At 70.8% G+C, this 113,513-nt stretch carries 109 protein-coding genes (2 of these 109 cut by a window edge); 76 read left to right on the forward strand and 33 right to left on the reverse strand.

The genetic code is table 11. The annotated features are described in order from the left end of the window. Positions 1–73: the beginning of a phosphoribosylaminoimidazolesuccinocarboxamide synthase gene (locus tag L3Q67_RS27450; protein WP_499184329.1), read on the reverse strand. The gene continues 764 nt to the left of window position 1, outside the view; only the first 73 of its 837 coding nucleotides appear in the window; it begins with the start codon at positions 71–73; its stop codon lies beyond the left edge, outside the window. Positions 74–160: 87 nt separating this feature from the next. Between L3Q67_RS27450 and L3Q67_RS27455 the strand changes: the two genes are divergently transcribed. The 10 genes from L3Q67_RS27455 (at position 161) to L3Q67_RS27500 (ending at position 11,302) form a co-directional block, all read left to right on the forward strand. Continuing rightward, positions 161–1,024 carry a helix-turn-helix domain-containing protein gene (locus tag L3Q67_RS27455; protein WP_499184330.1) on the forward strand — a complete coding sequence of 288 codons (864 nt, stop codon included), beginning with the start codon at positions 161–163 and terminating at the stop codon, positions 1,022–1,024. A gap of 43 nt (positions 1,025–1,067) precedes the next feature. Continuing rightward, the gene (locus L3Q67_RS27460; protein ID WP_499184331.1) at positions 1,068–1,466 is read left to right on the forward strand and encodes a DUF948 domain-containing protein; all 399 of its coding nucleotides are present in this window, start codon (positions 1,068–1,070) and stop codon (positions 1,464–1,466) included. After that, entirely contained in the window at positions 1,463–1,750 is a 288-nt protein-coding gene (locus tag L3Q67_RS27465) for a hypothetical protein (protein WP_499184332.1), read from the forward strand. The genes L3Q67_RS27460 and L3Q67_RS27465 overlap by 4 nt, the downstream gene beginning before the upstream one ends. A 113-nt stretch (positions 1,751–1,863) precedes the next feature. Further along, positions 1,864–4,521, forward strand: coding sequence for an alanine--tRNA ligase (alaS, locus tag L3Q67_RS27470; protein WP_499184333.1), 2,658 nt, complete (start codon positions 1,864–1,866; stop codon positions 4,519–4,521). After that, complete coding sequence (gene ruvX, locus L3Q67_RS27475; protein ID WP_499184334.1) at positions 4,518–5,009, forward strand: RuvX/YqgF family protein; 492 nt, start codon at positions 4,518–4,520, stop codon at positions 5,007–5,009. Before alaS ends, ruvX begins: the two co-directional genes overlap by 4 nt. Positions 5,010–5,155: 146 nt before the next feature. Then, entirely contained in the window at positions 5,156–6,862 is a 1,707-nt protein-coding gene (gene mltG, locus L3Q67_RS27480; protein WP_499184335.1) for an endolytic transglycosylase MltG, read from the forward strand. A 19-nt stretch (positions 6,863–6,881) separates the two neighbouring features. Then, positions 6,882–7,712 (forward strand): shikimate dehydrogenase, encoded by an 831-nt coding sequence (locus L3Q67_RS27485; protein WP_499191655.1) that lies wholly within the window; start codon positions 6,882–6,884, stop codon positions 7,710–7,712. 41 nt (positions 7,713–7,753) lie between these two features. Beyond that, positions 7,754–9,055, forward strand: a complete 1,302-nt coding sequence (locus L3Q67_RS27490; protein WP_499184336.1) for a GrpB family protein — start codon at positions 7,754–7,756, stop codon at positions 9,053–9,055. 75 nt (positions 9,056–9,130) lie between these two features. Next, entirely contained in the window at positions 9,131–10,336 is a 1,206-nt protein-coding gene (locus tag L3Q67_RS27495) for an endonuclease/exonuclease/phosphatase family protein (protein WP_499184337.1), read from the forward strand. Positions 10,337–10,357: 21 nt separating this feature from the next. Next, a complete protein-coding gene (locus L3Q67_RS27500) occupies positions 10,358–11,302 on the forward strand; it encodes a D-2-hydroxyacid dehydrogenase family protein (RefSeq protein WP_499184338.1) in 945 nt (314 codons plus the stop codon). Here the strand turns inward: L3Q67_RS27500 and L3Q67_RS27505 are convergent. Continuing rightward, on the reverse strand, positions 11,299–12,117 hold the full coding sequence (locus tag L3Q67_RS27505) for a serine hydrolase domain-containing protein (RefSeq protein ID WP_499184339.1): 819 nt from the start codon (positions 12,115–12,117) through the stop codon (positions 11,299–11,301). The two genes, L3Q67_RS27500 and L3Q67_RS27505, sit on opposite strands and share 4 nt — an antisense overlap. Between L3Q67_RS27505 and L3Q67_RS27510 the strand changes: the two genes are divergently transcribed. After that, complete coding sequence (locus L3Q67_RS27510; protein ID WP_499184340.1) at positions 12,116–13,018, forward strand: class I SAM-dependent methyltransferase; 903 nt, start codon at positions 12,116–12,118, stop codon at positions 13,016–13,018. The genes L3Q67_RS27505 and L3Q67_RS27510 overlap by 2 nt on opposite strands. Before the next feature lies 1 nt (position 13,019). Here L3Q67_RS27510 and L3Q67_RS27515 read toward each other — a convergent pair whose 3' ends face one another. From L3Q67_RS27515 to L3Q67_RS27555, 9 genes are all read right to left on the reverse strand, one after another. Continuing rightward, on the reverse strand, positions 13,020–14,360 hold the full coding sequence (locus L3Q67_RS27515) for a cytochrome P450 family protein (protein ID WP_499184341.1): 1,341 nt from the start codon (positions 14,358–14,360) through the stop codon (positions 13,020–13,022). A gap of 13 nt (positions 14,361–14,373) precedes the next feature. Further along, positions 14,374–15,123, reverse strand: a complete 750-nt coding sequence (locus tag L3Q67_RS27520) for a thioesterase II family protein (RefSeq protein ID WP_499184342.1) — start codon at positions 15,121–15,123, stop codon at positions 14,374–14,376. Positions 15,124–15,158: 35 nt separating this feature from the next. Continuing rightward, positions 15,159–16,937 (reverse strand): non-ribosomal peptide synthetase, encoded by a 1,779-nt coding sequence (locus L3Q67_RS27525; protein WP_499184343.1) that lies wholly within the window; start codon positions 16,935–16,937, stop codon positions 15,159–15,161. Then, entirely contained in the window at positions 16,891–18,366 is a 1,476-nt protein-coding gene (locus L3Q67_RS27530) for an FAD/NAD(P)-binding protein (RefSeq protein ID WP_499184344.1), read from the reverse strand. Before L3Q67_RS27530 ends, L3Q67_RS27525 begins: the two co-directional genes overlap by 47 nt. A gap of 5 nt (positions 18,367–18,371) precedes the next feature. Then, the gene (locus tag L3Q67_RS27535) at positions 18,372–19,613 is read right to left on the reverse strand and encodes a cytochrome P450 (RefSeq protein WP_499184345.1); all 1,242 of its coding nucleotides are present in this window, start codon (positions 19,611–19,613) and stop codon (positions 18,372–18,374) included. Positions 19,614–20,452: 839 nt separating this feature from the next. Beyond that, positions 20,453–21,655 (reverse strand): DUF222 domain-containing protein, encoded by a 1,203-nt coding sequence (locus tag L3Q67_RS27540; protein WP_499184346.1) that lies wholly within the window; start codon positions 21,653–21,655, stop codon positions 20,453–20,455. 362 nt (positions 21,656–22,017) lie between these two features. Then, on the reverse strand, positions 22,018–22,284 hold the full coding sequence (locus L3Q67_RS27545; RefSeq protein ID WP_209668139.1) for an HPr family phosphocarrier protein: 267 nt from the start codon (positions 22,282–22,284) through the stop codon (positions 22,018–22,020). 42 nt (positions 22,285–22,326) lie between these two features. Next, positions 22,327–23,556 (reverse strand): PTS transporter subunit EIIC, encoded by a 1,230-nt coding sequence (locus L3Q67_RS27550; RefSeq protein ID WP_282773205.1) that lies wholly within the window; start codon positions 23,554–23,556, stop codon positions 22,327–22,329. Continuing rightward, positions 23,553–24,338, reverse strand: a complete 786-nt coding sequence (locus L3Q67_RS27555) for a GntR family transcriptional regulator (protein WP_209668137.1) — start codon at positions 24,336–24,338, stop codon at positions 23,553–23,555. The genes L3Q67_RS27550 and L3Q67_RS27555 overlap by 4 nt, the downstream gene beginning before the upstream one ends. A gap of 226 nt (positions 24,339–24,564) precedes the next feature. On the opposite strand from L3Q67_RS27555, the gene L3Q67_RS27560 reads away from it, so the two are divergent. Next, positions 24,565–24,801 (forward strand): PTS sugar transporter subunit IIB, encoded by a 237-nt coding sequence (locus tag L3Q67_RS27560; protein ID WP_209668136.1) that lies wholly within the window; start codon positions 24,565–24,567, stop codon positions 24,799–24,801. Continuing rightward, on the forward strand, positions 24,798–25,253 hold the full coding sequence (locus L3Q67_RS27565; RefSeq protein ID WP_499184347.1) for a PTS sugar transporter subunit IIA: 456 nt from the start codon (positions 24,798–24,800) through the stop codon (positions 25,251–25,253). The genes L3Q67_RS27560 and L3Q67_RS27565 overlap by 4 nt, the downstream gene beginning before the upstream one ends. 59 nt (positions 25,254–25,312) lie before the next feature. Here L3Q67_RS27565 and L3Q67_RS27570 read toward each other — a convergent pair whose 3' ends face one another. After that, a complete protein-coding gene (locus tag L3Q67_RS27570) occupies positions 25,313–25,729 on the reverse strand; it encodes a Rieske (2Fe-2S) protein (RefSeq protein WP_499184348.1) in 417 nt (138 codons plus the stop codon). A 119-nt stretch (positions 25,730–25,848) separates the two neighbouring features. Between L3Q67_RS27570 and L3Q67_RS27575 the strand changes: the two genes are divergently transcribed. The 10 genes from L3Q67_RS27575 to L3Q67_RS27620 all read left to right on the forward strand — a co-directional run bounded on the left by L3Q67_RS27575 (position 25,849) and on the right by L3Q67_RS27620 (position 33,979). Next, on the forward strand, positions 25,849–26,226 hold the full coding sequence (locus L3Q67_RS27575; RefSeq protein ID WP_499184349.1) for a hypothetical protein: 378 nt from the start codon (positions 25,849–25,851) through the stop codon (positions 26,224–26,226). A 23-nt stretch (positions 26,227–26,249) separates the two neighbouring features. Then, positions 26,250–26,735, forward strand: a complete 486-nt coding sequence (locus L3Q67_RS27580) for a sigma-70 family RNA polymerase sigma factor (protein WP_245369556.1) — start codon at positions 26,250–26,252, stop codon at positions 26,733–26,735. Next, positions 26,732–27,358, forward strand: coding sequence for an anti-sigma factor family protein (locus tag L3Q67_RS27585; RefSeq protein ID WP_499184350.1), 627 nt, complete (start codon positions 26,732–26,734; stop codon positions 27,356–27,358). Before L3Q67_RS27580 ends, L3Q67_RS27585 begins: the two co-directional genes overlap by 4 nt. Before the next feature lie 101 nt (positions 27,359–27,459). Then, positions 27,460–28,083, forward strand: coding sequence for an A24 family peptidase (locus L3Q67_RS27590; protein WP_499184351.1), 624 nt, complete (start codon positions 27,460–27,462; stop codon positions 28,081–28,083). 65 nt (positions 28,084–28,148) lie between these two features. Beyond that, the gene (gene aroC, locus L3Q67_RS27595) at positions 28,149–29,336 is read left to right on the forward strand and encodes a chorismate synthase (protein ID WP_499184352.1); all 1,188 of its coding nucleotides are present in this window, start codon (positions 28,149–28,151) and stop codon (positions 29,334–29,336) included. Then, complete coding sequence (locus L3Q67_RS27600; protein WP_499184353.1) at positions 29,333–29,878, forward strand: shikimate kinase; 546 nt, start codon at positions 29,333–29,335, stop codon at positions 29,876–29,878. Before aroC ends, L3Q67_RS27600 begins: the two co-directional genes overlap by 4 nt. Beyond that, entirely contained in the window at positions 29,878–30,984 is a 1,107-nt protein-coding gene (gene aroB / locus L3Q67_RS27605; protein WP_282773199.1) for a 3-dehydroquinate synthase, read from the forward strand. Before L3Q67_RS27600 ends, aroB begins: the two co-directional genes overlap by 1 nt. Then, positions 30,981–31,412: a type II 3-dehydroquinate dehydratase gene (gene aroQ, locus L3Q67_RS27610; protein WP_499184354.1), complete on the forward strand. Its 432-nt coding sequence runs from the start codon at positions 30,981–30,983 to the stop codon at positions 31,410–31,412. The genes aroB and aroQ overlap by 4 nt, the downstream gene beginning before the upstream one ends. A 29-nt stretch (positions 31,413–31,441) precedes the next feature. Further along, entirely contained in the window at positions 31,442–32,356 is a 915-nt protein-coding gene (locus tag L3Q67_RS27615) for a GNAT family N-acetyltransferase (RefSeq protein ID WP_499184355.1), read from the forward strand. Between the two features lie 111 nt (positions 32,357–32,467). Then, positions 32,468–33,979, forward strand: a complete 1,512-nt coding sequence (locus L3Q67_RS27620) for a glycoside hydrolase family protein (protein WP_499184356.1) — start codon at positions 32,468–32,470, stop codon at positions 33,977–33,979. Here the strand turns inward: L3Q67_RS27620 and L3Q67_RS27625 are convergent. Beyond that, positions 33,952–34,389, reverse strand: a complete 438-nt coding sequence (locus L3Q67_RS27625; protein ID WP_499184357.1) for a B-4DMT family transporter — start codon at positions 34,387–34,389, stop codon at positions 33,952–33,954. The genes L3Q67_RS27620 and L3Q67_RS27625 overlap by 28 nt on opposite strands. A gap of 27 nt (positions 34,390–34,416) precedes the next feature. On the opposite strand from L3Q67_RS27625, the gene L3Q67_RS27630 reads away from it, so the two are divergent. From L3Q67_RS27630 to nusB, 3 genes are read left to right on the forward strand one after another with little or no spacing between them, the layout of a single operon-like run. Then, entirely contained in the window at positions 34,417–35,514 is a 1,098-nt protein-coding gene (locus tag L3Q67_RS27630; protein WP_499184358.1) for a M24 family metallopeptidase, read from the forward strand. Between the two features lie 40 nt (positions 35,515–35,554). Further along, a complete protein-coding gene (gene efp / locus L3Q67_RS27635; RefSeq protein WP_499184359.1) occupies positions 35,555–36,118 on the forward strand; it encodes an elongation factor P in 564 nt (187 codons plus the stop codon). Beyond that, positions 36,115–36,567 carry a transcription antitermination protein NusB gene (nusB, locus tag L3Q67_RS27640; RefSeq protein ID WP_499184360.1) on the forward strand — a complete coding sequence of 151 codons (453 nt, stop codon included), beginning with the start codon at positions 36,115–36,117 and terminating at the stop codon, positions 36,565–36,567. Before efp ends, nusB begins: the two co-directional genes overlap by 4 nt. A 124-nt stretch (positions 36,568–36,691) precedes the next feature. Here nusB and bldD read toward each other — a convergent pair whose 3' ends face one another. Next, entirely contained in the window at positions 36,692–37,180 is a 489-nt protein-coding gene (gene bldD / locus L3Q67_RS27645; protein ID WP_003096372.1) for a transcriptional regulator BldD, read from the reverse strand. Between the two features lie 258 nt (positions 37,181–37,438). Here bldD and pyrR point away from each other — a divergent pair, with 258 nt between their 5' ends. The 13 genes from pyrR (at position 37,439) to L3Q67_RS27710 (ending at position 52,186) form a co-directional block, all read left to right on the forward strand. After that, positions 37,439–38,056, forward strand: coding sequence for a bifunctional pyr operon transcriptional regulator/uracil phosphoribosyltransferase PyrR (gene pyrR / locus L3Q67_RS27650; RefSeq protein WP_499184361.1), 618 nt, complete (start codon positions 37,439–37,441; stop codon positions 38,054–38,056). Continuing rightward, a complete protein-coding gene (locus L3Q67_RS27655) occupies positions 38,053–39,006 on the forward strand; it encodes an aspartate/ornithine carbamoyltransferase family protein (protein WP_499184362.1) in 954 nt (317 codons plus the stop codon). Before pyrR ends, L3Q67_RS27655 begins: the two co-directional genes overlap by 4 nt. Continuing rightward, complete coding sequence (locus tag L3Q67_RS27660; protein WP_499184363.1) at positions 39,003–40,307, forward strand: dihydroorotase; 1,305 nt, start codon at positions 39,003–39,005, stop codon at positions 40,305–40,307. Before L3Q67_RS27655 ends, L3Q67_RS27660 begins: the two co-directional genes overlap by 4 nt. After that, positions 40,307–40,819, forward strand: a complete 513-nt coding sequence (locus tag L3Q67_RS27665) for a PH-like domain-containing protein (RefSeq protein ID WP_499184364.1) — start codon at positions 40,307–40,309, stop codon at positions 40,817–40,819. Before L3Q67_RS27660 ends, L3Q67_RS27665 begins: the two co-directional genes overlap by 1 nt. Further along, complete coding sequence (carA, locus tag L3Q67_RS27670; protein ID WP_499184365.1) at positions 40,816–41,940, forward strand: carbamoyl-phosphate synthase small subunit; 1,125 nt, start codon at positions 40,816–40,818, stop codon at positions 41,938–41,940. The genes L3Q67_RS27665 and carA overlap by 4 nt, the downstream gene beginning before the upstream one ends. After that, on the forward strand, positions 41,940–45,254 hold the full coding sequence (gene carB / locus L3Q67_RS27675) for a carbamoyl phosphate synthase large subunit (RefSeq protein WP_499184366.1): 3,315 nt from the start codon (positions 41,940–41,942) through the stop codon (positions 45,252–45,254). The genes carA and carB overlap by 1 nt, the downstream gene beginning before the upstream one ends. Beyond that, entirely contained in the window at positions 45,251–46,078 is an 828-nt protein-coding gene (gene pyrF, locus L3Q67_RS27680; protein WP_499184367.1) for a beta/alpha barrel domain-containing protein, read from the forward strand. Before carB ends, pyrF begins: the two co-directional genes overlap by 4 nt. 181 nt (positions 46,079–46,259) lie before the next feature. After that, positions 46,260–46,577, forward strand: coding sequence for an integration host factor, actinobacterial type (gene mihF, locus L3Q67_RS27685; RefSeq protein ID WP_113691187.1), 318 nt, complete (start codon positions 46,260–46,262; stop codon positions 46,575–46,577). 41 nt (positions 46,578–46,618) lie between these two features. Further along, complete coding sequence (gene gmk, locus L3Q67_RS27690; protein ID WP_282771606.1) at positions 46,619–47,176, forward strand: guanylate kinase; 558 nt, start codon at positions 46,619–46,621, stop codon at positions 47,174–47,176. A gap of 27 nt (positions 47,177–47,203) precedes the next feature. Then, positions 47,204–47,482 carry a DNA-directed RNA polymerase subunit omega gene (rpoZ, locus tag L3Q67_RS27695; protein WP_499191656.1) on the forward strand — a complete coding sequence of 93 codons (279 nt, stop codon included), beginning with the start codon at positions 47,204–47,206 and terminating at the stop codon, positions 47,480–47,482. Then, the gene (coaBC, locus tag L3Q67_RS27700; protein ID WP_499184368.1) at positions 47,479–48,723 is read left to right on the forward strand and encodes a bifunctional phosphopantothenoylcysteine decarboxylase/phosphopantothenate synthase; all 1,245 of its coding nucleotides are present in this window, start codon (positions 47,479–47,481) and stop codon (positions 48,721–48,723) included. The genes rpoZ and coaBC overlap by 4 nt, the downstream gene beginning before the upstream one ends. 63 nt (positions 48,724–48,786) lie before the next feature. Then, complete coding sequence (gene metK, locus L3Q67_RS27705) at positions 48,787–49,989, forward strand: methionine adenosyltransferase (RefSeq protein ID WP_499191657.1); 1,203 nt, start codon at positions 48,787–48,789, stop codon at positions 49,987–49,989. 67 nt (positions 49,990–50,056) lie between these two features. After that, positions 50,057–52,186 (forward strand): primosomal protein N', encoded by a 2,130-nt coding sequence (locus L3Q67_RS27710; protein WP_499184369.1) that lies wholly within the window; start codon positions 50,057–50,059, stop codon positions 52,184–52,186. Positions 52,187–52,205: 19 nt separating this feature from the next. On the opposite strand, the gene L3Q67_RS27715 is transcribed toward L3Q67_RS27710, so the two are convergent. Beyond that, positions 52,206–52,868: a GntR family transcriptional regulator gene (locus L3Q67_RS27715; RefSeq protein WP_499184370.1), complete on the reverse strand. Its 663-nt coding sequence runs from the start codon at positions 52,866–52,868 to the stop codon at positions 52,206–52,208. Between the two features lie 24 nt (positions 52,869–52,892). Here L3Q67_RS27715 and L3Q67_RS27720 point away from each other — a divergent pair, with 24 nt between their 5' ends. The 11 genes from L3Q67_RS27720 (at position 52,893) to L3Q67_RS27770 (ending at position 63,515) form a co-directional block, all read left to right on the forward strand. After that, positions 52,893–53,813 (forward strand): threonine ammonia-lyase, encoded by a 921-nt coding sequence (locus tag L3Q67_RS27720; RefSeq protein WP_499184371.1) that lies wholly within the window; start codon positions 52,893–52,895, stop codon positions 53,811–53,813. A gap of 48 nt (positions 53,814–53,861) precedes the next feature. Further along, on the forward strand, positions 53,862–55,676 hold the full coding sequence (ggt, locus tag L3Q67_RS27725; protein ID WP_499184372.1) for a gamma-glutamyltransferase family protein: 1,815 nt from the start codon (positions 53,862–53,864) through the stop codon (positions 55,674–55,676). 102 nt (positions 55,677–55,778) lie between these two features. Then, on the forward strand, positions 55,779–56,711 hold the full coding sequence (gene fmt, locus L3Q67_RS27730; protein ID WP_499184373.1) for a methionyl-tRNA formyltransferase: 933 nt from the start codon (positions 55,779–55,781) through the stop codon (positions 56,709–56,711). Further along, the gene (locus L3Q67_RS27735) at positions 56,708–58,177 is read left to right on the forward strand and encodes an RsmB/NOP family class I SAM-dependent RNA methyltransferase (RefSeq protein ID WP_499184374.1); all 1,470 of its coding nucleotides are present in this window, start codon (positions 56,708–56,710) and stop codon (positions 58,175–58,177) included. Before fmt ends, L3Q67_RS27735 begins: the two co-directional genes overlap by 4 nt. Next, positions 58,177–58,683 (forward strand): HFCD family protein, encoded by a 507-nt coding sequence (locus tag L3Q67_RS27740; RefSeq protein ID WP_499184375.1) that lies wholly within the window; start codon positions 58,177–58,179, stop codon positions 58,681–58,683. Before L3Q67_RS27735 ends, L3Q67_RS27740 begins: the two co-directional genes overlap by 1 nt. A gap of 64 nt (positions 58,684–58,747) precedes the next feature. Continuing rightward, positions 58,748–59,752: a zinc-binding dehydrogenase gene (locus L3Q67_RS27745; RefSeq protein WP_499184376.1), complete on the forward strand. Its 1,005-nt coding sequence runs from the start codon at positions 58,748–58,750 to the stop codon at positions 59,750–59,752. A 73-nt stretch (positions 59,753–59,825) separates the two neighbouring features. Further along, positions 59,826–60,497, forward strand: a complete 672-nt coding sequence (rpe, locus tag L3Q67_RS27750; RefSeq protein WP_209671896.1) for a ribulose-phosphate 3-epimerase — start codon at positions 59,826–59,828, stop codon at positions 60,495–60,497. Positions 60,498–60,524: 27 nt separating this feature from the next. After that, complete coding sequence (locus L3Q67_RS27755; RefSeq protein ID WP_499184377.1) at positions 60,525–61,175, forward strand: riboflavin synthase; 651 nt, start codon at positions 60,525–60,527, stop codon at positions 61,173–61,175. Further along, positions 61,172–62,518, forward strand: a complete 1,347-nt coding sequence (locus L3Q67_RS27760; RefSeq protein ID WP_499184378.1) for a bifunctional 3,4-dihydroxy-2-butanone-4-phosphate synthase/GTP cyclohydrolase II — start codon at positions 61,172–61,174, stop codon at positions 62,516–62,518. The genes L3Q67_RS27755 and L3Q67_RS27760 overlap by 4 nt, the downstream gene beginning before the upstream one ends. Continuing rightward, positions 62,515–63,021, forward strand: a complete 507-nt coding sequence (gene ribH, locus L3Q67_RS27765; RefSeq protein ID WP_209668104.1) for a 6,7-dimethyl-8-ribityllumazine synthase — start codon at positions 62,515–62,517, stop codon at positions 63,019–63,021. The genes L3Q67_RS27760 and ribH overlap by 4 nt, the downstream gene beginning before the upstream one ends. A 26-nt stretch (positions 63,022–63,047) precedes the next feature. After that, on the forward strand, positions 63,048–63,515 hold the full coding sequence (locus tag L3Q67_RS27770; protein WP_499184379.1) for a PH domain-containing protein: 468 nt from the start codon (positions 63,048–63,050) through the stop codon (positions 63,513–63,515). Here L3Q67_RS27770 and L3Q67_RS27775 read toward each other — a convergent pair. Both L3Q67_RS27775 and L3Q67_RS27780 read right to left on the reverse strand, forming a co-directional pair. Further along, a complete protein-coding gene (locus L3Q67_RS27775; protein WP_499184380.1) occupies positions 63,512–64,291 on the reverse strand; it encodes an exodeoxyribonuclease III in 780 nt (259 codons plus the stop codon). The two genes, L3Q67_RS27770 and L3Q67_RS27775, sit on opposite strands and share 4 nt — an antisense overlap. 100 nt (positions 64,292–64,391) lie before the next feature. After that, positions 64,392–65,096, reverse strand: a complete 705-nt coding sequence (locus L3Q67_RS27780; protein ID WP_499184381.1) for a S1 family peptidase — start codon at positions 65,094–65,096, stop codon at positions 64,392–64,394. 248 nt (positions 65,097–65,344) lie between these two features. Between L3Q67_RS27780 and uvrC the strand changes: the two genes are divergently transcribed. Genes uvrC through whiA form a run of 4 tightly spaced genes read left to right on the forward strand, consistent with a single transcriptional unit; the run spans position 65,345 to position 70,190 of the window. Next, on the forward strand, positions 65,345–67,321 hold the full coding sequence (gene uvrC, locus L3Q67_RS27785) for an excinuclease ABC subunit UvrC (RefSeq protein WP_499184382.1): 1,977 nt from the start codon (positions 65,345–65,347) through the stop codon (positions 67,319–67,321). A gap of 35 nt (positions 67,322–67,356) precedes the next feature. After that, positions 67,357–68,214 carry a RapZ family nucleotide-binding protein gene (gene rapZ, locus L3Q67_RS27790; RefSeq protein WP_499191658.1) on the forward strand — a complete coding sequence of 286 codons (858 nt, stop codon included), beginning with the start codon at positions 67,357–67,359 and terminating at the stop codon, positions 68,212–68,214. 9 nt (positions 68,215–68,223) lie between these two features. Beyond that, positions 68,224–69,210 carry a gluconeogenesis factor YvcK family protein gene (locus L3Q67_RS27795; RefSeq protein WP_499184383.1) on the forward strand — a complete coding sequence of 329 codons (987 nt, stop codon included), beginning with the start codon at positions 68,224–68,226 and terminating at the stop codon, positions 69,208–69,210. Continuing rightward, a complete protein-coding gene (gene whiA, locus L3Q67_RS27800) occupies positions 69,201–70,190 on the forward strand; it encodes a DNA-binding protein WhiA (RefSeq protein WP_499184384.1) in 990 nt (329 codons plus the stop codon). The genes L3Q67_RS27795 and whiA overlap by 10 nt, the downstream gene beginning before the upstream one ends. A 128-nt stretch (positions 70,191–70,318) precedes the next feature. On the opposite strand, the gene L3Q67_RS27805 is transcribed toward whiA, so the two are convergent. Continuing rightward, on the reverse strand, positions 70,319–70,756 hold the full coding sequence (locus L3Q67_RS27805; RefSeq protein WP_499184385.1) for a PPOX class F420-dependent oxidoreductase: 438 nt from the start codon (positions 70,754–70,756) through the stop codon (positions 70,319–70,321). A gap of 62 nt (positions 70,757–70,818) precedes the next feature. Here L3Q67_RS27805 and L3Q67_RS27810 point away from each other — a divergent pair, with 62 nt between their 5' ends. From L3Q67_RS27810 to L3Q67_RS27835, 6 genes are all read left to right on the forward strand, one after another. Then, a complete protein-coding gene (locus tag L3Q67_RS27810; protein WP_499184386.1) occupies positions 70,819–72,309 on the forward strand; it encodes a hypothetical protein in 1,491 nt (496 codons plus the stop codon). A 50-nt stretch (positions 72,310–72,359) separates the two neighbouring features. Further along, entirely contained in the window at positions 72,360–73,103 is a 744-nt protein-coding gene (locus L3Q67_RS27815) for a hypothetical protein (RefSeq protein WP_499191659.1), read from the forward strand. Between the two features lie 15 nt (positions 73,104–73,118). Beyond that, the gene (locus L3Q67_RS27820) at positions 73,119–77,573 is read left to right on the forward strand and encodes a hypothetical protein (protein WP_499184387.1); all 4,455 of its coding nucleotides are present in this window, start codon (positions 73,119–73,121) and stop codon (positions 77,571–77,573) included. 272 nt (positions 77,574–77,845) lie between these two features. Further along, complete coding sequence (locus L3Q67_RS27825; RefSeq protein WP_499184388.1) at positions 77,846–78,475, forward strand: GOLPH3/VPS74 family protein; 630 nt, start codon at positions 77,846–77,848, stop codon at positions 78,473–78,475. 24 nt (positions 78,476–78,499) lie between these two features. Beyond that, complete coding sequence (locus tag L3Q67_RS27830; RefSeq protein WP_499184389.1) at positions 78,500–79,996, forward strand: APC family permease; 1,497 nt, start codon at positions 78,500–78,502, stop codon at positions 79,994–79,996. Further along, complete coding sequence (locus tag L3Q67_RS27835) at positions 79,993–80,586, forward strand: GNAT family N-acetyltransferase (protein ID WP_499184390.1); 594 nt, start codon at positions 79,993–79,995, stop codon at positions 80,584–80,586. The genes L3Q67_RS27830 and L3Q67_RS27835 overlap by 4 nt, the downstream gene beginning before the upstream one ends. Position 80,587: 1 nt before the next feature. Here the strand turns inward: L3Q67_RS27835 and L3Q67_RS27840 are convergent, their stop codons facing one another. Next, on the reverse strand, positions 80,588–81,232 hold the full coding sequence (locus L3Q67_RS27840; RefSeq protein ID WP_499184391.1) for a LysE family translocator: 645 nt from the start codon (positions 81,230–81,232) through the stop codon (positions 80,588–80,590). 69 nt (positions 81,233–81,301) lie between these two features. Here L3Q67_RS27840 and L3Q67_RS27845 point away from each other — a divergent pair, with 69 nt between their 5' ends. The 6 genes from L3Q67_RS27845 (at position 81,302) to L3Q67_RS27870 (ending at position 86,511) form a co-directional block, all read left to right on the forward strand. After that, positions 81,302–82,513 carry a winged helix DNA-binding domain-containing protein gene (locus tag L3Q67_RS27845; RefSeq protein WP_499184392.1) on the forward strand — a complete coding sequence of 404 codons (1,212 nt, stop codon included), beginning with the start codon at positions 81,302–81,304 and terminating at the stop codon, positions 82,511–82,513. A gap of 151 nt (positions 82,514–82,664) precedes the next feature. Continuing rightward, a complete protein-coding gene (gene gap, locus L3Q67_RS27850; RefSeq protein ID WP_499184393.1) occupies positions 82,665–83,669 on the forward strand; it encodes a type I glyceraldehyde-3-phosphate dehydrogenase in 1,005 nt (334 codons plus the stop codon). 3 nt (positions 83,670–83,672) lie between these two features. Further along, positions 83,673–84,914: a phosphoglycerate kinase gene (locus L3Q67_RS27855; RefSeq protein ID WP_499184394.1), complete on the forward strand. Its 1,242-nt coding sequence runs from the start codon at positions 83,673–83,675 to the stop codon at positions 84,912–84,914. Positions 84,915–84,920: 6 nt separating this feature from the next. Continuing rightward, positions 84,921–85,706 carry a triose-phosphate isomerase family protein gene (tpiA, locus tag L3Q67_RS27860; protein ID WP_499184395.1) on the forward strand — a complete coding sequence of 262 codons (786 nt, stop codon included), beginning with the start codon at positions 84,921–84,923 and terminating at the stop codon, positions 85,704–85,706. An 83-nt stretch (positions 85,707–85,789) separates the two neighbouring features. Continuing rightward, positions 85,790–86,020 carry a preprotein translocase subunit SecG gene (secG, locus tag L3Q67_RS27865; RefSeq protein ID WP_209668086.1) on the forward strand — a complete coding sequence of 77 codons (231 nt, stop codon included), beginning with the start codon at positions 85,790–85,792 and terminating at the stop codon, positions 86,018–86,020. Positions 86,021–86,166: 146 nt separating this feature from the next. Further along, a complete protein-coding gene (locus L3Q67_RS27870; RefSeq protein ID WP_113691219.1) occupies positions 86,167–86,511 on the forward strand; it encodes an RNA polymerase-binding protein RbpA in 345 nt (114 codons plus the stop codon). 68 nt (positions 86,512–86,579) lie between these two features. Here the strand turns inward: L3Q67_RS27870 and L3Q67_RS27875 are convergent, their stop codons facing one another. The 7 genes from L3Q67_RS27875 to tkt all read right to left on the reverse strand — a co-directional run bounded on the left by L3Q67_RS27875 (position 86,580) and on the right by tkt (position 96,472). Further along, positions 86,580–87,767: a sensor histidine kinase gene (locus L3Q67_RS27875; RefSeq protein ID WP_499184396.1), complete on the reverse strand. Its 1,188-nt coding sequence runs from the start codon at positions 87,765–87,767 to the stop codon at positions 86,580–86,582. Between the two features lie 218 nt (positions 87,768–87,985). Next, on the reverse strand, positions 87,986–88,765 hold the full coding sequence (gene pgl, locus L3Q67_RS27880) for a 6-phosphogluconolactonase (RefSeq protein WP_395898876.1): 780 nt from the start codon (positions 88,763–88,765) through the stop codon (positions 87,986–87,988). Continuing rightward, the gene (gene opcA / locus L3Q67_RS27885) at positions 88,762–90,003 is read right to left on the reverse strand and encodes a glucose-6-phosphate dehydrogenase assembly protein OpcA (protein WP_499184397.1); all 1,242 of its coding nucleotides are present in this window, start codon (positions 90,001–90,003) and stop codon (positions 88,762–88,764) included. Before opcA ends, pgl begins: the two co-directional genes overlap by 4 nt. A gap of 70 nt (positions 90,004–90,073) precedes the next feature. Then, positions 90,074–91,597 (reverse strand): glucose-6-phosphate dehydrogenase, encoded by a 1,524-nt coding sequence (zwf, locus tag L3Q67_RS27890; protein WP_499184398.1) that lies wholly within the window; start codon positions 91,595–91,597, stop codon positions 90,074–90,076. Beyond that, positions 91,594–93,219, reverse strand: coding sequence for a phosphoglucose isomerase-related protein (locus L3Q67_RS27895; RefSeq protein ID WP_499184399.1), 1,626 nt, complete (start codon positions 93,217–93,219; stop codon positions 91,594–91,596). Before L3Q67_RS27895 ends, zwf begins: the two co-directional genes overlap by 4 nt. A gap of 8 nt (positions 93,220–93,227) precedes the next feature. Beyond that, on the reverse strand, positions 93,228–94,343 hold the full coding sequence (gene tal / locus L3Q67_RS27900) for a transaldolase (RefSeq protein ID WP_499184400.1): 1,116 nt from the start codon (positions 94,341–94,343) through the stop codon (positions 93,228–93,230). A gap of 23 nt (positions 94,344–94,366) precedes the next feature. Next, entirely contained in the window at positions 94,367–96,472 is a 2,106-nt protein-coding gene (gene tkt / locus L3Q67_RS27905; RefSeq protein ID WP_499184401.1) for a transketolase family protein, read from the reverse strand. Positions 96,473–96,791: 319 nt separating this feature from the next. On the opposite strand from tkt, the gene L3Q67_RS27910 reads away from it, so the two are divergent. Further along, entirely contained in the window at positions 96,792–97,766 is a 975-nt protein-coding gene (locus tag L3Q67_RS27910) for a protoheme IX farnesyltransferase (RefSeq protein WP_499184402.1), read from the forward strand. A gap of 77 nt (positions 97,767–97,843) precedes the next feature. On the opposite strand, the gene L3Q67_RS27915 is transcribed toward L3Q67_RS27910, so the two are convergent. Next, positions 97,844–98,431, reverse strand: coding sequence for an NADPH-dependent F420 reductase (locus tag L3Q67_RS27915; RefSeq protein ID WP_499184403.1), 588 nt, complete (start codon positions 98,429–98,431; stop codon positions 97,844–97,846). A gap of 81 nt (positions 98,432–98,512) precedes the next feature. Between L3Q67_RS27915 and L3Q67_RS27920 the strand changes: the two genes are divergently transcribed. From L3Q67_RS27920 to L3Q67_RS27930, 3 genes are all read left to right on the forward strand, one after another. After that, positions 98,513–98,851: a winged helix-turn-helix transcriptional regulator gene (locus L3Q67_RS27920; RefSeq protein ID WP_499184404.1), complete on the forward strand. Its 339-nt coding sequence runs from the start codon at positions 98,513–98,515 to the stop codon at positions 98,849–98,851. 65 nt (positions 98,852–98,916) lie between these two features. Beyond that, positions 98,917–101,139, forward strand: a complete 2,223-nt coding sequence (locus L3Q67_RS27925; RefSeq protein ID WP_499184405.1) for a HelD family protein — start codon at positions 98,917–98,919, stop codon at positions 101,137–101,139. Positions 101,140–101,149: 10 nt separating this feature from the next. Then, positions 101,150–101,758: an FKBP-type peptidyl-prolyl cis-trans isomerase gene (locus L3Q67_RS27930; protein WP_499184406.1), complete on the forward strand. Its 609-nt coding sequence runs from the start codon at positions 101,150–101,152 to the stop codon at positions 101,756–101,758. A 68-nt stretch (positions 101,759–101,826) separates the two neighbouring features. On the opposite strand, the gene L3Q67_RS27935 is transcribed toward L3Q67_RS27930, so the two are convergent. Next, complete coding sequence (locus L3Q67_RS27935) at positions 101,827–102,801, reverse strand: quinone oxidoreductase family protein (RefSeq protein WP_499184407.1); 975 nt, start codon at positions 102,799–102,801, stop codon at positions 101,827–101,829. A 94-nt stretch (positions 102,802–102,895) separates the two neighbouring features. Here L3Q67_RS27935 and L3Q67_RS27940 point away from each other — a divergent pair, with 94 nt between their 5' ends. Further along, positions 102,896–103,207 carry a hypothetical protein gene (locus tag L3Q67_RS27940; protein ID WP_499184408.1) on the forward strand — a complete coding sequence of 104 codons (312 nt, stop codon included), beginning with the start codon at positions 102,896–102,898 and terminating at the stop codon, positions 103,205–103,207. Here L3Q67_RS27940 and L3Q67_RS27945 read toward each other — a convergent pair. The 5 genes from L3Q67_RS27945 to mptB form a co-directional block, all read right to left on the reverse strand. Next, positions 103,204–104,151, reverse strand: a complete 948-nt coding sequence (locus L3Q67_RS27945; RefSeq protein ID WP_499184409.1) for an acyl-CoA desaturase — start codon at positions 104,149–104,151, stop codon at positions 103,204–103,206. The two genes, L3Q67_RS27940 and L3Q67_RS27945, sit on opposite strands and share 4 nt — an antisense overlap. Before the next feature lie 63 nt (positions 104,152–104,214). Further along, positions 104,215–105,186, reverse strand: coding sequence for a COX15/CtaA family protein (locus L3Q67_RS27950; RefSeq protein WP_499184410.1), 972 nt, complete (start codon positions 105,184–105,186; stop codon positions 104,215–104,217). A gap of 197 nt (positions 105,187–105,383) precedes the next feature. Continuing rightward, the gene (locus L3Q67_RS27955; RefSeq protein WP_499184411.1) at positions 105,384–106,196 is read right to left on the reverse strand and encodes an ABC-2 transporter permease; all 813 of its coding nucleotides are present in this window, start codon (positions 106,194–106,196) and stop codon (positions 105,384–105,386) included. Further along, positions 106,193–107,128, reverse strand: a complete 936-nt coding sequence (locus L3Q67_RS27960) for an ABC transporter ATP-binding protein (RefSeq protein ID WP_499184412.1) — start codon at positions 107,126–107,128, stop codon at positions 106,193–106,195. The genes L3Q67_RS27955 and L3Q67_RS27960 overlap by 4 nt, the downstream gene beginning before the upstream one ends. A gap of 23 nt (positions 107,129–107,151) precedes the next feature. Beyond that, a complete protein-coding gene (gene mptB / locus L3Q67_RS27965) occupies positions 107,152–108,792 on the reverse strand; it encodes a putative hexosyltransferase (protein WP_499184413.1) in 1,641 nt (546 codons plus the stop codon). 95 nt (positions 108,793–108,887) lie between these two features. Here mptB and L3Q67_RS27970 point away from each other — a divergent pair, with 95 nt between their 5' ends. The 5 genes in view from L3Q67_RS27970 to L3Q67_RS27990 are tightly spaced (at most 46 nt apart) and all read left to right on the forward strand, a layout consistent with a single transcriptional unit that may run on beyond the window. Beyond that, entirely contained in the window at positions 108,888–109,646 is a 759-nt protein-coding gene (locus L3Q67_RS27970) for a helix-turn-helix transcriptional regulator (protein WP_499184414.1), read from the forward strand. Further along, on the forward strand, positions 109,643–111,091 hold the full coding sequence (gene sufB / locus L3Q67_RS27975; RefSeq protein WP_499184415.1) for a Fe-S cluster assembly protein SufB: 1,449 nt from the start codon (positions 109,643–109,645) through the stop codon (positions 111,089–111,091). The genes L3Q67_RS27970 and sufB overlap by 4 nt, the downstream gene beginning before the upstream one ends. Before the next feature lies 1 nt (position 111,092). Beyond that, complete coding sequence (gene sufD, locus L3Q67_RS27980) at positions 111,093–112,271, forward strand: SufD family Fe-S cluster assembly protein (RefSeq protein WP_499184416.1); 1,179 nt, start codon at positions 111,093–111,095, stop codon at positions 112,269–112,271. A gap of 44 nt (positions 112,272–112,315) precedes the next feature. Then, complete coding sequence (gene sufC, locus L3Q67_RS27985) at positions 112,316–113,095, forward strand: ABC transporter ATP-binding protein (RefSeq protein WP_499184417.1); 780 nt, start codon at positions 112,316–112,318, stop codon at positions 113,093–113,095. Between the two features lie 46 nt (positions 113,096–113,141). Beyond that, positions 113,142–113,513, forward strand: partial view of a cysteine desulfurase gene (locus tag L3Q67_RS27990; protein ID WP_499184418.1) — the start only. It continues 915 nt past the right edge of the window; only the first 372 of its 1,287 coding nucleotides appear in the window; its start codon is at positions 113,142–113,144; the stop codon falls past the right edge of the window.

Genomic DNA, 113,513 nt, shown 5'->3' on the forward strand with positions numbered 1-113,513 from the left:
CGGAGGCCACGAGCAGGATGTCACCGTCCGACTCGTACAGATCGCGGACCTTGCCTGCGTGCACGTGCTTCATGCGCCATCCCGTCAGTGCGGTTGTCTCGACCACCAGCGTTCTAGCACACGCGGTAGTGGCATAGGCCACTTGTGCTACCGTGACCCCGTGTCACAGCCCATCCCCACCGAACGTGTTCAGGTCGCGGCCGTGCTGCGCCGCTTGCGCGAACAGGCAGGCGTCACCCGTGGCGAAGCAGCCGAACTGCTCGGCTGCACCCCGTCCAAGATCGGCGACCTCGAACTCGGGCGGTCCGGCGCGAAACCGGCCGAACTGGAGAAGCTGCTCGTCCACTACGGCGCGGGCCCCGGCCAGCGGACGGAACTGATCCGGTTCGCCAGGGACGCGCACGGCCGCAAACCCCGCGGCACCTACGGCCCGGTGCCCGTTCCGGCCAACCTGCGGCGCGTGCTCGACCTCGAGGCGCAGGCGCGGGAGACCACCCACTACTCCGGCGAGCTGGTCCCGCCGCTGCTCCAGGTGCGGTCCTACGCCGAGGCGCTGCTCGTGGGGGAGCCGGTCAAACTGGTTGACCTCCGGCTCGCCCGCAGCGACTGCCTCGAGCGCACCGACCGGCCACGCCTGCGGCTGCGCTGCGTCCTCGCCGAGTCCGTGCTGCGCACCGGGATCGGCGGCAGGGCGGTGATGGCGGCGCAGCTCGCGCGGTTGTGCTGGTTGAACGAGGCCGTGCCGAACGTCGAAATCCAGGTGCTCCCCATGGGTACGGGGGCGCATCCTTTCCTCGGGCGGACGGTCACGCTGCATTCCTTCCCGCCGCCCGCGCCTGCGGTGCTGATCACCGACGGGCACGATCGGGACGTCTTCTGCGATCGCCCGGTCGTGGTCCGCCAGGCCGCCGAGCGGTTCATCGCACTGCGCGCGCGAGCGCTCGGCGTGCGGGAAAGCAGCGAGTTCCTGCGACGCCTGGGACAGCACTGGGCCAGTACGGTGGAGAACAGCCACGCACGGTAGCCTGACCGGCAATCAGGTGGCCACGAACTTCCGGGAGGATCCCGTGTCGGCAGGGCAGATCGCCGCGCTCATCGCCGCAGGCGCCTTCGTTGTGCTGGTGGTGCTGCTCGCGATCCCGTTGCTCAAGCTCGGCCGCACGCTGGACGAGGCGACCATCGCGCTGCGCAAGGCACACGAGAACACCGACCCGCTGCTCAACGGGGCCAACCAGACGATCACCCACGTCAACGCCCAGCTCGAGCGGGTGGACGGGATCACCGCGAACGCGCAGGCGGTCACGGGGAACGTCTCGGCGCTGTCCTCGGTGTTCACCGCGACGCTGGGCGGTCCGCTGGTCAAGACCGCGGCCCTGTCCTACGGCATCAGCAAGGCAGTCAAGGCGCGCCGCGCCAAGGCGAACGGGAAGCCGGTGCGCGGCCGGAAGAGGAGCAAGAAGGCATGAAGCGACTGTTCTGGCTCGGAGTCGGAGTGGTCGCCGGCATCGCCCTCTCGCGCAAGGCGACCGAGACCGCGCGGCAGGCGACCCCGGCGGGCATCGCGGCCAACCTGGGTGACGCCATGCGCGAACTCGCCGGCGCGGTGGGCTCCTTCGGCGCCGAAGTGCGCGCGGGGATGAGCGAGCGCGAGCAAGAGCTGAACGACTTCGTCGAGGACCGTGCCGGTCTTCCGTCGCGCCCGCAGGGCAGGCACGCCGCGGTCCGGCGAGCTCGCCGGGCGGAGGGCTGACCGGCCCGCGTCGCCGACGTCGCGCCGGACCCTCCGCCGCCGCAGCCTGCCCCTGTTTCCGGCTCGGCCGGTGACCGCTGTCCGCGGCCGAGCCCCAGCGCAAGGAAAGACCAGTGGAAACACACGAGATCAACAAGCGCTTCCTGGCCCACTTCGAAGGCCGCGAGCACACCAGGGTGCCCAGTGCGTCGCTGATCCTGGACGACCCGAACCTGCTGTTCGTCAACGCCGGCATGGTGCAGTTCAAGCCGTACTTCCTCGGTGAGGTGCCGCCGCCGTACCCGCGCGCGACCAGCATCCAGAAGTGCGTGCGCACCGGCGACATCGACGAGGTCGGCAAGACCACCCGGCACAACACGTTCTTCCAGATGGCCGGGAACTTCTCCTTCGGCGACTACTTCAAGGAAGGCGCGATCGCCAACGCCTGGGAGCTGATCACCAAGTCCCAGGACGACGGCGGTTTCGGCTTCGACCCGGAGCGCATCTGGGTGACCGTCTACGAGCACGACTCGGAGGCGGCCGGGCTCTGGCAGAAGGTCGCCGGCATCCCGTCCGAGCGCATCCAGGCGCGCGACGGCCGCGACAACTACTGGGACATGGGCGTGCCCGGTCCCGGCGGCCCGTGTTCGGAGATCTACTACGACCGCGGCGCGCAGTTCGGCCGCGAGGGTGGCCCGGTCGTCGACGAGGACCGCTACCTGGAGATCTGGAACCTCGTCTTCATGCAGGACGTGCGGGGTGAGCAGAGCCCGAAGTACGGCCACCCGCCGATCGGTGAACTGCCGAAGAAGAACATCGACACCGGCATGGGCGTCGAACGCGTCGCCTACCTGCTCCAGGGCGTGGAGAACGTCTACGAGACCGACCTGGTGCGCCCGGTCATCGCGCGCGCCGAGGAGTTCTCCGGCCGCCGCTACGGCGCCGACCACACCGACGACGTGCGCTTCCGCGTGATCGCCGACCACGCCCGCTCCGGCGTGATGCTGATCGGCGACGGGGTCACCCCCGGCAACGATGGGCGCGGCTACGTGCTGCGCCGGCTGCTGCGCCGCATCGTGCGCTCGATGCGCCTGCTCGGCGTGCACGAACCTGTGCTCCCGGAGTTCGCTTCGGTGGTCCGTGACGCGATGGGCCCGTCCTACCCTGAACTGGTCGCCGGTTTCGACCGTATCTCCGACGTGGTCAAAACCGAAGAAGAGGCATTCCTGTCGACGCTCACCTCGGGCTCGCGGATCTTCGATCTCGCCGCGGAGGAAACCAAGTCCGCCGGTGGGGGCATCCTTGCCGGGGACAAGGCGTTCCAGCTGCACGACACCTACGGCTTCCCGATCGACCTGACCCTCGAGATGGCCGCCGAGCAGGGCCTGACCGTGGACGAGGACGGCTTCCGCACGCTGATGGAGGAGCAGCGCCGGCGCGCGAAGGCCGACGCCGCGTCCCGCAAGAGCGGGCACGGCGACCTGTCGGTCTACCGCGAGGTGCTCGAACAGCACGGCGAAACCCTGTTCCTGGGCTACACCGACCTGCAGGCGAACGCCAGGGTGATCGGCCTGGTCGCCGACGGGGTGCCGGTGCGCAGCGTCGCGGCGGGCAAGAAGGCCGAGATCATGCTCGACCGCACCCCGTTCTACGCCGAGAGCGGTGGCCAGGTCGCCGACACCGGTGTGCTGGTCGGGAACGGCGTCGAGTTGAAGGTGTTCGACGTCCAGAAGATCGTGCAGGGCCTGTACGTGCACCGCGTCGAGGTCGTCGAAGGCGAGGTCGGGCTCGACACCGAGCTGACCGGTTCGGTCGACGCCGCGCGCCGGTCGATGATCGAGCGCTCGCACTCGGCCACGCACCTGGTGCACGCCGCGGTCCGCGGGGCCTACGGCAAGCGCGCGGCGCAGGCCGGTTCGCTCAACTCGCCCGGCCGCATGCGGTTCGACTTCACCACCGCCGGCCCGGTGTCGTCGGACGTGCTGACCGAGGTCGAGGAGGAGGTCAACGACTACCTCCAGACCGACGTCGAGGTGCAGAGCTACGTCACCACCAAGGACAAGGCCCTCGAGCTGGGCGCGGTCGCGCTGTTCGGCGAGAAGTACGGCAACGACGTCCGCGTGGTCGACATGGGGGACTACTCGCGCGAACTGTGCGGTGGCACCCACGTCGACCGGATCGGACAGCTGGGCCTGGTCAAACTGGTGTCCGACGCGTCGATCGGCTCGGGTGTGCACCGCGTCGAGGCGCTGGTCGGCACGGACGCGCTGCGGTACGTCCGCAAGGAGCAGTTGCTGGTCTCGCAGCTCGCCGGTTCGCTGAAAGTGCCGACCGAGCAGTTGCCCTCGCGCATCGAGGACCTGCTGTCGCGGCTGCGGTCCGCGGAGAAGGAGATCGAGCAGCTCAAGACTCGCCAGGTGCTGGGGTCCGCCGGTGAGCTGGCGGACAAGGCCGCCGACCTCGGCGGGGTCAGCCTGGTGGCCGAGCAGCTCGACGGCGTCGACGGCAACGGCCTGCGCGCGCTGGCCACCGAGATCCGCAACCGCCTCGGCAACCGGCCGGGTGTGGTGGCGCTGTTCTCGCCGGCGGGGGAGAAGGTCAGTTTCGTCGTCGCGACCAACGCGGGCGCACGGGACAAGGGCTTCGCCGCGGGCAAGCTCGTGCCCCGGTTCGCCGAGGCCATCGGCGGCCGTGGCGGTGGCAAGCCGGACATGGCGCAGGGCGGCGGTTCCCACCCGGCAGGCGTGCCGCAGGCGATCGAGGCGCTGCGTGCCGCGGTAGCCGGCGGGTGACCCAGCGGAAGGTGGACCGGCCCGGGGAGCAGGATCCCGGGGCCGGCCGCCGGCTTGCGGTGGATGTCGGCTCGGTCCGGGTCGGCATCGCACTCAGTGATCCGGCGCCCCTTCTTGCCTCGCCACTCGTTACCCTAAAGCGTGATGCGGCAGACAATGGTGACGTTGAGCAGTTGGCGGGCCTGGTCGTCGAGCACGAGGTGGTCGAGGTGATCGTGGGATTGCCGAGGACGCTCGCGGACCGGCACGGTCCCGCCGCCGTCATCGCGGTCGAATACGGTGAACTGCTCGCGGAGCGGATCGCGCCGGTGCCGGTGCGGTTCGCCGACGAGCGGCTCACCACGGTGACCGCTTCGCGCATGCTTTCCCAGCGCGGGGTCAAGGGCCGCAAGCAACGCGCGGTGGTCGATCAGGCGGCCGCCGTGGAGATCCTTCAAGGCTGGCTGGACGGGCGTGCGGCGTTCCGCGCGCGGAAGGGTGAGTCGTGAGGAGCGAGTCTCCCGGGGTACCCGAAGGCGGCGGCAGACGACGGCGACGGGAACCCGAAACGCCGCCCGAAGCGGTCCCTCCGGCTGTCGGCCGGCGGCGGTTGCGCGAACCGGACGAACTGGTCCGCCGCGAAGGTGAAGTCCGCATGCCCCCGCCCCGAGAGGGCAGTGGCGGCCGTCGGCGCCTGCGCGATGAGGAGCCGCCCTCACGGCCCGATCCCGCGCCGCCGCGCCGCCGGCACCGCTACGTCGAGTCCGAGGAAGACTCGCTGGCCACCCCGCAGATGGGCGTGCCATCACCACCTGAGCCGCCGCGCCGTCCCACCGCGCGACCGCCGGTTCAACCAATTCGACGCGCCCGTGCCGAGGCCCCCGCGCCGCCGCCGCGCCGTCGTCCCACCCCGCCGCCGGCGCCCCCGCAGCCGCCGCCGGACGATCGCCCGACCGAGGTGATCGACGCCGGTCAGGTGGCGCGATACGGCTACGAACCGGACCCTGAACCGGTGCCCGAGTTCGACGACTGTGCCCCCCGAGACCCCCATGACCCTCGTGCCTCCCACGACCCGCGCGATCCCCGTGACCGCGAAGACGAGATCGAGGGCTTCGCTGACGACGAGTTCTACGACGACGAGTACTACGAGGAAGACGAGTACGGCGGCTACGACGACGAGCACCGCGCCGAGCCGGAGCGCATCGGCGAGGAGCCGCCGGACGAGCCGCGCCCGCGCCGCAAGCGCGGCAAGCGCGCGTTCGGCTGGATCGCCGCCATCCTGGTGATCGTCGTGGTCGGTGGCGCGGCCTGGTTCGGCGCGCAGGAACTGCTCGGGTTCGGCTACGACGACTTCGAGGGCACCGGCGAGTCCGACGTGCTGGTCGAGGTCGTCGAAGGCGACTCGACCAACGCGATCGCCACGAAACTGACCCAGGCCGGCGTGGTCGCCAGCCAGAAGGCGTTCGTCGAGGCCGCCGAGGACGAGGCCAAGGTCCGCAGCGTCCAGCCGGGCTACTACCAGATGAAGACGAAGATGTCGGGTACCAGCGCGGTCGGCAAACTGGTCGACCCGACGGCCCGCAAGGGCGTGCTGCAGATCCGCGGCGGTACCCAGCTCGACGACATCGTCCAGCCCGACGGCAAGACCACCGACGGCGTGTTCGCGCTGCTGTCGAAGGCGTCCTGCGCGACGGTCAACGGCGCGAGCACCTGCGTCCCGGTCGAGGAGCTGCGCAAGGTCTCCGAGACCGCCGACCTGGCCGCGCTCGGAGTGCCCGAGTGGGCGCTCGAGGGCGCGGGCAAGGTCGAACCGAAACGACGGATCGAAGGGCTGATCCTGCCCGGGGTCTACGACGTGAAGCCCGGCTGGGACGCCACCCAGCTGCTCACCGAGGTGATGAAGGTGTCGGCCACCCGCCTGCAGGCGGCGGGCTTGCCGAAGGCGGCCGACGGCACCGGCAAGACACCGTACGAGCTGCTGGTGACCGCGTCGATCGTGGAGCGCGAAGGCGTGCAGCAGGACTTCACCAAGATCGCGCGGGTGATCTACAACCGGCTCGACGACGACATGCGCCTGGAGATGGACTCCACCATCAACTACGTGCTCGACCGGCCGATCGTGACGACCACCCCGGAGGACCGGGCGAAGGCTGGCGCGTACAACACCTACCAGATCAAGGGCCTGACGCCGGGGCCGATCTCGTCGCCCAGCATCGACGCCATCGAGGCGGCGGCGAAACCGGCCGAGGGCGCGATCCTGTTCTTCGTCAAGTGCGAGAAGAACGGGCTTTCCTGCTTCGCCGAGAACTACGACGACCACAAGGTGAACATCAACCTCGCCAAGGAACGCGGTGCCTACTGAGTCGCCGTACCGGTCCGGGATCCTCGGCAAGCCCGTCGCGCATTCGCTGTCCCCGGTGCTGCACGGCGCCGGTTACGCGGCGCTCGGCATGGACGGCTGGCGCTACGACCGCATCGAAATGGACGGCGAGGGGCTGCCCGCGTTTATACGGGGCCTCGGTCCGGAGTGGGCCGGCTTCTCGGTGACCATGCCCGGCAAGCGCGCGGCGATCGCGCTGGCCGACGAGGTGACCGAACGCGGGCGCGCGGTCGGCGCGATCAACACGCTCGTCCGCCGGGACGGCCGCTGGTTCGCCGACTGCACCGACGTCGACGGTGTGACCGGCGCACTGACCGCCGCCGGCGGTTACGAGCCCGCGAGCGGGGACACCGGCGTCGTGCTCGGCGCGGGCGGGACCGCGGCGGCGACCGTGGTCGCACTGGCCGAACTCGGCGTGCGGTCGGTGCGCCTGGTCGTCCGCGACTCGGCCAGGGCGGGGGAGACGGTCGCCGCGGCCGAACGGGCCGGCGTGGCCGTGGACGTGTCGAACTGGTCGGACACCGACTTCGGCGACGCCGTCGCCAAGGCCGCCGTGCTGGTCAACACCGTGCCCCCGGCGGCGATCGAACCGCACCTGGCGGAGCTGGCGACCGCGTCGTGCCTGCTGGACGTCATCTACCACCCGTGGCCCACCCCGCTGGCCGACGCGGTGGCCGCGCACGGTGGTCGCCTGGCCACCGGGCTGGACATGTTGCTGCACCAGGCGTTCCGGCAGTTCGAGCACATCACCGGCCGGACCGCGCCCCGCGAAGCGATGCGGGACGCCCTGCGCGAGGCCACCGGAAAGATCTTGCCGCTGCCTTTGGGCTGAGTTACGTTGGCGGACTGCCTTGAGGAAGGAACAAGCCAGTCATGCCGAAACCGGATCGCGAGAAGTATTCCGATTCCGACGTGGAAACCGCCTGGGTCGGCAAGCCGCCCGTGCTCAACTCGACGGTGACGCTCGCCGACTACGACCCCGGATGGCCCGCCCTGCACGAACGCGAGGCCGCCCGCATCAGACAGGTCCTGGGGGACACCGTCGTGCTGATGGAGCACGTGGGCTCGACCTCGGTGCCCGGGCTCTGCGCCAAGCCGATCATCGACATCCTGCTCGTGGTGCCCGACTCCGACGACGAGGACGCGTACGTGCCGCGTCTGGAAGCCGCCGGTTACGTGCTGACCATCCGTGAACCGGACTGGGAGAAGCACCGCGCGTTCAAAGGGCCGGACACGAACATCAACCTGCACGTCTATTCACCCGACACCAAGGAGATCGAGCGGTACCGGGTCTTCCGCGACCGCCTGCGGTCCAACCAGGAAGACCGCGACCTCTACGCGGCGACCAAACGGAACCTCGCCGCCCGGAAGTGGAAGTACATCCAAAACTACGCCGACGCCAAGAACGACGTGGTCGACGAGATCATGAGCCGCGCCCTCGGGCAACCGGTGTCACGCCGCGACCCGGCGCCGCCCATGGAGCCCGACCAGTACGACGGCTTCGCCGCGGACTACGCCGAGCACGCCCGGCACAACCCGTACCAGGAGCTGTACGACCGTCCCGCGATCCTGGCGCTGTCCGGCGAACTGGACGGACGCAAGGTGCTCGACATCGGCTGCGCGGCCGGGCACCTGACCGCCGCACTCGCCGATCGCGGCGCCGACGTGGTCGGCCTGGACGGCAGTCCGGCGCTGGTCGACGTGGCGAAACGCGAGTTCGGCGACCGCGCCCGGTTCCAGCAGGGCGATCTGACCGCACCGCTGGACTTCGCCGACGGCACCTTCGACCTGGTCACCGCCTCGCTGGTGCTGCACTACCTCGAGGATTGGGGACCGGTGCTCGCCGAACTCCGCCGCGTGCTGCGACCGGGCGGGGCGCTGGTGCTGTCCGTGCACCACCCCGAGGACTGGCACTGGTTCGACCGGCCGGACTACTTCCGGCGGGAGCAGGTGACCGACCAGTTCGCGCTCGGCGGCCGGGAGGTCGACGTGCGGTTCTACCGCCGCCCGCTCAGCCAGACCTTCGGCGCGCTCCGCGAAGCCGGGTTCACCGTGGACGTCATCGACGAGCCGATGCCGCTGCCGGAGTGCCGGGAGATTTCGCCGCGTGCCTACGCCTCGCTGACCACGACACCGCGGTTCCTCTACTTTCGCGCGCTCGCACCGCACGCGTAGTCACTGTTCACCTCCCGGGAACTGTTTCACCCGTTCGGGATCGCCTAGGGTGACGCCGACCCGGGAGGTGGACCAATGCAGCGATCCAGGTGGTTCCTGACGTCCGTGGTGGCGGTGACCGCGCTGGTCGCCGCCACCACACCGGCAGTCGCGACGCCGGCGGCCCCGAGCGTCCGGTTCGCCACGTTCAACGCCTCGCTCAACCGCGCACAGGCCGGGCAACTGGTCGCCGACCTGTCCACCCCGGACAACGCGCAGGCCCGCGAGGCCGCCGAGGTCATCCAGCGCAACCGCCCGGACGTGCTGCTGGTCAACGAGTTCGACTACGTGCCGGGCAACGCCGCGGCGAACCTGTTCCGGCAGAACTACCTCGGCGTAGGCCAGAACGGCGCCGCGCCGATCGACTACCCCCACGCGTTCACCGCGCCGGTCAACACCGGCGTGTCCACCGGGTTCGACCTGGACCGAGACGGCCAGGTCGGAGGCGGGAACGACGCGCACGGCTTCGGCGTGTTCGAAGGCCAGTACGGCATGCTCGTGCTGTCCAAGTACCCGATCGACACCGCCGCCGTCCGGACGTTCCAGCACTTCCGCTGGGCCGACATGCCGGGCGCGTTGCTCCCGGACGACCCGGCGACACCGGCTGAGGCGGACTGGTACTCCCCGGAGATCCTCGACGTGCTGCGCCTGTCCTCGAAGTCCCACTGGGACCTGCCGATCCAGGTCGGCGGCTCGGACGTGCACTTCCTGGTCTCCCACCCGACGCCACCGGTGTTCGACGGGCCGGAAGACCGCAACGGCACGAAGAACCACGACGAGGTCCGCTTCTGGGCGGACTACCTCACGCCCGGCAAGAGCGAGTACATCTACGACGACCGTGGTGGTCGCGGCGGGCTCAGCGCGCGCGACCGGTTCGTCGTCGCCGGGGACAACAACGCCGACCAGTACGACGGCGACGGCATCGACGGCGGAATCGAGCGACTGCTGCGGGCGCCGCGCGTGATCGACCCGCACCCGGGCAGCCTCGGCGGAGTGACAGCCTCCCGTGAGCAAGGCGGCGCGAACACCACGCACCGAGGTCCTGCCTTCTTCGACACCGGTGACTTCGCGGACAACACGCCCGGCAATCTCCGCGTCGACTACGTGCTGCCGTCGCACGGGCTGGTCCCGTGGCGCGCGGAGGTGTTCTGGCCCTTGCCCGGGTCGCCGCTCGCCAGGCTCAACGACGTCTCGGACCACCACCTGGTGCGGGTCGACGTGCTGGTGCCCCGGTGGCTCTGAGCGGGGGTTAGCCTGACCGGCATGAAGATCGCCATCCTGGACGACTACCAGAACGTCGCCCTGAGCTTCGCCGACTGGGACTCGCTCGGGGCGGAGATCGAGGTGTTCACCGAGTACATCGGCGACCACGAGGAACTGGTCCGGCGGCTGGCCGGCTTCGAGGTGGTGGTGGCGATGCGCGAGCGCACCCGCTTCGACGAGGCGCTGCTGTCCAGGCTGCCCGACCTGAAGCTCCTGGTGAGCACCGGCCACCGGAACGCGGCGATCGACGTGGCCGCGGCGAATCGGCTCGGCGTAGTGGTCTCGTCCACCGGGTACATCGCGTACCCGACGGCCGAGCACACCTGGGCCCTGATCCTCGCCGCCACGCGGAACCTGCCGACCGAGTTCCAGTCGATGCGTGACGGCGGCTGGCAGCGGACCGTGGGCACCGGGTTGCACGGCAAGACACTCGGTCTGCTCGGCCTGGGCAGGCTCGGCGCGCGGGTGGCGCGGATCGGCCAGGCGTTCGGAATGGAGACCATCGCCTGGAGCCAGAACCTGACCCGGGAGCGGGCCGCCGAGCACGGGGTCACCGCGGTGACCAAGGCGGAACTGTTCAACCAGTCGGACGTGCTGTCGGTGCACCTGGTGCTCAGCGACCGCTCACGCGGCCTGGTCAGCGCGGACGAGTTCGCCCTGATGAAGCCGTCCGCGCTGCTGGTGAACACCTCGCGCGGCCCGATCGTCGACCAGGACGCCCTGCTCGACGCACTCCGCCGTAAGACGGTCCGGGCCGCCGCGATCGACGTCTACGACGAGGAACCCCTGGCTGCCGACCACCCGATCCGCGAACTCGACAACGCGGTGCTCACCCCGCACATCGGCTACGTGACGCGCGAGGTCTACCAGGTCTTCTACGGCGACGCGGTCGAGGACATCGCCGCCTACCAGGCCGGCAGCCCGATCCGCGTGATGGAGCCCTAGCCCTCGCGCAGTTCCGCGAGCACGGCGTCGGTGAACGGCGGCCACGCTTCGGCCGCCCACGGCCCGAAGGCGCGGTCAGCCAGTGCGACACACGCGGCTTGGGCGTCCGGGTCGACCCAGAGGAACGTGCCGGACTGGCCGAAGTGGCCGAAGGTCCGGGGCGAGCTGGTCGAACCCGTCCAGTGCGGGCTCTTGTGGTCGCGGATCTCGAAGCCGAGTCCCCAGTCGTTGGGCTTCTGGTGTCCGAAGCCGGGCAGCACCCCGGTCAACCCGGGGAAGACCACGGACGTCGCCTCCGCGACGGTCGAGGGGTCGAGCAGCTTCGGCTGCTGGAGCTCCGCGGCGAACCGGACCAGGTCGTCCACGGTCGACACCGCGCCCGCGGCCGGCGAGCCCTCGAGCCGCGTGCCCGCCATCTCCAGCGGCTCCAGCAAAGCCTGGGACAGGTAGGTCGCGAACGCGATGCCCGAATGCTCGGTCAGTGCGTCGGTGAGCTGCTCGAATCCGGCGTTCGAATAGAGTCGGCGGTTGCCCGGCTCGGCCATCGGCTTGTGCGCGTCGAAGGCCAGACCGGAGGTGTGCGCGAGCAGGTGCCGGACGGTCGAACCAGGTGGACCGGCAGGCGTGTCCAGCTCGACGACGCCCTCCTCGATCGCGATCAGCGCCGCGTAGGCGGTGAGCGGTTTGGTGACCGAGGCCAGGGCGAACTCCCGGCTGGGGTCGCCGTGCCGGCCGGCCACGGTGCCGTCGGCGCGCACCACCGCCGCGGCCGCGTTGTCCACCGGCCACTGGTCGATCAACCGCAAGCTCTCCATGAGCCCACCCTACAATCAGCCGCCGAATGGCCTATTGAGTGCCCTCCGCGTCATCCTAGAATTCCTGCGGCCGACTGGTGAAAGGGTGCGGCGAATGGTGGATTCCGTCGATTGGGCGTCAGCCGGTGTCGATGTCGGCAAACCCGCTCTGGCCCGGGTGTATGACTACATGCTCGGCGGCGAACTGAACTTCCCGGCGGATCGCGCGGTGGCCGAGCGCCTCGCCGAGGTGGGCCCATTCCGCGAGATGGCCCGGCTCAACCGCCATTTCCTGCGCCGGGCCGTCCGGTTCTGCGTGCAAGCCGGCGTGCGGCAGTTCCTCGACCTCGGTTCCGGCATCCCGTCCTCGGGCAACGTGCACGAAATCGCGCAGGAGCTAGACCCGGTCTGCCGGGTGGTCTACGTCGACCAGGACCCCATCGCCGTGGCACACAGCGAGATCCTGCTGGCGGGCAATCCGAACGCGACCATCCTGCGCACCGACCTCCGCGACACCGCGGCGGTCATCACGCAGGCCGAAACCCGTTCGTTGCTCGATTTCAACCGACCGGTCGCGCTCTTCCTGCTCGGCGTGGTCCAGTACATTCCCGATTCCGGGAATCCCGCCGGATTGATCTCACGTTATATGAGCGCTCTCGCTCCCGGAAGTCTTCTCGCGATGACACACTTCACTGCGCAGAACATGGAAGTCGAAATGGCGGCAGCGGTGCGGTATTTCGCCGAAACCGCGGCGCCGATCACCCTGCGCTCCGCCGAACAAGTCACCGCTCTTCTGGGTGACCTCGAACCAGTCGAACCGGGAGTGGTGCTCACCGCGAAGTGGCACCCCGAACTGGGTGGTCCACCAGCGGCCGACCCCGAGCGGTCCGGTCACTACGCCGTCGTCGCGCGCAGGCGCTGACTCAGCGCCGCCGGGCCACCACCGGCAGTCGATCAGGGTGCAACGTGGTCGACGCGACCGGCCGCACCCGCGCCCCCGCCTGCAGCGGCAGCCGCCACCGCCGCAGAATCACGGCCAGCACGATCAGCATTTCCGCCGCCGCGAACGACCCGCCCATGCACACCCGGACGCCCTCCCCATACGGGATGAACGCCCCCCGTGGCACCTGGCCGGCGCGCTCGGGCAGCCACCGGTCGGGGTCGAACCGCTCGGGTTCCGGGAACAGCCGGGGGTCCCGGTGCAGCACGTACGGGCTGTAGAACACGTTCGCCCCGGCCGGGATCGTATAGCCGCCCACCTCGATGTCCACCGTCGGAATGCGCGGGAACAGCCAGCCCGGCGGGTACAGCCGCAGCGTTTCGTGCACAACCCGTGCGACGTACTGGAGCTTCGGCAGGTCGTCGAACTCGACCGGCCGATCGCCGAGCACATCGTCGATCTCGCCGCACACGCGATCCGCGATCTCGGGGTGCCGGTCCAACTGGAAGAACAGCCAGCCGAGCGCCGCCGACGAGACTTCCGTGCCGACGAAGAACATGGTCATGACCTCGTCGTGGACCTGCTGGACGGTGAGCACCTCGCCGGTCTCCGGGTCGCGGGCCCGGAGCAGTGCCGACAGCATGTCGCGCCCCGCCGTGCCCTCCGCTCGGTAGACCGCGATGACCTCGTCGATCAGCGCGTGCACCCGCTTGCCCGCCTCCGTGTACAACCGGTTGGACCGGGTCGGAAGCGCGTACAGCAGGCCGGTCGGCGCGTAGGCGCGCTTGCCCACGCCACGGAACACGATCGGCAACCAGCGGGCTGCCTCGCGCGCCGCCTCGCTGCCGGCGTCCGAGGCGAACATGCACCGGACGAGGATCGCCGCGGCGATTTCGTTCAGCTCGCGGCCCAGCTCGAGCGGTGCGCCGTCCACCCAGTTCGACGTCTGTTCCTCGGCCGCCGCCCGCATCGTGCCGGCATACCCGGTGACGCGCTCGTGGGTGAACAGCGGCGCGATCATGCGCCGCCGCTGCCGGTGCGGTTCGCCCCACGAACTGCCGATCCCGTCGCCGCCGAGCACCTTGAGCTTCTCGAAGAGCACGCCGTTCTTGGTCACCTGGTTGTGCTCGACGAGCAGCTCGCGCACCGTGGCAGGACTGTTCACCAGAAACGCCGGCTCCCGCCCGAGGCGAAACGACACCACCTCGCCACAGGCTCGCTGCTGGTCGACGAACTCGAGAGGTCGGCGGAACAGCCGCAGCGCGTGCCCGACCACTGGACGACGACCCGGCGCCATCGGCGGTCGTGCGCCTTCTCGCGTCATGAACCGTTCCCTTTCAGATGCTGCTGGACCGTGCGGAACGCCACCGTGTGAGCCGATCGGCGATCAGCTCGAGGATCGCCTGCTGATGACTTCGCAGGAAGAAGTGCCCATGCCCGACCGTGACCCGCTCGAAGTCGGCGTTCGTGCAATACCGCCACTGCTCGAGGTCGTCCTCGGTCACCTCCGGGTCCCCGGCACCCGCCGCGACCAGCACCGGGCAATCCAGCGGAACCGGCCGGTCCACCTGGTACGACCGGCGGCATGCCAGCGTCGCTCGCAGATCACCGGCCAGCCACCGGGCGAACCGCGGGTCATCAAGCAGCACCTCGTCCACGCCGCCGGATGCGCGTACCCAATCGAGCAGCTCGGCATCGCCATCGGACGCCACCGGCAGTCGATCCGCCTGCCGGTGAGGTGGCGGCATCGAGCACGCGATCAGCCCATCCACCTGGGCATCCGCTGCGTCGAGCAGTTTCCGCGCCACTTCGAAGCCGACCAGCGCGCCGAAGCTGTGCCCGAAGAACGCCCAGCGCGGTTCACCTGGTTCAGCCCGCCTGACCAGTTCCGCGGTCAGCTCGTCCGCGATCCGGTCGATTCGGCGCAGGGGTTCCTCGCGAATCCGACGTTCGCGCCCGGGCAACAACGCCGGCCAGACCTCGATCGACTCGGGCAACGCCGCCGACCACGAGGCGAACTGCGAGGCGCCCGTGCCGGCCGCGCCGATGCAGACCAGCCGCACCCGGGGCCGCGCCCGCCGGTTCATCTGAGGGAACCACGGTCCCTCTTGGCCAGGAGACATCAACTGTCCCCGTTGCCGTCGACCACACCGGCGAGCTCGGCGACAGTCGGAGACTGGAACACGTCGACCGGGCTCAACTCGGCACCAAGGTCGACGGCCACCCGCCGGACGAACCGCGTGATCAGCGAGGACGTCATGCCGAGCAGGAACAGGTCCGCCTCCAGGTCCGCCGAATCGAACCGCTCCAAACCGAGCAGATCGGCGGCGATCTCGCCCAGAGCTGCCTGCGTTCCGCTGAGACTGCCGCCGTCGCCGTTCCGCGCGCCGAACCTGTCCGGAATGCGCAGAGCCGCATAGTCGACCTTGCCCCAGGAGGTCAACGGCAGTTCGTCAACCGGGATGAACATGGTCGGCACCATGTATGAGGGCAGGCGCTCGGCCAACCACTCGCGTAAAACCGACGCATCGATTCCGCTTGGGCCGTCCGCCACTACAAATGCCGCCAGTCGCCCAGCGTCCTCCCGCACTGCGCAGTCGCGCACCGCGGCGTGTCCCCGCAGGACCGAGCGCACCTCGCCGAGTTCGACGCGGAAGCCGCCGATCTGCACCTGGTCGTCGGTGCGGCCGAGGAAGTAGAACAGCCCGTCGGACTCGCGCACCCCACGATCGCCGGTCCGGTACATGCGCTGGCCGTCGACCTCCACGAACCGCTCCGCGGTCAACTCCGGTCGACCCAAGTAGCCCAAAGTGACCCCGGAACCGCCGATGAACAGCTCGCCAGGTGTGCCATCGGGTACTGGGCGCAACGCCTCGTCGAGCACGGCGATCTCGGTACCGTCGCACGGCCGCCCGATCGACACTCGCTGCGTGGCGTCCGAGTCGATCTCGATGTAGGTGCTCGCGATCGTCGCCTCCGACACGCCGTAGCTGTTCACGAGGAGGCGCCCACGCGCCCAATTCCGTGCGACGTCCGGCGGCAGTTCCTCGCCGCCGCAAACGATTGCCCTAAGAGCGGGGAAGTGGTCCGGGTCCATCTGCTGCAACCGCGAGGGAGTTGCGACCAGCGCGCTCACCTGCTGCTCACGGAGGAATCGATCGAAGTCCGGCCCGGGCAGACGCTGGCGCTCGGTGGGGATACACAGCTGCGCGCCGAGCCCGAGCGCCGCGACCACCTCGAAGATCGCCGCTTCGACGTGTTGCGGCGCGAGCATGGCAACCCGATCGTCCGCCTGCCAGCCGAAGTGCCGCTTCGCCGTTCGGACTATGGGCAACAGTGACGAATGGCGGCCGAGGATCCCTTTCGGTTTCCCCGTCGACCCAGACGTGTAGACGACGTACGCCAGCTCCACCGGATCAACTTCCGGCGGACAATGCCACTCACCTTCCTCGACGATCTGGACGCCTGTGGTGAACGTGCCGGCTTCCGAGCTGCCGGCAGCGGAGATGACGAGCCGTACTCTCGCGTCCAGTTTCAACTCGGCCCGCCGAAGCTCGGGTAACGTCGGTTCGACCAGCAGCAACGCGCCCCCAGCCCGCCACACGGCGAACGTGGCCGCGAGGCTCAAAGCCGACCGCGGTATCTCGACCGCGACCAGCTCCCCCTGAACCACATTCCGCCCGGCGAGCTGGGTGACGATCTCATCGACAGCGGCGTCGAACTGCGCGTAGTTCAACTCACCGTCCACGGCGGACACGCAAGGCCGCTCGCCTTGCGCGCGGATCCGCTGTTCGATCAGTTCGCCTACCGTCCGGCCGGCTACGCCGACGCACGATTTCATGATCGCTCCTGTCTCAAGGCCGGTCGCGGTCGAGGAGGTGCCGGACCGCTTGCTGCGCACGCCGGGTGATGGCGCCGAGAATGGTTGTTTCCACGTAACGTTCGCCGACCGTCAGCTCGCCGAGTGCGTAGAGGCCGGGAACAGTCGAACCGGCAGCACCACGCACGAGCCCGGAGTTCATGTCGATGCGAATGCCGCCGAATGGATGAGGCGTGGCCAGTCCGTTCTGGACCATCGAATCGATCAGCTGCTCGGCGCCGCGTGGGAGAACGGGCACCCGGGGGCGTACCGAGTTGACGACATGGTCCGCGAAGTACTGCTGCGACCCCGCCTGGACCAGAAACCCGTCCTCATCGGCGACCACGTTCTCGATGCCGCCGACTAGGCGAAGTTGCCCAGCGTGCAGGAGAGCGGCCAGTTCCTCAGCGGATCGCTGGGGCATCGGGGCGCACAGCCTCCCGCAGATGCCATGCCATTCGCGGAGGAAAGCGACCCTGGTGTCTTCGTCGAAGAGTGGCCACACCTTGTCGACAAGGTGACGGGCCACCGCGACGAGCAGCATGTGCCATCGCGGGTTGTCCTGGGCTTCGTCAACGTGACGTAGAAACCGCTTCTCCGGCGCCTCGCCGCCGCTGATCTCCCGCCACAAGTCCGATATGGGCACCTGGTGGGCGCGGAACTCCGCTCGCAGTAGGCGAAAAATGTCCAGCGAGGATAGGTATCCGCGTGTCCTGGCGAGGTCGATGACCGTGTCTTCATTGGTCGTGACCAGCGCCGGGCCAGCCCCCGGGTACCGCACGCCCGGCAGATAGCCACTTCGCGAGACGGCCAGTATTCGCCCTCGGTGCCCCGAAGCGGCCAACTCCAGGACGACATCGATCGCGGTGAGCCCAGTGCCCAGGACGGCTACTGTTTGGTCGGGTCCGATCCGTGACACCGTTTTGTCGAGTGGATACGGCTCCGAGACAAAGCCCGGCCGGTCAGTCAGTCCGTAGATGTCCATCGGCCCTGCCGTTCCGGGACACAGCAACACGGCGTCGAACAGGTACTCATCCGCAGCGGACGTGTGCAAACTGAACACATCGGACTCTCGAGCGAGAGAAACGACCCGATCGCCGACCAGTGTGGTCCGAACGTCGCGTAGTCGACCGGTCGTCACCGCGGACGTGACCACGTCTTCGAGATAGCGTGCGTAGTCGCTACGCGGCAGGAACTCCTCGCCCGCCGTGGAGTCGTGACCCTGTTTTCCCAGCCAGTCCACAAAGTGCTCGGGTTCGTCCGGCCGTACCGACATCATCCGGGCCGGCAGGTTGAGCAGGGCCTTCTCGCTCCCTGGGTGGTAGGCGCGTCCAGGCCCGAATCGCATGCTCGGATCGAAAACCGTGACTTCGTGACCGTTCGCCCCGGCTGTGGGCTTGTCAAGGCCTCGTACGACCATGTCCAGCACGCTGGCCCCGGCGGCGCCGGCGCCGACTATCCCGATACGCACAACGCTCACCTTCCGGATGGCGACGAGTTCGCCTTGGCCGGTGCGTCGAGCCTGAGTGGGAGTTTCGTCAGCGAAGGGAGGTTCGCGTCCCCATTCCATTCGGGATCCTCGCCGGTCAGGTGGATGCCCGCCCGCATCGCCTCGGCCATCCGCTCGAACATCACTTCGCCTTCGAGTTCCGCCATCGCGGCGCCCGCACACCGGTGGCGTCCGTGCCCGAAGGCCAGATGGCGGCGCATCCCCTTTCCGGATGGCGGCAGTTGCCAATTGGCTGCGGCGAGCAGCACGAGGACCTTGTCGCCGGCCCGGATGCGACACCCGCCGACCTCGGCGTCTTCGGTGGCGACCCGGCCGACGAAGCGAGAGGGCGTGATCTTGGCAAGCGCGGCGTTCATCTCGAAGGCCGCAGGGGTATCGGCTCTCAGCGCGTCATGCAGTGAGATGGACAGGAACCCCGGCATGGTCTGGTGTCCGGACGCGATGAGCATGACGAGATTGGCTGCGGTTTCCTCGTCCTCGAGCCCTTCCTGGTCGGCTGCGCGCACAAGCGCACTGGCGCCGTCGTCACCAGGCACTTCCCGTCGTTCACGCACCAGCCGCAGCGCGTACTCGTAGAGTGTTCGAGCGCGACGATGCACGTCGGGGTCGACCGTGTGATCCAGTCCGCTGACTATGGCGGTGATCGCATCGGACCCGGCGAGGACCATGTCCAAGTCGGACTCCGCGATGCCGAGCAACCTGCCCAGCACGTGCAAGGGGAACGCCTTGGCCACCTGCAGGAAGTCGAAATCCCGGGGTTGGTCCAACGGAAGCAATTCGGCGGCGAGTTCGCGCATCCACGGCTCGAGGGCTCGAATCCGCTGTGGAGCGAGTACCGCCCGTGCGACCTTCTTCAGGCGCAGGTGCTCGTGCCCGTCCTTCAGCAGCATCATGCGTACGACGACGGCATCCATTGTGGATCCGCTGGTGTCCTGGAGGCCGAGTTCGTGGTTGGTGTTGAGCCGTTTCGAGGAAAATCGCTCGTCCGCCAGGACCAGTGGTACTTCGTCCACTCCGCACACCAGCCACGCGGACACGTATGGATCCCAGTGCACCGGTCCACGAGCTGCCAGCGCGGTCAGGAGTTCCCGCGCCTCGCCGGGACGGAGCATGAGGTTGTAGACACTGAGATCCTTCGGACAAGTTGCCTGCGTCTTGTCGTGGGCTGGAGTCGACGGATGGCCGCCGACCACGTTGCACGAGGACAACGAACGCTCCTTCCGCGGGGAGGACGTCAATCGTGGGCATAACAGCCCTGGGTCACGTCGAAAATCCCCGAAAGCACCCGGGTGGCCGCGAAGAATGAATTGTCGTACGGCGCTGAGGTGGCGGTCGAACAAGGCATTGATCCGCCGACGGTGCTTGATTGTAGTGCGTTACTTGCCTCATGCCAACAGTGTTACCTGCGCTTGCTCGAAGTTGCACGAGCGAATGTGTGAGCGGAGCTTCGATGAATTATCGGTGAAGGGAGTGCCGCCTTTGCCTGCTTGCCTTGTTCTGCTTGCGACCGTTCGCTTGTTCGTGCTGGAAATTCAGCAAGAGACCGGCGGTGGCGTCGGTCGCCGGGTCGGTGCAGGGGAGTGAGGCTTGCTGTGGGCGGTCTCCTTCCGTGTCCGGTGCTGGGCGTCGTGGGTGGGGACTCATGCGACAGGCAGGACGACATCGCCCTTGACTGTTCTCAGTGTCCGCCCGTCTCCAGGTTCGGCGCATCCACCGAATGAACGCAGGTCGTTCGGCGATCGGACGCGGTTGATGCGGTCGGCCGCGCGTTATGCCGCCATTCGTCACAAAGGAGGGCGTCGAATCGGGTGTGCGGTGAGGTCAGAATCGTTCCCTGTGTCCGTCGGGCGTTCGTTGTGTTGTCGAGTCACTGGGCGGCCGTTTGCCCCTTGATGGCGAATGAAGGTGCGTTCATCGAGATGCGGCGGAAACTTGTGCATCTGGCGCACACTTTTGTCTCGTCTGGTTCGCCATTGTTCGAACCGTGGATCGAAGCCCGCTGAAGTGGTCGCCCTGGCAGTGTGCTGTGACTTCGACCGGTCATACGTCACGCGCAGCGGCAGTGAGGTGGCCTTCCACTTCCGGTGGGGGAAGCGCCATCTGTGGTGCGGGGCTCGTGCAGTGGCTCTGGCGTGCTCGTGTGAGTCTTGCCGGCGGGCGTGGTGACGGTGAACGTGCCGTCGGCGGCAAGGCCGTGGTGCCACCCGGGGACCGCCTGAAGGTGGTGGTCGGCCAAGCACAGTCCGACTTGTCCGCTGCTGGGCTTGCCGTCGTGGTGGTCGCAGAGTTCGACCTCGGTCGGGCTGGCGGGCCTGGTGCACCCGGGACGTCGGCATTCGCGGTCGCGCACCTGGACCAGTTCAGCGACCTTGTCTGTGGCGCTGTAACCAGCCTCGCTCACCTCGGCCAGCTGCCCGGTCCGGGGCTCGGTGATGATCCGCTGGAACACGGTCTTCCGCCCGCTGCAGAGCTCTCGCGCGAGCCAAGCGGGGATGACGCCGTGCCCGGCCAGTTCCGCGGGCTTGTCGTTGAGTCCGGCGTAGGTCATCGCATCCAGATAGAGATAGCAATGGGCATGGAGTTCGCTACCGAGTTGCTTGCCCATCAGCAGATCGAGCGTCGTGTCCGCGCGGAGCTGGTCCAAAGTGCGGGCTTCGCCGGCAGTCTTCAGCTGGCGAGCCAGTCGGTCGATGTTGGCGAAGGCGGCGACGGTGTGCTCGACCGGCGCGGAATTGACGGCCAGTGATGCCGTCCCGGCGTTGCCGTGCCGAAGGCGCACCCGGCGACCTCCGCGGTTGCCCCTGGCGCGATCGGCGTGCCCCTCCAGGTCGACCTTGGCGACCACCCGGTTCGCGACGCGCCTGGCTTGTGTCGGGTTCCGGCCCTCGAGAGTGTGTTCCAGCAAGTTGTCGACCTCGGGCAACTTGCTTTCAGGAAGCCAAGAGGCGGCGTCCCGGACGCGTTCGGCGACGGTCAGCGGAATGCTGCCCTTTTCCAGCAGTGTGAAGGTCTTGGGCAGGTGCCCGGTCAGTGTCTCGGCTGTGGCGATGGTGGCCGCGGCCCGGTGCTTGGTCATCGACAGGGCCATGGCGAGCTGTTCGGGGAGGCCACGCCGGACCTCGGATCTTCGGCAGAACTCGGCTACCAGCTTCATTCTGCGTGCGTGCAGGCGGGAGATCTCCTTTTCGTTGTGTTGGAGTTCGGTGATGACCTGGTGAAGCTCGGAAGGCTTCGTGGGTGTGGTTTCCATGGCTTGACGCTAACCGGCTGGACCGCCGTTTCGAAGCACACGATCGTGGCGGCCGACCGATGCACTGGGACTGTCGTGGGTGGCGGTTACGGTGGGACGGCCGGAGGCTCTGTCGCCGCGGGGGAGCGTGAGAACTCACCAGGTCAGGCGCTCGTGATGAGACGAGGGGCGACGCGAGGGGGCCGGAAGAAGGTGATCGAGACGACCGTTCGCGTAAGTCCGGATAGTGCCGGAAGACGGGACCGCTGCCCGGTGTTGCTGACTGTGATGGAGGGCGGGATGAATGCCGCCCGATGAGCGATGGACGCACGAAAAAGCCGCCCCTGGGACATGCCCCCGGGGCGGCTTTTTCGGCTCTGCCGCTACGCGTCGAGGTCGCTCTCGATCAGTTCGGCCACTGCGTCGATCGCGGCTTCCGCGCCTTCGCCCTCCGCGGTGATCACCACTTCGTCACCGTGGGCGGCACCCAGCGTCATGAGGCTGAGCACACTTCCCGCCGGGACGGGCGTGCCGCCGTCCTTGGCGATGCTGACCGCTACCGGCTGGGCCGCCGCGGCCTTGGCGACCAGCGCGGCCGGTCGGGCGTGCAGGCCCACCTTGCTCGCCACCTTGACACGTCGCTCCGGCATTGAGCCGTCCTTTCCTTGTGGTGCTGGGTTTTCGGGTTGTGCTTACTTCGCGGCCGTGGCGTCGAGATCGGCCTCGATCGAGTCGTCTTCCTCGCGGCCCGGCGTCCGCAGGTTCCACTTCACGATGACGAAACGGAACAGGAAGTAGTAGATCACGGCGTAGACCAGGCCGATCGGGATGAGCAGCCAGACGTTCGAACTCGCCGCGGGGTGTGTCGAGTTCAGTGCGAAGTCGATGGCACCCGCGGAGAACGAGAACCCGAGGTGGATGTCCAGTGCGTTGACCAGCGCCAGCGAGATACCGGTCAGGACCGCGTGAATGAGGTACAGCGGCCAGGCCACGAACATGAACGCGAACTCGATCGGCTCGGTCACGCCGGTGAGGAAGGAGGTGAACGCGGCGGCCACCATCACACCGCCGACGACCTTCTTCTGCGACGGCTTCGCGGTCTGCCAGATTGCCAGCGCGGCGGCGGGCAGCGCGAACATGAAGATCGGGAAGAACCCGGTCATGAACGCACCCGCGGTCGGGTCACCGTCGAGGAACTTGGTCAGGTCACCGCCGTCGAAGATGAACCACACCGGCACGTTGATCAGCTGGTGCAGGCCGATCGGGATGAGCAGGCGGTTGAGCAGGCCGTAGATGCCGCCACCGACCACGTCGCTGCTGGTGACCGCTTCGCCGAGGTTCTGCATGCCGGCGTCGATCACCGGGAAGATCAGGCCGAAGACCACGCCGAGCAGCAGCAGGACCAGCGAGTTGATGATCGGCACGAACCGGCGGCCGCCGAAGAAGGCCAGGTAGGTGGGCAGCTTGATGCGGTGGAACCGCTGCCACAGCACCGCGGTGACCAGACCGACGATCACACCGGAAAGGACCGAGTACGGCCACTTGACCGGGGCGAGGAACCAGCCCTCCTTGAAGCCCTCCATCTCGTTGATCGGTGCGAACACCTGGACGACCTTGTTGAACACGACGAAGCCGACGACGGCGGCGACGCCGGTGGAGCCGTCACCCTTGCGGGCGAAGCCCACCGCGATGCCCACGGCGAACAGCAACGGCAGCCAGTCGAGCAGGCCACCGCCGGCGGCGCTGAGCACGGCGGCGACCTTGTTCCAGCCAAGACCGTCCTTGCCGAGCAGGTCGTCCTGACCCAGCCGGAGCAACAGGCCGGCGGCCGGCAGGGTCGCGATCGGGAGCATCAGGCTGCGGCCGAACCGCTGCAGACCGGCCAGCCCCCTACCCTTCGCCCCCGTTGTGGTGGCGCTCATCGGGTACCTCCATGTTTGGCGGGGTTACCGGAATCCGGGGAACTCCGGTCCAACTGCATAGTCACCTGGTAGTGATCTCCCCGGTACCAGGAAGTCATGTCCTCCACCGGTGCTCCGGCCATGCTGGAGACGCGGCGGAAGACGAGCAGCGGACTGCCGGTACGGATACCGAGCAGCCGTGCGGTTTCCTTGTCCGCCGACTCGGCCCAGACGGTTTGCCAGGCGTGGTCGAGGCGGATGTCTTGCTCGGCCAGCTGCGCATACAGCGACCGGGTGAGGTCCAAGTCGAACAACCCCGCCACCTTGACGGGGTGGTACCAGCCGCGTTCCACGGCCAGCGGTATCCCGTCGGCGCGGCGCAGCCGCTTGAGCCGCAGCGCCGTGGCGCCCTCGGCGAGGCCGAGCGCGTTCGCGGTCGCCGCGGGCGGGACCTCGGTGGTGGTGCCGAGGACCTCGGTGGTCGGTTCGAGGCCACGGCGGCGCATGTCGTCGGTGAACGACATGAGGTAGAGCTGCAGTTCCATGCGGCGGCTGGCGGTGAACGTGCCCTTGCCGCGCACCCTGGACAGCAGCCCTTCCTCGACCAGCTTGCCGATCGCCGACCGGACCGTGAGCCGCGAAACCTGGTAGCGCTCCGCCAGCTCGCGTTCGGACGGGATGGGGGAGCCGGGTGGCAGCTCCCGCTCGACCGCGTGCCGCAGGATCTCCCGCAGCTGCGCGTGTTTCGGTGTCGGACCGTCCACCACGCGGTCGGGCCGGGAGGGGAACGCGGCAGCGCTCATGTCCTCCACCTCCTTCCGCCGACTTCGGGGCCCTGGTGCTCGCACCAGACCCCGAAGATTGGTACGTTCCGGTCTAGACCATTCATTGATGGGGCAGAATGCTCCGCTGACTGATCGGGTGTCAACCGCCGTTACGAGTTCGTGCTCGTGATCGGCGCCGGTACCGGCGATCGGCGTAGTTGTGCCTGGCGCGAATGCGCCAGGCCCGGATTTCAGGAGGTCACCGGTGGCGGACGACAGGCCGGAAAAGATCCTCGCGGCGCTCGGCGGCGCGGACAACGTGATCGAGATCGAAGGCTGCATCACCCGTCTTCGCTGCGAGCTGGAAGACGGCTCGGTCATCGACGAGCCCGCGCTGAAGAAGGCAGGCGCGATGGGCGTGGTGAAGATGGGCTCGGTGGTCCAGGTCATCGTGGGCCCGGAAGCGGACACGATCGCCAGCGACATCCAGGACCTGATGTGAGCCTGGAGATCCTGAGCCCGGTGGCCGGGCGCACGGTGCCGATGAGCGAGGTGCCCGACCAGGTCTTCGCGCAGGCGATGGTGGGCCCGGGCATCGCGGTGCAGCCGTCCGGCGGTCGTGCCGACGCGGTCTCCCCGGTCGACGGCACGGTGGTCACGCTGCATCCGCACGCGTTCGTGGTCTCCACCGCGGACGGCCGCGGTGTGCTGGTCCACCTGGGCATCGACACGGTGCAGCAGAAGGGCGAGGGCTTCACCCTGCACGTGGTCAAGGGCGAGTCCGTGCGTGCGGGCCAGCCGCTGATCAGCTGGGACCCCGATGCGGTCACGGCCGCCGGCTACTCCGCCGTGGTCCCGGTGGTCGCACTGGACGCACAGGCGGAGGCGCTCGCGTCGCTGTCCACCGGTGCCGAGGTCACCGAGGGCGACGCACTGTTCACCTGGAACGACTGAACCGAGAACGGCGGACGGCCCCGGGAGCCGGGCTCAGGACTCCCGGGGCCGCGCCCGGTTCAGGCGCTGAGGACCTGGCCGTTCTCCACCTTCACCGCGACCGGGGGCAGCGGGGTGTCCGCGGGGCCTTGGCGGACCGCTCCGGTGAGGGCGTCGAACACCGAGCCGTGGCACGGGCAGGTGAGGTCCTTGCCCTCGGCCTTGACCGCGCAGCCCTGGTGCGTGCACACCGCGCTGAACGCGACCGCGGTCGCGTCGGTCGGCCGGGCGACGATGATCTCCTGATCACCTGATTTGACGGCTTTCGCCTCGCCGACCGGGATGTCGGCCAGCGCGACGAGCGCCCCGCCACCGGCGGCGGAGGATGGGGGATCGTCCGTTCCGCAGGCCGTGAGCGCGACTGTGCCGGCGGCCGCGCCGGCGACGGCGGCTCCGGTGACCAGGACGGTGCGGCGGGTGTGTTGTTCGGCAGTCATGCCAGTGACACGACGTAAGTACCGATTCGGTTCAAAATCGGTCCGCCGACTGAACCAACGGGGTGTCGCGCCCGTGTGGTGGAAGTAGTGTCCTTCCACACGCGCGCAGGGAGTCGGCCATGGTCACATGGGCGTTACGGTTGCTGGTCGTCGCGGGGTTGCTGGGCTCCGCGTGGATCCACTTCGACCTCTGGCAGCTGGGGTACCGCGATATCGACATGATCGGCCCGCTGTTCATGGCCAACGTGGTGGCCGGCGGCGTGCTCGCGCTCGCCGTGCTGTTCTGGCACCACTGGCTGCCACTGCTGGCGGCCGCCGGGTACGGGGCGTTGACCCTCGGCGCCTTCTTCCTCTCGACGACCGTCGGGCTGTTCGGCATGAAGAACGAGCTGTTCTGGGGCTCGTCCCAGGTGTGGGCCGCCGTCGCCGAGGGCGCCTGCGTGGTGTTCGGCCTCGCGGCGCTCGCGATGCGCGACCGGGATGGCGCCCGAGTGTGAAGGACGCGCCTGAAGACGAGTTGATGCGTGCGCTGCACTCCGATCACGCGGCCGCGCTCTGGTCATACGCATTGAGCCTCACCGGCGGCAACACCGCCCGCGCCGAGGACGTCGTGCAGGAAACGCTGTTACGGGCTTGGAAACACCCTCGTGTGCTCGACCAGTCGCAGGGCTCGGCGCGCGCCTGGCTGTTCACCGTGGCGCGCCGGATCGCCATCGACGACTGGCGCTCGGCGGCTTCCCGATCCGAAGTCACCACCGACGCACCCCCGGAACAGCCCGTACCCGACGACACCGAACGCGCGTTGCAGGGGTGGCTGGTCGCGGAGGCGCTCGGGCAGTTGTCCGACCGGCATCGCGAAGTGCTCGTGCTCTGCTTCTTTCAGGGATTCTCGGTAGCCGACGCGGCGAGGCGATTGGGGGTCGCCGAAGGCACGGTCAAGTCGAGGACGCATTATGCGCTCAGGGCGTTGAAGATGGCACTGGAGGAGAAGGGGGTCGTGCGATGACCGATGACCCCTTCGCGTCTTACGACGCGGCCTACGTGCTCGGCGCGCTCACCCCGGAGGACCGCTACGCGTTCGAAGCGCACCTGGAGGTGTGCCGGGACTGCGCTCGCGCGGTCCGGGAGCTGGCGGGGTTGCCAGGACTGCTGTCCCAGGTGCCGGCCGACGCGTTGAACCCGGTGGCGCACGAGCCGCGCGGATTGCGGCCGTCGTTGATGCGGCGGGTGCGCCGGGTCCGGCTGCGTCGACGGTGGACGACCGCCGGGGCGCTCGTGGCGGCCGCGGCGCTGGTCGTGGCGGTGGCGTTCCCGCTGACCGCGCAGGAGGAACCGGGCAGCGCGATGGTCGCGCTCGGCGAATTCCCGGTCGAAGCGGTCGCACAGGTCAAGGAAGTGCCCGGCGGCTCCCGGGTCGACATGAAGTGCAGCTACGACGGCGGCAAGGTGGGGGACTACCTGCTGGTCGCGGTCAACCGTGAAGGCCAGGTCGACGAACTCGCGAGCTGGCGGGCCATCCCCGACGACACCGCGCAGATCTCCGTCGCCACCACTTGGCACCGCACCGAGATCGCCGCGCTGGAAATCCGCACGACGGCGGGCAAGCCGCTGCTGCGCTGGGAGCCCTGAACCACGCCGACGGCCCGTTCGCGTCGGTTTGCCCGAGGCGCTGTTCCGTAGGCACCCCTCCTCATTTGCCAGGCCCACGAAGCTCATCCGAAGCTGTCGACGTGCCTTGGTTCTTCTTCCCCTGTTCCGTTCTCACCGGCTGGTTCGCTGGGCTCGCCGGTCGTTGGGCGCTGCGCCGCACCATGCCGCCGGTACGGCTGCCCGGCTGGCGCACCGTCGCCGTCCTCGCCCTGTTGTGGCCAGTGGTCGGCTGGCTCAGCGCGCCGTCGTGGTGGCTGCCCGTGCCGTTGGCGGTGGTCACGGTCGCGGTTCCGCTGTCCGTGGTCGACCTGAGTGAACGACGATTGCCGGACGCGCTGACGTTGCCCGCTTACCCGCTCTTCGGGGCCGCGCTCTTGTGGGCGTCGATCGAGGGCGGGCCGGAACTGCTGTGGCGAGCGCTCCTGGGTGCGCTGGTGTTCGGCGGGTTGCACGTGGCGATCCATCGGGTGATTCCGCACGCACTCGGCGCCGGCGACGTCAAGCTGACCGGCTCGCTCGGACTGGTTCTGGGCGCGGTCGGCTGGATGGCGATGTTGCTGGCGGCCACCGTGGCGGCGCTGGTGACCGCGACGCTGGGGCTGCTCGCGCGCATCCGCGGCTCGCCGACCTGGGACGACGGCATTCCCCACGGGCCGGGGCTGCTGGCCGCGACCTCGTTGGTGGCGGTGTTTCCCGGTCTGTGAGACCACGCCCGGTGCGCGTGGAGGGTGTGCGCCGGGGCAGGTCACGGGCGTGACAGGATCGTGGCGTGTTGCGCTGGATGACCGCAGGTGAATCGCACGGGCCCGCCTTGGCCGCCGTGCTCGAGGGCATGGTGGCCGGAGTCGAGGTCACCACCGCCGACGTGACCGAACAGCTGGCTCGCCGGCGACTCGGGTTCGGCCGGAGCCCCAGGATGGGTTTCGAGAAGGACCGCATCGAGTTCCTGGGCGGAGTCCGGCACGGACTCACCCAGGGTGGCCCGGTCGCCGTGCAGATCGAGAACGCCGAATGGCCCAAGTGGGAGAAGGTGATGTCGGCCGATCCGGTCGACCCGGCTGAACTCGAGGGCCTCGCCCGCAACGAGCCGCTGACCCGCCCGCGGCCCGGCCACGCGGACCTGCCTGGCATGCAGAAGTACGGCTTCCCCGAGGCGCGTCCCGTGCTGGAGCGGGCGAGCGCACGGGAGACCGCTTCGCGCACCGCGCTCGGCACGGTCGCGCGGGCGTACCTGCGGCAGTTGCTCGGCGTCGAAATCATCAGCCACGTGGTGTCGATCGGTGGTGCCGAGGCGCCGGACGGGCCGCTGCCCGGACCCGGGGATCTGGCCGCGATCGACGAAAGCCCGGTGCGGGCGTTCAGCGCGGAGGGCACCGAGGCGATGGTCGCCGAGGTGGAGGCCGTGCGGAAGGCCGGTGACACGGTCGGCGGCGTGATCGAGGTGATCGCCTACGGGCTGCCGCCGGGCCTGGGTTCCCACGTGCACTGGGATCGACGGCTGGACGCGCGGCTCGCCGGTGCGCTGATGGGCGTGCAGGCGATGAAAGGCGTGGAGGTCGGCGACGGCTTCACGACCGCCAAGCGGTGGGGGAGTCAGGCGCACGACGAGATCGATCGCGGCACCGGTCCAGTCGGTGTGACCCGGCGGTCGAACCGGGCGGGCGGGCTCGAGGGTGGCATCACCAACGGCGAGCCGCTGCGGGTGCGCGTCGCGATGAAGCCGATCTCCACCGTGCCCAAGGCTTTGTCCACTGTGGACGTCACGACCGGTGAACCGGCTGTCGCCATCCACCAGCGCTCGGACGTGTGTGCGGTGCCGCGGGCGGGTGTGGTGCTCGAATCCGTTGTGGCTTTGGTGCTCGCCGACGCGGCGCTGGAGAAGTTCGGCGGCGACTCGCTGATCGAGAGCAAGCGCAACGCCGATGGTTACCTGCGGGCGCTCGAGGAGCGCTGGTGAGTCCGCGCGCGATCGTCGTGGGTCCGCCGGGGTCGGGCAAGAGCACCGTCGGGCGCCTGTTGGCGACGCGGCTCGGGGTCGCGTTCAGGGACACCGACGACGACATCGTCGACCGCGCCGGCAAGTCCATTTCCGATATCTTCACCGACGACGGCGAGCCCGCTTTCCGTGCGCTGGAAGAGGAAATGGTGGCGGTCGCACTGGTTGAACACGCCGGGGTGCTGGCCGTCGGCGGGGGAGCCGTGCTGTCGGAGGTGACCCGTGGCCGGCTGGCGGGGCATACCGTGGTCTTCCTGAACGTCGGCATGGCCGAGGGTGTGCGCCGCACCGGGGTGTCGTCCGCGCGACCGTTGCTCGCCGGGGTGAACCCGCGCGCGACCTACAAGGCGCTACTCGACGCGCGACTGCCGCTCTACCGCGAGGTCGCCACCCTCGAGATCGGCACCGATGAACTGCTCCCCGCCGACGTGGTCACCGCGATCGAGGCACGGCTGGGGGAAACCGGCGGGGTCGAAGCCGCACAGCACAACCGAGGAGCATGATGTCCGAACCGGTCCGTATCCAGGTCAAGGCCGGTACACCCTACGACGTGGTGGTCGGCCGCGGCCTGCTCGGCGAGCTCACCGACACCGTCCGCGACGCGTCGAAGATCGCGCTGATCCACCCGCCGACACTCACCACCACGGCGGAGGCCATCCGCGAGGAACTGAACGAGGCCGGTCTCGACGCGCACCGCGTGGAAATCCCGGACGCCGAGGACGGCAAGGCGCTCTCGGTGGCCGGGTTCTGCTGGGAGGTCCTCGGCCGGATCGGGCTGGACCGGCGTGGCGTGGTGGTCGGCCTCGGTGGTGGCGCGGTGACCGACCTGGCGGGGTTCGTCGCGGCGACCTGGATGCGCGGTGTCCGGCTGGTCAACGTGCCGACCACGCTGCTCGGCATGGTGGACGCGGCGGTCGGTGGGAAGACCGGTATCAATACCGACGCGGGCAAGAATCTCGTCGGCGTGTTTCACGAGCCGTCCTCGGTGCTGGTCGACCTGGCGACGCTGGAGACCCTGCCGCCCAACGAGCTGGTCGCCGGGATGGCCGAGGTGGTCAAGGCCGGCTTCATCGCCGACCCGCGGATCCTCGAGCTGATCGAGCAGAGCCCGGCGGACGCCCTGGACACCCAAGGCGAGGTGCTCGCCGAGCTGGTGCGGCGCGCGATCCAGGTGAAGGCCGACGTCGTCTCGGCTGACCTGCGGGAATCGGATCTGCGGGAGATCCTCAACTACGGGCACACGCTCGGCCACGCGATCGAACGACGCGAGCGGTATCGCTGGCGGCACGGTGCGGCGGTGAGCGTCGGGCTGGTGTTCGCGGCTGAACTGGCTCGACTCGCCGGACGGCTGGACGACGAGACCGCGGATCGGCACGCCGCTGTGCTGCGACTGCTCGGTCTGCCGACGACGTACGACGCGGATGCCCTGCCCCAGCTGCTCGAAGGCATGCGCACGGACAAGAAGACGCGCTCCGGCGTACTGCGGTTCGTCGTCCTGGATGGACTGGCGAAGCCCGGCCGGCTGGAGGGGCCTGACCCGGCGCTGCTCGCGGCGGCGTACTCGGCGGTCGCCGCGGACAAGACCGGTGGCGGGAGCGTGCTGCTGTGAAGGTCTTCGTGTTCAACGGGCCGAACCTCGGGCGGCTCGGCAAGCGCGAACCCGGGGTTTACGGGGCGTCCACCCATGACGACCTGGTCCAGCTCTGCGAGAAGACCGGGAGTTCGCTGGGCGTGGAGGTCGAGGTCCGGCAGACCGACCACGAAGGCGAGATGGTCACCTGGCTGCACGAGGCGGCGGACGCCGGGGCGGCCGTCGTGCTCAACGCGGGGGCCTGGACCCACTACTCGATCGCGGTCCGCGACGCCGCCGCGCAGCTGACGGCGCCGTTGATCGAGCTGCACATCTCGAACGTGCACCGCCGCGAGGAGTTCCGGCACCACAGCGTCCTCTCCGACATCGCCACCGGGGTCATGGCCGGGTTCGGCGTGCCCGGTTACGCCCTCGCCATACGATGGCTGGTGGAGCAGGCGGACTGACGCCACTCGAACGACATCTGGGGGGATGTGTGGTTCCGGTACTGACCAGCGAACGGCTCACGCTGCGCGGGCTGACCCGCGAGGACACCGGCGCCGTGCTGCGTGTCTTCGCGGATCCGGAGATGAGCCGGTTCTTCCAGGCGGACTTCTCCGATCCGGCGCGGTGCCGCGAGATGATCGACCGCAGGCTGTCCTACGACGGCCCGCCGGAACTCGGGCACTGGGTGCTGGAGCAGGACGGCGAGGTCATCGGCCTCGCGCACCTGCGGCCGTCCTGGGAACTGCCGGGGAATGTGACCGAACTCGGCTACTTCATCGAGCCGCGGCACGGCGGTAAGGGCCTGGCGACGGAGGCCGCGGCGCGCCTGCTGGACTACGGGCTGGTCGAACTGGGTGTACCGGCGGTGTGGGCGCTCATCCGCGACGCCAACGTGTCCAGCGTGAAGCTGGCGCAACGGCTGGGCTTCCTGGACGTCGGCAGCGAAGTCCACTACGGCGCCGAGCACCGGGTCCACGTGAAGCTGCCGGACACGCACGGCAAGGTGCACCACATCGAACTCTGGGTGCCCGACCTCGCCGAAGCGGAGGCCGGTTTCGGCTGGCTGCTCGGCGAGCTGGGCTGGCGGGAGTTCCAGCGGTGGCCGGCGGGCGTGAGCTGGAAGCGCGGTTCGACCTACCTCGTGGTGGAGCAGTCGCCGGCGATGACCGCGCGGGAGCACCAACGATGCCACCCCGGGTTGAACCACTTGGCCCTGCACGTCGCCACACCCGGGCAGGTCGACCGGTTGGCGGAAGAATCAGGGGCGCACGGCTGGAAGCCGCTGTTCGCGGACCGGTACCCGCATGCGGGCGGGGGCCAGCACTACGCCGCGTACCTGGAAAACACTCACGGGTTCGAAGTCGAACTCGTCGCCACGCCACCAGGTCCACACTCGAACGGGTGAACCTCTCCGTACACTGGTGCGTAGTTGGTTCCAGTGTCCCGTGCCCCGCCCGGCGACACCTCCGTGTCCACCGGCTCGGGAGCACGATTGACGTTCCGCAGGTCCCCGCGCGTGCGTGTCACGCTCTCCTGGCTGCTGGGCGCCGTCCTGGTCGCCGGTTGCACGCCCAGTCGCGCGCAGCCGCAGGCCGAAGGCGCCGGGCCGGGTGCGGTGGTCGGCGGGGAAGCGCCGCCTCCCGGCACACCGGTGCCGCCGCCGGTCATCCCGCCCGGGGCGTCGCCCTCGGTGGACGAGGCGCGGCAGTCGCCCGGGGTGGTCGCGGCGGGTGGGATCGGGGCGCCCTACAACTACGGCCCCGCGGTGATGCAGGACGGCGACCGCACGCGGATCTGGTGGTGCAGCCAGTACCCCGCGGCGCGACCGCCGGGTGACGACATCCTGCACGCGGAGGCGGCCGGCATCGGCGGTCCGTTCGCCGGGCCGGGCGGTGGGCCCGCGCAGTCGGTGCTCTCCGGCAACCCGGGTGCGTTCGACGGGGTGCACACGTGCGACCCGTCGGTGCTCAAGGTCGACGGGGTCTACTACCTCTACTACACCGGCGCGGCGGGCGACCACGCGCTCGGCAACTCCATCGGCATGGCGACCAGCCCCGACGGGATCAACTGGACCAGGGCCAACGGCGGCAACCCCATCCTCAACCCGGCGCGCGACACCCCGCGCGACAACACCTACGGCGCCGGCCAGCCCGCGGTGGTCTTCCTCGACGGCTGGTTCTACCTGATGTTCACCGACACCACCGGCCGCGCGGCGGGCTGGAACGGCGCCGGCCAGTTCATCGTGCGCTCCAAGGACCCGGCCTTCGTCCTCGGTGTGGAGGCCCTCGGCGAGCGCGGGTTCGAGCCGGTGGCGAGCACGCAGGTACCTCGCACGCGTTCGCTGGTGGACGCGTTCAGCGCGGACCTCATGTGGATCGAGGCGCTCGAATCCTTCGCCGTCGCGCACGAGACGCAGGACGGCACCACGGTCACCTTCCTCGACCGCAACTTCAGCCTGCGTCCCTACCCGCCGGTGCTCGTGCCCGGACCGTGGAAGGAGGGCCCTGGCCTGTTGCGCCAGCCGGACGGGCACGCGCCGATCTCGGTGACCGATCCCTGCGGCCGGGTGCCGCTGGACGTGGTGCGCGCGACGATGACCGGCGAGTCGGGGGCGCCTACGCACCTCAAGCACTTCGGCATCGACCTGCACGGCATCGACGCGTGCAGTGACGTGAACCGGATGCTCACCGTGCTCGACGGCTTCGCCATGCCCTCACCGGTGCGCACGATGGACCTCGTCGCGGGCGGCAGTGTGATCCGGGTGGACCGGCGCACGGTCGCCGACCTGCTCGCCGTCCGGCTGCTCGATCGGCGCGTCCCCGGCCTCGACCGGGTGCCGGTGGCCGCGAACCTGGCCACCGGGGTGCCCGCGGTGCAGGCGCCGACCGGCGGCACCGGGCTCCTGCTGGGCGACGGCAAGCTGTGGGCGGTGCGACCGCCCGGGGTGGCGCCGTTGAACGCGTCGGCCATCACGCCGGTCACCGACGAGCAGTGGAACAGCTATCCGGCGGGCTTGGCCCTGGGCTGATCCGGGAGGTCGGCCTCCGGGCGGCGGGCGATCCGGTCACCGGCGAACAGGCCGAGCCAGGCCGGGATCAGGATGAGCAACGCGGTGAACGCGGCTCCGCCGGTGAGCGCGTCCGGGAGTGCCTCGAGTCCGGTGCGGTCGACGAACAGCGCGCGGCCCGTCACGTCGAGCACGCCCGACACCGGGCCGGCCACCAGCGCCGCGATGAACCAGGTGCGCCCGCGATCGACCGCGCCGCGCCACGCGTCCAGCGCGGCCCACAGCGCCGCCGCACCGACCAGCAGCGCGACGATCCCGATGGTGAGTGCGTCCAGATCGGCCGGCCGGAAAACCGCGGCCTTCGCCCGCAGCACCGACGCGATCGCGTGCAGCAGCGCGAGGACCAGCGCACGCGTTACCCAGCCTGCCATTCGCACACTGTGTCATAAACTGGCCCGGTGCCTGAAACCCATGCCGCTCGCCGCTCCGCGCTCCGCTCCCTGATCCGGGACACCGGCCTCGACGCGCTCCTGGTCACCGACCTGCTCAACATCCGCTACCTGACCGGGTTCACCGGGTCGAACGCGGCGCTGCTCGTGCACGCCGAGGCTGAGGCCCGCACGCTGTTCTGCACCGACGGCCGGTACACCACCCAGTCCGAGGTCCAGGTGCCCGACCTCGAGCGCGTGCTCGACCGCGCCAGCGCCGCCGCGCTCGCCCGGCACGCCGCGGCGAACCGGAGCGACTACGGCCGGACCGGGTTCGAGAGCCAGCACGTCAGCGTGGAGCAGTTCGAGTCGCTCAAGGCGGTCGCCGAGGGCGTGGAGCTGCGGCGGTCGCCGAACCAGGTCGAACGGCTTCGACTGATCAAGGACCAGGCCGAGGTCGAAGCGCTGCGCATGGCCTGCGCCGCCGCCGACCGCGCGCTGACCGACCTCATCGAGCACGGCGAACTGCGCCCCGGCCGCACCGAGCGCGAGGTCGCCCGCGCGCTGGAGAACCGCATGCTCGACCACGGGTCGGCGGGCGCCTCCTTCGAGTCGATCGTCGCCGCCGGCGCGAACTCGGCCATCCCGCACCACCGGCCCACCGACGCCCCGCTGGCCGAGGGCGACTTCGTCAAGCTGGACTTCGGCGCGATCATCGACGGCTACCACTCCGACATGACCCGCACGGTCGTACTGGGTGAACCGGCCGGCTGGCAGCGCGAGCTGTACGAGCTGGTGCACCGCTCGCAGGCCGCCGGCCTGGCCGCGGTGCTGCCCGGCGCCGAGGTCGCCGCGGTGGACAAGGCCGCCCGCGAGGTGATCGAACAGGCGGGCCACGGCGAACGGTTCTCGCACGGTCTCGGGCACGGCGTCGGCCTCGAGGTGCACGAGGCACCCAGCCTGGCGGCCACGGGTGTCGGTACACTGTCCGCCGGTATGGCGGTCACCGTCGAGCCAGGCGTGTACCTCGCCGGCCGCGGTGGCGTGCGCATCGAGGACACGCTGATCGTCCGTGACGGCACGGGGGAGGTCCTCACCCTGAGCACCAAGGAACTCGTGGTCGTCTAAACGCGGCCCGCTTCGAGCAGACACAGGAGATCCCAGACCCGTGGCCACCACCAACGACCTGAAGAACGGCTTGGTCCTCAACCTCGACGGACAGCTGTGGTCGGTCGTGAACTTCCAGCACGTCAAGCCGGGCAAAGGGGGCGCCTTCGTGCGCACCACGCTCAAGCACGTCCTGAGCGGCAAGGTCGTGGACAAGACGTTCAACGCCGGCACCAAGGTCGAGACCGCGACGGTGGACCGCCGCACGATGACCTACCTGTACAACGACGGCAGCGACTTCGTCTTCATGGACGGCGACACCTACGACCAGATCAACGTCACCCGCGAGGTCGTCGGCGACGGCGCGAACTACCTGCTGGAGAACACCGAGGTCCAGGTCGCGATCCACGAGAGCACCCCGCTCTACGTCGAGCTGCCCACCTCGGTCGAACTGGTCGTCCAGCACACCGACCCCGGCCTGCAGGGCGACCGGTCCACCGGAGGCACCAAGCCGGCCACGCTGGAGACCGGCGCCGAGATCCAGGTGCCGCTGTTCCTGACCACGGGTGAGAAGGTCAAGGTCGACACCCGTGACGGTCGCTACCTCGGCCGGGTTTCGAATTGAGTTCGACCGGTTCACCCAAGCGCGGCGGCCCGATCGGCCGCCGGGCGGCTCGCAAACGCGCCGTTGAAATGCTGTACGAGGCCGCGCAGCGGGGTTCCGACGCGGTGACCCTGCTGGCCGGTCGTGTGGGTTCGACCGACGTGGACCCGATCGGCGACTACACCGTCTCCCTGGTCGAGGGGGTCACCGCGCGGCGCGAGCAGATCGACGAGCTGCTCGCCGAGCACGCGCAGGGCTGGTCGCTGGACCGCATGCCGCCGGTCGACCTGGCGGTGCTGCGGGTCGGGGTCTACGAGCTGCTGTGGGCCACCGACGTGCCGGACCCGGTGGCCATCGACGAGGCCGTCGGCATCGCCAAGGAGCTGTCGACGGACGACTCGCCGCGCTTCGTCAACGGCGTGCTCGGCCGGATCGGCACCATCGCCGACCGCCTGCGCGCGGTGCTGTAGCGCCGGACAGCCGGACCACCACCCGACAGGACACACCGCGAAGGGGCCTTCCCGGGGGAACCGCTGGTTCGCCAGGAAGGCCCCTTCGGCCTGTTCTCGGTGCGGCCGTGCCGGCCGGCACGGCTCAGTCCTCTTTGGACGGCCGAGCTTCCGGGGGCAGCACTCCCCAGTCGATCAACTGCTCCGTCAGCTCCCCGGGCGTCATGTCGTAGATGATCGCGAGCGAGCGGAGGTCCTCGGTGCGGATCGAGAGCACCTTGCCGTTGTAGTCCCCGCGCTGGCTCTGGATGGTGGCGGCGTACCGCGCCAGCGGCCCGACCTTCTCCGCGGGCAGCTGCTGGAGCCGCTCCAGGTTGATCACGATCTTCGTGGCCGGCTCCGCCCCAGACGGAACGCGGCCCTCGGGCAGCAGCTCGACCACCGGCACCCCGTAGAAGTCCGCCAGCTCGGCGAGCTTCTGCACGGTCACGGCCCGGTCGCCGCGCTCGTAGGAACCCACGACGACCGCCTTCCAGCGTCCGCCGGACTTCTGCTCGACCCCGTGCAAGGACAGGCCCTGCTGCTGGCGGATCCCGCGGAGCTTGGCCCCGAGCGCCTTGGCGTAATCGCCCATCTGGTGGTTCTCCGTTTCGTCGTCCCCGCCCGGCCGAGTGGCCGGAGGGGCACTTCTTGAGTCGAATACTCAGAGTAATGGTTACGCGTTGTCGTCACCAGGTCAAGCAGATCATTGCGCGAGGGTGGTGCGAACGGGGGACACCACCCGGAAGGCTGAGCGGCCGATCCTGTTACCCTGTGCACGATTTCCTGCATCGACCTGGGAAATCGACGTCCTTTAACGACCCGTCCAGTGAGGCGGGGAAGGAGGTCCACCGTGACATCGCGTCCGCGCGGTGTGACGGATCCGGCCGGTGAGCATGAGCTCCTGTCGGCCGGAGACGTCGCACGCACCATCGCTCGAATGGCCCATCAGGTCATCGAGAAGACCGCACTCGGTGCGGGCCACTCGGCCCCGCCCGTGTTGCTGGGCATACCCACCCGTGGCACCCCGCTCGCCGCCCGGCTCGCCGAGCGCGTGACCGAGTTCTCCGGGGTCGACGTGCCGATCGGCGCGCTCGACGTCACCCTCTACCGCGACGACCTCCGCCGCCGCCCGACCCGCCCGCTGGAGCAGACGCAGCTGCCCGGCACCGGGATCGACGACCGCGTGGTGGTGCTCGTCGACGACGTGCTGTTCTCCGGCCGCACCATCCGGGCCGCCCTCGACGCCCTGCGTGACCACGGCCGCCCGCGCGCGGTCCAACTGGCCGTACTGGTCGACCGCGGTCACCGCGAGCTGCCGATCCGCGCCGACTACGTGGGCAAGAACGTGCCGACTTCGCGCGCCGAGGACGTCGCCGTGCTGCTGTCCGAAATAGACGGCCGCGACGCGGTGCTGCTGCGCGGCGGGCCGGTCGAACCGGGTGCACCGGCTCAGGAAGGGAAACCGTGAAGCATCTGCTCGCCACCGACGGGCTGGATCCGGAGCTGGCGACGTCCATCCTGGACACCGCCGACGAGCTCAAGCGCACCCTGCTCGGCCGCGAGGTCCGCAAGCTGCCCACGCTGCGCGGCCGCACCGTGATCACCCTGTTCTACGAGAACTCCACCCGCACCAGGGTCTCCTTCGAGATCGCGGGCAAGTGGATGAGCGCCGACGTGGTGAACGTCTCGGCCGGGGGCTCCTCGGTGGGCAAGGGGGAGTCGCTGCGGGACACCGCGCTGACCCTGTCCGCGGCGGGCGCCGACTGCGTGATCATCCGCCACCCCGCCTCCGGCGCCGCCCACCGGCTGGCCGGCTGGCTGGGCGAGACCGGCACGAAGGTGGTCAACGCGGGCGACGGCACGCACGAGCACCCGACGCAGGCGCTGCTCGACGCGGCGACCCTGCGCGACCGGCTCGGCTCGCTCGACGGCCGCCGCGTCGCGATCGTCGGTGACGTCGTGCACAGCCGGGTCGCCCGGTCCAACGTGCACCTGCTCGCCGCGCTCGGGGCGGAGGTGGTGCTCGTCGCACCACCCACCCTGCTGCCCGTCGGCGTGGGATCCTGGCCGGTGACGGTGTCGCACCAGTTGGACGCGGAGCTGCCCGCGGCGGACGCGGTGATGATGCTGCGCGTCCAGGCCGAACGGATGACCGGCGGTGGCCCGGGGCAGAGCTTCTTCCCGTCCGCCCGGGAGTACTCGATCGCCTACGGGTTGAACGAGAAGCGCCTCGCGCTGCTCGCCGACCACGCGGTCGTCCTGCACCCGGGGCCGATGCTGCGCGGCATGGAGATCGCCTCGGCGGTCGCCGACTCGCCCGCGTCGGCGATCACCGAGCAGGTGCGCAACGGGGTGCACGTCCGCATGGCTGTGCTGTACCACCTGCTCGCGGGTGAGGAAGAAGGAGTCGTCGCATGACCACCGAGATCCTGCTCAAGGGCGTCCGGCTCTACGGCGAAGGCGATCCGGTGGACGTGCTGATCGCCGACGGCGAGATCGCCGAGATCGGTTCACCTGGTTCGACCGCCGGCGCCAAGGACGCCGAAAACATCCTCGAAGCCGCTGGTCAGGTGCTGCTCCCCGGGTTCGTCGACCTGCACACGCACCTGCGCGAACCCGGCCGCGAGGACACCGAGACCATCGCCAGCGGTTCGGCCGCGGCCGCGCTCGGCGGGTACACCGCGGTCTTCGCCATGGCCAACACCGACCCGGTCGCCGACAACGCGGTCGTGGTCGAGCACGTGTGGCGCCTCGGCAAGGCCGCCGGCCTGGTCGACGTGCACCCGGTCGGCGCGGTCACCGTCGGGCTCGGCGGCGAGAAGCTCGCCGAACTGGGCACCATGGCCGCCTCCGCCGCCGGGGTGCGGGTCTTCTCCGACGACGGCAAGTGCGTGCACGATCCGCTGCTGATGCGCCGCGCGCTGGAGTACTCCACCGCACTCGATGTGGTGATCGCGCAGCACGCCGAGGAACCGCGACTCACAGTCGGCGCGCAGGCCCACGAAGGTGAGCAGGCCGCTCGTCTCGGTTACGCGGGCTGGCCCGCGGCCGCCGAGGAGTCGATCGTGGCCAGGGACTGCCTGCTCGCCCTGCACGCCGGGGCCCGGCTGCACGTCTGCCACGTCTCCACCGCGGGCACCGCCGACGTGCTGACCTGGGCGAAGGAGCGCGGCACCCGGGTCAGCGCCGAGGTCACCCCGCACCACCTGCTGCTGACCGACGAGCGGCTCGCCGGGTACGACCCGGTCAACAAGGTGAACCCGCCGCTGCGCACCGGCGCCGACACCGAGCGGCTGCGCCGCGCGCTGGCCGACGGGGTCATCGACTGCGTCGCGACCGACCACGCGCCCCACGCCGTCCAGGACAAGGACTGCGAATGGGCCGCCGCCAAGCCCGGCATGCTCGGGCTGCAGACCGCGCTGTCCATCGTGACCGAGACGATGGTCCGGTCCGGCCTGCTTGACTGGCGCGGTGTGGCCAGGGTGATGAGCGAACGGCCCGCCGAGATCGCCGGGCTGCCCGACCAGGGCCGCCCGCTGGCGGTCGGCGAGCCGGCGAACCTGACCCTGGTCGACCCGGAAGCCGAGTGGACCGTGCGCGGCGCCGAACTGGCGAGCATCGCGGCGAACACCCCGTATGAGGGGATGCGGCTGCCGGGTGCGGTCACCGCGACCCTGCTGCGCGGGCGGTTCACCGTGCGAGAAGGGAAACTGGCCTGATGGAGCGTCTACTGCTGACCTTGCTGGTCGCGGCATTCTTCGCGCTGTGCGTCTACGGCATGTGGCTGGGCTGGCGCCGCAAGGCCCGCTCCCAGAGCGCGCGGATCGCGCCGTTCCCGGAACCGCCGGTCGAACCAGGTGAACCGCTGCTGACCGCCGACGGGCTGTACGTCAGCACCACGATCGCCGGTCGCTGGCAGGAACGCATCGTCACCCGCGGCGCCGGGATGCGCGGTTACGCGACCCTGCGCCTCTACGAAGACGGCGTCGAGATCGACCGCGGGCGCGCCCCCGCCATCTGGATCCCGAAGGCGTCGATCACCGGGGTCCGCACGGACAAGGGCATGGCCGGGAAGGTGATGGGCACCGACAGCCTGCTGGTGCTCACCTGGCGCCTCGGCGGTGAAGAACTCGACACCGGGTTCCGCGGGGACGACCTCGACGCCTATCCCCGCTGGCTCGACGAGCTCGGCAAGAACGGTACGGAGATCAAGGGAAGTGCCCCATCATGACGAATAGCCGGACGCCTGCCGCACTGGTACTGGAGGACGGCCGGGTCTTCCGCGGCACCGCCTACGGAGCCGAGGGGCGCACCCTCGGCGAGGCCGTGTTCTGCACCGGGATGACCGGCTACCAGGAAACGCTGACCGACCCCTCCTACCACCGCCAGATCGTGGTGCAGACCGCGCCGCAGATCGGCAACACCGGGTGGAACGACGAGGACGACGAGTCCGCCCGCATCTGGGTCTCGGGATACGTGGTCCGCGACCCCGCCCGCACCCCGTCCAACTGGCGCTCCACCCGCTCGCTCGACGACGCGCTCACCGAGCAGGGCGTGGTCGGCATCGCCGGGGTCGACACCCGCACGCTCACCCGCCACCTGCGCGAACAGGGCGCGATGCGCTCCGGGGTGTTCTCCGGTGACGCGCTGGGTTCCGACGACGAGATGATCGGCGAGGTGCTGGCCAGCCCGCCGATGAAGGGCGCCGACCTGGCGGGAGAGGTCACCACGGCCGAGGCGTACGTGGTCCCCGCGATCGGCGAGCGCCGGTTCCGGGTCGCCGCGCTGGACCTCGGCATCAAGTCGAACACGCCGCGCCAGATGGCCGCGCGCGGCATCGAGGTGCACGTCCTGCCCTCGTCCAGCTCGCTCGACCAGCTGCTGGAGATCGAGCCCGACGGGGTGTTCCTGTCCAACGGGCCGGGCGACCCGGCGACCACCGAGCACGCCACCGCGCTGACCCGGTCGGTGCTCGAGCGGCGCGTCCCGCTGTTCGGCATCTGCTTCGGCAACCAGATCCTCGGCCGCGCGCTGGGGCTGGGCACCTACAAGATGCGCTACGGGCACCGCGGCATCAACATCCCGGTGATCGACGTGGCCACCGGCCGGGTGGCGATCACCGCGCAGAACCACGGCTTCGCCCTCGAGGGCGAGCCCGGCCAGCGGTTCGACTCGCCCTTCGGCGCCGCGACGATCAGCCACTACTGCCCGAACGACGACACGGTCGAGGGCGTGCACGCCGAGGACGTCCCCGCGTTCTCCGTGCAGTACCACCCCGAAGCCGCCGCCGGCCCGCACGACGCGGCCCCCCTCTTCGACGAGTTCGTCACCCTGATGGAGACAGCCAAGTAATGCCGAAACGCACAGACATCGAGCACGTGCTCGTCATCGGTTCCGGCCCGATCGTGATCGGGCAGGCCGCCGAATTCGACTACTCCGGCACCCAGGCCTGCCGCGTGCTGCGTGAAGAGGGCCTGCGGGTCAGCCTGGTGAACTCCAACCCGGCGACGATCATGACCGACCCGGAGTTCGCCGACGCGACCTACATCGAACCGGTCACCCCGGACTTCGTCGAGAAGGTCATCGCAGTCGAACGTCCCCAGGCGCTGCTCGCCACGCTCGGCGGGCAGACCGCGCTGAACTGCGCGGTCGCCCTGCACGAACGCGGCGTCCTCGAGAAGTACGGCGTCGAACTGATCGGCGCCGACATCGACGCCATCCAGCGCGGCGAGGACCGGCAGAAGTTCAAGGACATCGTCCGGCAGGTCGGCGCCGAGGTGCCGCGCAGCGCGGTGTGCCACTCGATGGACGAGGTCCGCGAGACGGTCGAGGACCTCGGCCTGCCGGTGGTCATCCGCCCGTCGTTCACCATGGGCGGGCTCGGCTCGGGCATGGCGCACACCCCGGAGGACCTGGAGCGGCTGGCCTCGACCGGGCTCGAGGAAAGCCCGGTCACCGAGGTGCTCATCGAGGAGAGCGTGCTCGGGTGGAAGGAGTACGAGCTCGAGCTGATGCGCGACCGCAGCGACAACGTGGTGGTCATCTGCTCGATCGAGAACATCGACGCGATGGGCGTGCACACCGGTGACTCGGTCACCGTGGCGCCCGCCATGACCCTGACCGACCGCGAGTACCAGCACATGCGCGACGTCGGCATCGACGTGCTGCGCGCGGTCGGGGTGGACACCGGCGGCTGCAACATCCAGTTCGCGATCAACCCGCGCGACGGCCGCATGGTGGTCATCGAGATGAACCCGCGGGTGTCGCGGTCGAGCGCGCTGGCCTCGAAGGCGACCGGCTTCCCGATCGCCAAGATCGCCGCCAAGCTGGCCATCGGCTACACCCTCGACGAGATCCGCAACGACATCACCGGCGAGACCCCGGCCTCGTTCGAGCCGACGCTGGACTACGTCGTGGTGAAGGTGCCGCGGTTCGCCTTCGAGAAGTTCCCCGGCGCGGATCCGACGCTGACCACCACCATGAAGAGCGTCGGCGAGGCCATGTCCATGGGCCGCAGCTTCCCGGAGGCGCTCGGCAAGGCGCTGCGCTCGATCGACACCAAGGCGGCGGGCTTCTGGACCACGCCCGACCCGGAGGGCGCCACCCTCGAGTCCACCCTGGAGGCCCTGCGCACCCCGCACGACGGCCGCCTGTACGCGGTGGAGCGGGCCCTGCGGCTGGGTGCCACGGTCCAGCAGGTGCACGAGGCCAGCTGGATCGACCCGTGGTTCATCGACCAGATCGCGCTGATCGGCGAGGTGGGCCAGGAGATCTCCACCGCGCCGGTGCTCGACGGCGACCTGCTGCGCCGCGGCAAGCGGACCGGCCTGTCCGACCGCCAGATCGCCGCGCTGCGTCCCGAACTGGCCGGCGAGGACGGCGTGCGGGCGCTGCGGCACCGCCTCGGCGTGCGCCCGGTGTTCAAGACGGTGGACACGTGCGCGGCCGAGTTCGCCGCGAAGACCCCGTACCACTACTCGGCCTACGAGACCGATCCCGCCGCGGAATCGGAGGTGGCGCCGCAGCCGGACAAGCCGAAGGTGCTCATCCTCGGCTCCGGCCCGAACCGGATCGGGCAGGGCATCGAGTTCGACTACTCCTGCGTGCACGCCGCGCTCGCCCTGCGCGAGGCCGGGTTCGAAGCGGTGATGGTCAACTGCAACCCCGAGACCGTGTCCACCGACTACGACACCTCCGACCGGCTCTACTTCGAGCCGCTGTCCTTCGAGGACGTGCTCGAGGTGGTGCACGCCGAGCGTCAGTCGGGCACGGTCGCCGGCGTCATCGTCCAACTGGGTGGACAGACCCCGCTCGCGCTCGCGCGCCGCCTCGCCGCGGCCGGGGTGCCGGTGGTCGGCACCTCACCCGAGGCGATCCACCTGGCCGAGGACCGCGGTGCCTTCGGCGAGGTGCTGCGGGCGGCGGGGCTGCCCGCCCCGCGCTACGGCACGGCGACCTCCTTCGAAGGCGCCAAGCGGATCGCCGACGAGATCGGCTACCCGGTGCTGGTGCGCCCGTCGTACGTGCTCGGCGGCCGCGGCATGGAGATCGTCTACGACGAGCAGACCCTGGCCGGCTACATCCAGCGCGCCACCGAGGTCACCCCGGAACACCCGGTGCTGGTCGACCGCTTCCTCGACGACTCCATCGAGATCGACGTGGACGCCCTGTTCGACGGCGAGGAGCTGTACCTGGGCGGCGTGATGGAGCACATCGAGGAGGCCGGCATCCACTCCGGCGACTCCTCGTGCGCGCTGCCGCCGATCACCCTGGGCCGGACCGATCTGGACACCGTCCGCCGGTCCACCGAGGCGATCGCGCGCGGCGTCGGCGTGCGCGGCCTGTTGAACGTGCAGTACGCGCTCAAGGACGACGTGCTCTACGTGCTCGAAGCGAACCCGCGTGCCTCGCGCACGGTGCCGTTCGTGTCCAAGGCGACCGCCGTGCCGCTGGCGAAGGCGGCTTCGCTGATCATGACCGGCTCCACGATCAAGGAGCTGCGGGCCTCCGGCGTGCTCCCGGCCGAGGGCGACGGCGGCGACCTGCCCGCCGACTCGCCGGTGTCGGTCAAGGAAGCCGTGCTGCCCTTCCACCGGTTCCGCACCCCGGAGGGCCACGGTGTGGATTCCTTGCTGGGCCCGGAAATGAAGTCCACCGGTGAGGTCATGGGCGTGGACGTCTCGTTCGGCAAGGCGTTCGCCAAGTCGCAGAGCGCCGCCTACGGCTCACTGCCCACCTCCGGGCGGGTCTTCGTCTCGGTGGCCAACCGCGACAAGCGCTCGCTGGTCTTCCCGGTCAAGCGCCTCGCCGACCTCGGCTTCGAAATCCTGGCCACTTCCGGCACCGCGGAAGTGCTGCGCCGCAACGGGATCCAGTGCTCGGTGCTGCGCAAGCACTTCGAGGGCAGCACCGAGGGCGAGCCCAATGTGGTCGAGGTGATCCTCAGCGGCGGCGTGGACATGGTGATCAACACCCCGTACGGCAACAGCGGCCCGCGGGTGGACGGTTACGAGATCCGCACGGCCGCCGTTTCCCGCGACATCCCTTGCATCACCACGATCCAGGGCGCTGCCGCGGCCGTACACGGCATCGAGGCGCTCATCCGGGGTGACATCGGGGTGCGCTCCCTCCAGGAGCTCCAGGCGGCTCTCCGGGCCTCGAAATGATCATGGAACGGTTCGGGGCCCGCCTGACCGAGGCGATCGCGGCCCGCGGCTCGCTGTGCGCCGGGGTGGACCCCCACCCCGGCCTGCTGCGGGCGTGGGGCCTGCCGGAGGACGCGAGCGGGCTGGAGCGGTTCGCGCTGACCGCCACCGAGGCGATCGCCGAGCACGTGGCGATCATCAAGCCGCAGTCGGCGTTCTTCGAGACTCACGGTTCGACGGGCATCGCCGTGCTCGAGCGCGTGGTCGAGCTGGCCCGCGCGGCGGGCGCGCTGGTCCTGCTCGACGTCAAACGCGGTGACATCGGCTCCACCATGGCCGCCTACACCGCGGCCTACCTGACCGACGGGGCCCCGCTGGCCGCCGACGCCATCACCGTCTCGCCCTACCTCGGGTTCGGCTCGCTGGACGCGGCGCTGACGGCCGCCGAGACCAGCGGGCGCGGGGTCTTCGTGCTCGCGCGCACGTCGAACCCGGAAAGCGCCGGGCTCCAGGGCACGGTGGCCGCGTCCGGCCGCACGGTGGCGCAGGAAATCGTCGACGCGGTCGCCGAGCGCAACGCGGGAACCGCGCCGCTCGGCGACATCGGCGTGGTCGCCGGCGCGACAATCGGTCGCGGGGAGCTGGATCTGAATAGGCTGAACGGCCCAATCCTGGCGCCCGGTTTCGGCGCCCAAGGCGCCACCGCGGCCGATTTACGTGCTCTTTTCGGGGCGGGTTCATCGGCGGTGCTGGCGGCTTCCTCACGCGACATCCTGCGCCACGGACCGGCTCCCCAGGCCCTGCGGGAGGCGGTGTTCTGGGTCCGGGATTCGTTGCGGGACTGAACTTTCCGTGCCTGGCGCACGTTGTTCACCGAGTACGCGCAAGTGGTCCGAACAGGCGTGCGGCACGCCGATACCACCACCCGCATCCCCAGGTGGAGGCCCACCCCCGCATTGTGGCAGGTATGGCAGGTGGGTACCGTCCCGAGGACGGCCGAATTATTGAGTAATACCGGAGGAAATCGTGGCACTTCCCCAGCTGACCGAGGAACAGCGTGCTGAGGCGCTGAAGAAGGCCGCTGCTGCCCGTCGCGCCCGCGCCGAGCTCAAGGAGCGGCTGAAGCGGGGTGGCACCACGCTGGTCGACGTGCTCAAGCAGGCGGACGAGGACGAGGTTCTCGGCAAGATGAAGGTTTCCGCTCTGCTGGAAGCCCTGCCCGGCGTCGGCAAGGTCCGCGCGCAGCAGACGATGGAGCGGCTCGAAATCGCTCCGAGCCGTCGCCTGCGTGGACTCGGTGACCGGCAGCGCAAGGCGCTGCTCGCCGAGTTCAGCGGCGAGTGAGCAGCAAGGAACACGGCGGCACCACAGCTGAGGGTGGGCCGGTGGCGGGGAACCGGCACCGGCTCACCGTCGTATCCGGGCCGTCCGGGGTCGGCAAGTCCAGTGTCGTCACCGAGCTGCGCAAGCTGGACCCCGGGATCTTCTTCAGCGTCTCGGTGACCACCCGCCGCCCCCGTCCCGGCGAGGTGGACGGCGAGCACTACCACTTCATCGACCGGCCCGCCTTCGACGCGATGGTGGCCAAGGGGGAACTGCTCGAGCACGCCGAATTCACCGGCAACTGCTACGGCACCCCGCGCGCCCCGGTGGAGAAGGCGCTGGCCGAGGGCAAGCAGGCGATCCTCGAGATCGAACTGCAGGGCGCGCGCCAGGTCCGCACCGCGATGCCGCAGGCCAGGCTGGTGATGCTGGTCCCGCCGTCGTGGGGGGTGCTGGTGGGCAGGCTGACCGGCCGCGGCACCGAAGCCGACGAGGCGGTCCGGGCCCGGCTGGCCGAAGCGGAGCGTGAACTGGCCGCGTCCGGCGAGTTCGACGCGACCGTGGTCAACGCCGACGTGAAGACCGCCGCGGCGGAGTTGTTAAGCTTGATGACGAGCTAGCTTGATTTCCACAACCGTTCAGGAGTACTGCGCGTGACCATCACCCTGGGTGCACAGCACGAGGAACTCGAAGGCATCACCAACCCGCCGATCGACGACCTGCTCGAGAAGGTCAGTTCGAAGTACGCGCTGGCGATCTACTCGGCCAAGCGCGCCCGCCAGATCAACGACTACTACGCGCAGCTCGGTGAGGGCCTGCTGGAGTACGTCGGCCCGCTCGTCGAGCCGGGTCCCCGTGAGAAGCCGCTGTCGATCGCGCTGCGCGAGATCCACGCCGGCCTGCTCGAGCACACCGAAGGCGAATGAGCCAGGCCCTGGGGCGCAAGCCCAGGGTCGTACTCGGCGTGGGTGGCGGCATCGCCGCCTACAAGGCCTGCGAAGTGCTGCGCGGGCTGACCGAGTCCGGGCACGACGTGCGCGTGGTGCCCACCGAAGCCGCGCTGAACTTCGTCGGCGCGGCCACGTTCGAGGCGCTGTCCGGGCACCCCGTGCACACCGGGGTGTTCACCGACGTGCCCAGCGTGCAGCACGTCCGCATCGGCCACGAGGCGGACCTGGTGCTGGTGGTGCCCGCCACCGCGGACCTGCTGGCCAGGGCCGCCCACGGGCTCGCCGACGACCTGCTGACCGGCACGCTGCTGGTGGCCAGGTGCCCGGTGGCGTTCTTCCCGGCCATGCACACCGAGATGTGGCAGCACCCGGCCACCCGGGACAACGTCGCGCTGCTGCGCTCGCGCGGGCTCGTGGTCACCGAGCCGGACGCGGGCCGGTTGACCGGCGCCGACACCGGCAAGGGCAGGCTGGCCGACCCCCGCGAGATCGTCGACCTGGCGCGACTGCTGCTCGCCGCCCCGGGCGCGCTGCCGCGCGACCTGGAAGGCCTGCGCGTGGTGATTTCGGCCGGTGGCACGCGCGAGCCGCTCGACCCGGTCCGCTACCTCGGCAACCGCTCTTCCGGCAAGCAGGGTTACGCGCTCGCGCGCGTGGCCGCGCAGCGCGGCGCCGAGGTCACCCTGATCGCCGCCCACACCGTCGATCTGCCCGATCCCGCGGGCGCGACGGTCGTGCACGTGTCGACCGCCGAACAGCTTTCCGAAGTGGTTCGCGCCGAATCCGCAACCGCCGATGTGGTGGTGATGGCGGCCGCGGTGGCCGATTTCCGGCCCGCTTCCCGTGCCGAGCACAAAATCAAGAAAAGCGATGACGGCGGGGCGCCGACCGTCGAATTGGTGCGTAATCCGGACATTCTGGCCGGCTTGGTCCAAGCCCGTCCGCCGGGTCAGGTGGTGGTCGGATTCGCCGCCGAAACCGGCGACGCCGGTGGCGACGTACTCCACCACGCTCGGGCCAAACTCAAGCGCAAGGGTGCTGACCTGCTGGTGGTCAACGCGGTCGGCGAAGGCAAGGCGTTCGAGGTGGAGTACAACTCCGGCTGGCTGCTCGGCGCGGACGGCACCGAGGTGCCTATCCCGCTCGGCGCGAAGGCGCAACTGGCGGCCGCGGTCTGGGACGCGGTTGTGGGCTTGCGCAAAACACAAGGTGTTTGAGGCTCGCGGGCCAGTACTCTGACGGGTGACCAGGGGACCCAAGAAAGGGAAGTGACGAGAATCGTGAGTGCGTCGAACCGCAGGTTGTTCACTTCCGAGTCGGTGACCGAAGGACATCCGGACAAGATCTGCGATGCGATCAGCGACTCGATCCTTGATGCCCTGCTGAGCAAGGACCCGCGCAGCCGGGTCGCCGTGGAAACCCTGATCACCACCGGCCAGGTGCACGTCGCCGGCGAGGTGACCACCGAGGCCTACGCCGACATCCCGACCATCGTGCGGGACGTGATCCTGCGCATCGGCTACGACTCGTCCGCCAAGGGGTTCGACGGCAACTCGTGCGGGGTCAACGTGGCGATCGGCGCGCAGTCGCCGGACATCGCGCAGGGCGTCGACACCGCCTACGAGTCGCGGCTGGAAAACGCGTCCGACGACATCGACCGCCAGGGCGCGGGCGACCAGGGCCTGATGTTCGGCTACGCCTGCTCGGACACGCCCGAGCTGATGCCGCTGCCGATCGCGCTGGCGCACCGGCTCTCGCAGCGCCTGACCGGCGTGCGCAACAACGGCGTGCTGCCGTACCTGCGCCCGGACGGCAAGACCCAGGTGACCATCGAGTACGCCGGTGACCAGCCGGTGCGCCTGGACACCGTGGTCGTGTCGACCCAGCACGCCGACGGCATCGACCTGGAGAAGATGCTCGGCGTCGACGTCAAGGAGCACGTGGTCGCGCCGGAGCTGGCCGAGCTGGAGCTGGACACCACCGACGTGCGGCTGCTGGTCAACCCGACCGGCCGTTTCGTCATCGGCGGGCCGATGGGTGACGCCGGGCTGACCGGCCGCAAGATCATCGTCGACACCTACGGCGGCATGGCCCGTCACGGTGGTGGCGCGTTCTCCGGGAAGGACCCGTCGAAGGTGGACCGGTCCGCGGCGTACGCGATGCGCTGGGTGGCCAAGAACGTGGTGGCCGCCGGGCTGGCTTCGCGGGTCGAGGTGCAGGTCGCCTACGCGATCGGCAAGGCGTCCCCGGTAGGCCTGTTCGTGGAGACCTTCGGGACCGAGACGGTGGACCCGTCGAAGATCCAGGCCGCCATCCGCGAGGTGTTCGACCTGCGCCCGGCCGCGATCATCCGCGACCTGGACCTGCTGCGCCCGATCTACGCGCCGACCGCGGCGTACGGGCACTTCGGCCGCCCGGAGCTCGGGCTGCCGTGGGAGAGCACGCAGCGTGCGGCCGACCTGCGGTCGATCGCCGGCGCCTGAGGACTCGTTCCGCTGAAGCCCTCGGCCCCGATCGGGGCCGAGGGCTTCTTCTGGTAGAGATCACCACGTGAACGGCGCGACCCCGCTGTGGGACCTCCCCGAGCCGCCGCCCGCCCCGCGCAAGACGGGGACCGGCGCGGCCGCTGCGGTCAACCGCGCCGCACCGAAGTCGAAGGCGGCCGCCGCGAAAGCCGCCGCCGCCGAACGCCGGGGCGCGCAGAAACCGGCGCCGAGCGAGCCGGTCGCCAGGGTGGTCGTGGACGTGCCGCTCGCGCACCTGGACCGCACGTTCGACTACCAGGTGCCGGAGAAGTTCCACCAGACCGCGGTGCCGGGCTGCCGGGTCCGGGTGCGGTTCGCCGGCCAGCTGGTCGACGGCTTCCTGCTGGAACGCGCGGACACCACCGACCACCAGGGCAAGCTGACCTTCCTGGACAGGGTCACCTCCAGTGAACCGGTGCTCGGGCCGGAGCTGGCCGCGCTGGGGCGGGCGGTGGCGCAGCGGTACGGCGGCACGCTGATCGACGTGCTGCGCCTGGCCATCCCGCCGCGGCACGCCAAGGCCGAAGGCGAACCGCCGCGTGAGCCGGCGCCGGTGCCGGAGGCACCCGGTCAAACTGGTTGGACGCGCTATCCCGCCGGCGGCTCGTTCATCGAAGCGATCGGCTCGGGGCGCCGGGCGCACGCGGTGTGGCAGGCGTTGCCGGGGGAGGACTGGCCGCGCCGGCTCGCCGAGGCAGCGGCCACCGTCGCCGCCGCCGGGCGGGGCGCGGTCCTGGTCGTGCCGGATCAACGCGATCTGAAGCGGGTGCATCAGGCCTGCGTCGAGTTGGTCGGCGACGAGGCGGTCGTCGCGCTGACCGCGGAGAGCGGGCCCGCCGAGCGCTACCGCCGCTGGCTCGCCGTGTCGCGCGGGGCGGTCAAGGTGGCCGTCGGCACCCGGGCCACCATGTTCGCCCCCGTGGACAACCCCGGCCTGTTCGTGGTCTGGGACGACGGGGACGACCTGCACGCCGACCCGCACATGCCGTACCCGCAGGTGCGCGACGTGCTCATGGTCCGGGCGCACGCCAGCAACGCCTCGCTCCTGGTCGCCGGGTTCAACCGGACGGCCGAGGCGCAGCTGCTCGTCGACACCGGCTGGGCGCACCCGATCGTGGCGAGCCGGGAGGACCTGCGCGCGCGGTCACCCCGGATCACGCCGGTGGGGGAGGACTTCGACGTCGCCAGGGACGAAGCCGCGAAGGCAGCGCGCCTGCCGTCGGTCGCCTTCGAAGCGGCACGCCAAGGGCTGGCGGCCGGTGCGCCGGTGCTGGTCCAAGTGCCTCGACGCGGCTATGTCCCGGCGCTCGCCTGCGGCCAGTGCCGGGCACCGGCGCGGTGTCGCCGCTGCGCGGGGCCGTTGGTCCTGCCAGGTGGACGCGACCAGGATGGCCCGCGGGCACCGCACTGCCGGTGGTGCGGCGTTCCCGAGGCCGGGTTCCGCTGCCCGGCCTGCGGCTCGGCGCGCCTGCGGGCGGTGGTGATCGGCGCGAAACGGACCGCCGAGGAGATGGGCCGCGCGTTCCCCGGGATCGTCGTGCGTACTTCCGGTGCGACCGAGGTGCTGGCGGAGGTGCCCGCGCGCCCGGCGCTGGTGGTCGCGACGCCGGGCGCGGAACCGGTCGCCGAAGGCGGTTACGGCGCCGCGCTCCTGCTCGACGGCTGGGCGCTGCTCGGCAGGCAGGACCTGCGCGCGGCCGAGGAGACGCTGCGCCGGTGGATGGCCGCGGCGGCGTTGGTGCGGCCGGGGCCGGAGGGCGGCCGGGTGATCGTCGGGGCGGAGGCCGGGTTGAAGCCGGTGCAGGCGCTGATGCGCTGGGATCCCGCCTGGCACGCGAGTGTCGAACTGGGTGAACGCCGCGAGCTGGGCTTCCCGCCGGCGGTGCGGATGGCCAGCGTGGAGGGCACTCCGGAGACCGTCGCGTCCTACCTCGACGAGACCCGACTGCCGGACACGGCCGAACTGCTGGGCCCGGTGCCGCTCGGCGAGATCGACGACGAGGGCCGGTCGGAACGGGAGCGCATGCTGATCCGCGTCCCGCGCGAAGACGGCCGCGCGCTGGCGGCGGCGCTGGCGAGTGGGCAGGCCGTGCGCAGCGCGCGGAAGGAAGCCGAGGCGCTGCGAGTGCAGCTGGATCCGCTGGAGCTGATCTAAGACCGATCAGGTCGCGGGCCTACGGGTGGTCGACTGGCGGGTTCAACCAGTTGAGCACGGCACGCATCCCCGCTTCCCAGTGGGCGGTGAGCAGGTCCGCGGCGCGATCGGTGTCGCCGGAGGCGAACTCGACGAGGATCTCGAGGTGCTGGCGGTCCGGTTCAGTGCGGTCGACCGTCTCGCGCATGTAGGTCAGCTCGTAGCGCGACAGGTTGGTGCGCACCCGGCTGACCATTTCCTGGAGCTGGCGGTTGCCCGCGGCGGCGACCAAGCCCGCGTGCCAGTCCGAGTCCAGGCGCCAGCGCCGGATCGGGTCGGTGCAGTCTTCGAGCTCGGCGAGGGTGTGTTCGAGTGCGCGCACGACCGAGGGCGGGGGAGTGCCCGCGGTTCGCACGGCGAGGCTTTCCAGCGTGCCCAGGATCGGATACAGCTCGGCGGCCTCGCGAGCGTCGAGGGGACGCACGGTGAAGCCCTTCGCCAGGGCTGAACGCAGCACCCCCTCGGCTTCGAGGCGGAGGAGTGCTTCGCGGACCGGCGTGCGGGAGACGTCCAACTGGCGTGACAGGGCGGCCTCGGTGACCGCGGTGCCCGGTGGATAGGCACCCGACCAGAACAGCTCGACGATCCGGGCGTACACGGCGTCGCGCAAGGGCTCGGCTCGAGTGATGGGCGTCGCGGACACCTGTTCATCGTATACGATACGCACATGGTGGCGCTCTCTGCGGCGAACATCGCCGAAGCTGGTCAACTGGTTGAACCGCTCTTCCGCAACACCCCGCAGTTCCACGATCCGGTGCTGGACCAGCGGCTGGGCCGTGAACTGGTGCTCAAGGTCGAGACGCTGAACCCGCTGGGCTCGTTCAAGGGACGCGGGGCGAGCTACTTCGTCCGCGGACTCGAACCGGGGCGGGAGGTCGTCTGCGCTTCCGCGGGCAACTTCGGGCAGGGGATCGCCTACGCCGCCGCCGCGCGCGGCATTCCGGTCACCGTGTTCACCGCGGAGAACGCGAACGCGGGCAAGGTCGCGCGCATGCGGTCCTTCGGCGCGGACGTGAAGCAGTACGGAGCCGACTTCGACGTCGCGAAGGATGCCGCGCGTGAGTACGCCGCGGCCGACGGGCGGTTGTTCGTGGAGGACGGCGAGGCGCCGGCCATCGCGGAGGGCGCGGGAACGATCGGCGTCGAACTCGCGCCCCTCGACCTCGACACGCTGCTGGTGCCGGTCGGCAACGGCGCGCTGATCGCGGGCATCGGCTGCTACCTCAAAGCGCGTGGCGCCCGGACCAGGATCATCGGTGTCTGCGCGGCCGGCGCGCCCGCGATGCTGCGCAGCTGGCACGACCGCGCCCCCGTCACCACCGAGAGCGTGGACACCATGGCCGACGGGATCGCGGTCCGCGTGCCGGTGCCCGCCGCGGTCGGCTGGATGCTCGAGTACGTCGACGACATGCTGGCCGTCGACGAGGCGACCATCGGACGGGCGATGCGGCTGCTCCGCGAGACCACGGGTCAACTGGTCGAACCGTCCGCCGCGGCCGGGATCGCCGCGCTGCTCGAGCACGACATCCCCGGCGAACGCACCGGCACGATCATCACCGGCCGCAATTACCCCGGCGATACCGGCTGACGCCACAGACTGGTGATTTTCGCGGTGCGCTGGGGCAGGATGTCGCGCATGCCTGTTCAGCGCAGAACCCGACTCCTCCGCAGCGTTCTCGCCGTGTCGTGCGCGACGGCACTGCTCACCGCCGGTGCCCCCGCGTCGGCGGCACCCGGCGCGCCGCCGGGCAAGGTCCCCGAGCAGGCCGGCTACCTCGGCGCGGTGTCCAGCATCGACGCCGACGCCAGCCAGATCGGCATCGACGTGCTCCGCCGGGGCGGCAACGCGGTGGACGCGGCGGTGGCCACGGCCGCGGCGCTCGGGGTCACCGACCCGTTCTCCGCGGGCATCGGCGGTGGCGGGTTCTTCGTCTTCTACGAGGCACGCACCGGCGAGGTGCACACCATCGACGGCCGCGAGACCGCGCCCGGCACCGCCGACGAGAACCTGTTCGTCGAGAACGGCAAGGCGATCCCGTTCGCCGAGGCGGTGACCAGCGGGCTGTCCGTCGGCACGCCCGGCACCCCGGCCACCTGGCTCGACGCGCTGCGCAAGTGGGGCACGCTGCCGCTGGCCAAGGCGATGAAGCCGGCCGAGGACCTGGCCAGGCACGGGTTCACCGTGGACAAGACCTTCCACGACCAGATCGCGAACAACGCCGCCCGCTTCAGCGCGTTCCCGGCCACGCGCGAGCTCTACCTGCCCGGCGGCGCGCCGCCCGTGGTGGGCAGCCGGTTCGCCAACCCGGACCTCGCCAAGACCTACCGCGAGCTGGCGCGCACCGGCAACGCGGCGCTCTACCGCGGCCGCATCGGCGAGGACGTGGTGCGCACGGTCCAGCAGCCCCCGGTCGACCCGGCCGCCGGGCTCAACGTCCGCCCCGGCAAGTTGACCGGGGAGGACCTGGCGAAGTACCGCACGGTCGACCGCGAACCGACCCACACCGAGTACCGCGGGCTCGACGTCTACGGGATGCCCGCGCCCTCGTCCGGTGGGCTGACCGTCGGCGAGGCGTTGAACATCCTCGAGGGCACCGACCTGTCGCAGCTGGACAAGACGCAGTACCTGCACCGGTTCCTCGAGTCCACCCGGCTGTCCTTCGCCGACCGCAACCGCTGGATCGGCGACCCGGCCTTCGTGGACGTGCCGTCCGAAGAACTGCTGAGCCAGGAGTTCGCCGACAGCCGCGCGTGCCTGATCGACCCGGCCCAGGCGCTGGTCAGCCCGGTCGCACCGGGTGACCCGCGCAATCCCCGGCCGTGCGCGGCGGGCGACACCCCGGCGCCCACGCCGTACGAGGGCGAGAACACCACGCACCTCACCGCCGCGGACAGGTGGGGCAACGTGGTCGCCTACACGCTGACCATCGAGGCGGAGGGTGGCAGCGGCATGGTCGTGCCCGGCCGCGGCTTCCTGCTGAACAACGAGCTGACCGACTTCTCCATGGTGCCGGTGACGCCGGGCGTGCCCGACCCGAACCTGCCCGCCGCGGGCAAGCGGCCGCGGTCCTCGATGGCGCCGACGATCGTGCTCAAGGACGGCAAGCCGTTCCTCGCCGCCGGATCACCGGGTGGCGCGTCGATCATCACCACCGTGCTGCAGGTGCTGACCGGCCGGCTCGACCGCGACCTGTCGCTGGTCGAGGCCATCGCCGAACCACGCGCGTCCCAGCGGAACTCGGACAACGCCCAGGTGGAGCAGGCGTTCCTGAACCAGCCGGAGACCGCGCAACTGCGCGCGCTCGGGCAGGAGTTCGCGTCGGCGCCGGGGGAGATCGGCGCGTCGACGGCGGTGGAACTGCTGCCGGACGGCCGCTGGCTCGCCGCCGCGGAACCGGTGCGGCGCGGCGGTGGCTCCGCCCGGGTGGTGCTGCCGGTTCCGCACCCCTGACCGGCGAGGTCGGGGCGAACATCACCGGCGGATAGACTCGCCGGTGATGTTCGCTCCCCTTGACTCCTTCCCGCCACCCGCCGGTACCCGCGAGGGGGTCCGATGAGGCTGGTCTTCGCCGGTACCCCGGAACCGGCCGTGCCCGCGCTGCGCGCCCTGCTCGACTCCGGCCGCCACGAGGTCGTCGCCGTGGTGACCCGGCCCGACGCCCAGGCCGGCCGTGGCCGCAAGGTGCTGCGCTCACCCGTCGGCGCGCTCGCCGACGAGCACGGCATCGAGGTGCTCACCCCGGCGCGCGCGGGTGACCCGGATTTCCTGGCCCGGCTGACCGAACTGGCGCCGGACGCCTGTCCCGTGGTCGCCTACGGCGCGCTGCTGCCGCAGGCCGCGCTCGACATCCCGGCGCACGGCTGGGTGAACCTGCACTTCTCGCTGCTGCCTGCGTGGCGCGGCGCGGCGCCGGTGCAGGCGGCGGTACGGGCGGGCGACGAGATCACCGGCGCCTCCACCTTCCGGATCGTCAAGGAACTCGACGCCGGACCGGTTTTCGGCGTGGTGACCGAGAAGATCGCCGCCACCGACACCGCCGGGGAACTGCTCGGCAGGCTCGCCGAGTCCGGTGCCCGGCTGCTGCTGTCCACAATGGATGGCATCGAGGACGGCAAGCTGACCGCGGTCCCGCAGACCTCGGAGGGCCTCAGCTACGCGCCGAAGATCTCCGTGGAAGACGCGCGGGTCTCGTTCGAGGACCCGGCCATCGCGGTGGACCGGCTGGTCCGCGCGGTCACCCCGGAACCCGGTGCCTGGGCGGAGTTCCGCGGGGAGCGGGTCAAACTGGGGCCGGTGTCGGTCGCGGAAGACCCGGACGAGCCGCTCGCACCGGGTGCGCTGCGGGTGGAGAAGAAGCGGGTGCTCGCCGGGACCGCCACCAGACCGGTGGTGCTCGGCCAGGTGCAGGCGCAGGGCAAAAAACGAATGGCTGCCACCGATTGGGCGCGCGGCACGAGGATCGAGCAGGGAGAGCGCCTGACATGAACAGCCAACCCCACCGCGGTGAGCGCGGTGACCGTGGTGATCGCGGGGAGCGGCGCCCGTCGAGGCCGCAACACGGCCGTCCGGCGCCGCGCAAGGACGGACCGCGCCGCCCGCCGCCCGAGGACCCCGCCCGCCGGGCCGCGCTGGACGTGCTCCGCGCCGTCCGTGAACGCGACGCCTACGCGAACCTGGTCCTCCCGGATCTGCTGCGCGAACGCCGGATCAAGGGGCGCGACGCCGCGCTCGCGACCGAGCTGACCTACGGCGCGTCCCGGGCCCAGGGCCTGCTCGACGCGGTGATCGCCGCCTGCCTCGACCGGCCGCTGTCCAGGGTGGACGGTGTGGTGCTGGACGGCCTGCGGCTGGGTGCCTACCAGTTGCTGCGCACGCGGATCCCCGAGCACGCCGCCGTGACGTCCACTGTGGACCTCGTGCGCACGGACGCCGGTTCGCACACCGCCGGTTTCGTCAACGCGGTGCTGCGCGCGGTCTCGGCGAAGGACGAGGCCGCCTGGCTCGACGAGCTCGCGCCGTCGCCCGACGAGGACCCCATCGGCAACTTCGCGCTGCGCACCGCGCACCCGCGCTGGGTCGCCCGCTCCTTCGCCGAAGCGCTGGGGGACAAGGGACCCGAGCTGGAGGCGGCGCTCGCCGCCGACGACGCGCGGCCCGAGGTGCACCTGGTCGCCCGGCCGGGTGAAATCTCCGCCGACGAACTGGCCGCGATCACCGGTGGTGACCCGGCGCCCTACTCGCCCTACGGCGTGCGGCTGCCCGCCGGTTCCGGTGATCCCGCCGACGCCGAGCCGGTGCGGGAAAAACTGGCCGCCGTGCAGGACGAAGGCAGCCAGCTGTGCGCGGTCGCGGTGACCAGGGTTCCGGTCGACGGCCGTGACGAGCGCTGGCTCGACCTGTGCGCGGGCCCGGGTGGCAAGGCGCTCATGCTCGGGGCGCTCGCCGCGCTGTCCGGGGCCACCGTGGACGCGGTGGAGAAGGCGCCGCACCGGGCGAACCTGGTCCGGAAGTCGACCCAGGGCCTGCCGGTGACCGTGCACGTCGCCGACGGCCGCGAGCCCGAACTGGAAGAGGGCTACGACCGCGTCCTGGTCGACGCGCCGTGCAGCGGCCTCGGCTCGCTGCGCCGCCGCCCCGAGTCGCGCTGGCGGCGCCAGCCGTCGGACGTGGCGGACCTGACCAAGCTGCAGGCGGAACTGCTCACCTCCGCGCTGAAGCTGGTGCGGCCCGGCGGCATCGTCACCTACGTGGTCTGCTCGCCGCACCTCGCCGAGACCGAGGGCGTGGTCGGGGAGATCGCCCGCCGCGCCAAGGCCGAGACGCTCGACGCGCGCGAGTTCTTCCCCGGCGTGCCGCAGCTCGGTGACGGCCCGTACGTGCAACTGTGGCCGCACCGGCACGGCACCGACGCGATGTTCTGCGCGGTCCTGCGTCGCCCGGAGACCGCCTGATGGATCGAGTGCTCGGGCTCGTCGGCAGTTCCTGCGGCGGCCTCGACACCCGCTTCCGCACCGAACTCGCCGAACCGGCGGCGGCCCGTGGCTGGCGGCTGGCCATCACGCTCACGCCGACCGCGTCGCGCTGGTTGGACTCGGCGGGCGAACTGGAGCGACTGCGGGAACTGACGGACCTGCCCGTGCGGTCGGTCTCACGGCTGCCCGGTGAACCACGGCCGCACCCCGATCCGGCGCATTTCCTGTTCGCGCCGGCGTCGGCCAACTCGGTGGCCAAGCTGGCGCTGGGCCTGGCCGACAACCAGGCGCTGACCGTGCTCGGCGACGCGCTCGGTGAACCCGGCGTGACCATCGCGGTCGGCTACCAGGTGCGGGACGCGCGGTTCGCGCACCCGGCGTGGGAGGGGCACCTGGCCGCGCTCGGCGGTGCGGGCGTGCGGTTGAACCGGTTGGACCACGGCAGCCCGTCGTGGACCGGTGTACTGGACGAACTGGACGCTTGACCTCAAGTTAACTGGAACTCCTACGGTCGTGCCGAGACAACTCGAGACGATCTTGGAGCCAGTCATGCACGCGATCCGCCAGCACGAGTTCGGCCCGGCCGAGAACCTCCGGTACGAGGAAGCGGAGGACCCGAAGCCGGGGCACGGGCAGGTGCGGATCAGCGTCCGCGCGGCCGGGGTCCACCTGCTCGACACCGCGCTCCGCAGAGGCATCGGCGGCGGGCCGATGCCGCTGCCCGAACTGCCGATGACCCCGGGCCGCGAGGTGGCGGGCGTGGTGGACGAACTCGGCGAGGACGCCGGCCCTGGCTGGCTGGGCAAGCGGGTGGTGGCCCACCTGGGCGCGGCCAGCGGCGGATACGCCGAACTCGCCGTCGCGCCGGTCACCTCGCTGCAGGAGATCCCCGACGGCGTCACCGACGAGGGCGCGGTCGCCACCATCGGCACCGGCCGGACCGCGATGGCCGTGCTGAACGACGCCAGGATCACCGCCGCCGACGTCGTGCTCGTCACCGCGGCGGCCGGCGGCATCGGCAGCTTCGCGGTGCAGTCCGCGCACAACGCCGGCGCCTACGTCATCGGCCTCGCCCGCGGCGAGGAGAAGCTGGCGATCGTCCGCGAACTCGGCGCCGACCTGGTCTTCGACTACAGCGAGGACGGCTGGGCGGCGCAAGTTCGGGAAGCGCTCGGCAACCGCGAAGTGACCGTGGCGCTGGACGGCGTCGGGGGCAGCCAGGGGCGTGAGGCGCTGGGACTGCTCGGCGTCGGCGGCAGGCTGGTCATGTTCGGCTGGTCGGCAGGCGAGCCGCTGGAGTTGTCCGCAATGGACTTCTACGGCCGCGGGCTCACCGTCTCGGTGCCGATCGGCCAGCGGATCATGCGCACGCCCGGCGCGATGCGGGCACTGGAGGACCAGGCGCTCGCCGAGGTCGCGGCGGGCCGGATCGTGCCACTGGTGAACGAGCCGATCCCGCTGGCCGAAGCCGCGCGGGCGCACACGGAATTGGAGAGCCGCCGGACCGTCGGCAAGGTAGTCCTCCGGCCCCGACCGGGCGTGTCCCACCCGTGACGTGAGCATCGCAGCATGCGAGACGGACGCCCGGGCACGACCTCCTAGACTGCGGGTCGTGGCACATCGACCCTTGATCGCACCCAGCATCCTCTCCGCCGACTTCGCCCGGCTCGGCGCGGAGATCGAAGCCGTGGCCGGGCACGGCGAGACCCGGGCCGACTGGGTGCACGTCGACGTGATGGACGCGCACTTCGTCCCGAACCTGACCCTGGGCCTGCCCGTGGTGCAGTCGCTGCTCAAGCACACCGACCTGCCGCTGGACTGCCACCTGATGATCGAGGACCCCGACCGCTGGGCGATCGGGTACGCCGAGGCGGGCGCGCACAACGTGACCGTGCACGCCGAGGCCGCTGGCGACCCGGTGAAGCTGGCCAAGGACCTGCGGGCGGCCGGGGCGAAGGCGGGCCTGTCGATCAAGCCCGGCACACCGCTGGAGGACCACCTCGACACGCTCAAGCACTACGACACGCTGCTGGTCATGTCGGTTGAACCGGGCTTCGGCGGGCAATCCTTCATCGCCGACGTGCTGGAGAAGGTGCGCACCGCGCGCCGCCTGGTCGACACCGGGCACCTCAAGCTGCTCGTGGAGATCGACGGCGGGATCAACGCCGACACCATCGAACAGGCCGCGGAGGCGGGGGTCGACTGCTTCGTCGCGGGCTCCGCGGTCTACGGCGCCGGGGACCCCGGCAAGGCCGTGGCCGCACTGCGCGAGCAGGCCGCCCGGGCCGCCGGGCGCTGAGGCGAGAAAACACAGGAGGCCGTTCAAGTGTTCACCGGAATCGTCGAAGAACTCGGCGAGATCACCGCGGTTGAGCAGCTCATCCACGCCGCCCGGCTGGCCGTGCGTGGCCCGGTGGTCACCTCGGACGCCAAGCACGGCGACTCCATCGCGGTCAACGGCGTGTGCCTGACCGTGGTCGAGGTGAGCGGGGACACGTTCACCGTGGATGTGGTGCACGAGACACTGCAACGCTCCAGCCTGGCCAAGGTCGCCTCGGGTGATCGGGTCAACCTCGAGCGCGCGACCGCGCTCGGCGACCGGCTCGGCGGGCACATCATGCAGGGCCATGTGGACGGCACCGGGGTGTTCCTGTCCAGGGACCCGGACGGGCTGACCCACTTCGCGCTGCCACCCGGCCTGGCCAGGTACGTGGTGGAGAAGGGGTCGATCGCGGTGGACGGGGTGTCGCTGACCGTGGCCGCGATCGGCGCCGAGGAGTTCTCCATCGCGCTCATCCCGACCACGCTCGAGCTGACCACCCTCGGCAGGCGGGAACCGGGCGAATCGGTCAACCTCGAGGTCGACGTGCTGGCGAAGTACGTGGAGAAGCTGGCTGCGCCACATCTGCCGACGGCCGGGACGCACACGGTGGACAATGGCGGTACTGACGGCGGCACCAAGGAGCAGCGCGGATGAGTGAGATCGACGAGTGGGCGCCGGCGAGCGGGGACACCCCGGCCGGACCCGGTGCGGGCGGGCACGCCGCCGCGATCGACCGGGCGATCGCCGACATCCGGGCGGGCAAGCCGGTGATCGTGGTCGACGACGAGGACCGCGAGAACGAGGGTGACCTCATCTTCGCCGCGGAGAAGGCCACGCCGGAGCTGCTCGCGTTCATGGTGCGCTACACCTCGGGCTACGTCTGCGTCGCGCTGACCGAACAGGACTGCGAGCGCCTCGACCTGCCGCCGATGTACCACACGAACCAGGACCAGCGCGGCACCGCGTACACGGTCACGGTGGACGCCGCCGCGGGCATCAGCACCGGTATTTCGGCCGCCGACCGGTGCCACACGATCCGGTTGCTGGCCGATCCGAAGTCCGATTCCACCGACTTCCGCCGCCCCGGCCACGTGGTGCCGCTGCGCGCGAAGGAGGGCGGCGTGCTGCGCCGGCCCGGGCACACCGAGGCGTCGGTCGACCTGGCTCGACTCGCCGGGCTGTCACCCGCCGGGGTGCTCTGCGAGATCGTCTCGCAGAAGGACGAGGGCGACATGGCCCGCCGCGACGAGCTCGAGGTGTTCGCCGGCGACCACGACCTCCAGCTGATCACCATCGCCGACCTGATCGCCTACCGGCGGCGGACCGAGAGCCAGGTCGAGCGGGTGGCCGAGGCACGCATCCCGCTGGCCCACGGCACCTTCCGCGCGGTCGGCTACGACAGCCTGCTCGACGGCATCGAGCACGTCGCGTTCGTCTACGGCGACATCGCCGACGGCGAGGACATCCTGGTCCGCGTGCACTCCGAATGCCTCACCGGCGACGTGTTCGGCTCGCTGCGCTGCGACTGCGGCCCGCAGCTCGACGCCGCGCTCGCCGCCGTGGCGCAGGAAGGCCGCGGGGTCGTGCTCTACGTGCGCGGGCACGAGGGCCGGGGGATCGGCCTGCTGCACAAGCTGCAGGCCTACCAGCTGCAGGACGCCGGGGCCGACACGGTGGACGCGAACCTGGCGCTCGGCGTGCCCGCCGACGCCCGCGACTACGGCACCGGCGCGCAGATCCTGTGCGACCTCGGCGTGAAGTCGATGCGGCTGCTGACGAACAACCCGGCCAAGCGCGTCGGCCTGGAGGGCTACGGCCTGCGCGTCACCGGCCGCATGCCGCTGCCGATCTCGCCCAACCCGGAGAACCTGCGCTACCTCAAGACCAAGCGCGACCGGATGGGGCACGACCTGTCGCAGCTGGAGCACTTCGACGACGTGGGCGCCGTCGGCGCCGTGGGGGGCGACGACGTGGTGAACGGGGGTGGCGGCCGGTGAGCGGGGAAGGACGGCCGTCCAACGGGTTCGACCTGAGCGAGTGCGCGAACCTGCGGCTGGCGATCGTGGCCACCAAGTGGCACGAGGAGATCACCGGCAGCCTGCTCGAGCGCGCGCTGGCCACCGCCCGCGAGGCGAAGCTGGAGGAGGAGCCCACCGTGGTCCGGGTTTCCGGCGCGGTGGAGCTGCCGGTGGTCGCGCAGGCGCTGGCGCGCACGCACGACGCGGTGGTCGCGCTCGGCGTGGTGATCCGCGGCGGGACGCCGCACTTCGAGTACGTGTGCGACGCGGTGACCGCGGGGCTGACCAGGGTGGCGCTCGACGAGAGCACGCCGGTCGGCAACGGGGTGCTCACCTGCGACACCGAACAGCAGGCACGGGACCGGGCCGGGTTGCCCGGCTCGGCCGAGGACAAGGGCGCCGAGGCGACCGTGGCGGCGCTGGACACCGCGCATGTGCTGCGTGGCCTGCGGCAGCCGTGGACCGAACGAGGATTCGTGTGACCGGGACGAGCATGACTGGAACGACCATGACCACCGAGCCGGCCACCGTGACCGTCCGCCCGCGCCGGGCGGTGTGGATGTGCGGCGCGCTGGCGCTGCTGCTGATCGGCGTGTTCACCACGGTGGCCCTGCTGCTGCGCAACTCCGACACCGGGGTGATCTTCCAGACCGCCGACCAGGTGGCGATGATCGGCATCGGCGTGCTGCTGGCCGGGCTGACCATGCTCTTCGCGATGCCGAGGGCGACCGCCGACGCCGAGGGCGTCAGCGTGCGCAACGTGCTGGGCACGAAGCGGTTCTCCTGGTCGGACGTACTGTCGGTGAGCTTCCCCGACGGCGCGTCCTTCGCGCGGCTCGAACTGCCCGAGGACGAGTACTACTCGGTGCTCGCCGTGCAGGCGGTCGACCGGGAGCGGGCGGTGGCGGCGGTGCGCGCGCTGCGCAAGCTGCACCGCCGGTTCCACGCCGAGGACGAGACCGGCTCAGAGGGCTAGAGTTCGAGGTCGACGACCACCGGTGCGTGGTCCGAGCCGCCCTTGCCCTTGCGTTCCTCGCGGTCGACGTAGGAGTCGGTGATCGCGCCGGCGAACCGCGGGTCGGCGAGCACCAGGTCGATGCGCATGCCGCGGTTCTTCGGGAAGGCCAGCTGGCGGTAGTCCCAGTAGGTGAACGGCTGGTCGTACTTCAGCGGCCGCGGCAGCACGTCGGTCAGCCCGGCTTCGAGCACCCGGCCGAGCGCCTCGCGCTCCGGCGCGGTCACGTGGGTGGAGTCGGCGTAGGCGGCGATGTCCCAGACATCGGTGTCGGCGGGCGCGATGTTGAAGTCGCCGAGCACCGCGAACGGCAGGTCCAGCTTCTTCTCCGCCTCGACGGTTTCGCGCAGCGCGTTCAACCAGCGCAACTTGTAGTCGTAGTGGGTGTGCCCCGGCACACGCCCGTTCGGCACGTACACCGACCACACCCGCACCCCGCCGCAGGTCGCGCCGATGGCGCGCGGTTCGACCGCGTCCTCGTAGCTCGGCTGGTCGACCAGCCCGCGCTGGACGTCGGCGAGGCCGACGCGGGAGAGGACCGCGACGCCGTTCCACCGGCCGACGCCGTAGGCCGCTGTCTCGTAGCCGAGCGCCCGCACCTCTTCGTGCGGGAAGGCATCGCTGTCGCACTTGAGTTCCTGGAGGCACAGCACGTCGGGCTGGTTCGACTCGAGCCAGTTCTGCAGCCGCGGCAGCCGGGCGCCGACGGAGTTCACGTTCCAGGTGGCGATGCGCATGCGCCCATTGTCCAGACCGGCCCCTGGCATGGGAACGGCCGCCCCCGCCGGGTCGGTGCCCGGCGGAAGCGGCCGCGGATCAGGGGCGGGCGCGCGGAACTCAGACGCCCGCGGTCTGGCTGATCCAGGAGCGGCTGCTGGCCACGCTCGCGTAGTTGTTGGTGCCGGTGGTGTTGCCGCCGTCCTGGTTCTGCACGGTGGACGCGACACCGACCTGCTTGCCGCCGGCGATCTGCGGGCCGCCCGAGTCGCCCTTCCACGCCGAGCCGTTGACGCCCTCGCTCTGGATGGCCGGGCCGCCGTAGGCGTCGGTGGACTGACCGGTCACGGTCACCTTGGCGGTCTTGAGCACCGGCGAGGCCGGGCCGGTCGGGGTGGTGCGGCCCCAGCCGTAGATGTCGTTCGCCGAGCCGACGGCCGGGTCGGCGTCGCCCAGGGTGATGAAGGCGGCCTCGATCGGCGTGCTCAGGTGCAGCAGCGCGATGTCGCCGGCGGGGGAGACCTCCTGCTGGTCGACCGTCGCCTCGGTGCCGGAGCCGAGGTCGTTGCTGCCGACCTTGACGCTCATCGAGTCACCCAGGCAGTGCTCCGCGGTGAGCACCCACTCGGCGGCGATGATGCTGCCGGAGCAGTTGAAGTTGCCGCCCACGTAGATCTGCGCGCCCCACGGCACGGCGGGGGCGGTCTCGCCGCCGACGATGAACGGCTGCACCCCGTCGGCACCGGCGGCACCGCCGGCGAACAGGGTCATGGCGAGCGTGGCGGACGCCGCGCAGGCGGCGCCAAGGGTACGGACTCGGCTCACGGGCGAGGTCCTTTCGAAAAACCGGCTTCCGGGACCACCGAGGATTCGGCGTTGCGGCGGAACGTAATCGCCCGCGTCACACCACAGATACCGACGATCGTCGGATGGTGGCGACTTACCTACCGAAGGAGGTAATTTTCCTACCACGCGTCATAGCGCCACCCGATCCGGTGGAAACGAAGATCATCCCGGCGGGGGAGGGCCGGGGGTGCGTCAGAGTGTCGGGGTGGCGCCATAGGCTGGTGGTCGTGGCTGACCCGTCGACCTACCGCCCTTCGCCGGGGAGCATTCCCGACGCTCCCGGCGTGTACAAGTTCCGCGATTCCACCCAGCGGGTCGTCTACGTCGGCAAGGCCAAGAGCCTGCGCAGCCGGCTGAACTCCTACTTCGCCGACCTGTCCGGGCTGCACCCGCGCACCCGCCAGATGGTGACCACCGCGGCGAGCGTCGAGTGGACCGTGGTCGGCACCGAGGTCGAGGCGCTCCAGCTGGAGTACAACTGGATCAAGGAGTTCGACCCGCGGTTCAACGTCCGCTACCGGGACGACAAGAGCTACCCCGTGCTCGCGGTGACCCTGCACGAGGAGTTCCCGCGGCTGCACGTCTACCGCGGCTCGCGCAAGCGCGGGGTGCGGTACTTCGGCCCGTACGCGCACGCGTGGGCCATCCGCGAGACGCTCGACCTGCTGCTGCGCGTGTTCCCGGCCCGCACCTGCTCGGCCGGGGTGTTCCGGCGGCACACCCAGATCGGCAGGCCGTGCCTGCTCGGCTACATCGGCAAGTGCTCGGCGCCGTGCGTCGGGCGCGTCTCCGCCGATGAGCACCGCGGCATCGTCGAGGACTTCTGCGACTTCCTGGCCGGGCGCACCGACTTGATGATGCGCCGCCTGGAGCGCGAGATGACGCAGGCGTCCGAAGAGCTGGAGTTCGAGCGGGCCGCCCGGCTGCGCGACGACCTCGGCGCGCTGCGCCGCGCGATGGAGAAGCAGGCGGTGGTGCTCGGCGACGGCACCGACGCCGACGTGGTCGCCTTCGCGCACGACGAACTGGAGGCCGCGGTCCAGGTCTTCCACGTGCGCGGCGGCCGGGTGCGCGGGCAGCGCGGCTGGGTGGTCGACAAGGCCGAGGAGATGGACGTCCCGGCGCTGGTCGAGCAGTTCATCGCGCAGTTCTACGGCGAGCAGGCCGAACTCGAACCCGGCGAGGACGGCACGGGCACGCCGGTGCCGCGCGAGCTGCTGGTGCCCGAACTGCCCGCCGAACCCGAGGCGGTGGAGGAGTGGCTGACCGGCCTGCGCGGCGCCAAGGTACGCGTCCGGGTCCCCCAGCGGGGTGACAAACGCGCCCTCGCCGAAACCGTGAACCGCAACGCCCAGGAGGCGTTCACCCAGCACAAGCTGCGCCGCGCCGGTGATCTCACCGCCCGCTCGGCCGCCCTCGCCGAGCTGCAGGAACACCTGGCGCTGGACTCCGCGCCGCTGCGCATCGAGTGCGTGGACATCAGCCACATCGCCGGGACCGACGTGGTCGCCTCGCTGGTGGTCTTCGAAGACGGCGTGCCGCGCAAGTCCGAGTACCGCCGGTTCGCCCTGCGCGAGGCCGCTGACGAGGGCGATGTCGCCTCGATCGCCGAGGTGGTGCGGCGCCGGTTCGCCCGCTACCTCAAGGAGACGGCCGAAGGCGCCGGCCAGCCGGGACCCGAGGGCCCGGCACCCGGGATCGACCCGGAGACCGGCCGCCCGCGGAAGTTCGCCTACCCGCCGAACCTGCTGGTCGTCGACGGTGCCGGGCCCCAGGCCACGGCCGCCGCGGACGTGCTGGCCGAGCTCGGCATCACCGACGTCGCCGTGGTCGGGCTGGCGAAACGGCTCGAAGAGGTGTGGCTGCCCGCCGATCCGGACCCGGTCATCCTGCCGCGGAACTCCGACGCGCTGTACCTTCTGCAACGCGTGCGCGACGAGGCGCACCGGTTCGCGATCAGGTACCACCGCGAGAAGCGGTCGAAGCGGCTGCAGGTGTCCGCATTGGACGGTGTGCCGGGTCTCGGGCAGGCACGCCGGACCGCGTTGATCAAGCACTTCGGTTCGGTGAAGAAACTGAAGCAGGCCACTGTGGACGAGATTTCGGGAGTGCCCGGCGTCGGCAGGCGCACCGCGCAGGCGGTGCACGCCGCGCTGGCCGGGGAGACCACCACCACCGGTAGAGAAGGGGAAACGGGCACGTGAGCGGGGAGCAGGAGAACAGGGAGCACACCTCCGGGATGGAGGTGGCGGTGGTCAGCGGCCTGTCCGGCGCCGGGCGGAGCACCGCGGCGAAGTGCCTGGAGGACCTCGGCTGGTTCGTGGTGGACAACCTGCCGCCCGAGCTGATCGCCACCATGGTCGAGCTGGGCGCGCAGGCCCGCGGCGCGATCACCAAGGTCGCGGTGGTGATGGACGTGCGCTCGCGCGCCTTCACCGACGACCTCGCCTCGGTGATCAAGGACCTCGACGCCCGCGGGTACAAGCCGAGGGTGCTCTTCCTCGAGGCCACCGACGCGGTGCTGGTGCGCCGGTTCGAGGCGGTCCGGCGCGGGCACCCGATGCAGGGCGACGGCAGGCTGGCCGACGGCATCACCGCCGAGCGCGCGCTGCTGGCGCCGCTGCGCGAGGAAGCCGATCTGGTGCTGGAGACCTCCGCGCTGTCGGTGCACGAGCTGCGCGCCAAGATCGAGGACGCGTTCGGCTCCGAGACGAGCACGCAGACCAGGGTCACCGTGCTGTCCTTCGGCTACAAGTACGGCCTGCCGATGGACGCGGACCTGGTGATGGACGTGCGCTTCCTGCCGAACCCCTTCTGGATCCCGGAACTGCGCGAGCACACCGGCCTCGACGGTGAGGTGCGCAACTACGTGCTCAGCCAGGAGGGCGCCGAGGAGTTCCTCGACCGCTACCATCAGCTGCTGCGCCTGGTCGGAGCCGGCTACAAGCGCGAGGGCAAGCGGTACCTCACCCTCGCCGTCGGCTGCACCGGTGGCAAGCACCGCAGCGTCGCCCTGTCCGAGGAACTCGCGCGACGACTGTCCAATGAGGACGGGATGGCGGTCAAGGTCGTGCACCGCGACCTCGGCCGCGAGTAAGGAGCGAAGTTGCGCGCTGTCGCGCTCGGTGGCGGGCACGGACTGCACGCCACCCTCACCGCGTTGCGGCGGATCACCGAGGACGTCACCGCGGTGGTCACCGTCGCGGACGACGGTGGTTCGTCGGGACGGCTGCGCCGGGAGCTGGGGCTGCTGCCGCCCGGCGACCTGCGGCAGGCACTGGCCGCGCTGACCGCCACCGAGGACGGCGGCACCCTGTGGGCGGAGGTGTTCCAGCACCGCTTCGGCGGCAGCGGCGCGCTCAACGGCCACGCGGTGGGGAACCTGCTGCTGGCCGGGTTGTTCGAGGTGCTCGGCGATCCGGTCGCCGCGCTGGACGAGGCGGTCCGCCTGGTCGGCGCGTCCGGCCGGGTGCTGCCGATGTGCCCGGAGCCGCTGGAGATCGAGGCCGAGGTGACCGGGCTGGAGAACGGCGCGGTCAGCCGCATCCGCGGTCAGGTCGCGGTGGCCAGCACCCCCGGCCAGGTCAGGCGGATCACCCTGCGCAACCCCGGGCGCCCGTCCGAACCACCGGCGGCGTGCACCCAAGCGGTGGACGCCGTGCTCGGCGCGGACGCGGTGTTCCTCGGCCCGGGGTCGTGGTTCACCAGCGTGCTGCCGCACCTGCTCGTGCCCGGGTTGCACGACGCGCTCGTGGCGACGAAGGCGACCAAGGTGGTGATCCTCAACCTCATCCCGCAACCGGGGGAGACGGCTGGCTTCTCACCCGAACGGCATCTGCACGTACTCTTCGAGCACGCGCCACAGCTGAAGGTGGACGTGGTGGTCGCCGACCGCGACTGGGTGCCCACCCCCGTCCGGTTGCGCCAGGCCGCCGCGGAACTGGGCGCGACAGCGCATCTGGTTTCGATCGCCGATCCCGACGTGGCGGGCAGGCACGACCCGGACGCGCTGGCGAAGTGCGTGCGAGAGGCACTCGGTCTGGCGGACCGGGGCGAACAGGCAGAGCAGGAGGGGCAGGGGCGATGGCGATGACCGCGTCGGTCAAGGACGAGCTGAGCCGGCTGGAGATCACCAAGGTCGGGCCGCGGCGGTCGGAGGTGGCCTCCCTGCTGCGCTTCGCCGGCGGCCTGCACATCGTCGCCGGCCGGGTCGTGGTCGAGGCCGAACTGGACACCGGTTCGGTGGCGCGGCGCCTGCGCAAGGAGATCCACGACCTGTACGGGCACCTGTCCGACGTGCACGTGATCTCGTCCAGCGGGCTGCGCAAGGGCACCCGCTACGTGGTGCGCGTGGTCAAGGACGGCGAGGGACTGGCCCGGCAGACCGGGCTGATCGACCAGCGCGGCCGCCCGGTGCGCGGGCTGCCGTCGGCGGTGGTCTCCGGTGGCGTCGCCGACGCCGAAGCCGCGTGGCGCGGGGCCTTCCTGGCCCACGGCTCGCTGACCGAACCGGGGCGATCGTCCTCTTTGGAGGTCACCTGCCCCGGACCGGAGGCGGCGCTGGCACTGGTCGGCGCGGCCCGGCGGATGGGCATCCAGGCGAAGTCGCGGGAGGTGCGCGGCGCGGACCGCGTGGTGATCCGCGACGGCGACGCGATCGGCGCGCTGCTGACCCGCCTCGGCGCGCATTCGAGCGTGCTGAAGTGGGAAGAACGGCGGATGCGCCGGGAAGTGCGGGCCACCGCGAACCGGCTGGCGAACTTCGACGACGCGAACCTGCGGCGCTCGGCGCGGGCCGCGGTGGCCGCCGCGGCGCGGGTGGAGCGCGCGCTCACCATCCTCGGCGACTCGGCGCCGGACCACCTGCTCGCCGCGGGCAGGCTCCGCCTGTCCAACCGGCAGGCCTCGCTGGAGGAACTGGGGCAGCTGTCCGAACCGGTGATGACCAAGGACGCGGTGGCCGGGCGGATCCGGCGCCTGCTCGCGATGGCCGACAAGAAGGCCCGCGAGCAGGGCGTGCCGGACACCGAATCGGCGGTCACCGCGGAGATGCTCGAAGAAGAAGAGGCCTGAGGCCCCGGGGGACCGGCTGGGGTGGTCCGCCGCCGCTCAACCACCCCAGCCGTCCCGAGATCTCATCCCGGAAGACGGTTTCCTGTCAACGGGTACGGCGGCGTTCACCCAGCGCGACGCCGCCGGGGTCAGTCGGCGACGTCGGCGTGGGCGAGCACCTTGGTGATCTTCGCCCGGACGAGGTATTCGCCGGGCACGGCGTTCCGCTCGCCGAAGGCCGCGCCCCGCTCCTCGCCCATGTACCGGGTGCCGATCCTGGTGGCCCACTCCAGCATCTCGTCGAGGTCCTCGTGCAGCGTGGCTTCCGCGGTGAACTGCAGGTAGGAGTACGGCGGGCGCTGGTCGTCGACGCACAGGGAGAACCGCGGGTCGCGGCGGAAGGCCTTGCCCTTCAGCGAATCCCGCTCGGTGGTGAAGATGAGCTCGTCGTGGCCGGGCCCCTCGTTCAGCACGAACCAGACCGGCGTCACGTGGGGTGCACCGTTCGCCCGCACCACCGCCAGCTTGCCCGTCCGCGTGCCTTCACCCGCGAACGCCCACCACTCTTCCCTGCTCATCTCACGCATGGGGCAGACGCTACCGATGCGCCCGCCGGTGCGCCCGTCGCGGACGGCTAACCTGGCTCGCTGTGCACACCGAAGAGCTGATCACCGCGGGTGCGGCCGACGAGGGGCTGACCCGGCGGCTGAAGGCGCTCGCCTGCACCGCGCCCCTGCACGACCTCGACGCGCGCAAGGCCAAGCTCGACTGGGCCGACGCCACGGTCTACCAGATGGCCGAGATCGCGCTGCACACCATCGACCAGGTCACCATCGCGATGGACTTCGACACCGGCGCGGACCACCACCAGGTCGCCGAGCGCCTGCTGCCGTTCATCGCCGCGCAGGCCCCGGACCGCCCGGCCGCCGAGCACACCAGGGTGGCGCGCTGGGTGCTGGACAACCTGATCAACGTCGGCACCACCGACCGCGGGTTCCGCCGGGTCTACGGCTCGGTCGCCGCGGACGGCAGCTACCAGCGCCGCACCTTCGACTTCAAGCTCCTGGTCGAACTGGCCGCACCGGACGGCGAGGTGTACCTGCGTGCCACCGACGAAGCGATCAACGTGCTCGTCGGCGCGCTCGACACCGACGTCGAATCGGCGCAGATCGCCGCCGAGGTCAAACTGGAGAACCTGATCAGCCGCGGCAGGCTGGCCGACGCCAAGCTCGCCGCCGAGCAGGCGCGCTACCGCACCGTCCAGTACGGCGAGACGCTGCGCGCGAAGCTGGACGCCACCCGCCGCGACGTGCGCGCGGTCGACTGGGAGCGCGAAATCCCGGACCTGCTCGACTCCGCGCTCAGCCACATCGAGTCCCGGTTCCGCGCGGAGAACGCGATCCTGAAGAACATCACCGCGGCCCGTGACGAGGCCGAGGACCCGGTGCACAAGCGCCGCGCGGCCGAGCTGGTGGACATCGTCGGCGACTGCATCCGGCGGCACACCCAGCTGCAGTCCCGGCTGCAGGCGGCGGGCGCGGTCTTCCGCGCCGAACAGGACCGCCAGCAGTTCTCCGGCCCGCCGCAGCGCGCCGCGATCGACCTGTTCGGCCAGCTGCTGGTGCCGACGCTGGGCCTGCCGCTGGCCGACGCGGTCGAGCCGATGCGCCGCTACTTCCACGCCGGCACCGGGGTGAGCGTGCCGGTGGTGCCGTCGCTGTCCGCGCTGGTCTCGCTGCTGCTGCGCCCGGCGCCCGAGCGCGACCAGCTGGTCGGCGAGGTGCCGGAGCCGGAGCTGCTGCCCGCCGAGGAGACCGACCGCTACTCCGACGAGCAGTGGCGCCAGGCCGACGAGCTGCTCACCCTGCCCGAGGTGCCGCGGCGGCTGTCCGGGCTGATCGAAGAGGCTCGCAGGCTGGACCCGGCACTGCCGCGCCTGGTCGCGCTGCGCGCGGTGCACGCCTATGGTCCGGAGGTCGGCGCGGCGATCCGCCAGGGGGAGCGGCGGGTGCTGCTGGCGGTGGACGACGGCACCGAACTCGACGATCCGGAGTTCGGCGGCTCGGACCTGCTGCTGATGACGGCGGGGGTCGGCCAAGGGGATGAGAACCAAGGGGAGAACACGGAGGGGGCCGCGTGAGCGCACTGACCAACGACGCCGAGGCCGCGGCGAGGCTGATCTCGTTCGGCATGCGGCCCAAACAGCTGCCCGCCCGCGACGTGGTCTACGGCGACCTGGTCCGGCGCTACGGCGAGGACAGCGCGTTCAAGCAGCTGACCCACGCCGTGGCCGCCGGGCTCGGGCTGATGGTGCTGGAGGTGAGCACGGCCGCCGGTGCCGTGCTCGCGGCCACCGACGAGTCGGTGTTCGAGATCAAGATGGACAGCTACGCGCGCCAGAGCAAGATCCGCGAGCGCCGCGACACCGAGAAGGTGCTGCACGGGCTGATCCACCTCGCCGCCGCCGCACTCGGCTTCCCGCGCCCGGACGACCTCGCCAACGACACCTACATCGGCCGGGTCAGCGTCGAGCAGGTCGACGGCATGGTCCGCGAAGCCTGCCGCATCCTCGACGAGCGCGCGGCCGCCGCCGAAGCCAACAACGACCCGCTGGCCGACGCGCCCGAGCTGGAACAGGCGTGGCGCGCCTACGCCCGGCGCCCGGCCGCCGCGGCGACCAAGGACGGCAGGCTCGCCCCGGACACCACCCGCGGCATGGTCGCCCGCGCCCTGCGCTTCCTCGCCGACCAGGGCTTCCTGGTGCAGGTCGGCGCCGAACAGGGCGGCACCTACCGGACCACCCCGCGGTACCAGATCCAGGTGCGCGAACTCGCCGCCGACCTGGCCTTCGAGGAACTGCTGGCCCTCGGCGTGCTCGAGGTCGCCGACGGCGGCGGCACCCTGCGCGCGACCATCTCGGACACCCTCCAGTAACGGAAAACCACTGCCATGTATGAGCTTTCGCGTGTGCGCCTGCATTCGGTCGGCCCGGCCGGTGCCCGCTACCAGGACGTCGTGCTCGACTTCAGCGGCGTCGGCGAACCGGTGACCACCCCGCGCCAGGACGCCCTGTTCGCCGCGGGTATCCACTCGGCCGAGACCGGCCCGGTGCGGCGGCCTTCGCCGGCCAGCGTGCTGTTCCTGGAGAACGGCGGCGGCAAGTCGGTGCTGATCAAGCTGATCTTCTCGGTGATGCTGCCGGGACGGCGGCAGGTGGTCGGCACCACCAGCACCCGCGTGCTGGAGAAGTTCGTGGCGGGCAAGGACGTCGCGCACGTGGTGCTGGAGTGGCAGCACACCGAGACCGGCGAGCGGGTGATCACCGGGAAGGCCTCGGAGTGGCGCGGGCACGTGGTTTCCTCCGATCCGGCGAGCCTGATCGACTCCTGGTACTGCTTCCGCCCGGCCACCTCGCTCGGCCTGGACTCGCTGCCGCTGACCGAGGACGGCAGGCTGCTCACCCTGTCCGGCTTCCACGACCGGCTGGCGAAGGCACACGCCGACACCCCGGAGCTGGAGCTGTACTCGACGCGGCGGCACAGCGACTGGACCGGCAAGCTCGACCAACTCGGCCTGGACACCGAGCTGTTCCGCTACCAGCGCGCGATGAACGCGGGCGAGGGCGAGGCCGCCGACGCCTTCACCTTCGGCACCGACGAGGCGTTCGCCGAGTTCCTGCTCAAGGCCGTGCTGTCCGAGGACGAGCCCAAGGAACTCGCCGAGGTGCTGGCCACCTACGCGGAGAACCTGGCCCAGCGCGGCGACCTGATGGCCGAGCGGGATTTCGTCGCAGGCGCGCTGGAACTGCTGGGGCCGCTGGCCGACGAGGAGTCGCTGGCCGCCGCCTCCCGCAAGCTCGCGGCCACCGCGCGAGCCGAGCTGGCCGAACTCGCCGGGATGATCGCCGCGCGCGAGAAGGTGGAGAGCGACCGGCTGGAGGTGCTCGAAGCCCACGTCGACGAACTCAAGACCGCCGAGAAACTCGCCGAAGGGGACCACCGCAGGCTCACCGCCACGGTGACCGAGCTGCGGCGCGTGGTCGCCGGGATGCGGCTGGAAGAGGCCACCGAGACCCGCGAGCGGCTCGACGAGTCCTACACCGAGGCCAAGGTCGAGGCCGAGGCGTGGCGTGAGACCACCACGGTGCTGGCGCACCTCAACGCCTCACGCAAGGCACGCGACATCCGGGAGCTGGTCGGCAGCCGCGAGCAGAAGGCGCAGCCCGCGCTGGAGGCGAAGAACGCCGCCGCGACGGCGTTCGCCCGCGGTCTGCTGGCGCTGGCCAAGGACGCGCAGGGGCAGGCGGAGGCGGCCGACAAGGCGGCGAAGGCGCTCCTGGCCGAGGCCGAGCGCGCGCAACAGGGCCGGGACGAAGCCACCGCCACCGCGGCGACCAGGCGCGCGGAGGCCGACGGGCTCGCCGGGCGCATCGCCGAGGTGCGGACGGAGATCGCCGACGCGGTCCGCGACGGACTCCTGACCGATGCCGCCGAGGTCGCCGAAAGCACGCGGATCGCCCGTGCGGCAGCCGAAACGGCGGCTTCGGAGCTGGCCAACCGGGAAGCGGAACTGGAGGCGGTCGCCGAGGAACTCGGGGCCGCGCAAGCCGCCGCGAACGAAGCGCACCAGGCCGCCGGTTCCGCTCGCGATCGGCACGAACGCGCGGCCGAGGAGCTGGAACGCGCCACCCGCCGCACCGACAGCCTGGCCGCCGAGCCGCGCTTCGTCGAACTGCTCGGCACCGAGGACGTGCAGCTGGAGACCGACGTCCCGGCGCTGACCGACCGCCTGCGGGAGGCGCGGGCGACGGCCGAACGCGAACAGACTTCCTTGCGCATGGCTGAATCCGCCGACGAGCGCATCCTCGCCGCACTGGGTTCGGGTGGCCTGCTGCCGCCGCCGGAAGAGGTGCAGGCCGCGCTCGACGCGCTGGAGTCCGCCGGGATCACCGCGTGGTCCGGCTGGCGTTATCTGTCCAAACTGGACGCGAAGAAGCGCTCGGCGGCGCTTTCCCGCGCCCCGCAACTGGTTTCCGGGGTGCTGCTCAACGAGGCCTCGCAGGTGGACCGGGCGCGCGAAGTGCTCACCGGGCTGAAGCTGCTGCCCAGTGCGATGATCGCGGTCGGCACCACGGCCGCCCTCGCGGAATCGTCCGGAAAGGACGGTGAACAGCCGGGCGGCGCCGACTGCTGGGACTTTCTCGTCCCGCCCAATCCGGCCATGTACGACGAAGACGCGGCCGACGCCGAACGCCGGGCGGTCGCCGAACGCCACGCCACCCGGCTGCGCCGACTGTCCGCTTTGGACGAATCGATCACCGCCGACGGGGCGCTGTCGTGGAAACTGGCCACCTGGCGCGAGGACTACCCGCCGGGCGCCATGGCGAACCTGGCCGAACGGGCGCAGTCGGCGATCACCGCCCGCGACAACGCGGAGAAGGCGCTGGTGGCGGCGAACGCCGAACTGGAACGCCTGACCGCCAAGCGGGTCTCCCTGCGTGAACGCGTTCCGGCGTTGCGTTCGGCACTCGCCGCGGCCGAGGACCGCGCCCGGCGGCTGGACGCGCTGGCGGTCCGGTCGGCGAAGATCCCGCAGTGGACCGAAGAAGCCGAGCACGCGCGCGAGATCGTCGAGCGGGCGGAGGCGCAGGCCAAAGAATCCGGGGCCAGGGCGGCGAAACTGCGCGAACAGGCCGGTGAGGAACAGCGCACGGCCGATGGTCACCGGCGCACCGCCTCCGGCGCGCGCTCCGAACTCGCCGAGGTGCCGGGTGCCGGCTCGGTGAGTGAAACGGATCCCGCACCGGCGGAGCCGGTCGACGCGCTGCGCCGGGCCTTCGCCTCCGCCGCCGAGGCCTACGCCAAGGTCGAAGTCGGCAGCGACCTGCGCGCCGAGCTCGAGCAGGCCGAGAGCGCCGAGGCGAACGCCCACGCCGCGGTGGAGGCACTGGAGGACGCGGTGCGGGCCCGCGCCGCCGAGCTGCTGGAGACCCCGGACGGCTCCGACGCTTCCGCTCGCGCCGCCGCACAGGCACGGGCCGGTCGTGCGGTCGCCGCGCTCGAAGAAGAACGCGCCGAGGTGATCGCCGAGGTCGCCACCAGGAAGGCCGAACTCGAGCAATTGCCGCGGCAGACCGGCGCGGCCGAATCCGGCGACCGCCCCCGCGACGTCGACCACGGCCGGGAACTCATCGACGCGGCGAGTGCGGAAGTTTCCGCCGCCGCGCGCAAATGGGAAGACCTCACCCGGCAGCGCGCCGACGCGGCCGAAACCTTCGAATCGGCGAAGAATTCCTCCGCCGGTTTCGGCCTGCTCGCCGAATCGCTGGCGAACCTCGTTCCCGGCGGGGAACCGGCCCGGATTTACGACGGCGACCTCGAGTCCGCGCGCGCCAGGCACCAAGCCCTCAATTCGACCTGGACCGGTGCCGGGGCAGCGGTCGAGCACGCCGAGAAACGCGTCCGGGAACAGGCAGACGCGCTGGCCCAGTACGCCACCGAGAAACGGTTCGAAAAGCTCGGCACCCCGGTGCGCCAGCAGGTCATTTCCGTCAAACGGGACAGCCTGCCGGGGCACGCCGCGGAATGGGCCGAAGCGCTGCGGCCCCGCCTGCGCACGCTCACCGACGACCTCGCGCAGATCGACCGCCACCGCTCCGGCATCGTCGCCCGCCTGCAGGGCATGGTCGACGGCGCGCTGCGCACGCTGCGGTCCGCGCAGCGCGTTTCCCGGCTGCCCGACGGCCTCGGCGACTGGTCCGGCCAGGAGTTCCTGCGCATCCGGTTCACCGAACTGGAGGACAACCACCTCGCCGAACGCCTCGGCGAAGTGGTCGACGAGGCCGCCGCCGGCAAGACCAGCGACGGCCGCGACGTCAAGCGGGACGGCATGTCCCTGCTGCTGCGCGCGGTGCGGGCCGCGGTGCCCAAGGGGTTCCGGGTGGACATGCTCAAGCCGGACTCGGTGCTGCGCACCGAACGGCAGCGCGTGTCCGAGATCAGGGACGTGTTCTCCGGCGGGCAGCAGCTGACCGCGGCGATCATCCTCTACTGCACGCTGGCCGCGCTGCGGGCGAACAATCGCGGCCGCCTGCGCAACCGCCATTCCGGGGTGCTGTTCCTGGACAATCCGATCGGCCGGGCGTCGGCCGGATATCTGCTGGAACTGCAGCGGGCGGTGGCCGGCGCGCTCGGTGTGCAGCTCATCTACACCACCGGGTTGTTCGACGCGGGCGCGCTGAGCGAATTCCCGCTCATCGTGCGCTTGCGCAATGACGCGGATCTGCGCGCGGGCCGCAAGTACCTTTCGGTGGACGCCACGATCCGCCGCGAAGTGGACGAACTCGGTGAGCCGGATGGCACAGCGCGCCTTTCCGCGGCACGCATGTTCGTCCGCGGTGGCTGAAAGGATTGCCGAACCTGCTGAAGTCGTCAGGCAAACGGGTCAAGATCAGGGCGCGCCCTTGCCGGTGAACCGGCTGCGGCGCTACCGTCCGGCTCGGTTTCGCGGCCCAAGCGCGGAACGCCTGATACGGGGAGAACACCAGCAGTGATTCCGGCCGCAGCCGAACGCGCCGCGAGCAACGAAAGGGACGCCAGCGATCCCACCGAAGCCAGCGATCCCACCGAAGCCACTGGGGCCACCGGAGCCGCGGTCGCCGGTGCGGGGCCGGAACGGTGACCGCTCCGCTGGCCGATGATCTGTTCTTCCTCGCGCACGACGATCGCACCGGGAAACGGCGGCTCAACGAACGGGACGCCGGGTTCGGCCTGGCCGGGGCGGTGCTCGCCGAACTGCTGCTGGCCGGGCGCGTCACCGTCGAACACGGGCGGGTGCGGGTGCTCGACCCGCGCCTGCCGCGCTGTGAAGTGCTGGGCCCGGCGCTGAAGGACATGGTCGCCGAACCGGAGTCGCGCGTGGTCCGCGACTGGCTGCACTACCTCGGCCGCACCGCCTACGAATCGGTGGCGCGGCGGCTGCTGGGCAGCGGTCAGCTGCGCGTGGTCAAGTCCCGCCTGCCGTGGCGGCCCGGCAGCTACGAACCGGTCGACATCAACGCCGCGGCCTGGCCCGCCGCCCGCCTGTCCGGCCCGATCGCGCGGCTGGACCCGGTCGACACCCTCGACGTCGTGCTCTCCGGGCTGGTCATCGCCACCGGGCTCGACCGGTACGTGTTCTACACCGCCACACCGGACGCCCGGCAGTACCTCGAGCGGCTCGTCATCGAACTCCCCGCGCCGTTGCGGGTGCTCGTGCTGGAAACCGAAACGGCCGTCGGCGACGCCGTGCTCCACCACCGCATGTAGGTCCCCACCCCCAGGAGAGCGACGATGAACGATCGACCAGCCAGGCCCAGTCCCGTCTCCCAGGCACTGGCTTCGGACCGGCTCGGCGCTTCGGCCGTGGTCTTCTTCGTGATCAGCGCGGCCACCCCGCTGACCGTGGTCGCCGGCGTGGTCACCACCGGGTACGCCACCACCGGACTGATCGGCATCCCGGTCGCGTTCGTGTTCATCGCCTTGGTGCTGGCGCTGTTCTCGGTGGGGTACGTGGCGATGGCCCGGCACGTGGCGATCGCCGGGGCGTTCTACGGCTTCATCAGCCGCGGGCTGGGCAAGCCGTTCGGCGTCGGCGCGGCGTGGATCGCGCTGCTGTCCTACAACCTGCTGCAGGTCGGGCTCTACGGCGCGGCGGGCGCGGCGGCCGCGCCGCTGTTCCGCGAGTGGTTCGGCACGGACCTGCCGTGGTGGGTGTTCGCGCTGGCCGCGTGGGTGCTCGTCGCCGCGCTCGGGCTGCAGCACGTGGACGTCAACGGCAAGGTGCTGGCCGTGCTGCTGGCCGCCGAGGTGGCGGTGATCGCGGTGTACAGCGTGTCCAATGTGGCCAACCCCGCGGGCGGAGAGGTCAGCTTCGCCACGCTGGCGCCCGCCGAGCTGTTCGGCCCGGGCGCCGGCGCGATCCTGGCGCTCGCGGTGCTGGGGTTCGTCGGGTTCGAGTCCTCGGTGGTGTTCAGCGAGGAGGTCCGGAACCCGCAGCGCACGGTCGCCGTGGCGACCTACGTTTCGCTCGCCGCGATCGGCGGGCTCTACGCGTTCGCGTCGTGGGCGATGAGCGTGGCCACCGGGCCGGATCGCATCGTCGGGGAGTCACAGGCCCAGAGCTCGGAACTGCTGTTCTCGCTGGCCGATTCGCAACTCGGGCACGGCATGGCCACCGCGGGCCGGGTGTTGTTCGTGACCAGCATCCTCGCCGCGATGATCTCCTTCCACAACACCATCGCGCGCTACACCTTCGCGCTCGGCCGCGAGGGCGTGCTGCCCGCCGCGCTGGGCCGGACCTCGCCGCGCACCGGTTCGCCGGTGGCCGGGTCGATGATCCAGAGCGGGGTCGGGCTGGCGGTGATCGGCCTGTTCGCGCTGGCCGGCTGGGATCCGCTGGTGCACCTGTTCTTCTGGGGCGGCAACTCCGGCGGCCTCGGCGTCCTCGTGCTGATCGTGGCGACCTCGTTTTCGGTGGTGCTGTTCTTCGCGCGGCAGCCGTCGGGGGAGAACCTGTGGCGTCGGCTGATCGCCCCCGCCCTCGCCTCGCTGGCCGTGCTGGTGGTGCTCGTGCTGGTGTTGGTGAACTTCGGGACGCTGCTGGGCGTGCCGCCGGAGTCGCCGCTGCCGTGGCTGGTGCCGGTGATCCACGGGCTCGTCGGGCTCGCGGGCGTGCTGTGGGCGCTGGTGCTGCGCATCCGGCGGCCGCAGGTGTACTCCGCGATCGGCCTCGGCGCGAAGAACAAGGCACTGGCCGGGCCGGAGGACTACCGGGGGACCCACCTGTGACCGGGACGACCGCGATCCGCCGCGCCCTCGCCGCCGAAGCCGGGCGGGTCGCCGGCCTGATCGCCACCGCGTTCGAACCGCTGGACGTGTCGAAGTGGCTGGTCCCCGACCCCCATCCCCGCCGGGCGACGCTGGCCGGGAACTTCCACATCCTGGTCGATCACGTGCTGGCGCACGGGCACGTCGACCTGCTCGGCGACCACGCGGCGGCGGTGTGGCTGCCGCAGGAGGCGGGCGTCGAACTGCCGCCCCCGCCGGACTACGACGCCCGGCTGCTGGCGGCGTGCGGCCCGTACACCGACCGGTTCCGCGCACTGGACGACGCCTTCGAAGTCAGCCACCCGCACGACCCGCACCACCACCTGGTGTTCCTGGCCGTGCACCCGGACGCGCAGGGCCAGGGCCTCGGCACGACGCTGCTGCGGCACCACCACCGGGACCTGGACGACGCGGGCACGGCCGCCTACCTGGAGGCGAGCAGCCTGCGAGCCGCCGCCCTGTACGAACGGGAGGGCTACCACTTCCGCGGCGAGGAGTTCCACCTTCCGGACGGCCCGCCGATGTACCCGATGTGGCGGGACCCGGCCTGAGTCAGTCCTTGCGGCCGCTGACGGCGAGGCTGGTGCCCAGGCCGATCATCACCAGGCCGCCGGTACCGCCGATCAGGGACAGGCGCCGCGGTGAACCGGCGAACCACGAGCGCGCCGTCCCGGCGACGAACGCCCAGGCCGAGTCGCACAGCAGCGCGGTCACCGGCAGCAGGATGCCCAGCACCAGCATCTGCGCGGGCACCGAACCGGCGCCCTGGTCGACGAACTGCGGCAGCACCGCGGCCAGGAACACGATCGACTTCGGGTTCGCGAACCCGACCACCAGGCCGTCGCGGACCACCCGCCACACCGGGGCGCGCGTCTCCGGCACCCCGCTGTCGAAGGCCGCCGCCAGCGACCCGCGGTGCCGGAACGCCTGCACCCCCAGGTAGACCAGGTAGGCGGCACCGGCGAACTTGATCGCGGTGAACACCGCGGCCGAACCCTCGACGAGCGCGCCGAGCCCGAAGGCGACCCCGACCACCTGCAGATACACGCCGGCGGCGTTCCCGGCGACGGTGAGCAGCGCGTCGCGGCGGCCGGCGGTGAGCGCCCGGCTGATGGTGAACAGCACGCTCGGCCCCGGCACGATGACCATCAGGAAGGTGAGCGCGGCGAAGGCGGCGAAGTGACCGGCGGAGACCATGCCGGAGGTTAACCCGCGGCCACCGCGACGGGCACCCGAATTGTCGGTGGCCGGTGGTAGGAATCCCGCATGCGCGTGACCGACGACCAGCGCCGGGCCCGGCTCGCCCGGCGCCACCTCCTCGCCACCCCCGGCGCCACCCCGGAGGAGGCGGCGGAGGCCGTGGTCGCGCTCCACGCCACGGACCCGGCGACCGTGCACCTCTCGGTCGCGGCCCGGGCCACAGCACCCACAGCGCCCGCAGCGCCCACAGTGCCCGAGACGGAGCGGGCGCTCTACGACGACCGCACGCTCGTCCGGCTGCTCGGCATGCGGCGGACCATGTTCGTCGTGCCGCGCGAGGTCGCACCCGTGGTCCAGGCGGCCTGTGCCGACGACATCGCCGGAAAGCAGCGCACCCACCTGATAAAGCACCTCACCGAGAACGGGCACCCGGAGAGCGTGCCGGAGGCGGCCGGGTGGCTGGCCGAGGTCGAGGAGGCGACCGTCGAGGCGCTGCTGGCCCGCGGTGAGGCGCTCGGCCAGGAACTCGCCGCGGACGTGCCGGGCCTGCGACAGCGACTGCGGATGGCGCCGGGCAAGCCGTACGAAGCGATCGGCAATGTGACCAGCCGCGTGTTGTTCCTGCTCGCGGCGCAGGGCCGGATCGTGCGCGGCCGCCCGCGCGGCACCTGGTTGTCCACGCAGTACCGGTGGTCGCCGATGGACGCGTGGCTGCCGGGCGGCCTGCCCCGGATCGAGGCCGGAACCGCCCGTGTCGAACTGGCACGACGCTGGCTGCACGCCTACGGCCCGGCGCCGATCGAGGATCTTCGCTGGTGGACGGGCTGGACGGCCGCGCAGACCAAGAAGGCGCTGGCCGCGATCGGCCCGGCCGAGGTGGACCTCGAAGGCGGCGGCACGGGCCTGCTGCTGCCCGGCGACCTCGAACCGGAACCGGAACCGGAGCCGTGGGTCGCGCTGCTGCCCGCGCTCGACCCGACGCCGATGGGCTGGGCCGCGCGGAAGTGGTACTTGGGTTCGCCTGGTCCGCACCGGGACGCGTTGTTCGACCGCAGCGGCAACATCGGGCCGACGATCTGGTGCGACGGCCGCATCGCCGGCGGCTGGGCCCAGCGCCCGGACGGTGGGATCGCGTTCCGCTGTTTGGCTGACGTCGGTGCGGAGGCCACCGGGAAGATCGGCGCGGCGGCCGCCCGGATGGGGGAGTGGCTCGGGGAGATCCGCGTCATCCCGCGCTTCCGGACGCCGCTGGAACGCGAGCTGAGCGGATCATCTTGATCGATGACTTGATCGATTCTTGACCCCGGGCCCGGTGTAGTGGAAGTCTCGCTGGGGCATGCGGGAACGCCCAGGCCAGCACGCTAGGGTTGCCCCGAGTCCCCAGTCTGGCCGGGCCGGGCCCGGCCGAACCTTCAGAGGAGTGGCAGCAGTGACGGTTCGCGTAGGTGTGAACGGCTTCGGTCGGATCGGCCGCAACTTCTTCCGCGCCGTGCAGGCCGGCGGCCACGACATCGAGGTGGTCGCGTTCAACGACCTCGGCGATGTCGCCACCATGGCCCACCTGCTGAAGTACGACAGCGTCCTCGGGCGCTACCCCGACGAGGTCAGCGTCAGCGACGAGGGCCTGGTCGTCGGCGGCAAGACCATCAAGGCGCTCGCCGAGCGCGACCCGGCCAACCTGCCCTGGGGCGACCTGGGCGTGGACGTGGTCGTGGAGTCCACCGGCTTCTTCACCAACGCCGACGCGGCCAAGGCGCACGTCGCCGGTGGCGCGAAGAAGGTCATCATCTCGGCCCCGGCCAAGGGCGAGGACCTGACCGTGGTGCTCGGCGTGAACGACCACCTCTACGACGGCTCGCAGACGATCATCTCGAACGCGTCCTGCACCACCAACTGCCTGGCCCCGCTGGCCAAGGTGCTGCACGACGCCTTCGGCATCGAGCAGGGCCTGATGACCACCATCCACGCCTACACCCAGGACCAGAACCTGCAGGACGGGCCGCACAAGGACCCGCGCCGCGCCCGCGCCGCCGCGCTGAACATCGTGCCGACCTCCACCGGTGCGGCCAAGGCCATCGGCCTGGTGCTGCCGGAGCTGAACGGCAAGCTGGACGGCTACTCGCTGCGCGTGCCCGTGCCCACCGGCTCGATCACCGACCTCACCGTCGACCTGACCAAGAAGGCCTCGCTCGAGGAGATCAACGCCGCGTACAAGGCCGCCGCGGACGGCCCGCTCAAGGGCATCCTGCGCTACAGCGAGGACCCGATCGTCTCCAGCGACATCGTCAACGACCCGGCCTCGTGCATCTACGACGCGCCGATCACCAAGGTCCTCGGCAACCAGGTCAAGGTCTACGGCTGGTACGACAACGAGTGGGGCTACTCCAGCCGCCTCGTGGACCTGGTCAAGCTCGTCGGCGGCAAGCTCTCCTGAGCCATGGCCGTCAAAACTCTCGATGACCTGATCAGCGAGGGTGTCGCGGGTCGGCGCGTGCTGGTGCGCGCCGACCTCAACGTCCCCCTCGACGGCGACCGGATCACCGACGACGGGCGGGTCCGGGCCGCGCTGCCGACGATCCAGCGCCTGGCCGCGGCCGGTGCGCGCGTGATCGTGGCGGCGCACCTCGGCCGCCCCAAGGGCGAGCCGGACCCCAAGTTCTCCCTCGCGCCGGTTTCGGCGCGCCTCGGCGAACTGCTCGGCGCGGACGTGACCCTGGCCGCCGACGTGGTCGGCGACAGCGCCAAGTCGGTCGCCGGCGCGCTGGCCGACGGCCAGGTGGCCCTGCTGGAGAACGTGCGGTTCGACCCGCGCGAGACCAGCAAGGTCGAGGACGAGCGGGCCGATCTGGCCCGCGAGCTGGCCGCACTGACGGGCGACAGTGCTGGTGCCTCCGGCGCCGGCGGGCGCGGGGGCGCGTTCGTCTCCGACGGCTTCGGCGTGGTGCACCGCAAGCAGGCCTCGGTGTTCGACATCGCGGGCGTGCTCCCGGCCTACACCGGCGGCCTCGTGCTGGCCGAGCTCGAGGTGCTGCGCAAGCTCACCGAGGAGCCCGCCCGGCCCTACGCCGTCGTGCTCGGCGGCGCCAAGGTCTCGGACAAGCTGGGCGTGATCGCCAACCTGCTGACCAAGGTCGACCGGCTGCTCATCGGCGGCGGCATGGCTTACACCTTCCTCAAGGCCCAGGGCTACGAGGTGGGCGGCTCGCTGCTCCAGGCCGACCAGCTCGACCAGGTCAGCGGCTTCCTCGCCGAGGCCGAAAAGCGCGGCGTCGAACTGGTGCTCCCGGTCGACGTGCTGGCCGCGACCGGGTTCGCCGCCGACGCGCCGTACGAGGTGGTCGAGGCCACCGCGATCCCGGCCGACCGCCAGGGCCTCGACATCGGCCCGAAGACGCGTGAGCTGTTCGCGGGCAAGCTGGCCGACGCGGCGACGGTGTTCTGGAACGGCCCGATGGGCGTGTTCGAGTTCGAGGCCTTCTCCGGTGGGACCAGGGCGGTCGCCGAGGCGATCGCCGGCAGCGACGCCTTCAGCGTGGTCGGCGGTGGTGACTCCGCGGCGGCGGTGCGCCAGCTCGGCCTGCCGGAGGACGGTTTCTCGCACATCTCGACCGGCGGCGGCGCGTCGCTGGAATACCTCGAGGGCAAGGACCTGCCCGGCGTTTCGGTTCTGGGGGAGTAGGCAACAGTGGCACGCAAAGTTCTCATCGCCGGCAACTGGAAGATGAACCTCAACCACCTCGAGGCCATCGCGCTGGTGCAGAAGATCGCCTTCTCGCTCCCGGAGAAGTACTACGCCAAGGTGGACGTGGCGGTGCTGCCGCCGTTCACCGACATCCGCAGCGTGCAGACGCTCACCGACGGCGACAAGCTCCCGCTCACCTACGGGGCGCAGGACCTGTCGCCGAACGACTCCGGTGCCTACACCGGGGACATCTCGGGGCCGATGCTCGCCAAGCTCGGGTGCACCTACGTGACCATCGGGCATTCCGAGCGCCGCGAGTACCACGCCGAGAGCGACGAACTGGTGAACAAGAAGGTGCGTGCCGCGCTCAAGCACGCGCTTTCCCCGATCCTGTGCGTCGGTGAGCCGCTCGAGGTGCGCGAAGCGGGCGGGCAGATCGAACACACCACGAACCAGCTCGTCGCGGGCCTGAAGGGGCTCAAGGCCGAGCAGGTGAAGAACGTGGTCGTCGCCTACGAACCGGTCTGGGCCATCGGCACCGGCCGCGTCGCCACCCCGGCCGACGCGGAGGAGGTCTGCGCCGCACTGCGGACCACGCTGGCCGAGAAGTACGGCGCGGAAATCGCCGGCGACGTGCGCGTGCTCTACGGCGGTTCGGTCAAATCGGGCAATATCGGCGACCTGGTCAAGTGCGAGAACATCGACGGTGCGCTGGTCGGCGGAGCGAGCTTGGACGCCGACGAATTCACCAAGCTCTGCGCGCTGGCGGCTGGCGGGCCGCTGCCCTGATCCGGGCGGTCACCGGGTAATGTGGGTCACGGTGCTCGTCGGCCCGCGCTGATCGCGCGTTTTCACCGAACACAGAGGATGAAATGAAACTGTTCCTGCAAGTGGTGTTGATCGCTTCCAGTGTGCTGCTGGTCGTCGCCGTTCTCCTGCACCGGGGACGCGGAGGCGGGCTGTCCTCCCTGTTCGGTGGCGGCATGCAGTCCAGCCTTTCGGGATCGAGTGTGGCCGAGAAGAACCTCGACCGGATCACGCTCGCGCTGGGTGCGGTCTGGCTGATCAGCATCGTCGGCCTGGGCCTGCTGCTGAAGATCTGAGCGGCACGAGCCGTGGACCCGGCCGGGTGCGCGCCCGGCCGAACAGAGTGATCGGGGGTTCGGGGGACGTCCTCCGTGCAGTCGACACGAAGTGGCACGGCGTACCGTGCGGGTGCGCCGGGAACAAGACCGGGGTGTGAGAGTTCATGGTTGGCGGAAACGCGATTCGGGGTACCAGGGTCGGGGCGGGCCCGTCCGGCGAGTCCGAACGGGGGGAGTCGGCGCCGCGGCGCCGGATCTCGTACTGGTGCGCCAACGGGCACGAGGCACGCCCGTCCTTCGCCTTGGAAGCCGAAATTCCCGAGGAGTGGGACTGCCCGCGGTGCGGGCTGCCCGGTGGGCAGGACGAGCAGAACCCGCCCGCCGCGCCGCGGACGGAGCCGTACAAGACGCATCTCGCCTACGTGAAGGAGCGCCGCAGCGACGCGGATGGTGAAGCCATCCTCGCCGAAGCGCTCGACCGGCTGCGCAAGCGGCGCGAGATCATCTGAACCACTGCTCTGAGTGGGGCATTACTACCATCGAATGCGAGTAATGCCCCACTCCTGGCGTTCGGGAGCTAGTGGGGCAGCGGGTAGACCGCGCGGACCCGGAAACCGCCGTCGTCGGTAGGGGCCGTTTCGAAGGTGCCGCCGAGCAGGCGTGCCCGCTCGGCCAGGCCGGTCAGCCCGTGGCCACCCGAAGGCAGCGACCGCGCCGGTTCGCAGGGCTGTTCGTTGAGCACCTCCACGCCGAGCCCGTCATCCTCACCGCGCACGGACACCCTCGCCTTCGCACCCGGGGCGTGCTTGTGCACGTTGGTCAGGCATTCCTGCACGGTCCGGTAGGCCGCCGCGGACACCTGCCGGGGCAGCTGGTCGGGAATGCGCTCCACGGTGAGCTGCACCGGCACGTCCGAGGTCCGGATCAACTGGTGCAACTCGTCGATTCCGGGCTGTGGCCCGTCCTCGTCCACTCCGGACCGCAGCACGCCGACCAGCGTGCGCAGTTCTTCCAGTGTGCGCTTGCTCAGGTGCCGGATGTTCTCCGCGGCCTGGTGCGCCTCGGTACCCGGCGCGGAAATCGACAGCACGTTGGCCTGCATCGCGATCAGCGTGATGTCGTGGGAGACCACATCGTGCATTTCCCTGGCGAGCCGGGCGCGTTCCTGCGCGCGGACGGCCTGGGCGTGCAGCCGCTGCTCGCGGTCCCGGCTCGCGGCCAGTTCGGCCAGCTTGTCGGACAGTTCGCTCCTGGCCCGGACCAGCAGGCCCAGCGCCACCGGCATCCCGGCGACGACCACGCCGTAGATCCCGTCGAGCACGTGCTCCTGCCAGCTGAGCGCGGCGAACTCGTCCAGCGGCCAGAGGATGAACCGGCTGGCCCAGACCATGCCGAAGCCGGCCATGGTCTGCCAGTTCAACCCGCGCCGGGTGGCCAGCATGCCGAGCGCGATCATCGCCGCCAGCTGGGCCCAGCCCGCGAGGTAACCGGGGAAGGTGGCCAGCACGACCCCGAACGGCAGCCACCGCCGCGCGACCAGCGCGACGCACGAGAGCGCCGAGAGCCAGATCGAATAGGTCATGGCCTCTTCGGGAAAGACGAGCCAGACGTCCAGTACGGCGAGCGCGATCGCCACGACGTCGATCGACAGCGCACGCACGGCCCGTTTCCGGAACCAGTCCGCGATGCTGCCGTCACGGATGTGCCCGGTCGTACCGGAACGGCCGACCGACATTCCTGGTATGGAGAGTCCCTCTGTGGTCATCGCATGGACCTCTCGTCTTGTGGACTTAACCATTGAGAGGGATCCATCACCCGATCGGGACGCGTCCACCGGCACAAATTAGCGGACGCTAACGTTGTTTTGCCGGTTGGCGGTAAGTTTCCGGCCATTCAGCCGTATGCCCGTACCGTTTGACGGCACGGGCTCACCCGTCCGGGGGATGACGCTGACTGTCCGATAATCGGACAGCGGAGGAGGGGTCAGAGGATGCGCGGACGGTAGACGTTCGACGTCTTCGCCGCGGCCGTGCGGTCCAGCAGCCAGAGCGTGCGGCGCTGCCCGCGCGCGCCCGCCACCGGCAACTGCACCTCACCGGCGCCGGCCAGCGCGAGCGCCACGGCGTCGGCCTTCGCCTCACCGGTGGTCACCAGCCACACCTCCGACGAGCGCCGGATCGCGGGCAGGGTCAGCGAGATCCGGGTCGGCGGCGGCTTGGGCGAGTTCCGCACGGCGATCACCGAGCGGTCGGTCTCGTAGACCGCCGGGGTCTCCGGGAAGATCGACGCGGTGTGGCCCTCGCCGCCGAGGCCGAGCAGCGTGACGTCGAAGGTCGGCACGTCGTGGTGGTCCTCCGGCCGCGTGTTGCGGGCCAGCACCCTGGCGTAGTCGGCCGCGGCGGCGTCCGGGTCGTCGCCGAACTCCCCGTCGGACGGCGCCATCGCGTGCACCCGCGCCGGGTCGACCGGCACGTGGTCCAGCAGCGCCTCGCGGGCCTGCTTCTCATTGCGCTCGTCGTCGTCCGCGGGCAGGAACCGCTCGTCGCCCCAGTACAGATCGAGCTTCGACCAGTCCACCGCGTCCCTGGCGGGGGAGTGCCGCAGCTCGCGCAGGATCGCGATGCCTGTGCTCCCGCCGGTCAACACCAGCGAGGCCGAGCCGCGCGCGGCCTGCACGTCGACCAGCCGGGTGACCAGCCGGGCCGCGCAGGCCGCCGCGAGCAACTGCGGATCGGAGTAGACGACAACCTCGGAAGTGCTCATGCCTTCGCTTTCGCCGGATCCTTCGCGGCCTTGCCCGATCCCCTGCCGGAAACCTTGCCCGTTCCCTTACCCGATGCCCCGGCCGGAGCCTTACCGGATTCCTCGCCGGAGTCGTCGGCCGGGTTTCCGGCCGATCCCTTGCCCGAACCCTTGCTCGAACTCCTGGTCGACTCCTTGACCGAGTTCTTGGTCGCCGCTTGGGCGGGGGCCTTGCCGGAGTCCTTGGCCGGACTCCCGGCCGAGTCCTGGGCAGCCCGCTTGGCCGGAGCTGAGGCCGAAGCCGAATCCGTGACCGCTGCCTTGACGGGAGCCTTGCGCGCGGTGGCCGCGATCTTGCCGAGGCCGTGCAGGGCTGCTTCGTAGATCTCGTCCGGGTCGAGCCGGCGGAGTTCTTCGATCAGGCAGTCCTTGTTGTCCCGCCGCTGCAGCGCGATCCGCCGCGCCGGCTGGCCCGGCTGGGTCAGCGTGCCCACCCGGCCGTCCGGCCGGGTCAGCTCGATCGCCCCGGAGCGCCGCTCCAGCGTGACCGACAGGATGCCCTGCGCACTGCTCGACTTCACCCGCTTGACCGGCGCCTTCAGGTACTCGGCCAGCCAGCCCGCCAGCAGCTCGGTCGACGGCGAGTCCGCCTCACCGGTGACCGTGGCCGAGAGCACCTTCTCATACGGCGGCAGGTCCAGCGCGCTGACCAGCTGGGCCCGCCAGTTGGTCAGGCGCGTCCAGGCCAGGTCGGTGTCCCCGTCGGTGTAGGACTTGCTGCGCGTGCCGAGCGCGCGGATCGGGTTCTTCTCCGCGGCCGAGTCGGTGATCCGGCGCTGGGCCAGCTCACCGAGCTGGTCCTCGGCCGGGTTGCGCGGCCCGGTCCCCGGCCACCAGGTGACGATCGGCGCGTCGGGCAGCAGCAGCGGCACCACCGCGCTCTGGCTGTTCGCCGCCAGCGCGCCGTACAGCCGCAGCACGATCACCTCGCTCGCCCCGGCGTCCCCGCCGACGCGGATCTGCCCGTCGATGCGCGGTGCCGCGGTCTTCGAGCCCTTGGCCACCACGATCACCCGCGACGGGTGCTCCCGGCTGGCCTCGTTGGCCGCGTCGATCGCGTCTTCCAGGTGCTCGTCGTCGTCCGCGGCGATGACCAGGGTCAGCACCCGGCCCAGCGCCACGGCGCCACCGCGTTCACGCAGCTCGACCAGCTTCTTGTTCAGCTGCGAGGTGGTGGTGGACGGCAGGTCGATGATCACGGGCGCCTCCAGTGTTTTTGCGGGACACCCGCACCCGGTCGGTGCCCGTGGCGTGCTTCGCGATTGTCGATCACGGGCGCCTCCAGTTGCGTCCGGTGGCCGCCAGCATCGCATCAGCCGAAGCTGGTCCCCACGAGCCCGGCGGGTACTCCTCGGGCCTGCCGTGCTTGGCCCAGTGCGCCAGCACCGGGTCGAGGATGTCCCAGGACAGCTCGACCTCTTCGTTCACCGGGAACAGCGACGGCTCGCCGAGCAGCACGTCCAGGATGAGCCGCTCGTAGGCCTCCGGCGAGGACTCGGTGAAGGCGTGCCCGTACCCGAAGTCCATCGTGACGTCGCGGACCTCCATCGTGGTCCCCGGCACCTTCGAGCCGAACCGCAGCGTCACGCCCTCATCCGGTTGCACCCGGATGACCAGCGCGTTCTGCCCCAGCTCCTCGGTGGCGGTGGAGTCGAACGGCAGGTGCGGCGCCCGCTTGAACACCACCGCGATCTCGGTGACCCGGCGGCCCAGCCGCTTGCCGGTGCGCAGGTAGAACGGCACCCCCGCCCAGCGGCGGTTCTGCACCTCCAGCGTCACCGCGGCGTAGGTCTCGGTGGTCGAGTCCTTGGAGAACCCGCCCTCCTGCAGCAGGCCGGGCACCTTCCTGCCGCCCTGCCAGCCGCCGGTGTACTGCCCGCGCGCGGTGGTCCGGTCGAACGGCGCCAGCGGCTTGGTCGCGCCGAGCACCTTGACCTTCTCCGCGCGCAGCGCCTTCGGCTCGAACGAGACCGGCTCCTCCATCGCGGTGAACGCGAGCAGCTGGAGCAGGTGGTTCTGGATGACGTCGCGGGCGGCGCCGATGCCGTCGTAGTACCCCGCGCGCCCGCCGAGGCCGATGTCCTCGGCCATGGTGATCTGCACGTGGTCGACGTAGTTGGCGTTCCAGATCGGCTCGAACAGCTGGTTCGCGAAGCGCAGCGCCAGGATGTTCTGCACCGTCTCCTTGCCGAGGTAGTGGTCGATCCGGAAGACCGACTCCTCGGGGAAGACGTCGTTGACGATCGCGTTCAGCTCCCGCGCGCTGCGCAGGTCGTGCCCGAACGGCTTCTCGATCACCACGCGGCGCCAGGTGTCCTGGTCGGTGGCGGCCAGCCCGGAGCGGGCCAGCTGCTTGGTCACCACCGGGAACGCGCTCGGCGGGATCGACAGGTAGAACGCGGTGTTGCCACCGGTCCCGCGCTCGGCGTCCAGGTCGCGCACGGTCTGCGCGAGCCGGTCGAAGGCGTCGTCGTCGTCGAAGGTGCCCTGCACGAACCGGATCCCCTCGGCGAGCCGGTTCCACACCGACTCGCGGAACGGGGTGCGGGAGTGCTCGGCGACCGAGTCGTGCACCAGCTCGCCGAAGTCCTGGTGCTCCCAGTCGCGGCGGGCGAAACCGACCAGCGAGAAGCCGGCGGGCAGCAGCCCGCGGTGGGCCAGGTCGTAGATCGCGGGCATCAGCTTCTTGCGGGACAGGTCACCGGTGACGCCGAAGATCACCAGGCTGGACGGCCCGGCGATCCTCGGCAGCCGCTTGTCGCGGTGGTCCCGCAGCGGGTTGGTCCAGCTCACGCCAGCGCCTCCAGCGCGGCCACCAGCTGTGCCAGCCCGGCGGCCCGGTCGGTGAAGTGCAGCCGCAGCACCGGGCGGCCGTGCTGGGCGAGCACCTGCCCGTCGCCGAGCGCCTGCGCCAGTTGCAGCCCGGCCAGGGTGTAGGGCCGGTCCGGCACGTCCAGATCGGCTTCCGCGGCCCCGGTCACCTGCAGGAAGAACCCGTTCGGGTGGCCGCCCTTGTGGTACTGCCCGGTCGAGTGCAGGAACCGCGGGCCCCAGCCGAAGGTGGTCTGCAGCCCGGTCCGCTTGGCCAGCTGCGCGCGCAGCAGCGCGGTGGACGCGTCGTCGAGCCGGTCCAGGTAGGCCTGCACGGCCAGGTAGCCCGGCCGCGCCGGGGACGACGCCGTGGCCGAGTCCAAAAAGGACTTCAGTGCCTCGGGCAGGTTCGCCGCGTCCAGGCCGTAGCCCTCGATCGCGCCGTCGGTGAACGACGGCTTGGCGCTGCCGCCCGAACCCGCGGGCTCGTCCAGCAGCGCACGCGCCGCCTTCTTCGCCGCTTCCACGTCGGGCTGGTCGAACGGGTTGATCCCGAGCAGCCGCCCGGCCAGCGCGGTGGCGAACTCCCAGAGCAGGAACTGCGCGCCGAGCTGGCCGGTGACCGCCAGCTGAGCGGGTGCCGTGGCCTGCCCGACCGCCACCGCGGTGGCGTCGGCCCCGGCGTCGGCGAACCCGGCCGCCTCCGGTGACTCGACCACCACCGGCAGCAGGCCGGTGCCCTGCTTGCCGGTGGATTCGGCGATCAGCTGCTCGGCCCAGTCGCCGAAACCCTTGATGCCGGAGCCGGTGTCGGCGAAGACGACCTTCTCGGCGTTCTGCGCGTGCCGGGCTCCGAGCGCCGCCGCCAGCCGGATGGCCGGGTTGGACTCGTCGTCGGCGGACAGCTGGTCGGCCACGCCCGCGGCCTGGTCCAGCAGCCGCGCCACGTCCGCCCCGGCCAGCCCCGCGGGCACCAGGCCGAACGCGGTCAGCGCGGAGTACCGGCCGCCGACGTGCGGGTCGGCCAGGAAGACCTTGCGGTAACCCTCCTGCTCGGACAGTTCCGCCAGCGGCGAGCCGGGGTCGGTGACCACGACGATCCGCCGGCTGGCCTCGATCCCGTTGTCCGAGAACGCCTTCGCGAAGATCCGGCGGTGGCTGTCGGTCTCCACCGTGCCGCCCGACTTCGACGAGACCACCAGCACGGTCCGCTCCAGGTCCCCGGCCAGCGCGTCGGCGACCTGCCCGGGGTCGGTGGTGTCGAGCACGGTGAGCGCGACGCCCTCGGTCCCGGTGATCACCTCCGGCGCCAGCGAGGAGCCGCCCATCCCGGCCAGCACCACGCGGTCCACGCCCTCGGACCGCAGTTCCGTGCGCAGCGCCTCGATCTCGCCGATCAGCGGGCGCGAGGACTTGTGCAAGGTGGTCCAGGACAGCCGGACGGCCGCCTCGGCTTCGGCCTCGGCACCCCACAGCGTGGGGTCCTGGGCGGCCAGGCGCGAAGCGGCCTTGTCCGCGATCAGGCTGTCCGCGAGCGGCTTCGCCTGTTCTTGCAGCGCGGGGTCGACGATCGTGACCCCCGCGCCCGTCTCTTCCGCTGCCATGCCTTCGCTCAGCCCTTCGCCTTCGCCAGCTGCCCGGTGACCGTCTCGAGCAGTTCGCCCCAGGACTTCTCGAACTTGTCCACGCCTTCGTTCTCCAGCGTGAGGAACACGTCGGTGATGTCGATGCCGACGCCCTCGAGCTTGGTGAAGACCTCGCGTGCCGCGGCTTCGGTGCCGGTGACCTTGTCGCCGTCGATCTCGGCGTGGTCGCCCGCGGCGAACAGCGTCTTCTCCGGCATGGTGTTCACCGTGTTCGCGACCACCAGCTGGTCCACGTACCGGGTGTCCGAATAGGACGGGTCCTTCACCCCGGTGGAGGCCCACAGCGGGCGCTGCGCGTTCGCGCCGTCGGCGGCCAGCGCCTTCCAGCGGTCGGAGGCGAACAGCTCTTCGTAGGCGGCGTAGGCGATCCGCGCGTTGGCGATGGCGGCTTCACCGCGCAGCGCCTTGGCCTCGTCGGTGCCGATGGCGTCGAGGCGCTTGTCGATCTCGGAGTCCACACGCGACACGAAGAACGAGGCGACCGAGTGGATGCCCTTGAGGTCGTGCCCGTTCGCCTTGGCCTGCTCCAGACCGGCGAAGTAGGCGTCGATGACCGCGCGGTAGCGCTCCTCGGAGAAGATCAGCGTGACGTTGACGCTGATGCCCTCGGCGAGCGTGCGGGTGATCGCGGGCAGGCCCTCCTCGGTGGCCGGGATCTTGATCAGGACGTTCGGCCGGTCGACCGTCTTCCACAGGTCCTGCGCCTGGTCCGCGGTGGCGTCGGCGTCCTTGGCCACCCGCGGGTCCACCTCGATGGACACCCGGCCGTCCACCCCGCCGGTGGCGCGGTAGACGTCGCGGAACAGGTCCGCGGCGTTGCGCACGTCGGTGGTGGTCAGTTCACGCACGGCGGCGTCGACATCGGCGCCCCGCGCGGCCAGCTCGCGGACCTGCTTGTCGTAGGCCTCACCCTTCGACAGGGCGCCGGCGAAGATGGTCGGGTTCGTGGTGACCCCCACGACGTGCTGGTCGCGGATCAGGCCGGCCAGGTTGCCGGAGTCCAGTCGTTCCCTGGACAGGTCGTCGAGCCAGATCGAGACACCGGCCTCGGACAGCCGGGCGAGCCGATCGGTGCTGCTCATGACTTCATCCCCTTCGGTGGAATTCAGGAGTTCTTGGCGGTGTCCAGCGACCGGCGCGCGGCGTCGACCACGGCTTCGGCGGTGATGCCGAACTCGCGGTACAGGGTGGCGAAGTCGGCGGAGGCGCCGAAGTGCTCGATCGAGACGATCTCGCCGGTCTCCCCGACGAACTTGTGCCACGACTGGGCCACGCCCGCCTCCACGGCCACGCGCGCCTTGACCCCGGACGGGATCACCGACTCGCGGTAGGCCTGGCTCTGCGCCTCGAACCACTCGACGCACGGCATGGACACCACACGGGTGGAAACGCCGTCGGCCTCGAGCTTCTTCCTCGCCTCGACGGCGAGCTGCACCTCGGAACCGGTGGCGATGAGCACCACGTCCGGGGTGGCACCGGAGGCCTCGGCGAGCACGTAACCACCGTGGGCCACGCCCTCGGCGCTGGTGCCCTCGAGCACCGGCACGTTCTGGCGGGTCAGCGCCAGGCCGGAGGGGTGGTGGACGTCCTCCAGCACGGCCTTCCACGCCGCGGCGGTCTCGTTGGCGTCGGCCGGGCGGACCACGTTCAGCCCCGGGATGGCGCGCAGCGCGGAGAGCTGCTCGATCGGCTGGTGCGTCGGGCCGTCCTCGCCGAGGCCGATCGAGTCGTGCGTCCAGACGTAGATGACCGGCGCCTTCATCAGCGCGGCCAGGCGCACCGGCGGGCGCATGTAGTCGGAGAAGATCAGGAAGGTCGCGCCGTAGGGGCGGGTGCCGCCGTGCAGCGCGATGCCGTTGAGGATCGAGCCCATCGCGTGCTCGCGGACACCGAAGTGCAGCGTCCGGCCGTACGGGCTGGTCTTCCACATGTCGGTGGCGGCGGACTCGGGACCGAACGAGTCGGCGCCCTTCATCGTGGTGTTGTTGCTCTCGGCCAGGTCGGCCGAACCGCCCCACAGCTCCGGCAGCGCGTCGGCGAGCGAGTTCAGCACCTCACCGGAGGCCTTGCGGGTGGCGATGCCCTTGGCGTCGGGCTCCCACGACGGCAGCTTGTCGGCCCAGCCCGCGGGCAGCTCGCGCTTGGCCAGCCGGGCGGCGAGCGCGGCGCGCTCGGGGTTGGCGGCGGCCCACTCGTCGAACTTGCCCTGCCACTCGGCGCGGGCGGCCTTGCCGCGCTCGGAGGCCTTGCGGGTGTGCTCGATCACCTCGGCGGCGACGTCGAAGTCCTTGGTCTCGTCGAAGCCGAGGATCTTCTTCACCGCGGCGACCTCGTCGCCGCCCAGCGCGGCGCCGTGCGCCTTGCCGGTGTTCATCTTGTTCGGCGCCGGGAAGCCGATCACCGTGCGCAGCAAGATGAACGACGGGCGGGTGGTCTCGGCCTTGGCGGCCTCGACCGCGGCCTCGAAGGCCACCACGTCCTCACCGCCGTCGACCACCTGCACGTGCCAGCCGTAGGCCTCGTAGCGCTTCGCGGTGTCCTCGGACAGCGCGATGTTGGTGTCGTCCTCGATGGAGATCTTGTTGTCGTCGTAGATGACGGTGAGGTTGCCCAGCTCCTGGCGCCCGGCGATGGAGGAAGCCTCCGAGGTCACGCCCTCTTCGATGTCGCCGTCGGAGGCGATCACGTAGATGTGGTGGTCGAAGATGCTCTCGCCGGGGGCGGGCTCGGGGTCGAGCAGGCCGCGCTCGCGGCGCGCCGCCATCGCCATGCCCACGCCGTTGGCCAGGCCCTGGCCCAGCGGGCCGGTGGTGGTCTCGACGCCGGGGGTGTGGCGGTACTCCGGGTGGCCGGGGGTCTTCGAGTCCCAGCGGCGGAGCTGCTTGAGGTCCTCCAGCTCCAGGCCGTAACCGGCCAGGTACAGCTGGATGTAGAGGGTCAGGCTGGAGTGCCCGGCGGAGAGGATGAACCGGTCACGCGCCGGCCACTCCGGGTCGGCCGGGTCGTGCCGCATGATCCGCTGGAACAGGGAGTAGGCGGCCGGGGCCAGGCTCATCGCCGTGCCGGGGTGCCCGCTGCCGCAGTTCTCCACGGCGTCCGCCGCGAGCACCCGGGCGGTGTCCACCGCGCGGGTGTCCAGCTCGGTCCAGTCGGCGGGGTAGTTCCGCCGGATGAGAGGGTTGTTCTCGCTGCTGAGGGCGGTTTCGGACACTGAACTCGAACTCCCCGTCTTCGGTGATTCGCTTGCTGGGAACGATGCTTGCCGGTGGGCGCGCCTTGATCGATCCGGGATGCACGATATTCCTGTTCGCCACCCCTCGCAGGGTGCGCCACGCCCACGCGGGCCAGCCTAGTCCTAGGCGTACCCGCCGCTGTGCGCCCCAACCGTGTCAAGACCCCCACAGTGGATACGCGCACGACGGCGATTACGATCGGTCAGGGCGCAGGCCCGGCGTGGTTTCGGGCCCACCGCGAGATCGATGTCCGAGCCACGTTCCACCCCGGACCGACTGTGAGTAGCAGGGAGCGAAATGTCGTTGGTGCACGCCGCGCACGGACGCGGTGAAACCAGCGCCGTGGACGCACCCGAGGAGCCAGGTGGCCGGCGCAGCCCCCGCCGGGTCATCGGTGCCTACGCCGCGCTCGCCAAACCGCGGGTGATCGAGCTGCTGCTCGTCACCACCATCCCGGCGATGTTCCTGGCCGGACGCGAGATCCCCGACCTCTGGCTGGTGCTGGCCACCCTGGTCGGCGGCACGATGGCCGCGGGCAGCGCGAACGCGCTGAACTGCGTGATCGACGCCGACATCGACAAGGTGATGAACCGCACCAAGCGGCGCCCGCTGGTGAAGGCCTCGGTGCCGCGGCGCAACGCGCTGATCTTCGGGCTGGTGCTGGGGATCGCCTCGTTCGCTGTGTTGTTCTTCACGGTGAACTTGCTTTCGGCGATCCTCGCCATCGCGACGATCCTGTTCTACATCTTCGTCTACACACTGGGCCTCAAGCGGCGGACGCCGCAGAACGTGGTGTGGGGCGGAGCCGCGGGCTGCATGCCGGTGGTGATCGGCTGGGCCGCGGTCTCCGGTTCGGTCCAGTGGCCCGCGTTCGTGATGTTCGGCGTGATCTTCTTCTGGACGCCGCCGCACACCTGGGCGCTGGCGATGAAGTACCGCGACGACTACGAGCGCGCGGGCGTGCCGATGCTGCCGGTGGTGGCCACCCCGCAGCACGTGGCCAAGCAGATCGTCATCTACTCGTGGGTGATGGTCGGCTGGACCCTGCTGCTGGCCCCGGCCACGAGCTGGCTCTACGCCTCGTTCGCCGCGCTCGCCGGTGCGTGGTTCCTGTTCTACGCGCACCGGCTGCGCGCCGCGGTGAACCGCGGGGTGGAGACCAAGCCGATGGCCTTGTTCCACCGGTCGAACACCTACCTGATGATCGTGTTCTGCGCGCTCGCCGTGGACTCCGCGATCGGCCTGCCCGTCATCGGCCTCCCGTTCCTCTGAGCCCCTGAGCCCCTGAATGCTATGAGTGGGGCATTACTAGCATTCAATGCAAGTAATGCCCCATTCATAGCGTTCCGTCAGCCGCCTTGGGCGTAGGCCAGTGGCGGCAGGATGGCCTGGGCGTCGGCGCCGCCGCGCCACAGGCCGATCACCAGCGCCGCGGTCGCTTCCAGCAGGCCGGCCCGCGCCAGGCCACCGCCCGAGGCCGGTATGCAGCCGAGGTCGCGCACCAGTGACTCCACTGTGGCCAATGCGGCCGGGTCGTCCCCGCAGAGCGGCACCACCAGCGGTGCGCCGTCGAACGCGGGTGGTGTCATCCGCCACACGTCCTCGTGGCACAGGTTGAACGCCTTGACCACGCGGGCGCCGCTGAGCTCCGCCACCCGTTCCGCGGCCGAACCCGTCCGGGTGACGAGTTCGCCGTCCACCACCGGGTTCGTGCAGTCGACGAGCACCTTGCCGGCGAGCGCGCCGCCCGCCGCCCGCAGCGTGTCCTCCACCCCTTCGTGCCGCACGGCCAGCAGCACCACCTCACCGAACTCCGCCGCCTGCGCGAAGGCGTCCGCCGGCGCGCGCCCGCTGGTCCGCACCTCGTGCCCGGCACGCGCCCACTGCGTCCCCAGCGCGTCGGCCATGTTGCCCGCCCCGAGAATCCCGATTCGCATCCGTTCCTCCGTCCGTGGTTGGAAGATCGACCGTAGGGATTCCGATGGGCACCATCCGGTGCCCGTGGAGGATGGAGTGGTATGCCCGAGTTCCTCGCCGACTGCCGTGCCCGCCTCGCCTTCGACCTGCTCGGCAACACCTGGAACTCCGTGGTGCTGTGGGCCCTGCGTCACGGGCCCCGCCGCCCCGCCGACCTGCGCGGGCAGATCGGCGGCATCCGGTCGAAGGTGCTCACCGAAACCCTGCGGCGGCTCGAGTTCAACGGCCTGGTGACGCGGCACGCCTACGCCGAAGCGCCCCCGCGCGTCGAGTACGCGCTCACGCCGCTGGGGGAGTCCCTGCTCGGGCCGATCGGCGCGCTGGGGGAGTGGGCCTTCGAGCACGGCGACGAGGTGATGGCCGCCTGGCCACCCGCGTAGAATCGATCGGAATCCCCCCGGCACGTGAAAGTGGGTCACCCTTGTCTGTGTCCGATATGGACGGTATGGACGATAAGGACGCTGCGGACTCAGCGGAAATCCGGTACGAGCAGTCGTACGTCACCAAGCTCTACGAAATGCTCGACGCCGAGCGCGACCTCACCCAGCGGCGGCTCGACGAAACCCTGCGCCTGACCGGCGGCACCCCGCAGGCCCGCACCGAGCGCGACGTCGCCACCGCGACCTACACCGAACGGCTGGCCCAGCTCGGCTCGGTGGAGCAGGGGCTGTGCTTCGGCAGGCTCGACTTCCACGAGCAGGAGACGGCCTACATCGGCAGGCTCGGCCTGTTCGACACCGAAGACGACTACCGGCCGCTGCTGGTGGACTGGCGGGCCCCGGTGGCGCGCCCGTTCTACCTGGCCACCGCGGCTTCACCCGAAGGTGTGCGACGGCGGCGGCACATCCGCAGCCTGTCCCGGCGCGTCACCGGCGTGGACGACGAGATCCTGGACCTCGGCGAGGCGAGCGACGGCGACCACGACCTCGGCCTGGCCGGGGAGGCGGCCCTGCTGGCCGCGCTGACCCAGCGGCGCACCGGTGAGATGAGCGACATCGTCGCCACCATCCAGGCCGAGCAGGACCGGATCATCCGCGCCGGGATGAACGGCGTGCTGGTGGTCCAGGGCGGGCCGGGCACCGGCAAGACCGCCGTCGCCCTGCACCGCGCGGCGTACCTGCTCTACACCTTCCGCCAGCAGCTGACCAAGCGCGGGGTGCTGGTGATCGGGCCGAACAGCACCTTCCTGCGCTACATCGGCCAGGTGCTGCCGTCGCTGGGGGAGACCGGTGTGCTGCTGGCCACGGTCGGCCAGTTGTACCCGGGCATCACCGCCACCGGCACCGACGACCGCGCCGCCGCCGAGGTCAAGGGCCGCGCGGTGATGGCTGAGGTGCTCGCGAACGCGGTGAAGGACCGGCAGGTGGTGCCGTCACCGGTGCTGGAAGTCGAGGTGGAGCGCGAGATCCTGCGACTGGACAAGCGCACCTGCACCGACGCGCGGGCGAAGGCCCGCCGTTCGCGGCGCCCGCACAACCAGGCGCGCCGCATCTTCGTCGCCGAACTGCTCGACGCGCTCACCCGGCAGGCCGCCCGCCGCCTCGGCGACAACCTGCTCGACGCGCGCGACGTCAACGACATCCGTGCCGAACTCGCCGAGGACAAGGCCGTGCGCCGGGCGATGGACGAGCTGTGGCCGGTGCTCACCCCCGAGGAGGTGCTCGACGACCTCTTCGCCGTGCCCGAGCGCCTGAGCGCCGCGGCGTCGAAGCTGCTCGGCGAGTCCGAACGCGCGCTGCTGCGGCGTGAGCCGGGAGCGGACTGGACCCCCGCCGACGTCCCGTTGCTGGACGAACTCGCCGAACTCCTCGGCTGGGACGACACCGAGGAACGCGCCGCGCGGGCACGCGAGGAACGGGAGCAGCGCGCGTACGCCGAGGGTGTGCTGGACATCCTGGAGCAGGACGAGGAGATCATCGACCCCGAGCTGCTGCGGGTGAGCGACGTGCTCGACGCGGAACTGTTCGCCGAGCGGCAGCAGGAGCGCAGCGAGCTGACCGCCGCCCAGCGGGCCGCGCAGGACCGCACCTGGACCTTCGGGCACGTGATCGTGGACGAGGCGCAGGAACTGTCCGAAATGGACTGGCGGATCATCATGCGCCGCATCCCCAGCCGGTCGATGACCGTGGTCGGCGACGTGGCGCAGACCGGGGCCGCGGGTGGCGCGTCGGCCTGGGGCGACGTGCTCGGCAAGTACGTGGCGGACCGGTGGCGGCTCGAGGAGCTGACGGTCAACTACCGCACGCCGGCGGAGATCATGGCGCTGGCCGCGCGGGCGCTGGAGCGGGTCGGCCCGGAACTGAGGGTGCCGACCTCGGTGCGGTCCACCGGTGTCGAACCGTGGCAGGCACCACTGGCCTCGGCCGACACCAGGGCGCTGGTGGCCGCCGAGCTGTCCGAAGTGGACGGCGGAACGGTGGCCGTGCTGTGCCCGCCGGAGCGGGTCGAAGCGGTGCGGGAACTGGTGGGCGAGGACGACCGGCTCTCGGTGCTGACCGTGGAACTGGCCAAGGGCCTCGAATTCGACTCCGTGGTGCTCGTCGCGCCGGAGGAGATCGCCGCCGGGTCACCGCGTGGCTGGAACGACCTGTACGTGGCCCTGACCCGCGCCACGCGGCGGCTCGGGGTGCTCCACGCCGGGTCCGAGCCGTTCCCGGCCGGGAGCTAGGCTGCCCGTCATGCGGAACTCTGCCAAGCTCATGGTCGTGGTCGCCGCCGCACTGACCCTCGGTGCGTGCGCCAACTCCGAACAGGCCTCCACCCAGCCCCCGGGTTCGACCCAGCAGCCGTCGATCGCGCCCGCCGGGCCGAACACCGGCGTGCCGGGACCGGGCTCGGCGACGGCGCCGCCCGGGCAGCCGACCGGGCCCGAGTGCACGGTGGACCAGATCGAGGTCACCGGTGAAGTGGGCCAGGAGCCGGAGATCAAGCTGCCCGACGGCTGCGCCGCCCCGACCAAGCTGCTGACCAAGGACCTCGAGCCGGGCCAGGGCACCGTGGCCGCCGCGGGCAGCGCGATCGAGGCGAACTACCTCCTGATGACCTGGAGCAACAAGCAGGTCGCGGACAACTCGTACGAAAAGGGCGAGCCGCTGGCGCTGACGCTGGGCGCGCAGCAGGTCATCCCGGGCTGGGAGCAGGGCCTGGAAGGCATGTACCAGGGCGGACGGCGGCTGATCGTGGTGCCGCCGGACCTGGCGTACGGCAAGCAGCTCGGTCACCCGCTGCAGAAGGAAACCCTGGCCTTCGTGGTCGACGCGGTGAAGGTCGCCCCGGGCACCAACTGAGTCCGCTGAGGACACGAATGTGGCTTTGGGGGCCGAATCCGCCCCCAAAGCCACATTCGTGTCGCGGCTTACGGGATCAGCAGTAGCTTTCCGGTGGTTTTCCGGCCCTGCAGGTCTTCGTGGGCTTGGCGTGCGTCCGCGAGGGGGTAGCGGCCGCCGATCCGGATCTTCAGGGAGCCTTCCGCCACGGCGCCGAACAGTTCCTCCGCCCGCCAGTCCAGTTCCTCACGGGTGGCGGTGTAGTCCCCGGCCTTGGGCCGCGTCATGAAGATCGAGCCGGCGGCGTTCAGGCGCAGCGGGTCGACCGGCGGCACCGCGCCGCTGGCGTTGCCGAACAGCACCAGCATGCCGCGCCGCCGCACGCTGGCCATGCTGCCGTCCACAGTGGACTTGCCGACCCCGTCGTAGACCGCCGCGACGCCTTCGCCGTCGGTCAGTTTCCTGGTCGCCTCGGCGAAGTCCACCTGGTCGTACCGGATCACCTCGTCCGCGCCTGCCTCGCGCGCGAGCTGCTCCTTCTCCTCGGTCGACACGGTGCCGATCACCCTGGCGCCCTTCGCCTTGGCCAGCTGGGTGAGCAGCAGCCCGACCCCGCCCGCCGCCGCGTGCACCAGCACCGAGTCGCCCTCCTGGACCGGGTAGGTCGACGAGACCAGGTAGTGCGCGGTGATGCCCTGCAACAGGGTCGCCGCGGCGATGTCGTCGCCGACCTCGCCGGGCACGCGGACGGCGGCCGCAGCGGGCACCCGTGCCTGTCCCGCGTAGCTGCCCGAGACGCCCTGCCACGCCACCCGGTCACCGGTGGAGAACCCGCTCACGCCCTCGCCGACGGCGGTGACCCGCCCCGCGCCCTCCAAGCCGAGCACCAGCGGCAGCTCCACCTGGTACAACCCGCCGCGCTGGTAGGTGTCGATGTAGTTGACCCCGGCCGCGGCCACCTCGACCAGCAGTTCACCCGGCCCGGGCCCGCCCGGGTCGATCTCGGTGAACTCCAGTACCTCCGGGCCACCGGTCCGCTGGATCCGTACTGCTGGGGTGGGCATGCGTCCTCCTCGGTCGTGCGCTTCCTCCTCCTGGCAACTATGGCCGGGGCCACGATGTTCCGCCTACCCGCCGCCGGCCGGATAAGCTCGGCGCGTGGCTGAAGAGAACGAGAAGACGCAACCGGCCGAACCGACCAGCCGTCAGCTGGGCACCGCCCGCGAGTTCGTGGCGAAGCACGGCGAAGCGGGCCGGGCCGTGGTGGAGAACGTCGGCCGCGCCGGGGCCAGGGTGGTGCTGGTCGGCGCGGACGGCGCGCTCGGCGACGTGTTCGTCCCCAGCGTGGAGACCGGCGAGAAGCTGGTGGCCGCGGTCGACGGCCTCGAAGCGTCCACCTGGGACAACGAGACCGTCGGCGCGACCAAGATCGGCGCGCGTCACCGCCGCCGCATGGCCCGCCCGCTCTAACCGGCGGACTCGGCGGGTTTGACCAGCTTGGCGGCCAGGCGTTCCGGCTTCGGCCAGCGCACGTCACGCGCCCAGCCGAGCTTTTCGAACACCCAGATCACCCGCGCCGACACGTCGACCTGACCGCGCAGCACCCCGTGCCGGGCGCAGGTCGGGTCGGCGTGGTGCGAGTTGTGCCACGACTCACCCATGGACAGGATCGCCAGCGGCCAGAAGTTCGACGCCTTGTCCCGGCTGGCGAACGGGCGGTCGCCGACCATGTGGCAGATCGAGTTCACCGACCAGGTCACGTGGTGCAGGAAGGCGATGCGCACCAGCCCGGCCCAGAAGAACGCGGTCACCGCGCCCCACAGCGACCAGGTGAGCAGGCCGCCGAGCAGGGCGGGCGCGGCCAGGCTGAGCGTGGTCCACAGCCAGAAGTAGCGGTTGACCACGCGCAGGTCGTCGTCGGCCAGCAGGTCCGGGGCGAACCGCTCGTAGCTGGTCACCTCGCGCTGGAACATCCAGCCCATGTGCGCGTGCCAGAACCCCTTCGCCAGCGCCATCGGCGAGGTGCCGAACAGCCACGGCGAGTGCGGGTCGCCCTCGCGGTCGGCGAAGGCGTGGTGCCTGCGGTGGCTGGCGACCCAGAAGATCACCGAGCCCTGCACCGCCATGCCGCCCGCCACGGCGAGCGCGATCCGCAGGGGCCGCGCCGCCTTGAACGCGCCGTGGGTGAAGTAGCGGTGGTAGCCGACGGTCACGCCGAGCGTGCCGATGACGTAGAACGCCGCCGCGAGGCCGACGTCGACCCAGTTGAGCCCCCACCCCCAGGCGAAGGGCACCGCTGCCACCAGCGCGGCGAACGGGATGAGCAGGAACGCCTTGAGCACCACCATCTCGGCGGTGGAGCGCTGATGGGAAACGATCGGCTTCGGCCCGGTGGCCGCCGAGGGTGACTTCATGGGCCTGAGCCTATTCGGACATTTGGGCTGGCGGCCCGCGCCCTCGTTAAGCGCCGGTGTCGGTCAGTCGGCGGTCGCGAGTACCGGGGCGTCCGCGGGGTACCTCGACGGCACCGGACCGCGGTCGCGGGTGGCGCACCACAGCGCCGCGGTGGCCACGATGACCAGCGCCGAACCGAGCACGTGGAAGGAGACCAGCGCCTCCGGGATGCCGAGCGCGTACTGCAGGCTGCCGAGCCCGCCCTGCGCCAGCGCGACCCCCCACAGCACGCCGTAGCGCCGCCAGATCGCCGCGGGCACGCCGGTGCGGGAGAAGTTCAGCCCGAGCACCGCCAGCACGACCAGGAACGCCACCAGCAGTCCGCCGTGGACCTGGGCGAGCGTTTCGATGGGCGCGTCGAGGCGCGGGGTGTCGGGGTCGCCGCCGTGCGGGCCGGCCCCGGTCACCGTGGTCCCGGCGACCAGCACCGCGCCGAGCAGCACGACCAGCGCGACCATCAGCTTGCGGCCGAGCGGCTGGATCAGCCAGCGCGGCCGCTCGTCACCCTCGTCGAACGCGCGCAGCAGCATGAACGCCAGCCACACCAGCGGGGTGGAGGCGAGGAAGTGGATCGCCACGGTCCACCAGAGGAGCCCGGCGAGCACGGTCATGCCGCCGACCACGGCCTGGGCGACCACGCCGAGCGGCATCGTCCAGGCCAGCGCGACCAGGCGCCGCCTGCTCGGCTGGTCGATCTGGATGCGCCACGCGGCCAGCACGCACAACCCGGCCACCACGATCACCAGCCCGGTGAGCAGCCGGTTGCCGAACTCGATCCACTGGGTCAGCGCGTCCAGTTCGGGGTGCTCGACCGGGAACATGCTGCCCGGGAAGCACTGCGGCCAGGTGGGGCAGCCGAGCCCGGAGCCGGTGACGCGCACGATCGAGCCGGTCACCCCGATCCCGCCCTGGGTGATCACCGCGGCGATGGCGAGCACGCGCCGCACCACGATGGACGGATAGGGAAGGCGGGCGACGAGCGACTTCAACGGCACGCACCGATGGTAGGCGGCCGGTTCCCCACCCCAGCTGAGAGGTCACGCGGCTTGGACCCACCTCACACCGGCCCCACGCGAAGCCGCGCCGATGGCTGGACCGGCTTCTGGTCCGGCCCCCAAGGCCGGGGCAGAAGGCGGTCCAGCCATCGGCTCAAAAGCGGCTTCGCCGCCTCGGCGGAGCCGAGGCCAAAGACTCAGTTGAGGCGGGTGGTGCGGGTGGCGAGCGCGCCCGCCGCGGCGGCCCACACCGCGAGCACGCCGACCGGGCCCCAGCTGAAGTGACCGTCCAGCAGGGCCGAGCGCAGCCCTTCGGCGAGCGCGCCGGAGGGCAGCAGGGCGACGACGTCGCCGAGCGCGCCCGGCATCGCGGCGGGCACCAGCAGGATGCCGCCGGCCAGCAGCAGCACGAACCACACCACGTTCGCCAGCGCCAGCACCGCCTCGGCCTTCAGCGAACCGCCCAGGAGCACGCCCAGCGCGCCGAAGGCGAAGGTCCCGGCGACCAGGAACACCAGTGCCGCCAGCAGCCCGCCCGGCGACGGCGACCAGCCCAGCAGCGCGGCCACCAGCCCGAGCACCACGGCCTGGATGGCGACCACCACCAGCGCCGCGAGCAACCGCCCGGCGACCAGCAGCCAGCGCGGCAGCGCCGTGGCCGACAGGCGCTTCAGCACGCCGTAGCGCCGGTCGAACCCGAGCGCGATGGCCTGCCCGGTGAACGCCGAAGACATCACCGCCAGCGCCAGGATCCGCGGGGTCACCCAGTCGGCCGCGGCGACGGGGCCCAGTTCACCCGAAGGCAGGATGTCCAGCAGGCTCAGCCCGAGCAGCAGCGCCAGCGGGATGAGCAGGGTGAGCAGGATCTGCTCGCCGTGGCGCAGGGTCAGCGCGATCTCCACCCTGGCGTGCGTGCGCAGCATGCGGCCGAGCGCGCCGCGGCCCGGCGCGGGGGTGAAGGTCCCCGGCGCGAAGCGGGGGTGGCCCTCACGAGCCCTGGTGGCGGTCATCCGCGCAGCTCCCGTCCCGTCAGCTCCAGGAACACCTCTTCGAGGTCCCGGCGGCCGACGTGCAGTTCTTCGGCGAGCACGCCCTGCTGGGCGCACCACGCGGTGACCGCGGACACCACCTGCGGATCGACCACCCCCTCCACCCGGTAGCTGCCGGGCGCGGACTCGCGCACCACGTAGCCCTCGGGCAGCGCCGCCGAAAGCAGCGCGGTGTCGAGCCCGGCTCGCGCGCGGAAACGCAGTTGCGCGGCTTCACCGGCCTCGGCGGTCAGTTCGCTCGGCGCGCCTTCGGCGATCACCTTGCCCCCGTCGACGATGACCACGTGATCGGCGAGCGTTTCGGCTTCTTCCATCAGGTGTGTGGTCAGCAGCACACTGACGCCGTCGGCGCGCAACGCCGCGAGCAGGTCCCAGACCAGGCGCCGCGCCTGCGGGTCCATGCCCGCGGTCGGTTCGTCGAGGAAGACCAGTTCGGGGCGCCCGACCAGGGCGCACGCCAGCGACAGCCGCTGCTGCTGGCCACCGGAGAGCCGTTTGAACGGGGTGCGGCGCGCGCCGTCGAGGCCGAGCACTTCGAGCAGCCACGACGGGTCGAGCGGGCGGGCCGCGCAGGAGGCCACCAGCGCGAGCATCTCGTCGGCACGCACGCCGGGGTAGGCGCCCCCGCCCTGCGGCATCACGCCGATCCGTGGCCGCAACTTCGCGCCCTGGCCTGCCGGATCCAGCCCGAGCACCCGGACGGTCCCGGAATCGGGCCGCTGGAAGCCTTCGCACACCTCGACCGTGGTCGTCTTGCCCGCCCCGTTCGGGCCCAGCAGGGCCAGCAGCGTGCCCTGCGGCATCCGCAGGTCGAGGCCATCGACGGCGGTGACCTTCTTGGTGGATCCGAAGCGCTTCACCAGCCCGGTTATCTCCACGGCGGGTGCACTCACAACAAGCAAGGGTAGAGGTTGCCTCAGGCGGGCTGTCTGCGGCTGGGGTAGACCTCGTCGTCGAGGTGCGCTTCGGACAGCGCGCCGGAGATCGCGGCGGCGTCGGGCCGGGCGAAGATCAGCGGGCACATGCGGCGCACCAGCAGCAACGCCAGCACCACCAGCACGATCGCCGCGGTGTAGGCCTGGAACGGCACGAAGGTCCGGCCGCCGAAGCTGCCGCCGGTGGAGAAGACCACCAGCGAGAGCACCACGCTCGACCAGGTCGCGGCCACCCGGAACCGCGAGGTGCCCGCCGCCGCGGCCAGCGGGATGGCCGCCCACAGCAGGTACCAGGGCTGCAGCGCCACGTGCAGCACCATCACCGCGCCGAGGGACACGCCGAGCCCGATGATCGGGCGGTAGCGCCACTTCAGGCTGTCCCAGATGAACTTCGCGGTGACGATCGCGGCCACCAGGTAGCCGAGGTTGCCCAGGATCGGCACCAGCGCGTTCGTGTGGTTCCCCAGATCGAGTGAAATGCCGAGCAGGCCGCCGAGGTTGCCGAGTTCGGCGGTCGGCGAGATCCACGCCCGCACCAGCCCCGGCGTGTCCAGCGCGCCGATCCAGCCGAAGCCGAGGCCGGTGAGCAGGCTGACCCCGACGAAGACCACCGCGAACACCGCGAACATCGGCGCGGCCGCGCGGAAGAGGTCCTTGATGCCGCCGTGCCAGCGCCGCGCCACCATCACGGTGAAGAACGGCAGCGCCAGGATCGCGCTCACCTTGACCAGCACGCCCAGGGTGATCACCGCCACGCCGAGCGCGATGAACCGCAGTTCGCCGGGGGCCACCGGCGGGGGCGTGTCGCCCTTCACCCGCCTGGGCAGTTTCCGCAACCCCAGTTCGAGCCCGGCGACCATCAGCCCCAGCGCCAGCGCGTCGTTGTGGGCGCCGGCGACCAGGTGGAAGATCAGCAGCGGGTTGAGCGCGCCCAGCCAGAGCGCGGTGGCGGGCTGCACGCCGAAGCGCGAGGCCAGCCGCGGCAGCGCCCAGACGATCAGCACCACCCCGGCCACGGCCAGCCCGCGGTGCAGCATCACGCCGGTGACGATGTTGTTGCCCGACACCTCCGCCAGCCAGCTGCCGAACCGCAGGTAGAGCGGCCCGTAGGGGGCCGGGGTCTCCCGCCACATGTTCGACACGCCCGCGGTCAGCGGGTCGCCGATGCCCAGCGCCTCGGCCGGACCCAGCGCGTACGGGTCCATCCCGCGGCGCACGATCTCGCTCTGCGCCAGGTAGCTGTAGACGTCGCGGGAGAACAGCGGCGGGATGAACAGCAGCGGGGTCACCCAGGTGATCAGCGCCCGGTGCAGCTGCTTCGGCGTGGCCAGCCGGGCATTGGCCGGGCGGGCGAACCGGCCGAGCATCAGCCAGGCGATGACCACCATCAGGATGCCGGTGGCCGCGATCGCCAGCGAGACCGTGGAAATGCGGGCGAACACGCGCAGGACCGGGATCTCCAGCACCGGGTTGATCACCGGGGCGGCGCCCGCCCCCAGTGAGCCGATCGCCAGGAACAGCGACCCGGTGGTGCCGAACCGGCGGATGATCTTGAGTGCGCGCTCCTCGGTGACGTCCAGCGGTTGCGGTACGGCGGGCTCCACGGGCGACCTGGTCTCCACTCCGGCAGGGTATCCACTGGGCTGTCACCGTGATGTCGGTCACCCGCAAATGGCCCTCCTTTGCCCCTCGCCCCGATATACGACACACTTGTGTTGTGAAAAAGACGGGCACCTCGGGACAGCGGCGGGACGGCGACGACCGGACCGCGGCCGCCGGCGTGCCCGCGCAGGCCAGCGCCGACGGCCGGACCCGGCACGAAGTGGCGCGGCTGCTGCTCGAAGAAGGGCCGATCACCGCCGCGGTGGTCGCCGAGCGGCTCGGCATCAGCCCGACCGCCGTGCGCCGCCACCTCGACACCCTGCTCGACGGCGGGGAGGCCGAGGTGCTCGACGCACCCCGGCGCGGACCGCGGGGGAGGGGACGCCCGGCCAGGGCGTTCCGGCTCACCGACAGCGGCCGGGCCCGGTTCGGGCACGCCTACGACGACCTCGCGGTCTCGGCGGTCCGGTTCCTCGCGGAGCACGCGGGCCCGGACGCGGTCCGCGCGTTCGCCGAGAGCCGCGTCGCGGCTCTGGTGGAGCCGCACCGCGACGCGGTGACCAGCTCCTCGGAGCCCGCCTCGCGGGCGGAGGCCCTCGCCACGGCCTTGACCAGGGAGGGTTACGCTGCCTCGACCCGGCAGGTCCGCACGGGCGAACAACTGTGCCAGCACCACTGCCCGGTGGCCCACGTGGCCGCCGAGTTCCCCCAGCTCTGCGAAGCCGAAACCGAGGCCTTCGCGAAGCTGCTGGGTACCCACGTGCAGCGCCTCGCGACCATCGCGCGCGGGGACACCGCCTGCACCACACACGTACCCGCGGAGAATCCGCGCGGTATGGAAGCACCATCTCCGGACGGAGGGAATCCCGTATGACTGCCGCTGCCGAGCAGCGCACTCCCACCACAGCGCCCCTGTCCCAGGAAGAGACAATCGACTCCCTGGGCAACTACGCGTACGGCTGGGCGGACTCCGACGCCGCCGGGGCCAGCGCCCGGCGCGGCCTCAACGAGGATGTCGTCATCGACATCTCGGCGAAGAAGTCCGAGCCGGAGTGGATGCGTGACGCGCGCCTCAAGGCGCTGAAGCTGTTCGACCTCAAGCCCATGCCCAACTGGGGCGCGGACCTGTCGGGCATCGACTTCGACAACATCAAGTACTTCGTGCGCTCCAGCGAGAAGCAGGCCACCAGCTGGGAAGAGCTGCCCGAGGACATCAAGAACACCTACGACCGGCTCGGCATCCCCGAGGCGGAGAAGCAGCGCCTCGTCGCCGGGGTCGCCGCGCAGTACGAGTCCGAGGTCGTCTACCACTCCATCCGCGAGGACCTGGAGAAGCTGGGCGTGCTCTTCCTGGACACCGACACCGCGCTGCGCGAGCACCCGGAGCTGTTCAAGGAGTACTTCGGCTCGGTCATCCCGGCCGGGGACAACAAGTTCTCCGCGCTGAACACCGCGGTGTGGTCCGGTGGCTCCTTCATCTACGTGCCGCCCGGCGTGCAGGTGGACATCCCGCTGCAGGCCTACTTCCGGATCAACACCGAGAACATGGGCCAGTTCGAGCGCACGCTGATCATCGTCGACGAGGGTGCCTACGTGCACTACGTCGAGGGCTGCACGGCGCCGATCTACCAGTCCGACTCGCTGCACTCGGCGGTCGTGGAGATCATCGTGAAGAAGGGCGGCCGCTGCCGCTACACCACGATCCAGAACTGGTCGAACAACGTCTACAACCTGGTCACCAAGCGGGCCAAGGCCGAAGAGGGCGCGACCATGGAATGGGTCGACGGCAACATCGGCTCCAAGGTCACGATGAAGTACCCGTCGGTCTTCCTGATGGGCGAGCACGCCAAGGGCGAAGTGCTCTCGGTCGCCTTCGCCGGTGAGGGCCAGCACCAGGACGCCGGCGCGAAGATGGAGCACCTGGCGCCGTACACCTCCTCGACCGTGGTGTCGAAGTCGGTGGCGCGCGGCGGTGGCCGCACCTCCTACCGCGGCCTGGTCAAGATCGCCAAGCGGGCGCACCACTCGCGGTCCAGCGTGGTCTGCGACGCGCTGCTGGTGGACACGATCTCGCGTTCGGACACCTACCCGTACGTGGACATCCGCAACGACGAGGTGTCCATGGGCCACGAGGCCACGGTCTCCAAGGTCAGCGCGGACCAGCTGTTCTACCTGATGTCGCGCGGCCTGACCGAGGAAGAGGCCATGGCCATGGTGGTCCGCGGGTTCGTCGAGCCCATCGCGCGCGAGCTCCCGATGGAGTACGCGCTCGAGCTGAACCGCCTGATCGAGCTGCAGATGGAAGGGTCCGTCGGCTGACATGACGGCTAGCACTGGAACTGAGAACAACGTGGCCGCCGCCGCGCGGGAGGCCGTCATCCCGGCTGCCTCCCGCGCGGAGCGGTTCGCTTCCTACGACGTCGAGGCCTTCGAGGTCCCCGGCGGGCGCGAGGAGAACTGGCGCTTCACGCCGATGAAGCGCCTGCGCGGCCTGCACGACGGCACCGCCGTCGCCGACGGCCGGATCACCGTGGAGGCCGAGCTGGCCCCCGAGCTCCAGCTGGAAACGGTCGGCCGGGATGACGAGCGCCTCGGCGCCGCGGGCGTGCCGAGCGACCGGATCGCCGCGCAGGCGTACTCCGCGTTCGAGACGGCCACCGTGGTGACCGTGCCCAAGGAGACCCGGGCTTCGAGCGCGAGCGTGGTGCGCCTGGTCGGCCCCGGCGAGGGCAAGACCGCCTACGGCCACCTCCAGGTCCGCGCCGAGGCGTTCGCCGAGGCCGTGATCATCCTCGACCACACCGGTTCGGGCACCTACGCCGACAACGTGGAGTTCGTCGTCGGCGACTCGGCCAAGATCACCGTGGTGTCCGTGCAGGACTGGGCCGACGACGCGGTGCACGTCTCCGAGCAGCACCTGAAGCTGGGCCGGGACGCGGTGCTCAAGCACACCGTGGTCACCCTCGGCGGCGACCTGGTGCGCGTTTCGCCGACCGCGACGTTCGCGCAGCCGGGCGGCGAGGTCGAACTGCTGGGCGTGTACTTCGCCGACGCGGGCCAGCACCAGGAACACCGGCTGTTCGTCGACCACGCGGTGCCCCACTGCAAGTCGAACGTGATGTACAAGGGCGCGCTGCAGGGCGACGGCGCGCACACGGTGTGGATCGGCGACGTGCTGATCCGCGCGGCCGCCGAGGCCACCGACACCTACGAGCTCAACCGGAACCTGGTGCTCACCCAGGGCGCGCGCGCCGACTCGGTGCCGAACCTGGAGATCGAGACCGGGGAGATCGAGGGCGCCGGGCACGCCAGCGCCACCGGGCGGTTCGACGACGAGCAGCTGTTCTACCTGCAGTCGCGCGGCATCGCCGAAAAGCAGGCGCGCCGCCTGGTCGTGCGCGGGTTCTTCCACGAGATCCTGGCGAAGATCACCGTGCCCGAGGTGCGCGAGCGCCTCGAAGCCGCGATCGAGGCCGAACTCGAAGCCGTCGGTGTCTGAGCGCGCTGCCTGATATCCCCCGAACTGAGGAAAAAGAAAGACTCATGGCCACTCTGGAAATCAAGGACCTGCACGCCTCGGTCACCACCGACGAGGGCGCCAAGGAGATCCTCAAAGGCGTGAACCTGACCATCCGCTCGGGTGAGACGCACGCGATCATGGGGCCCAACGGCTCCGGCAAGTCGACCCTGTCCTACGCCATCGCCGGGCACCCGAAGTACGAGGTCACCTCGGGCCAGGTGCTGCTCGACGGCGAGAACGTGCTCGAGATGAGCGTGGACGAGCGCGCCCGCGCCGGGCTGTTCCTCGCCATGCAGTACCCGATCGAGGTGCCCGGTGTGTCCATGTCGAACTTCCTGCGCACCGCGGCCACCGCGGTCCGTGGCGAGGCCCCCAAGCTGCGCCAGTGGGTCAAGGAGGTCAAGGAGGAGATGGGCAAGCTGGACATCTCCGCCGAGTTCGCCGAGCGCAGCGTGAACGAGGGCTTCTCCGGTGGCGAGAAGAAGCGCCACGAGATCCTGCAGCTGGCGCTGCTCAAGCCGAAGTTCGCCATCCTCGACGAGACCGACTCCGGCCTCGACGTGGACGCGCTGCGCGTGGTCTCCGAGGGCGTCACCGAGTACAAGGCGAACAACGAGGTCGGCGTCATGCTGATCACGCACTACACCCGGATCCTCAAGCACATCACGCCGGATTTCGTGCACGTGTTCGCCGGCGGGAAGATCGTCGAGTCCGGTGGCGTTGAACTGGCTGACGAGCTCGAGGCCCACGGCTACGTGAAGTACGCGGGCAAGGCCGAGAACGCCACGGCCGCCGCGGTCTGACGGCCGCTCGCCCCGGAATCCACCACACGACCGAGAGGAGCCGGCCTTGACCACCACCGCCGCCGACTCTGTGCCCTTGGACGTCGCCGCGCTGCGCGCCGACTTCCCCATCCTGTCCCGTACCGTCCGGGACGGGAAACCCTTGGTGTACTTGGATTCCGGGGCCACCGCACAACGTCCGGCGCAGGTGCTCGACGCCGAGCGCCGGTTCCTCGAGACGGCCAACGCCGCGGTGCACCGCGGTGCGCACCAGCTCGCCGAGGAGGCGACCGACGCCTACGAAGACGCCCGCGCGCGCATCGCGGAGTTCGTCGGCGCCACCCCGGGTGAGCTGGTCTTCACCAAGAACGCCACCGAGGGCTTCAACCTGGTCGCCTACGCGATGAGCAACGCGGCGACCGCCGGTGCCGAGGCCGCC

Origin of the sequence: Saccharothrix sp. AJ9571, from assembly GCF_021725495.1 — a bacterium.
In the GTDB taxonomy this organism is placed as follows: domain Bacteria; phylum Actinomycetota; class Actinomycetes; order Mycobacteriales; family Pseudonocardiaceae; genus Amycolatopsis; species Amycolatopsis magusensis.

What these genes read in the sequence shown, in the direction of transcription:
- L3Q67_RS27465 (WP_499184332.1), top strand. Translation starts at nt 1,463, where the DNA reads ATGAAGCGACTGTTCTGGCTCGGAGTCGGAGTGGTCGCCGGCATCGCC.
- mltG (WP_499184335.1), top strand. Translation starts at nt 5,156, where the DNA reads ATGCCCCCGCCCCGAGAGGGCAGTGGCGGCCGTCGGCGCCTGCGCGAT.
- L3Q67_RS27490 (WP_499184336.1), top strand. Translation starts at nt 7,754, where the DNA reads ATGCCGAAACCGGATCGCGAGAAGTATTCCGATTCCGACGTGGAAACC.
- L3Q67_RS27495 (WP_499184337.1), top strand. Translation starts at nt 9,131, where the DNA reads ATGCAGCGATCCAGGTGGTTCCTGACGTCCGTGGTGGCGGTGACCGCG.
- L3Q67_RS27500 (WP_499184338.1), top strand. Translation starts at nt 10,358, where the DNA reads ATGAAGATCGCCATCCTGGACGACTACCAGAACGTCGCCCTGAGCTTC.
- L3Q67_RS27510 (WP_499184340.1), top strand. Translation starts at nt 12,116, where the DNA reads ATGAGCCCACCCTACAATCAGCCGCCGAATGGCCTATTGAGTGCCCTC.
- L3Q67_RS27505 (WP_499184339.1), bottom strand. Translation starts at nt 12,117, where the DNA reads ATGGAGAGCTTGCGGTTGATCGACCAGTGGCCGGTGGACAACGCGGCC.
- L3Q67_RS27515 (WP_499184341.1), bottom strand. Translation starts at nt 14,360, where the DNA reads ATGACGCGAGAAGGCGCACGACCGCCGATGGCGCCGGGTCGTCGTCCA.
- L3Q67_RS27520 (WP_499184342.1), bottom strand. Translation starts at nt 15,123, where the DNA reads ATGAACCGGCGGGCGCGGCCCCGGGTGCGGCTGGTCTGCATCGGCGCG.
- L3Q67_RS27540 (WP_499184346.1), bottom strand. Translation starts at nt 21,655, where the DNA reads ATGGAAACCACACCCACGAAGCCTTCCGAGCTTCACCAGGTCATCACC.
- L3Q67_RS27545 (WP_209668139.1), bottom strand. Translation starts at nt 22,284, where the DNA reads ATGCCGGAGCGACGTGTCAAGGTGGCGAGCAAGGTGGGCCTGCACGCC.
- L3Q67_RS27550 (WP_282773205.1), bottom strand. Translation starts at nt 23,556, where the DNA reads ATGAGCGCCACCACAACGGGGGCGAAGGGTAGGGGGCTGGCCGGTCTG.
- L3Q67_RS27555 (WP_209668137.1), bottom strand. Translation starts at nt 24,338, where the DNA reads ATGAGCGCTGCCGCGTTCCCCTCCCGGCCCGACCGCGTGGTGGACGGT.
- L3Q67_RS27570 (WP_499184348.1), bottom strand. Translation starts at nt 25,729, where the DNA reads ATGACTGCCGAACAACACACCCGCCGCACCGTCCTGGTCACCGGAGCC.
- L3Q67_RS27575 (WP_499184349.1), top strand. Translation starts at nt 25,849, where the DNA reads ATGGTCACATGGGCGTTACGGTTGCTGGTCGTCGCGGGGTTGCTGGGC.
- L3Q67_RS27580 (WP_245369556.1), top strand. Translation starts at nt 26,250, where the DNA reads ATGCGTGCGCTGCACTCCGATCACGCGGCCGCGCTCTGGTCATACGCA.
- L3Q67_RS27585 (WP_499184350.1), top strand. Translation starts at nt 26,732, where the DNA reads ATGACCGATGACCCCTTCGCGTCTTACGACGCGGCCTACGTGCTCGGC.
- aroB (WP_282773199.1), top strand. Translation starts at nt 29,878, where the DNA reads ATGTCCGAACCGGTCCGTATCCAGGTCAAGGCCGGTACACCCTACGAC.
- L3Q67_RS27625 (WP_499184357.1), bottom strand. Translation starts at nt 34,389, where the DNA reads ATGGCAGGCTGGGTAACGCGTGCGCTGGTCCTCGCGCTGCTGCACGCG.
- bldD (WP_003096372.1), bottom strand. Translation starts at nt 37,180, where the DNA reads ATGGGCGATTACGCCAAGGCGCTCGGGGCCAAGCTCCGCGGGATCCGC.
- L3Q67_RS27660 (WP_499184363.1), top strand. Translation starts at nt 39,003, where the DNA reads ATGACCACCGAGATCCTGCTCAAGGGCGTCCGGCTCTACGGCGAAGGC.
- L3Q67_RS27665 (WP_499184364.1), top strand. Translation starts at nt 40,307, where the DNA reads ATGGAGCGTCTACTGCTGACCTTGCTGGTCGCGGCATTCTTCGCGCTG.
- carA (WP_499184365.1), top strand. Translation starts at nt 40,816, where the DNA reads ATGACGAATAGCCGGACGCCTGCCGCACTGGTACTGGAGGACGGCCGG.
- carB (WP_499184366.1), top strand. Translation starts at nt 41,940, where the DNA reads ATGCCGAAACGCACAGACATCGAGCACGTGCTCGTCATCGGTTCCGGC.
- pyrF (WP_499184367.1), top strand. Translation starts at nt 45,251, where the DNA reads ATGATCATGGAACGGTTCGGGGCCCGCCTGACCGAGGCGATCGCGGCC.
- coaBC (WP_499184368.1), top strand. Translation starts at nt 47,479, where the DNA reads ATGAGCCAGGCCCTGGGGCGCAAGCCCAGGGTCGTACTCGGCGTGGGT.
- L3Q67_RS27720 (WP_499184371.1), top strand. Translation starts at nt 52,893, where the DNA reads ATGGTGGCGCTCTCTGCGGCGAACATCGCCGAAGCTGGTCAACTGGTT.
- ggt (WP_499184372.1), top strand. Translation starts at nt 53,862, where the DNA reads ATGCCTGTTCAGCGCAGAACCCGACTCCTCCGCAGCGTTCTCGCCGTG.
- fmt (WP_499184373.1), top strand. Translation starts at nt 55,779, where the DNA reads ATGAGGCTGGTCTTCGCCGGTACCCCGGAACCGGCCGTGCCCGCGCTG.
- L3Q67_RS27735 (WP_499184374.1), top strand. Translation starts at nt 56,708, where the DNA reads ATGAACAGCCAACCCCACCGCGGTGAGCGCGGTGACCGTGGTGATCGC.
- L3Q67_RS27740 (WP_499184375.1), top strand. Translation starts at nt 58,177, where the DNA reads ATGGATCGAGTGCTCGGGCTCGTCGGCAGTTCCTGCGGCGGCCTCGAC.
- L3Q67_RS27745 (WP_499184376.1), top strand. Translation starts at nt 58,748, where the DNA reads ATGCACGCGATCCGCCAGCACGAGTTCGGCCCGGCCGAGAACCTCCGG.
- L3Q67_RS27760 (WP_499184378.1), top strand. Translation starts at nt 61,172, where the DNA reads ATGAGTGAGATCGACGAGTGGGCGCCGGCGAGCGGGGACACCCCGGCC.
- L3Q67_RS27770 (WP_499184379.1), top strand. Translation starts at nt 63,048, where the DNA reads ATGACCACCGAGCCGGCCACCGTGACCGTCCGCCCGCGCCGGGCGGTG.
- L3Q67_RS27775 (WP_499184380.1), bottom strand. Translation starts at nt 64,291, where the DNA reads ATGCGCATCGCCACCTGGAACGTGAACTCCGTCGGCGCCCGGCTGCCG.
- rapZ (WP_499191658.1), top strand. Translation starts at nt 67,357, where the DNA reads ATGGAGGTGGCGGTGGTCAGCGGCCTGTCCGGCGCCGGGCGGAGCACC.
- whiA (WP_499184384.1), top strand. Translation starts at nt 69,201, where the DNA reads ATGGCGATGACCGCGTCGGTCAAGGACGAGCTGAGCCGGCTGGAGATC.
- L3Q67_RS27805 (WP_499184385.1), bottom strand. Translation starts at nt 70,756, where the DNA reads ATGCGTGAGATGAGCAGGGAAGAGTGGTGGGCGTTCGCGGGTGAAGGC.
- L3Q67_RS27815 (WP_499191659.1), top strand. Translation starts at nt 72,360, where the DNA reads ATGCGGCCCAAACAGCTGCCCGCCCGCGACGTGGTCTACGGCGACCTG.
- L3Q67_RS27820 (WP_499184387.1), top strand. Translation starts at nt 73,119, where the DNA reads ATGTATGAGCTTTCGCGTGTGCGCCTGCATTCGGTCGGCCCGGCCGGT.
- L3Q67_RS27830 (WP_499184389.1), top strand. Translation starts at nt 78,500, where the DNA reads ATGAACGATCGACCAGCCAGGCCCAGTCCCGTCTCCCAGGCACTGGCT.
- L3Q67_RS27840 (WP_499184391.1), bottom strand. Translation starts at nt 81,232, where the DNA reads ATGGTCTCCGCCGGTCACTTCGCCGCCTTCGCCGCGCTCACCTTCCTG.
- L3Q67_RS27845 (WP_499184392.1), top strand. Translation starts at nt 81,302, where the DNA reads ATGCGCGTGACCGACGACCAGCGCCGGGCCCGGCTCGCCCGGCGCCAC.
- L3Q67_RS27855 (WP_499184394.1), top strand. Translation starts at nt 83,673, where the DNA reads ATGGCCGTCAAAACTCTCGATGACCTGATCAGCGAGGGTGTCGCGGGT.
- secG (WP_209668086.1), top strand. Translation starts at nt 85,790, where the DNA reads ATGAAACTGTTCCTGCAAGTGGTGTTGATCGCTTCCAGTGTGCTGCTG.
- L3Q67_RS27870 (WP_113691219.1), top strand. Translation starts at nt 86,167, where the DNA reads ATGGTTGGCGGAAACGCGATTCGGGGTACCAGGGTCGGGGCGGGCCCG.
- L3Q67_RS27875 (WP_499184396.1), bottom strand. Translation starts at nt 87,767, where the DNA reads ATGACCACAGAGGGACTCTCCATACCAGGAATGTCGGTCGGCCGTTCC.
- pgl (WP_395898876.1), bottom strand. Translation starts at nt 88,765, where the DNA reads ATGAGCACTTCCGAGGTTGTCGTCTACTCCGATCCGCAGTTGCTCGCG.
- L3Q67_RS27895 (WP_499184399.1), bottom strand. Translation starts at nt 93,219, where the DNA reads ATGGCAGCGGAAGAGACGGGCGCGGGGGTCACGATCGTCGACCCCGCG.
- tal (WP_499184400.1), bottom strand. Translation starts at nt 94,343, where the DNA reads ATGAGCAGCACCGATCGGCTCGCCCGGCTGTCCGAGGCCGGTGTCTCG.
- L3Q67_RS27910 (WP_499184402.1), top strand. Translation starts at nt 96,792, where the DNA reads ATGTCGTTGGTGCACGCCGCGCACGGACGCGGTGAAACCAGCGCCGTG.
- L3Q67_RS27915 (WP_499184403.1), bottom strand. Translation starts at nt 98,431, where the DNA reads ATGCGAATCGGGATTCTCGGGGCGGGCAACATGGCCGACGCGCTGGGG.
- L3Q67_RS27920 (WP_499184404.1), top strand. Translation starts at nt 98,513, where the DNA reads ATGCCCGAGTTCCTCGCCGACTGCCGTGCCCGCCTCGCCTTCGACCTG.
- L3Q67_RS27925 (WP_499184405.1), top strand. Translation starts at nt 98,917, where the DNA reads ATGGACGATAAGGACGCTGCGGACTCAGCGGAAATCCGGTACGAGCAG.
- L3Q67_RS27930 (WP_499184406.1), top strand. Translation starts at nt 101,150, where the DNA reads ATGCGGAACTCTGCCAAGCTCATGGTCGTGGTCGCCGCCGCACTGACC.
- L3Q67_RS27935 (WP_499184407.1), bottom strand. Translation starts at nt 102,801, where the DNA reads ATGCCCACCCCAGCAGTACGGATCCAGCGGACCGGTGGCCCGGAGGTA.
- L3Q67_RS27945 (WP_499184409.1), bottom strand. Translation starts at nt 104,151, where the DNA reads ATGAAGTCACCCTCGGCGGCCACCGGGCCGAAGCCGATCGTTTCCCAT.
- L3Q67_RS27955 (WP_499184411.1), bottom strand. Translation starts at nt 106,196, where the DNA reads ATGACCGCCACCAGGGCTCGTGAGGGCCACCCCCGCTTCGCGCCGGGG.
- sufB (WP_499184415.1), top strand. Translation starts at nt 109,643, where the DNA reads ATGACTGCCGCTGCCGAGCAGCGCACTCCCACCACAGCGCCCCTGTCC.
- sufD (WP_499184416.1), top strand. Translation starts at nt 111,093, where the DNA reads ATGACGGCTAGCACTGGAACTGAGAACAACGTGGCCGCCGCCGCGCGG.
- sufC (WP_499184417.1), top strand. Translation starts at nt 112,316, where the DNA reads ATGGCCACTCTGGAAATCAAGGACCTGCACGCCTCGGTCACCACCGAC.